The sequence below is a fragment of the Gilliamella sp. wkB72 genome, from assembly GCF_001693745.1.
In the GTDB taxonomy this organism is placed as follows: domain Bacteria; phylum Pseudomonadota; class Gammaproteobacteria; order Enterobacterales; family Orbaceae; genus Gilliamella; species Gilliamella apicola_E.
In genome coordinates, this window is the sequence record NZ_LZEI01000002.1 from 115343 (window position 1) to 213610 (window position 98268).

Genomic DNA, 98268 nt, shown 5'->3' on the forward strand with positions numbered 1-98268 from the left:
TATAATGTGAAATATAGTTGACTTACTTACATTTACTTAAAGATGTGAAATTTCATTATTTTTTAAGTAACCCAAAATAATAATATGAGGTAAAACTTATGGGAATTTTAGCTTATTTACAACGCATTGGGCGTTCATTAATGGTGCCGGTGGCAGTATTACCTGCGGCGGCAATATTGCTTGGTATAGGTTACTGGATTGATCCAAATGGTTGGGGACAAAATAGCATTATTGCTGCCTTTTTAATAAAATCTGGTGGTGCAATTATTGAAAACATGCCAATCCTATTTGCTATAGGTGTTGCTTATGGTATGTCTAAAGATAAAGATGGTGCAGCTGCATTATCTGGATTAGTCGGTTTTTTAGTTGTCACAACATTACTTTCACCAAGTTCTATTGCATTATTTAATGGTATTGATACTAGTGTTGATGGTTGGCAAACACAAATTTCCCCTGCATTTAAAAAAATTAATAATCAGTTTGTTGGTATTTTAGTTGGTATTATTGCAGCTGAATTATATAACCGATTCAGTTCTGTTGAATTACATAAAGCGTTAGCTTTTTTTAGTGGTAAACGATTAGTTCCCATTATTGTTTCTATCGTTATGCTATTAGTTTCTGCTGTTTTATATTTTATATGGCCATCTATTTATGATGCATTAGTTGCTTTTGGTAAATACATTAAAGATTTAGGCTCTATTGGGGCGGGTATTTATGGCTTCTTTAACCGTTTGTTAATTCCGGTCGGCTTACACCACGCACTTAACTCGGTATTTTGGTTTGATGTGGCTGGCATCAATGATATACCAACTTTCCTTGGTGGACAAAAATCAATTGATGATGGATTAGCAACCATTGGTATTACCGGTCGCTATCAAGCAGGATTTTTCCCAATTATGATGTTTGGTTTACCAGGTGCAGCATTAGCCATGTATCATACAGCTAAAAAAGGCAATAAAGATAAAACCGCATCGATCATGTTAGCGGCTTCATTTGCAGCATTTTTCACTGGGGTTACTGAACCTTTAGAATTTGCTTTTATGTTTGTAGCACCTGTACTTTATGTGATCCATGCTATTTTAACTGGAATTTCACTATTTATCGCCGCAATCATGCAATGGATAGCTGGTTTTGGCTTTAGTGCAGGTTTAATCGATATGCTGTTATCCAGCCGCAATCCTTTAGCTGTACATTGGTATATGCTTATTCTTCAAGGTGTCGTATTTTTCTTTGTATATTATATTGTGTTCCGTTTTGTTATTGTTAAATTCAATCTTAAAACTCCGGGACGTGAAGACGATGTAACCGATACTACAGCTGAAGAGAATGTACCAACTGTAGGTGATACTTCTAAGCTTGCTGAACAATATTTAGTTATCGTTGGTGGTAAAGAAAATCTAACTAATATTGATGCTTGTATCACACGTTTACGTTTGAATGTTCATGATTCAGATTTGGTTGATGAACAAGCAGCTAAAGCACTTGGTGCAATGGCAGTGATAAAACTAGGTAAAACTGGCGTTCAAATTGTTGTTGGTCAACAAGCTGAGAAGATTGCCGATAAAATGAAAAAATTAGTTTAATATCAATTTTATTAAATAAGTTTTATCAATATTCTCCTCGTGGTAGTAATGATAAAAGCCACGAGGATTTTTATTATCTTTGGCAAGCATAGATTTTGTTTATAGAATTATAAAAAAAGTTGAGGAGCGGGGTTTTTGAAGCTAATTAAAAGCGTAAAATAGTGTCTTGATCCGCAAGTAACTGATGAAACTGGGTAATTTCGATTTGTTGGTTAGGAATGTTGAGGGCAATCTGGCTTAAATTCCGCTCATCTAAAGCTGTTTTACAAACATAAACATCTTCAATGTCATAAAGTTCTAACATATTAAAGGTTGCTATGTAATCTCGCATTAAAATCTCTTCTGGATGTTGATTAGGTAACAGATGAAAAACACCATCGCCCATAAAAAAGACAGAAATATGATTAAATGTTGATAAGGCTAAAGCGGTATCCAATGCTTCTCGGCCTTTTGCATTGCCGTGTGGTGGAGTACTAATAATAATTGCTACGTTTTTCATCTAATCTACCTTTTTAAAATTGTAGAATTCGATCAGAATTTGCTACTGCCTCACTCAACTCACCAAGACCGGTTAGTTCAAAATGTTCAGCAAGGTTTTCTATACTAATTCCCCTTCTTTGTGCTGCTGCCACGCAAACCTTAAGCTTTAAAGCATTTTGTTTTGCTAAGTCTTGCCATGCTTTGACGAGATCAAATTCATCATTGGCGGGATCAGTAAAATGATTAGCGTTATAGACACCGTCAGCATAAAAAAAGATGCTATTGATTGAATGATTTGTATTTGAAGATAATGTTTGAGCAAATTGATAAGCACAATAAGCAGATTGGGTCCCATAAGCGGGACCCATAATAACCAGCGTATAACTTAATGGTTTCATCAAATTAGTTTGGTGCTTGTACTGGTCGAACAGTTGGAACAGCTTCTTCGTTGTTATCTTTATCAATACCAAGCAATTCAACTTCAAAAACTAAAGTTGACGCAGGGGTAATATTGGCGTTGTCACCTTGGCTTGGCAAGCTTTTATCTTCATAAGCTAATTCTGGTGGAACAACTAATTTAATTTTACCGCCAACACCAATGAGTTGAATTCCTTCAGTCCAACCTTTGATTACACCGTTAAGTGGAAAGGTTGCTGGCTCATTTCGGTCATAAGAACTATCGAATTTACGACCATCAGTTAATGTACCAACATAGTGAACGATAACAGTATCATTGGCAGTTGGGTGGGCTCCTTTACCTTCTTGAATAACTTTATATAATAAACCTGATTTAGTTTTTATTACTCCAGGTTCTTTGGCAAATGCTTCACGGAATTTTTCACCCGCTGCGGTATTTTCAGTTTTTTGCTTTTCAAAACGCGCTTGGCTTTCTTCTTGAATACGTTTACCGAAAGCTTCTAGAATTGTATTCACTTCTTCTTGATTAAGTTGTGAATTACCTTTCATGGTTTCATTAAATCCACTGATTAGATATTCTTGGTCTGCTTTTACTTCATTTTGTTCTAAGTTTGATTTTAAGTAGTTAGCAAATGAAGAACCTAAAGCATAAGACTCTTTTTGAGCTTCAGTGGCAATTTTTATTTTATTGTTTAGAGAATCAGCTTTTTCAGTTGTAGTTGAAACTGGGTTTTCGGCGTTATCATCGGTTTTAGTTGTTTCTGCTTTATTTTCTACTGGCGCAGGCGCTGTTTCGGTAGCATTTGTTGTCGTAGTAGTAGGTGTTTTGTTTTCTACTGGCGCAGGTGTTGTTTCAGTAGCATTTGTTGTTGTAGTAGCAGGTGTTTTGTTTTCTTCGGTAGTTTTTTTATCATCACAACCTGCAAGTGCTAATACGATAGCACTACTTATCAATGTCATTTTAATAAATGATTTCATTTCACTCTCCAAGTTAAAAGATCTTTTAGCTAAATATTCACGGTATTATATATGATCTATTATAGGATAATATAGTTTTTACGTATCTTTTATCTAATTAATTTATATAAAATTAGCTTTATTTGTTATTGAAAACTGTAAAAACACACAGGAAAATCACTACAGCCTGTATGTGTTAATAAGATAGTACTGCTTATTAATGTCAATTTAATAAATGAGTTCAATTCACTCTCTAAGCTAAACGACCTTTTAGTTAAATATCAATCGTATTATATGATCTACTATAAGACAAAATATTTTTTAAGCATCTTTTATATAAAATTAAGTTTATTTGTTATTGAAAACTGTAAAAATACACTGAAAAATCACTCCTTGAGTGAAAGAGGTATCCTCAGTTATAATAGATCCAATTTATAGTAAATATTGTATAAGGATAGCTATTTTGACTACCGAACTTAATACCCTTGATATTGAAGAAATCATAAGCTTACTGCCTCATCGTTACCCATTTTTAATGGTTGATCGCGTACTTAGTTATGAAAAAGGCAAAACATTAAAGGCCATTAAAAATGTTACTTTTAATGAACCATTCTTTCAAGGCCACTTTCCAAATAAACCGATTTTCCCTGGTGTATTAATTTTAGAAGCGATGGCGCAAGCGACTGGAATTTTAGCTTTTAAAAGTATTGAAGAGTTATCGCCAGGACAGCTTTATTATTTTGCTTCAATCGATAAAGCGCGTTTTAAACGTCCTGTAGTACCAGGTGACCAAATCCTACTTGATGTTGAATATATTAAAGAGCGTCGTGGTATTGCATTGTTCCATGGTGTTGCAACAGTTGATGGTAAACTGGTTTGTGAAGCCGAAATGATGTGTGCTCGTAAATAATATTGATTTTGAAATATCCCAAATGTATTAAGGAATTGCTATGGCAACGGAAATACACCCAAGTTCAGTAATAGAAAAGGGGGCAAAGATTGGTGATAACGTCAAAATCGGGCCTTTTTGTTATATTGGTGAACATGTTGAAATTGGTGATGGCACTTTTTTAAAATCACATGTTGTCGTTAATGGCCACACCAAAATTGGTCAAAATAATCAAATCTATCAATTTGCTTCAATCGGTGAAGTTAACCAAGATCTAAAATATCGTGGAGAACCAACTCGCACTGAAATTGGTGATCGTAATATGATTCGTGAAAGTGTGACGATTCATCGCGGTACTGTTCAAGGGGGGGAGTTAACGCGTATTGGTAGTGATAATTTATTCATGATTAATGCACACGTTGCTCATGATTGTATTATTGGTAATAATTGTATTTTAGCGAATAATGCAACGCTTGGCGGTCATGTGCAGTTAGACAATCATGTTATTATTGGTGGTATGACAGCTGTACATCAATTTTGTGTTATCGGATCTCACGTAATGGTTGGTGGTTGTTCTGGTGTTGCCCAAGATGTTCCTCCTTATGTTATTGCACAAGGCAATCATGCAACACCACATGGCGTTAACTATGAAGGATTGAAACGTCGAGGTTTTAGTAAAGAAGCACTACAAGCCATTCGTAATACTTACAAAATTCTTTATCGAAATGGGTTAACCCTTGACGATGCTAAAGTTGAAATTGAATCGTTAGCTAAACAGTACCCTGAAGTTCAACTGTTTACTGACTTTTTTGCTCGTTCGACTCGTGGCATTATTCGTTAATGACTGATAAAGCTTTAACTGTAGCACTTGTCGCTGGTGAAACATCTGGTGACATTTTAGGTGCAGGTTTAATTCGTTCTCTCAAAAAACACCATCCAAATATTCAATTTGTTGGAATTGCTGGACCACAAATGCAAGCTGAAGGCTGTAAAGCTTGGTATGAAATGGAAGAGTTGTCTGTGATGGGCATTGTCGAGGTATTAGGTCGATTACGTCGTATTTTAGCTATTCGTCGGGATATCACTAAACGTCTTATTGAACTAAAACCTGATATATTTATTGGTATTGATGCGCCTGATTTTAATCTTTCATTAGAAGGTAAACTCAAACAAGCTGGTATTAAAACTATTCATTATGTGAGCCCATCAGTTTGGGCTTGGAAACAAAAGCGCGTGTTTAAGATTAAACGAAACACTAATCTTATCTTAGCTTTTCTTCCTTTTGAAAAAGCCTTTTACGATAAATTTGATGTTCCTTGTCGTTTTATTGGTCATAAAATGGCTGATGATATTCCTTTAGAACCAGATCAAACAGCAATGCGTCAACAATTAGGTATCCCGCTTGATTGCCAATGCTTAGCACTTTTACCTGGCAGCCGTCATGCTGAAGTGATGTTATTATCTGAGCCTTTTTTAAAGGCGGCTCAATTACTACGTGACCAATTTCCTGATTTACATATTGTGGTTCCTTTAGCGAATGAAAAAAGGAAACAAGAGTTTGAGCGAATTAAAGCTGAGATCGCACCACAATTTAATGTGCAGTTATTAGATGGTCATGCTCGTGAAGCAATGATTGCCAGTAATGCGGCAATTTTAGCGTCTGGAACGGTTGCTCTTGAATGTATGTTAGCGAAATGCCCAATGGTTGTCGGTTACAAAATGAAAGCTTTTACGTTTTGGTTGGCTAAAAAGTTAATCAAAACGCCTTATGTGTCGTTACCAAATATCTTAGCAGGTAAAGAAATAGTGCCTGAGTTGCTACAACATGATTGTACACCAGAAAATATCGCTAATCATGTTCTTCCTTTTTTAGAAAGTGATAATACCGAATTAAAAGCGACATTTTTAGCTTTGCATAAACAAATTCGTTGTAATGCAGATGAACAAGCAGCACAAGCTGTACTTGATGTATTAGAGGATTCACATTGTTGTTAGAATTTACCTACCCTGATGCCACTTTAATTGCTGGAGTTGATGAAGTTGGACGAGGCCCTCTGTGTGGTGATGTTGTTACTGCTGCTGTGATTTTAGATCCAAATAAACCGATAGAGGGATTAACCGATTCTAAAAAGCTGACAGAAAAAAAACGTGAAGCTTTATTTGATATTATCAAGCAAAATGCATTAGCGTGGAGTGTTGCAAGAGCATCAGTCGATGAGATTGATAAGCTTAATATTCTTCATGCCACTATGCTGGCTATGCAACGGGCGGTGTCTGGCTTAAAAATCAAACCCAATTATGTTTTAGTGGATGGCAATCGTTGTCCTGAATTTGGTATTCAAACACAAGCCGTCGTTAAAGGCGATTTACTTGTTGCTGAAATTAGTGCTGCGTCGATTCTTGCGAAAGTGACTCGTGATCGTGAAATGGTTGAATTAGACAAATTGTATCCACAATACGGATTGGCAAAGCATAAAGGATATCCCACTAAAGATCACCTAATGGCTATAGAATCACACGGTATCAACCATTTGTATCGTAAGAGTTTTGCTCCAATTAAGAGATTGTTACTTATCTAATTCGACCAATGTTGATCTACCGTTATTAATAATGGTGAATTGAATATAGCGACTGGTGAAATAACGGTTTCTTGATAAGGGATCTTATCTCCATAGCGTTCAGTTAGTTTTTGTTTAACTGCTGGTGCTGACAGATTAAAATCTTTAATCCTTTGTAATTGTCCAATTTTTAAGTTAAGTGCTTTATTATAAATTTTCCAAACTAGTTCTGAGCAATAAATATACTTATCATCCCAGCCAAACCAAATATCGTAAGGCTTATTTTCAAATGAATGAGCAACTCGTTTTAAATTAGCAATTTCTTTTTGTGATAAAGCGTGATCTTTTAGACGTTTAATGACATATTTTCTGTTTTTTCCTCGATTTACCCATTTATCAAACGGTGTATAGACCACTTTAGATGCTGCTTCAAAGACATAAGGTTTTCCATTTTTAATAAAAATTATTCCCATGTGACTATAAGGTGACTTGGTTGCTTGCTCAATCGCTTTGCTTTGGTTTGATTGAGAAGATTGGAAAATAATATCGCCATCAAGTGGTTGATAATCTGCTGTGGCCGCTGTGTAAGTAGCGAAAAGTAATGTAATAATTAAAATAAAACGCATAATTTTATAATTAAAAAAACAAATCAAGGTAATATTATAAAATTATTAGCTAAAATAGCTACTTAAATAAATTTTAAGTAGCTTTTAGTCGTGTTTCAGTCATTAATCCCGATTACTGAAAATAGATGTCGATTTTGTTTTGTACATAACTTTACTGGCACGAGCAAAACGAATCGTTTTGAAAATACCTAACAAGCTAGCTTGATGCATTCGATACAACAATCGATGAATAATTAGCGCAAACCATCCCTTTACACCCATTTCACTTTTTCCGGCTATTTTAACCACACCTTGCGCGGTATCATGTAAAGAAATGATTGTGCCATTATCGGTATACTTAAACGATTTTAATGGCTTATTATCTAATATGTTGATAATGTTTTCGTAACAAATTTTTGCCATTTGATGTGCAGCTTGAGCCGTAGGTGGTGAGGCATGGCCATTGTCTTGCATTGCGTAAGCGCAATCGCCGATAACAAAAATATTGTCATCACGAGAAGTTTGCAATGTTGGTTTTACCACCAATTGATTTGAACGACTTGACTCTAATCCCGCAATTTCTTTTAAATAATCAGGAGCTTTAACACCCGCAGTCCAGATCATAATATCGGCTTTAATAGTATCGCCTTCTTTTGGATAAAATCCATCGCTTTCAGCCTTAGTAATCATGGTCTTGGTTAATACATGGATACCCTGTTTTTCAAGTGTTTTAGTAATACTTGCCGCGGTCTTTTCTGGTAGAGCTGGTAAAATACGATCTGTTGCTTCAATAACTGACACATCTAAAAGATCGGAACACATCTTATTACGACCACAGGCACCAAATGCTTCCACCATGTGTGGTAGTTCAGAAGCTAACTCAACGCCAGTTGCACCACCACCTACGATAGCAATCCGTATTTTATCTTCGTCGGTGCTTTGATCATTATCGATAATTGAACAGAAGCTGGTGAATTTATTTATTAAGGTTTCTCGCAAGCGAATCGCTGCATTTTGATCGTCTAAGAAGATACAATGTTCTTTGACACCAGGCGTACCAAAATCGTTAGAAGTACTACCAATGGCAATAACTAAAATGTCGTAATCAATAGCGACTGATTCATCTTGATGATTGATAATAGTGATTTGTTTTTGGTCCCGATTAAGGTCAGTAAAGGTACCCTGGGTAAATTCGAAATTATGTTGTTGTCCTTGAGACGCATAATAAATATTATCAACTTGCTCATCAAGTACACCTGTTGCTACTTCATGTAATAATGGTTTCCATAAATGATAACTGTTTTTATCAATTAGGGTAATTTGAGCTTTGTCCGTTTTGCCTAACTTATCACCTAGGTCAGTAGCGAGCTCTAAACCGCCGGCACCACCACCAATAATAATTATTTTTTGCATATTTCAAGCCTTATTATTTCAATTATAAAATATCATACTAAATAAGTAGGTTTTTATCTATTTCTTTTGACTGATAACATTTATAAATGAAATCTATTAAAATGGAGGTTTACAATTATTGAAATTTATTCAAGGGTGAAATAGAATATCGTTCAATATAGTTGTAAATAATCCCATTTGCCCTTATATGGGCATAGAAATATAGCTTGAATTGATTAAATAAATCGCTATATCGTATGATATATTAATCATTTTTGAAGTATGTTAATTCTTTTGCATACAATTATCCTAGTTCTTTAGGCCTTATCTTACAATTGTCACTCAAAACAAATTTATGAATAAAAAAATTTTTATTGTTATTGCATTGATTGTTATTTTAATTTCGATGACGATCTTAATACGTGCTCATAGCAGCCAGCTTATTTTGCAAGGTGAAGTTGATGCACCTAATGTCAGCATATCCTCTAAAGCCAAGGGGCGAGTTCAAGTAATTCATGTCAATCGAGGCGATGATGTTAAACAAAATGATGTCTTAATTACGCTTGACAGTCCTGAGCTTTTAGCTCAAGTTAAAGCTGCCGAAGCTGGGCGAGATCAAGCAAAAGCGCAAGTTGAACTTTCTCAAAACGGTACTCGTGAAGAAAGTATTCGCTATTATGAAGCGTTATTGGAACAAGCAAAAGTTTCTTATGATAATGCTTCGAAAGAGTACAATCGTAATAAAGCCATTTCGGCAAAAGGTTTTGTCTCACAATCAATATTGGATAATGCCCTTAAAACACGAGATGCTGCTCACCAGCAGGTTTTGTCAGCCCAAGCCAATTTAGATCAAGCGAAAAACGGTGATCGTATTGAACAGCGTGAGATCTATAATGCTAAATTGCAAGAGGCTGAAGAGCAACTTAAACAATTACAGATTCAATATGATGATCTGCAAGTCAAGGCGCCTGTAGATGGTGAGGTTGGTTCAATTCCTGCCGAAGTAGGCGAGCTGTTTAATGCAAATAGCCCACTATTAACAGTTATTCGATTACCACAAGCTTATTTTGTGTTTAATATTCGTGAGAATATTATGCCGAATATTCACAAGGGTGACCATGTTAAGTTGGAAGTTCCAGCGCTTGGCAATAAAGAAGTTGAAGCGGAAGTTCGTTTTATTTCACCAATGGGCGATTATGCAACTAAACGTGCTACTCGAGCAACGGGTGATTTCGATTTGAAAACCTTTGAAATTAGACTTTATCCAACTAAACCTGTTGAAGGCTTACGCGCAGGTATGAGTACATTATGGAAAATAGACAACTAATTTCAGATTTCTGGCATCGCTTTAAAGAAGCATTTAACGATGAAATTCCAGTTATATTTAAGCGTTTTACTTTCCATTGGTTAATGTGGATTTTACCGCTGATTATTTTTGTGATCATCAGCAGTATATTTTATCGAGGTGTATTATTTGATCTTCCAGTAGGTTATGTTGATCAAGATAAAAGTACCTTATCTCGTGAAATTATTCGGGATCTTAACGCTGGCGCGCACGCAAATCTAATTAATTATGATAATCAGTTAAAAATGGCTGAACGTGATTTAGAAAAAGCTAAAATCTACGCCATTCTCTACATACCGCCTAATTTTGAAGCCGATGTATTAGCTGGTCGTCAACCAACGCCGATGCTTTATTATAATGCTTTATATTATAGTGCTGGCTTATACTCTATTATGGACTATTCCGGCCTAATTGCTTCATTAAATACACAATATCGGACGACCATGGCAACCAGTATAGGTTTGCCCGTACCTAAGCTTTCTCAAGTTAATTTCAATTATGATGGGTTATTTAATGCTAGTGGTAACTCAATGTACTTCCAGCAATTTTCTGCGGTAGTTCATTTGTTACAATTATTTGTAGTTACCACAACAATTCATATTTTATCGCGATTACCTAAACGGACTCGGCCTAATTATCCATTTGTATTAGGTAAACTAGCTCCTTATACCATCTGGTATACCATGTTATTGATGTTTGAAATAGCTATGCTGGTTTTATTTTCTGATGCGCGCGTATCTGGTTCGCCATTTGCTATGATGCTGGTGGTATTCTTTTATGTTATTGCTGCGCAAAGTATTGGTATTTTGCTTTATACATTTACTAAAACAGTATTAGATGCATATACCTATATTGGGGTATTGGTGGGGCTTGCGTTGACCTATTCAGGAGTAGTGGTGCCTGAATTGTCGATGCCTTGGATAGCAAGATTTATTTCGTCACTTGAGCCTTTAACCTATGCACTGAATAAATTATTCGATCTCTTTTTGCGACATTCCAGTTATCTATCTGTACTAAAAACATGTGGTATTTTAATGATCTATCCAATAATTATTACAGTGTTAGTTAGAAAACGTTTAGTCAAACGTTTACATTCACAGTAAGAGGCAATATTTGGATGCTTAAGCTATTTTTATCTTCAGCTATAAAAATGTTTTTTTATATGCTAATGCGACCAATGTGGTTATTGCTATTAGTTTCTGTTTCATTAATGAGCTTAGTTTATATTAATGGCACCATCACCAATTTGCCGGTTGCAATTGTTGATCAGGATCATAGCGCTACAAGTCGAAGTTTGATTCGATCTTTAAATACCAGTTCTAAAATCGATGTGCTTACTTATGAAAATTCATTAGAAGCTTATGATGATATTAACAGTCGTAAATTATTTGCGGTATTTACCATTCCAAGAAATTTCGAAAAACGACTTTTAAACGGTGAAGAGGTGACAATTCCTGCTTATGGTGATGCTTCTAGTCGCCTAGCTAATGGTCTAATACAAGTTGATATTAGAGGAATATATCAACAAATATTAACCGAATATAATACGCGGGTAATGCGCAATGCTGGTTTTTCTGATCCGCAGATTAATATCATCTTATCGCCAATAAAAGAGCAAACGATGCCTCTTTATAATGCCGGGATTAGTTTTGCGGCGATAACTTTTCCTGGATTACTTGTCATGTTGTTGCAACACTCCTTTTTGATTGCCTCAACGCGCACCAATATCACCTTGCACTCCTTGCCCCAGGGTAAACCACCAAAGATTGTTATATTCGGAAGTTTATGCGGTCTTATACCAATATGGCTCTTTTTGTCTTTAGTCCTATTTGGATTATGGCCTTGGGTTCTTGGCTATAGGCAATTAGCCAGCATACCCGAAATTATTATTATGACATTTCCGCTATTGTTAGCGGTGTTGGGGTTGAGTAAATTACTCACTGAATGTTTACATCGAACCGAGATGATTTACCTGACTTTAGCCTTTTTGACTACCCCGGTATTTTACCTGTCCGGGACTATATGGCCTCTTGATGCTATGCCGTTATGGGTACAAACGGTATCGCGAATGTTACCATCTACATGGGCAACAAATATGATTGCTGGTGTAAATCAGATGGGGTTAGGTTTGTCAGATAATGTATTTAATATATTTATGATTCTATTTCTCGGAGTCATATATGGTTCGCTAGGCTTTTTTATTGCAGCACTACGCGAAGGAAAGATGAGAAGATATTTCAAAAAAATAAAAAACTTTGTGCGTTCAAATACTAAAAAAGTTAATAATAAACCTTCAATTAGTTAATGCTAAAACGTGAATATACAATCAATAGCTGTTATGATGAATGCTTAAATTTTTCAAATAAATAACGTATGTCCAATAAATATTATCCATGGATTATTAGTTTACGCCCTAAAACGTTAGTATTATCGCTTTCGGCTATTTTGATGGGAAATTCGCTAGCATATTGGCAACGGTCTTTTGACCCATTGATTATGCTACTATCAATCATTACCGCATCGTTATTACAAATTTTATCCAATTTGGCTAATGATTACGGTGATGCAATTAAAGGCAGTGACCAACAAAATTTAACAGGGCATAAACGGGGATTACAGTTAGGTTTAATCACGCTTAATCAACTAAAAATAGCGCTTTGGATTACCGTTTTATTGTGTATTACTTCAGGGCTTGGATTACTTATTTTAGCGTGCAATAACTACCGACAATTACTGATTTTTGTCTTGTTAGGATTATGCTCAATCATTGCAGCAATTACCTATACAATGGGGAAAAAGCCTTATGGTTATATTGGATTAGGCGATTTCTCTGTCCTTATCTTTTTTGGGCTGGTTGGGGTAATTGGCAGTGATTACTTACAGACTAAAGTGTTATCGACACGACTCATCTTACCTGCAATTGCTAGTGGATTATTAGCAGTTGGAGTACTTAATATTAATAATCTGCGCGATTATGAAAGCGATAAACAACATCATAAACGAACATTGATTGTACTAATTGGTAAAACTTACGGTTGTTGTTATCACTTGCTTTTATTAATTTTATCATTGTGTCTATTTAGTTTATTTGCTTACCAAAATCTACATACTTTTTGGAGTGGACTATTTTTATTAACATTGCCACTTTATATAAAACATATCAATTCAGTGTTTAAATTTAAGACGGTTAATGATGCTGCACCATTATTAATACAAATGGTCAAACTTGCTTTATTAACTAATTTACTTTATTGTTTGGGTATTATTTTGAGCTAGCTCACGTTTATTCTAAATTTATATCGTTTTACTTAATGTTAGCGTTATACTAGAATCGAATGAATATTACAGTTAAAGGAGACTCTACCATGGAGTTTGAAACATCAATTCTTTGTGATTACTACCCAGAAGATGTTAATGTCGTAGAACCGATATTTAGTAATTTTGGTGGTGTAGCTTCGTTTTCAGGGCAGGTCGTCACAGTGAAATGTTTTGAGGATAACGGTATATTGTACGAAGTATTACAATCCAATGGGGCAGGTAAAGTATTGGTTATTGATGGTGGTGGTTCTGTGCGCCGAGCATTGATAGATGCGGAATTAATCGATATTGCACTGCAAAACCAATGGGAAGGTATCATCGTTTATGGTGCTGTGCGCCAAGTTGATTATATTGCTGATGCTGAAATTGGTGTTCAAGCACTTGCTGCAATTCCTGTTGGCTCGGATGATCAAGGCGTTGGTGAAATTGATATTCGCGTTAACTTTGGTGGCGTGACTTTCTTCTCTGGTGACTTTATTTATGCGGATAATACCGGCATTATCTTATCTGAAATCGTTCTTGAAGTAGACGACAAATAAATCACTTATTATTTTGATAAGCCGCTGTGGTTTTACAGCGGTTTTTTATGCTCAAAAACCCCGCTCCTCAACTTTTTTTGCGATACAATTTTCTATTTTGTCCGATTACGAATGTAACCACCAGTAACGGTGATAATCAATCCTGCTATCTCCATATCTAATAATTTAATGGTGAGTTCAGGAATGGGTAAATTAACCAGGGCCGCAATTGTATCAACAGGAATGGGTTGATGATGAATAACGGCAAAAATTTCAGGATATAAAACAGTATTATTTTCTTTGTTCTCATTTTCATCATGTCTATTTATTGTTGATAAAAAACCACTATAGTGTTCTAAAATATCAGTTGGCTGAGTAACTAGATAAGCGCCCTGCTTGATTAAATAATGGGTTCCATGACTATTTTGATTATCGATATCTCCTGGTAATGCAAATACATCGCGATTTTGTTCAAGCGCATAACGAGCAGTTATCAGTGATCCACTTTTTTCAGAGGCTTCAATTACAAAGGTTCCTAAACTTAATCCACTGATAATACGATTGCGACGAGGAAAGTATTCTGATCTCGCTTTTTCAAATGGATAAAATTCTGAAATAATTGCCCCATTTTGTTCCAAAATATCATTTGCCAATCGGAGGTTTGAGCGAGGCGAGATATGAGCTAAACCACTACCTAAGACAGCAATAGTATTTCCCGACACTTCAAGTGCACCGCGATGACAAATCGCATCCAAACCCAGAGCTAGTCCGCTAGTGACTGTTAAACCATTAATTGCTAATTCGCCAGCGAAATATCTTCCCCATTGTGCACCATATTCACTAAATTCACGGCTACCAACCATGGCAATTTGTGGTGAATGTAATAATTGCCTATTACCCATAACAAATAACAATAATGGTGGTGAACTAATTTGCTTAAGTAACATTGGATAATCGGAATCACAATAAGCGATCAAATGTTTGGCTGGGTAAGGTGTTGCCAACCAATCGAGTATTGGCTCAAAATGAAGATAAGATGTTTCAAAAAAACGATCTTGGAGTGTTTTGGATAAACCTATTTTTTCCAATAACAGCGATACATCTCTTATTTTATTAGGTAGACCAGCACTAAAATAGTGAGCAATTTGCTCGAAATATCCCTTTCTTTTCTGACCAAGCATTGAAATTCGTAACAAAAACTCATATTTACTCATTACAGTCCTTTTTCCTCTACATTGTTGCTTTGTGCCATATCTAGAAGGATTGATTAGATATATTTTAGTAATAGTCAACTAAATCTATTCATAGGCATAATAAATGTTTACAATGTAGGCGAATTTGAAAAAATACAAAATTGAGGAGTAGATCGAAGAATTTATGGCTATTTTACCGGTATTACGTTTCCCAGACGAACGACTTCGCAAAATTGCAAAGCCTGTCTCTAATTTTACACCAGAGCTACAAAACATTATCGATAACATGACTGAAACCATGTATGCCGAAAATGGTATTGGACTTGCAGCTACACAAGTAGATGTACATGAGCAGATTATTGTGATTGATGTGTCGGAAGATAGAAGCCAACTTTATGTGATTATCAATCCTGAGGTGATAAGCCAAGAAGGTGAAACTGGCATTGAAGAGGGATGTTTGTCGATACCTGACTGCCGTGGATTTGTTCCAAGATCAGAAAAAATCAAAATCAAGGCATTAGATCGTAATGGTAAACCTTATGAAATCGATGCTGATGAACTATTGGCAATTTGTATCCAACATGAAATGGATCACTTAAAAGGTAAACTCTTTGTCGATTATCTCTCGCCATTAAAGCGTCAACGTATTGAGCAAAAGATGAAAAAGCTAGCTCGTGAAGAGCAGAAGAATCGATAAATTAAACCGCCATTAATTTGGCGGTTTTTTATTTAAGCTTTCATTATTTAGCTACAATCACCATAGCAGGTCGGATAAGTCGACCGTTAAGTGTATAGCCTTTTTGGATAGTATTGACGATTTGACCTGATTGGTGTTCTGGTGATTCAACCATACTAATCGCTTGATGTAGATCTGGATTTAATTGTGAATCAGAAGTATTTATCACTTCAATACCAAATTTTTTGACCGTATCTAAAAACGATTTTAATGTTAACTCTAATCCTTCAACAGTTGCTTTATGTTCTGGATTATTTTTATCTGTAGATTCTAATGCGCGCTCAAGATTATCAATTACAGGTAAAAGCTCATTTGAGAATTTCTCAAGAGCATATTTACGTGCTTTATCCACATCTTGCTCAACACGTTTGCGCACGTTATCAATTTCAGCTCGAGCACGAATCATTGCTTCACTCTCATTTTTTTTAGCAATTTCTAATGCTTGTTCAAGTTCAGCAATACGGGTATCTTTGGCCTTTAACTGGTCTTCAACACTTGGTTGAGATGGCGTTTGTTCTTCAGTAGTTTGCTCAGCTGGGACTTCAATGTTTGTTTCATTTTCTGACATATTATTCTCTTGTTCAGTCATACGGTACTCCAAATTTAGTCGAAAACTTAATGAATAACAGTTATTATGGGGGCAATTTTTATTATTACAAGTTTAACGATAAGATGATATCGTGTTTTTTAATCGGTAACTAAAAAATCTTTATATTTAAGTTAAAAAAACAAGGATATTTTATGGGTATACCATTTAAATGTGTTGGTTTGGTTGGGATTCCACGTAAATTAGAGGCGATTGAAACTCATCAGGTTCTATATGACTGGCTAGTTAACTTAGGTATTCAAGTTTTAGTTGAAGATCGGTTAGCGCAGTATATAAAATTTCCTAGTAGTGTATACGCAACTTTAGATACGATTGGTGAGCAAGCCGACTTAGCCATTGTTGTCGGTGGTGATGGTAATATGCTACGTTCGGCACGTCAATTGTCGCACTATAAAATTAAAGTGATTGGAGTAAATCGAGGTAATTTAGGCTTTTTAACCGATATTTCCCATGATCATGTTATTGAGCAATTAACTCCTGTTATCAAAGGGGACTATGATGATGATCCTCGGTTTTTATTGGAAGTGTCTATCTACAGTGATGGTCGGTTAATTAATTCTGGTTTTGCTGTAAATGAAATTGTAGTTACACCTAATACTGTTGCGCATATGATTGATTATGATGTGTATATCAATGAGCGCAATGCATTTTCACAACGAGCTGATGGTTTAATTATTGCAACGCCCACAGGATCGACTGCTTACTCGTTATCAGCTGGTGGGCCAATCCTTGCACCTCATTTAGATGCGTTAATTATCACACCAATGTTTCCACACTCTTTAGCGGTCAGACCATTAGTGATTAAGAGTGATAATCCTATCCATCTTAAATTTCCAACAACAGCTTTGGATCTTAATGTTGCTTGCGATAGCCAAATTATCTTGCCAGTTAAACCAACACAAGAGGTAATTATTCGTCGCTCAGATTATGAGTTTAATTTAATTCACTCTAAGGATTATGATTATTTTAATAATCTTTCAAGCAAACTAGGTTGGTCACAAAAGATGTTTTGAATTTAATCATTATGTTAAGAAAATTATCATTTAAAGGGAAACTATCTTTAAATGATAAATGTTAACACGTAAACAGATAAAGAAGAGAATATGGCGGCGATAACATCGTCGACCATAATACCAAAACCGCCCGGCACACGCTTATCAAACCAACGAATAGGCCAAGGTTTGGCCATATCAAACAATCTAAATGCGACAAAAGCAATCGTCACCCATAGTATTGAAAATTGAGGAATGAAATACAGCGTTATCCACATACCGACAAATTCATCCCAAACAATATGACCCGAATCATGAGTATGGGTATCATCCGACGTTTTTTGGCAAATATAACAACCAAACACAAACGTCACTAAAATAAAAACCCAATATAAAGTAGGTTGTAAACCCAAAAATAAAAGCCACAGTGGTATCGCCATTAATGATCCCATAGTACCAGGCATAATTGGCGATAGCCCACTGCCTAATCCGACCGCTAAAAAATGAATTGGATTTGTGAGTTTTAGGTATTTTTTAAAATCTTTATTGCGCGCTTGTTTCGTCATTCTGATGATAATCGGTTGATAAAATTATGCCGACTTGAGGTCGGCAAAAAATTTGCTTAGCTAGCTTTAGCCAGCACTTATAATATTTAGCTATATTATTAGTCTTTAGCTAAGGTTGCAACCATTACTGCTTTGATCGTGTGCAGGCGATTTTCGGCTTCATCAAAAACGATGCTATGTTTAGATTCAAAGACTTCATTTGTCACTTCTAAACCGTTTTTCAAACCATACTGGGCAGCCATTTGTTGACCTACTGTGGTATTCATATCATGGAAAGCCGGTAAGCAATGCATAAATTTAACATTTGGATTCTCTGTTAATTTAATTACATTTTGATTGACTTGGTATGGGGTTAATAATTTTACTCGCTCATCCCACACTTCTTTCGGTTCGCCCATGGAAACCCATACATCGGTATAAAGAAAATCAACACCTTTCACACCTTCAGCGACATCTTCAGTTAAAACGATTTTAGCGCCTGTTGTTTTAGCTATCTCTTGGCACTTTTGGACAAGCTCTGATTCAGGTTGGCACGCTTTAGGCGCCACTAGTCTGATCTCCATACCCATTAAGGCAGCACCTTCCATTAACGAATTGCCCATGTTATTACGAGCATCGCCTAAATAAGCAAATTTAACGCTATTAAGTGGGCGCTCGCCGATATGCTCTTTCATGGTCATAAAATCTGCTAAAATTTGCGTTGGATGCGCTTCAGTCGTTAAACCATTCCAAACCGGCACACCGGCATATTTTGCCAAAGTTTCAACAATATCTTGCCCATAACCTCGATACTCAATACCGTCATACATGCGTCCGAGCACTCGAGCTGTATCAGCAATCGACTCTTTATGCCCAATTTGGCTACCACTTGGCCCTAGATAGGTGACTTGAGCGCCTTGATCATATGCACCGACTTCAAAAGCACAACGAGTACGGGTTGAATCTTTTTCAAAAATTAAGGCAATATTTTTGCCAACCAAATGTTGTTTTTCGTTACCTTGTTTTTTTGCTTTTTTTAATTCAATAGCAAGCTGAATCAGCTGGTTAATTTCTGCTGGGGTAAAGTCGAGTAAACGTAAAAAATGACGTTGATAAAAACCATACATATTGAGCTCCTGATAGCGGTAAATATTGATACGATTCTATTTGAATAATTATGCAATTTCAAGTTAAACGTTTTAAATTTATAAAATGTCCTTTTTAGTTATTGAATTGTCTAAAAAATTAGATTTTATTATTCAATTATTTTTTATAATAACGCTTTTTTTGTTTAAAAAATTGTAATAAAATGACCAATTAATGAGTTACTGAAAAAGCATTTATGTGAATTATTATTCATAAATAGTGTTTATTTAATCAAAAGGTCTCTTAGCCATGCAAACTTATGCCCTCCTTATATTACAAGACGGTTCACAATTTATCGGTAAATCAATCGGTGCTGATGGAGAAACTGTTGGTGAGGTTGTTTTTAATACCTCAATGACTGGTTATCAAGAAATACTCACCGACCCTTCCTATTGCGAGCAATTGGTCACGTTAACTTATCCCCATATAGGTAATGTCGGTACTAACAATGCCGATGCTGAATCTAATCAAGTTTATGCAAAAGGGCTGATTATTCGTGATTTACCACTATTAGCCAGCAATTATCGCAATGAGCTCGATCTTTCGAGTTATTTAAAACAGCATAATGTTATTGCCATTGCCGATATCGATACTCGCCGTTTAACTCGAATCTTGCGTGAAAAAGGGGCTCAGCATGGTGTGATTATCACGGCAAACGATAGAGAAACTTTACTTGAAAAAGCCGATACCGCTAAACAAATGGCGATCGATTTTAAAGGATTATCCGGACTGGACTTAGCCCAAAAAGTCACCTGCACAAAAAGCTATTTGTGGACACAAGGTGTATGGACAAGAGAGCAAGAACAGCCAGCGGCAAAAAACGCTTTGCCTTATCATGTTGTGGCTTATGATTTTGGCGTAAAACGTAATATCTTACGGATGTTAGTTGAACGGGGTTGTAAATTGACCATTGTTCCGGCCAAAACCTCTGCGCAGGAGGTATTAGCATTAAATCCTGACGGTATATTCCTATCAAATGGTCCCGGTGATCCGGCACCTTGTACTTATGCCATTGATGCCATTAAACAGTTTTTAGCCACTGACATACCGATATTTGGTATCTGTTTAGGGCATCAACTGTTAGCGTTGGCTTGTGGTGCAAAAACCATAAAAATGAAATTTGGGCATCATGGTGGTAATCATCCGGTTAAGGATCTTGAAAATAATCGAGTCATGATTACCGCCCAAAATCATGGTTTTGCCGTTGATGAAATGAGTTTACCGACTCACTTACGTGTGACGCATAAATCACTGTTCGACGGTTCGCTACAAGGTATTCATCATAATCAAAAATCCGCTTTTAGCTTTCAAGGTCACCCCGAAGCGAGTCCCGGGCCTCACGATGCCGCCCCACTGTTTGATCACTTTATCGAATTAATTAAAATTTATAAGCAGGAGCAATAACATGCCTAAGCGAACAGATATTAATAGCATTCTCATTATTGGCGCTGGCCCAATTGTTATTGGTCAAGCCTGTGAATTTGATTATTCCGGTGCTCAAGCTTGTAAGGCTCTGCGTGAAGAAGGTTATCGGGTTATTTTAGTCAATTCTAACCCTGCCACCATTATGACCGATCCGGAAATGGCGGATGCAACCTATATTGAGCCTATTGATTGGACAACGGTGAGTAAAATTATTGAACAAGAAAGACCCGATGCCATTTTGCCCACCATGGGCGGACAAACAGCTCTCAATTGTGCCTTAGAACTGGATAAAAGAGGCATTTTAAAACAATTTAATGTCGAAATGATCGGCGCTACCGCTGATGCAATTGATAAAGCTGAAGATCGCAAACGTTTTGATCAAGCTATGAAAAAAATTGGTCTTGATACCGCCCGTTCTGGCATTGCTCACTCATTAAAAGAGGCTTATGCGGTACTTGAACAAGTTGGCTTTCCTTGCATTATCCGCCCTTCTTTTACTATGGGGGGAACCGGTGGCGGGATTGCTTATAACACTCAAGAATTTGATGAAATTTGTACCCGAGGACTTGATCTGTCACCCACCAATGAACTCCTCATTGATGAGTCATTAATTGGTTGGAAAGAGTACGAAATGGAGGTGGTACGAGATAAAAATGATAACTGCATCATCGTCTGTTCGATTGAAAATGTTGACCCTATGGGCATTCATACCGGGGATTCCATTACCGTTGCGCCAGCTCAAACACTAACGGATAAAGAGTATCAAATCATGCGTAACGCATCGATAGCGGTACTTCGTGAAATTGGCGTTGAAACAGGTGGTTCGAATGTACAATTTTCGGTTGATCCTAAAACCGGACGCTTGATTGTGATTGAAATGAATCCAAGGGTATCACGTTCATCAGCATTAGCATCTAAAGCAACCGGTTTTCCAATCGCAAAAATTGCGGCCAAACTTGCGGTTGGCTATACCCTTGATGAGCTATCTAATGATATTACCGGAGGTAAAACGCCAGCGTCATTTGAGCCTTCGATCGACTATGTGGTGACAAAAATACCCCGCTTTAATTTCGAAAAGTTTGCTGGGTGTAATGATCGTCTAACAACCCAAATGAAATCAGTGGGTGAAGTGATGGCTATTGGGCGGACTTTTCAAGAATCATTGCAAAAAGCGCTACGAGGGCTTGAAGTCGGTGCCTGTGGTTTTGATCCGAAAATTGACAATTATGATGATGAAAAAAATCTCAGCAAAATACGTTATGAACTGCAAGAAGCGGGCGCTGAACGAATTTGGTATATTGCTGATGCTTTTCGAGCCGGCTTTAGTTTAGATGAAATTTTCACATTAACGAATATCGATCGCTGGTTTTTAGTGCAAATTGAAGAACTTATCAGCCTTGAAAACCAACTAAAATCGCAATCATTAGCTAGCCTGAATTCAGAATCATTATGGCAACTTAAGCGTAAAGGTTTTTCAGATTTACGTATTGCTAAACTGCTTAATGTTGAAGAACAAGACGTTCGTGATCGACGAAACCAATACGATATTCATCCTGTATATAAACGAGTTGATACCTGCGCAGCAGAGTTCTCGACCGATACAGCTTATCTTTACTCAACCTATGAACAAGAGTGCGAAGCTAAACCACAATTCATTCGCCCTAAGATTATGATATTAGGCGGTGGACCGAATCGAATTGGACAAGGTATTGAGTTTGATTACTGTTGTGTACATGCAGCGCTGGCGCTCCGTGAAGACGGTTATGAAACAATTATGGTTAACTGTAATCCGGAAACGGTATCTACCGATTATGATACCTCAGATCGACTCTACTTTGAGCCAGTCACACTGGAAGATGTGCTTGAAATTGCTCATGTGGAAAAACCAAATGGCGTAATCGTACAATACGGCGGGCAAACACCATTAAAATTAGCCAGAGCGCTTGAAGTCGCTGGGCTACCGATTATTGGTACCTCGCCAGATGCGATAGATCAAGCTGAAGATCGCAAACGTTTTCAGTCGATTGTCGATAAGTTAAAGTTAAAACAGCCAGTTAATGCAACGGTTACCGATATTGAAGATGCGGTGATTAAAGCCGAACAAATTGGCTATCCATTAGTGGTCAGACCGTCTTATGTGCTTGGTGGTCGAGCAATGGAAATTGTGTATAACGAGCAAGATTTAAGACGTTATTTTAAAACCGCAGTCAGTGAATCGAATAATGCTCCAGTACTACTTGATCACTTTTTAGATGATGCTATTGAAGTTGATATTGATGTGATTGCCGACGGCGAGCAAATCGTAATTGGCGGCATTATGGAGCATATTGAACAAGCGGGAATTCACTCGGGTGATTCTGCTTGTTCATTACCAACATATACTTTAAGCCCGGAAATTTTAGACCAATTGCGCAAGCAAGCTAAACAGTTAGCGTTAGAACTTAATGTAAAAGGGCTTATGAATGGGCAATTTGCCATCAAAGATAACCAAATTTATTTGATTGAAATCAACCCTCGAGCCGCTCGCACCGTGCCATTTGTGTCGAAAGCTACCAGTTTGCCATTAGCGAAAATTGCTGCACGAGTTATGACAGGGCAATCACTGGCTAAACAAAATATCACCAAAGAAGTCATACCGCCTTATTACTCAGTGAAAGAGGTGGTATTACCGTTTAATAAATTTAGTGGCGTGGACCCAATTTTGGGGCCTGAAATGCGTTCAACCGGTGAAGTGATGGGAATTGGTAAAACCTTTGCCGAAGCCTTTGCCAAAGCACAACTTGGAAGCTTATCAAGTATGAAAAAATCGGGAAAAGCTTTGTTATCTGTTCGTGATCAAGACAAAACTCGCTTGTTAGCGATCGCTAAACGATTAATTGCGCATGGTTTTAGTATTGATGCTACTTTGGGCACCGCTAAGGCATTACAACAAGCAGGCATACCCTGCCAAATCGTCAAAAAAGAGAACGAAGGACGCCCCAATATTCATGACCATATTAAAAATGGCGAATATAGCTATATTCTCAATACCACATCTGGACGGCCTGCTATTGAGGCATCGAAAATCCTACGCCGTAGTGCTATTCAATATAAAGTTCATTACGATACCACGATGAATGCGGCCTATGCCACAACGTCGGCGCTTGATTATGATCCAGCTCATAGCGTGAAACCATTACAGGCACTTTATCAATAGAGACGAGTAAGGCTCGTCTCTTTTCACTAATCTGGTTTACGGTGTTGTACAAATAAGATCTCTTATTCACCTGAAAAAATATTTCTTTTTCCTTTGAACTATTTTATCTAATTAGGAGAGTTTGAGCATAATCAACGATAATTAATGTAAAAAATATTGAGGAGTGTATACCATTTCGTATAAAAATCGTCCTTATTTGTTAAGGAATGTGTAAAAATAGGACGTTTAGGCTAGAAGGGTATTGCTTTATTATTTTATTACTATAATATAGCCACCTCTTTGACGCGGGGTGGAGCAGCTTGGTAGCTCGTCGGGCTCATAACCCGAAGGTCGTTGGTTCAAATCCAGCCCCCGCAACCAATTCTTTTAAACCTATCCTAACTTATTCTTAATAATTTACTATCCTGACTTTGGTATACTGCAAGGGTTTAGCATTAAAATCGAGCTGGCATCTTTTAATCATTGATACATAACCTAATTATAATTAAAAATACTGTTATGCAAGTTACATACATTACTCTCTATCTTTGAGAAAAGTTAATTCAGAATATCAATATAATGGTTAGCAGAACATTAAGAATCGTGTGTTACTTATTAAATAAGAGAATAAACGAGAGGCATAATTCTATATTTAGCTATTAAATGAGTTTTCTGCAACCACTACTAGAATATTGGCTTCTTTAGATTATTGGTGTGATTGGCAGAATTATCACAATTTGATTGGCCATATTCGATTTACGATAGGTATAGCAAGCAATTAAATCAATATTTTGCATAACTATTTAAACGAAGCTATGTAAGGATGGATCATGATATTGAGTAAACATATTGATCCTTAAATTATTAAATATGAAATATTAGTTTTTTTATCAAAAGTAATTAGTTTATTAATATTAAGGAAGATCATTAAAATTAATGATCTTCATATATGATTAGCGTTCTATATTATTTATTATTTATTGGTTTTCTTAAAAAGATGCCATATGAAATTGCACCTAAAATAAGTAAACATGCACCTAATATAAATACATAACCGAAACTACCGGTTATATCAAGTATGATACCTGTTACAATTGGTGCCATTGCTGCACCTAAAAAGCCGCCAAAGTTCTGAATTGCACCTAATGAACCGACTTGGTGACTAGGTGCTACATCAGCAGCTAATGTCCATATAACGCCTGATGGGAGTTGAGAAGCAAAATAACCAATAGATAAAAGAACAATACTAAGTACAGTATTATCAATAAAAGCAATGGGTGCGACTGAAGCGGCTGCAAGTATAGCTCCACCAACAATAGGAATTTTTCTTGCATTTATTGGTTGAAAACCTCGTCGTATAGCGAAATCAGAAATAATTCCACCGAGTAGAACACCTATAATACCGCAGAAAAAAGGAATTGATGCAATCCATCCCATTTGTTTTAAAGTAAAGCCTTGTTCTTTTTCTAAGTAACTAGGTAACCATGTTAAGTAAACCCAAATAGTAAACATAATTCCAAAATTACCGAGAATCATAAACCAAGTCATTTTTTGTTTTAATAAATCTCCCCATGATGCTTGAGATTCTTTTCTTTTTGGTTCTTCTGCATTAGATTTACCTTTTATTAGCGTAATTTCTTCCGGTGTTGGGTTCCGATATACTTTTAACCAAACAAGCATGACAAGTAATCCAAATACACCAATGATTATAAACATACCACGCCAACTCATCGTTAACATAAGAATGGTTAATAGTGGCGGAGCAATAGCATTAGCTATTTGTGAACCAGTATTAATTATGGATACAGGGACACCTCGTTCTTCTTTTGAGAACCATGTTTCAGTTGTTTTTAATCCTGAGGTAAAGAAAGGTGATTCAACAACACCTAACACTACTCTCATGGCATAAAACATTGAATAGCTATTTAAAAAGCCGCAAAGGATGGTAACTAAAGACCATAGGCCAGACGCCCAAGCAAACATTTTTTTAGGACCAAATTTATCCACCAACCAACCTGCAGGTAAGTTAGCTAGCGCGTATGGCCAGAGGAATGCCGATAATAAAAATCCCATTTGGGTTTGAGATAACCCAAACTCCTGAGCTATTGTTGTATTTGCAATACTTAAATTTGATCTATCTAAGTAATTGACGATAGCCCCGATTACAAGAAGAATGATGAATCCCCATCTTAGTTTTGGTTTTTGTTGTATTGTCATATCCACACCTTTATTTTAGACAAAACGATCCTATAGACATATCAAAGATATGCCTTTACTTTATTAATATTAATTATTGTTTATTTTTTAGCTTTATTTACTGCTGCTACAAATTTTTTAGCTGCTTGAGTTACTTTACTATAATCATTATCCTTCATAGCTGCTTTGGTAATATAACTAGCGACCCCCACACAAACAGCTCCAGCAGCAAACCATTCATGAACGTTTTCAGGTGTTACACCACCTGTTGGAGAGATTGGAGCATGCTCTAAGGGTGCTAAAACAGATTTGACATAATTTGGATTAACAAACTCAGCTGGAAAGAGTTTCACAATATCAGCTCCAGCTTCTAAAGTATTTTGAATCTCAGTGGGAGTAAAGGCACCGCTCATCGTTATAGCTTGATAACGATTCGCAACTTTAATCATTTCTGGATTTAAGTTAGGGCTAACTAATAATTCCGCTCCTGCTAATATTGCAGCTCGGGCTGTTTCACCATCTAGAACTGTTCCAGCGCCAATTAAAATACCTTTCTTTTTATACTTATCTGATAAATATTTTACTACACCAAGAGCGTTAGGTACTGCCATTGGAATTTCAATAACGGTAATACCACCTTTAATTGCTGCTTCAGCAACTTTTATTGATTCTTCTTCCGTTGCTAATCTCACAATCAATACAATTCCTGAATTAATAATTTTATTCAGATTATCTAATTTACGATACATTCATTATCTCCAATAGTCTGTCTTAATCTTTTAATTGATATAACTTATTTCCAGTAAATCCTAATTTTCTTGAAATTTGCAAAGCTGTTTCTTTAACTGATTTGGCAATAAGTTGTTCTTTATCTTTAGTCATTCCACTATATAAACTGGCAACGCTAAATGATGCAATCGGCTCATTTTCGTGGTTATAGATAGCAGAACTGATGCAATACATTTCTAAATTATCTTCGCGATCATCGATAGCGTAACCACGCTCTCTTGTTTTATCGGCATCTTTTAGAACTTCTTGATGATTTGTATGCGATAGTGGTGTTTTGCTTGGATAAGGTTCTTTTCCTAAAATATCAATAATTTGCTGATTTGAAAATGCGTGAAGCAACCCTTTTCCTAACCCTGTTGTATGTAAATAACGCCTAGAACCCAATTTAGCTGTTGGTTTAATGGTTGAATGATTTTCAGCCTTATCAATATAAACTATTTTGCCTTTATCTTTTACACCAAGAAATACGGTACTACCTGTTTGTCGATTGAGTTCCTGAATAAATGGCCTTGCTGCATCGGCTACACCCATATTAGTAATAACTGAACTACCGATTTCAAATGCTAATAAACTCAAACCATAAGTTTTTTGTTTAATATCTTTTATCTCGATGATTTCCTTATACACTAAAGTTTGTATTAGTTCAAAAGCACTACTCTTAGGTAATTGCAACATTTCGCAAATATTATTGAGTGTTAAATATTTATCACTACTTACAAATAGTAAAAGTAAATCTATTGTTCTTGCTGCCGATTTATTTAATTTTAGTGGTCTATTATCTTGTTTCATAATTTCGCAAATGTGAACTGTGAAGTAGGTTCAATAATTAAACTATATTTCTGTATTTAATATAGCATGTCATATTATTATTGCATTTCCATTTTATATTATATTATTCAATTTATTATTTAGTTCACATTAATGGTTCGCGTTTATGAATAACGGTTCGCAAATGCGAAAAGGAAAGGGTTATGAAAGTTAATACAAGTACAAAGGCTATTTTTCTTATTGGAGCTGCTGGTTCAGGGAAGTCAACCGTAGGAAAATTTTTATCTTCAAAGCTCCACTATTGTTATTTGGATAAAGACATTGTAGCTAACCGCTTTACTGGCGAATTACTTATGTCAAAAGGATATGAACCTACAGCAAGAGATGGATGCGAATTTTATAAAAAAGAAGTTATGAATATTGAATATGATACATTACTGCATATTGCAAGTGAAAATTTGAAACTGGGTAATTCAGTAATACTTGATGCTCCTTTTTTAAGTTATTTTTCTGATGAAAACTATATCAATCAAGTTAAGCAACGATTTAATTGTAGCCAAATGGAATGCTATGTTTTAGAAGTCTTTGTACCAGCTGATGTTTTGAAGCAAAGAATATTAGAACGTAATAATGCTCGTGATACATGGAAATTAGATAATTGGGATACATTTATTGAAAGTTTAAATCAAAAACGATGTCTATGGAAAGATGTAAATTATATCCGTTATGATAATAGTGCACCGGAAATAGATGAATATACTCTTTTAAAACACTTTAATTAGATTATGAGATTAATATATAATTATTATATACTTTTGTCTTTGACGCAGGGGAGCAGCTTGGTAGTACGTTGGGATCATAAGATCACTGGTTCAAATTCTGCTCCTGCATTAATTCTTTTATATTTATTATAGCTTTTCTTACTTAAAATTTTATTGTTTATACTGATTTTGGTACTGCAAGTAACGTTGATACCGCTTCACTAATTCTTCTAGCGATATAGCTATTATTCATGGTGTACAAATGGATACCGTCAACATTTTGTGAAACTAAATCAACAATCTGATCGATAGCATAAGCAATACCGGCGTCACGGAATGCATCAGGGTGATACTCATATTTCTCCATCATCTGTTTGAATTTCTTCGGTAGATTTACGCCACACATCGATACCATACGTTCAATTTGGTTTTTGTTCGTTACCGGCATAATCCCTGCTTCAATTGGTACATTAATCCCCATATCACGGGCTTTGTCTAAGAAAGTGTAAAAATAGTCGTTATCAAAAAATAGCTGTGATATCAGTTGATCTGTTCCGGCACTCACCTTTTCTTTTAAATGTATTAAATCTTGTTTTAGCGTTGATGCTTCAAGATGTCCTTCAGGATAACAGGCCCCAATCACATTAAAATCACCATTTTCTTTAATAAATGAAACCAGCTCGCTGGCATAGCGAAAATCATCTTTAGGTGTAACTGTCGGGCTAATATCACCTCGCAATGCAAGCACATTATCGATACCGGCACATTTGAGATCATGAAGAATTTTCTGCATTTCTGCTTTATCAAAATTAATTCCTGGCAAATGAGCAACACTTTCAATGCCATAAGTATGTTTGACAGCGTGGGCGATATCAATTGTCGTTTGACCATTCAAACTACCACCAGCGCCATAAGTAACACTGATAAAATCAGGTTTGAAGTAACCAAGTTCACGCAATGTGCTATAGATTGTCTCTAAAGGTGACGTTTTTTTAGGGGGAAAAACTTCAAAAGAGAACACGGTTTTTTTATTAAAGAGTAAATTTGTTTTCATCTGTATCATCCATTGGTGTGATTACTATTATCCTTACTGACATTTCCGCCGCCAAAATCGGCGGCGGAAATTAAGGTAAAGCAAATTAATTAACGCTGTTAATTAAGTGTTTTTCGAACTTCTAATGTTGCTTGAACTAAATGTTCTAAACTTGCAACAACTTCTTTCTCACCACGAGTTTTTAAACCACAATCCGGATTAATCCAAAGTTTTTGCTTGTCAATTTTTGCCAGTAACTTCTCAATTGTTGCTTTGATTTCAGCAACCGGTGGTACACGTGGTGAATGGATATCATAAACACCCGGTCCAACTTCAGTTTTAAAATTATTGGCTTTAAGCACATCAATCAATTGTAGATTAGAACGTGATGCTTCAAATGAAATCACATCAGCATCCATGGCATCGATATCTTTGATAATGTCAGCAAATTCGCTATAACACATATGTGTATGAATTTGTGTATCAGCTTGTACTTTGCTGTGCACTAGTCTAAATGCCGGAATAGCCCAATCCAGATATTCACTATTCCAATCAGCTTTACGTAATGGTAATTTCTCTTTTAACGCCGCTTCATCAATTTGGATGACTTTGATGCCGGCCGCTTCAAGATCTAACACTTCATCACTGATTGCTAAACCAATTTGGAATACAGACTCTTTTTGTGAAATATCTTCACGAGGGAACGACCAGTTAAGGATCGTCACTGGGCCAGTTAACATGCCTTTAACTGGTTTGTCAGTTAGGCTTTGTGCATATTGTGAATATTCAACGGTAATTGGTTTAGAGCGTGAAATATCACCCCATACAATTGGCGGCTTAACACAACGAGTACCATAAGATTGCACCCATGCTTTTTCAGTAAAGACAAAACCATTTAAGCTTTCACCAAAATACTCAACCATGTCATTACGTTCAAATTCGCCGTGAACTAACACATCAATACCAATCTGTTCTTGAAGCTTGATGCATTCTGCAATTTTTTGTTTGTTAAACTCGGTATATTCATTTAAGCAAATTTCACCTTTCTTGAATTTTGCACGGTTTAAACGTACATCAGGTGTTTGCGGAAATGAACCAATCGTTGTTGTAGGTAATAATGGCAAATTAAAGGCTTTTTTCTGTGCTGCTTCACGTACTGAAAATTCCGGTAGACGAGTAAAATCAGACGCTTTTAAAGCCGAAACTTTTTGACGTACCGCTTGATTTGCTCCTTCACGCTCACGCGTAAATAGGGTTTGATTTGCTTTGTAAGCCGGACTATTTTCAAAATTCGAGTCTTTGACTAATTCACCAAGTTCAGCTAACTCTTGTAGTTTTTCTTGAGCAAAAGCAAAATAAGCACGTTGTTGAATCGTTAATTTAGTTTCGTTTTGTAATGTATAAGGTACGTGGAGTAAAGAACACGAAGTATTAATCACAATGTTTGCCGCTTTTTGCTTAATTTTTGCGACTAATTCCAATGTTTTTTTATAATTATTTTTCCAAATATTTTTACCATTTACCACACCAGCAAATAACACTTTATCAGCCGGGAAACCATGACTTTCAAGTAATGCTAAGGATTGTTTACCTTCAACAAAATCAAGTCCGATACCGTCAAATGGTAACGCCACTAATTGTTGGTAACAATCACGCACATCGCCAAAGTAAGTTTGTAAAACCACTTTGGTTGTACCTTTAACGGATAAAATTGACTGATAAAGCTCATTGAATAGAGAAATATCTTCATGAGTTAAATCCGTCACTAAAATTGGCTCATCAATTTGTATCCACTGCGCACCAAGTGCAGTAAATTTCTGAATAATTTCTTGATAGGCTTTAATAATATCGGCTTTAAAATCAACTAGCTGTTTATTACCTAAATACTGTGCTAATTTGAAAAAGGTTAATGCGCCAATCACAACCGGTTTGGTTTGAATACCTAATGCTTTGGCTTCTTGATATTCGTCAAAAGGTTTTGTGCTGGCTAGTTTTATTTGTAGTGAATCTTCAATTTCAGGCACTAAGTAGTGATAGTTGGTGTTAAACCATTTTTTCATTGCCAGCGCTCGCACATCACCTTTTTCACCTTGATAACCACGCGCCATGGCAAAATAACGATCGAGTTCAGGTAAGCCTAAATCTTGATAACGTTTTGGGATAACATTCAGTAAACAGGCCGTATCTAATACTGCATCATAAAATGAAAAGTCATTAGATGAGATTAAAGCAATTTTATGTGATGCTTGTTGTTGTAGATGTTCAGCACGTAGGGCTTTTGCTTCATTTAATAATTCAGCTTGGGTTTTGTTACCTTTAAAATAAGCTTCGGTTGCAAATTTAAGCTCACGAAGTTTACCAACACGAGGATATCCAATAACTGCAGTATTCATTTTCTTTTCCTTATTTAGCATTTAGCACTTTTCTTTAGTGGTTAAAAAGATAGCAAAAAAAAATGTTATTGAATAATTCTAGTTTTTTATCAAAAGATATAGTTTTTAACTATATCAAAAGGTATAAAAAAATCCCTCTGTTTTTCAACAGAAGGATTGAAATAGATGAAAATTAATAAATTAACTACTGGCGCCATTCGCCACGAATTGGTCTTGAAAAATGAGCAAGCACAGCGATCATACAGATTTCAATCGATACACCCCAATAGATATGCCCTAAAATTTCACTCCAAAGTTCATAACCATTTAGGTTCCATAACCAACCAACGGTGCCTTCCGGATCATAAGCGGGATGACGAAAACCTAATAGCGGAATTAAAAAACCGTGCATCATAACGGTAATGATAATGCCATAAAATGCACCATACCATAATCGAATATTATTCCAAAAGTAGGCAATAAATACATAAACGAAGGCAAAGGCAAAACTAAATAACCAGTGATAAAGTGTTACTGCGCCCGAAACGATTGCCGTTTGGTAAACATAATCAAGTGAATGAGAATTAATGCCTAACCAACCAAGCCATGCATCAATGTGTGCCGCAGGTGGTGAAATTTCCCCAGGAACACGAGGAGGCATATTAACTTCAGAACCCCATTTAACCAGTGCGCTAATGAATCCACCAATCAGAGTAGTCCAAACAATAATTTGTCGATTTATTTTATTTCCAAACATTTAATAATACCTTTATAGTTTAAAAGCTTGTAAATTATATCCGTAAGCAACCGTGGAAGAAAGGGGAATAAGCTGAATTGACCGAGTGTAAAAGTTATTGTTATAATTGGTAAAAATTATTTATTAAGCGTCTTTTAATAGCATCCTAAAAAGTAGCAAATAAATTATCCATGGATTTAGGTTATGAATGTCGAAATTGTACAATTTCCTGCTACACAATTAGCCGTCATTGAACATTATGGTTCACCTTTATTAGAGAATAACACTCTAAATAAATTCATTAAATGGCGACAAGAAAACAATTTTTTAGATAGTCAAAAGTATCAAAGTTATGGTATTCATTATACCAATCCCAACACGACGCCTCTCAATGAGCATCATGTCGATTTTGCAATATCGATAAATTGCACAATTCCCCCAAATGATTATGGAATCATCAATAAAAAAATACCACAACTTCGTTGTGCCAAGGCAAGGGATATTGGCTCTAGAGAAAATAATCAAGCCATTATTTACTTACTTGAAACATGGCTTCCGCAAAGTGGCGAGCGAATAGGGAACTTTCCTCCAATTTTCCATTATGTAAATGTCGGTTTAAACATTCAACCACAAGAGATGATCACTGATGTTTATTTGCCTTTAGCGTAAATTAATTATTATCTTTTTAAAAATTAACGCTTATAAAAATAATTAACTGTATTTATTTACAGTGTTTTTGCTGTTATACTGCCAATATGGTAACCAACCTTATGTATTAATTTATTATGATAACGCAATTGACTATTAATAATTTTGCTATCGTCGATCAGTTGTTAGTTGATTTTACAACAGGGATGACCGCAATTACGGGTGAAACAGGCGCAGGTAAATCGATTGCGATCGATGCATTAGGGCTTTGTTTAGGAAATCGTTCTGATGCTTCAGCTATTCGTAATGGAGCTGATCGGGTTGATATTTCAGCCAGTTTTGTTCTTGATGATACTCCAGCAGCATACTCCTGGTTAACCGAAAATCAACTTGATGAAGGTAATGAATGTATTTTAAGAAGAGTTATCAATCAAGATGGGCGTTCGAAAGCATTTATTAATGGGCGTGCTGTTCCTATCTCACAATTAAAAGATTTAGGACAAATGTTAATACAAATTCATGGCCAACATGAACATCAGCGTTTATTACGAAGTGATTATCAACAAATTTTACTTAATCATTATATGAATGAGCCGACACTATTGTCGAATATGCAACAAGCTTATAAACAATGGAAATCTGCAAGCCAAGCTTATCAACAATATCTTTCTTCCAAACAAGAGCGTGATGCTCATGTTCAGTTATTACAATATCAATTAAAAGAGTTAAATGAATTTTCACCAATTGAAGGTGAATATCAACAAATCGATGAAGAATATAAAAAATTATCCAATAGCGAACAGCTAATTAATCTTAGCCAACAATCTATCATGCTATTAGATGAAGCAGACGAATATAATGTCAGCAACATGCTTAATAGTGTTAAACAAAGTATTCATGAGTTGGTCGCATTAGATCCTTCACTAAATGATGTTTTAGCTATGTTAGAAGATGCCGCTATTCAAATTAAAGAAGCTAGCTATGAATTACGCCATTATAGTGAGAGCTTAGAGCTCGATCCGGCAAGAGTGATGCAACTTGAACAACGCTTGTCTAAACAAATTGCTTTAGCGCGAAAACATCATGTTTCTCCTGAAGCATTACCTGAGTTACATCAAAATTTACTTAATGAATTTAAGCAGATTAATCAACAAGATGAACAAGGTGAACAGTTAAAAGAAGAGATCAAAAAGTATCAACAAATTGCGATAGAGCTGGCTGCAAAATTGCATCAAAAACGATTAACAGTGAGTAAAACGTTGGCTAAAAAAGTAATGGCTATTATGCACGATTTATCTATGCCAAACGGTCAATTCAGTATAGATGTTATATTTGATGAAAATCGATTAAGTGAAGATGGCGCAGACCAAGTTTCTTTTTTAGTGAGTACTAATGCTGGGCAAGTAGTGCAGCCATTAGTCAAAGTTGCATCTGGTGGTGAATTGTCTCGTATCGCACTAGCCATACAGGTTTTGACCGCGCAAAAAATGGATACCCCAGCGTTGATTTTTGATGAAATTGATGTCGGTATTAGTGGACCAACAGCGGCTAAGGTTGGGCAACTGTTAAGGCAACTTGGTGAGTCAACACAAGTCATTACGGTAACGCATTTACCACAGGTAGCGGGTCAAGCTAATCAGCACTATTTTGTCAGTAAGCAAACGAATGGTAAACAAACATCGACAGATATGCAAAGATTAGATGAAAACGGACGTTTAAATGAACTTGCTCGGTTGTTAGGTGGGGATAAAATTACAGATGCAACACTTGCCAATGCGAAAGAGTTACTTATTATCTAATTTAATTATGGTAATATATCGCCTTTAATTGGGATCGGAGAATAACGAGATCATGAGTCTATCTGGTAAACATATTTTATTAGGGATAACTGGTGGCATTGCTGCTTACAAATGCCCTGATCTTGTCCGCCATCTAAAAAAAGCAGGTGCGCAGGTACATGTGGTATTAACTGAGTCAGCGAGCCATTTTGTCACGCCAATGACATTGCAAGCATTGTCTGGTAATACGGTATCAAGTGATTTATTTGACCCTTCTGCTGAACTATCGATGAGTCATATTGAATTAGCTAAATGGGCTGATTTGGTATTAATTGCTCCCGCTACGGCAAATATCATTGCGAAAATGGCAAATGGTATTGCTGATGATCTTTTATCAACAGTGTGTCTTGCAACACCAGCTAAAATTGCCATAGCGCCAGCTATGAACCAACAGATGTATAAAGCTGCTGCAACTCAACAGAACTTAGCGACATTAGCTTCGCGAAATACCTTAATTTGGGGTCCTGATGATGGTTTTCAAGCTTGTGGTGATTTTGGCCCAGGGCGAATGGTTGAACCTGCAACTATTGTTAAGCATGTTGAGAAGTATTTTTCAGCAACGTCAACACTTGCTGGAACCGAGATTACTATTACTGCGGGCCCAACCATTGAAGAGCTTGATCCAGTACGCTATATCAGTAATTACAGTTCAGGTAAAATGGGTTATGCTATTGCTCAGGCAGCGGCTGAAATTGGAGCAACAGTAAACTTAATCAGTGGCCCAGTTAATTTAGCAACTCCAAATAATGTGAATCGCATTAATGTAAAAAGTGCTAATGAGATGTATGATGTGGCATTAAAGTTTGCTAAAAAATCATCAATTTTTATTTCTTGTGCTGCTGTTGCTGATTATAGAGCTGAAACTATTGCCACGAAAAAAATTAAAAAAACCGATGATAGTAATGAACTTGTTATTAAATTAGTTAAAAATCCTGATATTGTTGCCAACATTGCTTCATTAAAGAAAGGACGTCCGTTTGTTGTAGGCTTTGCCGCTGAAACCAATAACATAAAGGCTTATGCCCTTAAAAAATTAACCACTAAGAACTTAGATTTGATTTGTGCTAATGATGTGTCTGACAAGAAAATAGGCTTTAATTCTGATCAAAACGCATTAACCCTTTATTGGCAAAATGGTGAACAAACGTTACCATTAAGCAATAAGCAAGAATTAGCAAAAGAATTACTTCAAGCAGTTATAACACGATATAAAGCGAGTCATGATGAAAAGAAAAATTGATATAAAAGTATTAGATAAACGTTTAGGTAACGAGTTTCCACTGCCAACTTACGCAACTGAAGGTTCCGCAGGTATTGATTTAAGAGCGATGTTTGATAAAACAACCGAAATCAAAGCAGGCGAAACAATCTTAACCCCAACCGGATTATCAATGCATATTGCTGACCCTAGTTTAGCTGCATTAGTATTACCTCGTTCAGGCCTTGGTTCAAAAAATGGTATTGTCCTTGGTAATTTAGTCGGTTTAATTGATTCCGATTATCAAGGACAGTTGTTTGTTCCCCTTTGGAACCGAAGTCAAAACCCATTTGTTATTGAGCCAGGTGATCGTATTGCTCAATTAATTATTGTGCCAGTCGTGCAAGCAGAATTTAATATTGTTGATGATTTTATCGAATCAGCGCGTGGCGAAGGTGGATTTGGGCATTCAGGTAAGAAATAATCGTGAGTAGCAAAAATAAAAATCGTAAAGAAGATATACTTCAAGCATTAGCAACAATGCTTGAATCCAATGAGGGAACACAACGAATAACTACTGCTAAATTAGCTGCAACTGTTGGTGTTTCTGAAGCGGCATTGTATAGGCATTTTCCAAGTAAAACTAAAATGTTTGAAAGTTTGATCGTTTATATTGAAGACATTTTGCTTTCTCGCATCAATGTGATTTTGCAAGATGAACCAAAAACATTTACGCGGCTTCAACTTATTTTGGCTTTAATCCTTGGTTTTTCTGAAAAGAATCCTGGGTTGACTCGGATTATGACTGGCCATGCGTTAATGTTTGAGCAAGACCAATTGCAAGAACGAATCAGTCAATTATTTGAACGTATCGAAACGCAGATAAAGCAAGTTATACGAGAAAGAAAAATCCGTGAAGGTGTGGCCTTTACCACTGATGAACGTATTTTATCTAGTCAGTTACTTGCTTTTTGCGAAGGAATGATGGCTCGTTATTCCCGTTCTGGTTTTAAATATCTACCAACAACAAACTTTGAAACCCGTTGGGCTTTATTAGCAAAACAGTTAGTTTAAACCAATTTAATCGCAATTATTCAATTAACTATTTCTGTTATTTTTACAGAGGATAATTTCATGAGTTTTGAAAATATAGTAAACCAGATTTGGTTGTTTATTGAGAAATATGATGGCGTAGTAATCAGTTATATTGCTCATTTTTGTTTTGCCATTCTTATTTTTTTAATTGGTCGAACAATTGCTAAATTTGTTGCTCGTCAATTAAGAAGAATTTTAACTAATCGCCATGTCGATCCGACTGTAGTTAAATTTGTTAGTTCTTTATCTTATTATGCCATTATTGTTATGACGCTAGTTGCCGTGTTAGGTCAACTTGGTGTGCAAACCGCATCAATTGTTGCGGTAATTGGTGCCGCCGGCTTAGCCGTAGGTTTAGCTCTGCAAGGTTCGTTGTCTAATTTTGCAGCTGGTGTCATTTTAATTATCTTTCGCCCATTTAGAGTTGGTGAAACAGTCATTATTAATAATCAGCAAGGTGTTATTGATTCGATTCAAATTTTTTCAACAACTATTGTCACGCCAACGAATGAAATGGTCGTCATTCCAAATGGACAAGTGGTTAGTGCAAATATTATTAACTATACTCGTTTGCCAGAAAGACGTTTAGATATAGTTGTTAATGTGGGATATGATTCTGATATTCAGAAAGTTTATAAAGTATTAAGAGAAGCTGTAAATAAAACTGATAATATTTTAACGAGTAAAGAACCGATTATACGTTTGGATTTGCTGGATGCTTCATCCATGAATTTTAATGTTTTAGTCTGGACGTTAAATGCTAATTATGGACCAGTAAAAGCTGTATTACTTGAGAATATTAAAAATGGGCTAACTGAAAATGGCATTAATATTCCTTACCCAACTATGGATGTAAATCTTAGTTCTCCGTCGTAATTTTCAACTACATTATGTATTCCGTTGTCATTGAACAACGGAATCATTTTTCAAAAATTAGATATCTTGATCCATGTTTAAAGCTGGTTTATCACAATCAGGACAACCAACAATTTTAGCAGGAACACCAGCTACTGTTGTATGTTCAGGAACAGGCTCTAAAACGACTGAACCAGCTCCAATTTTTGCTCCTTTACCTATTTCTATATTTCCTAAAATCGTTGAGTGTGCACCAATCATTACTCCTTCACGAATTTTAGGATGACGATCGCCATTTTCTTTTCCGGTTCCACCTAATGTCACTGATTGTAAAATAGAAACATCATTTTCAATAACTACGGTTTCACCAATGACTATCCCTGTTGCATGGTCAAACATAACACCACAGCCAATTTTAGCTGCTGGATGGATATCAACGCCAAATACAATAGCAATTTGACTCTGTAAAAAAGTTGCTAGTGATTTACGGTTTTGTTTCCAAAGCCAGTGTGCAATTCGATAAGCTTGTAGTGAAAGAAAACCTTTATAATAAAGTAGCGGTGTGGAATAGTAATTGGTTGCTGGATCTCGAATGTAAACAGCAAGTATATCGGTAATCGCGGCATTGATTATGTTGTTATCTGCTTGATAAGCTTGTCTAGCAATTTCTCGAATCTCAATTGCCGGTACAACTTGGGTTGCAAGCTTGTTAGCTAAAATATAACTTAATGCACTACCTAAATTTTCATGATTAAGTAAAGTTGCATGGAAATAGCTTGCTAACATTGGCTCACTTTCAACGAGCTTTGATGCTTCTTCTCGGATTGTCTGCCATAACATGTCCGGTTTAACCACTTTTTTGCTTGTATTCACACCAAGTACCTATATAGATTTAAACGTCAGTCTCAACAATTTATATTGTTTCGCAAACTAAGAATAGAAGCAAGCTTTCTCTATAGATATTATAAAATGGGAACAAATTGTTCCCATTTTATAACATTTAAGAATGATGGTTATTTTTCTGTTTTTTGTTTATTGTCACTTAAAGTAAATGTTGCAATAAATAAAATGACAAATACTATTGCTGCTAGCACATAGAAAGTAGTTGAATATCCTGTTTTATCAAATAACTTACCTACAATCCATGACAATACAATAACACCTACATTTGATGAGATGTTAAATCCAACTAAGTATAGTGTGGATGATAGTCTCGCATCAAAGTTGGCTACAGCGTATTTAAATACTGCTAGAATAAATAGTGGTGTTTCAATTGCGTGGAAAAGTTTAACTAATGAAATTAGATAAACATTATCTAACGTTGCAGATAATGAGATTCGGCATACCATTACCAACGCTGCTGCTAGTAAAGCTTTTTTTGCACCAATTTTATTAATAAAATAGGGTACTAAAATCATACAAGCTGCTTCTAAAAAAACTTGGAAAGAATTTAAATATCCATAAACTTGATAGCCACTTTCTGGTTTATCAAAGAAGCTGGTATAGAAATTTGGGAATAGTTGCTGATCATATATGGTATAAAAGCTATTAGTACCGATTATAAAAAAGACAAATAACCAAAACTTTTTCATACCAAATAGTGAAAAAATTTCACTCATGGTAGGGATAGATGGTTTTTCCATGACGGCTTGTGTTTTACCGTTTGCCAAAGACTCTTGTTTAGGTTTGAAAACTAAATTGATGGTGAAATAGATAGCTGCAACGCCAGATGCCATCCAGAAGTTAATGTGAGGGTTAATGCCAAATAAAATACCAGCAACAAAAGTTGCAGCAGCATAACCAAATGATCCCCAGAATCTTGCTGGCCCAAATTCAAAACCAAATAGACGACTAATTCGCTCGATAAAAGAGTCAATCAAAGCACATCCAGAAATAAAACCAGCACTTAATACTGGGGCACCAATACAGACACCCAAAATAAAATCATTTCGAAGTAAAGGCTCATAGACATAAATTAAAAACGGGCCAATAAGTAACATGATAATACTTTGGAAGGTAATTACCGCTTTACCTATCTGCAATTTATCTTGGATAATGCCATAAAAAATCATAAAAAACATGGCTGCAGCAGAGTTAGCAGAATAAACAACCCCTAATTGTTCACCAGATAAACCAATTTGGCTTTTGAGCCAAATGGCATAAAAAGACCACCAAAGTGACCATGCTGCATAAAAGGTAACAAGATAGCCTGACGAGAACCAATAATTTCTATTTTGTATTATATCTATATTCATTTTCATTCTCTTTTTATGTTGAAGTTTAACGTTAACATGTTAATGTTAACATTATTGTCATAATTGGAATAAAATAGAAACAACCAATTATCATAAATGTTACTTTCCTCACACTTTTTATCATTTTTATTTGTGGTATCATCATACAAAGCTAAAATTTATTATTATTTTTAATGTGAGCAAAAGGATTCAACTATGGCTTCACTCAAGGATGTTGCTAGATTGGCATCAGTTTCATTGATGACGGTTTCTCGAGCAATCAATAATCCTGACAAACTCAATAAAGAAACATATAAAAAAGTGAAGAAAGCTATTGAGGAGCTTAATTATGTGCCGGATTTATCTGCACGAAAGATTCGAGGAGATAATTCTGGCCCTTATGCTATTGGTGTGCTGGCATTAGAAACGGCGACAACGCCATTCTCAGTTGAATTACTTCAAGCAATAGAAAAAACAGCTCAACAACATGGTTGGAATACGTTTATTGTTAATTTATTTGATGATAAAGATGCTGATCATGCGATTAATACTCTTTTATCTTATCGACCTAATGGTATTATTTATACAACAATGGGGTTAAGAAAAGTTCAACTGCCAGATAAATTGCTCGGTAAAAATGTGGTATTAGCAAACTGCATTAGTGATTCTGAGCAGCTTGCTTGTTACATCCCTGATGATTATTCTGGTCAATATCAAGCGATGCAGAATGTAATAAATAAGGGATATAAAAAACCATTATGTATCTATTTATCAGAAAATACTTTAGCGGGTAAAATTAGGCGTAAAGCTGCTGAGCAAGCATGGTTAGATGCTGGCAACGATTTAAACGATATCAAGAGTTATCATACTTTAATGTCACCTGCAAACCTTTCCCTAGAATATATGATGACGATAGAAATTTTGGCAAAACATTGTGTTAAAAAACCAGATTTTGATGTATTAATTTGTGGTAACGATAGAATTGCTTTTGTTGCTTATCAATTTTTACTTGGTAAAGGATTTCATATTCCCAACGATGTTGCGGTTCTTGGTTATGACAATATGGTTGGTACTGGTGAACTTTTTTATCCTTCACTGACTACTGTACAATTACCACATTATGAAATAGGTCAAAAAGCAGCTCTGCATATAATCAATAGTGAAAGTAAAAAAACTATCACTCACATACCATCACCATATTTAGAACGAGAATCTTTATAACGAAAAAACCACCTTAGTTGGTGGTTTTTTTATAAATTATTCATAAATTGATTTTAATTGCCAGCTATCTAATTTGGTAATTTTTGCTTGTCCATTTTCGGCAAATAAGTTAATTAACCTTTTTGCTGGTAATTTAGGATAAATACGGCTTGAGAGGCTATATAAATCTTTATTTATGAAAACTTCGACTGATGATGCATCAACAAAAATATGTAATGTTAGTTTTTTGGTTTTTGGTAATGGCACACTTCGATAACCTTTTAAGTCAATTCCAGAAAGACTTCGGTCTAGAATGATGCGGTTAGCTTGCCGATCAATGTACAATAAGGTTGCTTGCTTACCATCTGGTGTCGCAGCAAGTTGTAATCCAAAACGTTCAGCATTACTATTGACTAAATCAATTTCAACATTAATTTCACAACTAATTGATTCAATTTTGGTATTTTTTAATTCACTATTTAATTCAATATTAGTTAATGATTGTGGTTTTTCGCGAAGTGCCACAAGTTCTTTAATTGGTCGATTACGAACTCTATTTTGTCGATCTAGGATTAATTCGCGTGGTAAAGTAAATGCTCCCATCCATTTATCATGTTTACTTGGCATTTTTGATTCCCACATATCCATCCAACCAAACATAATACGACGACCATCTGCTGCGAGGAATGATTGTGGCGCATAAAAATCGTGACCAAAGTCCATCTCTTGGAATGATTTGATTATTGAAAATGGCTTACCTGGCTGCCAATCTCCAACGATATAGCCAGATTGGAATCGATTTCGATATTGATAACCTTTTGCTTGCATACCTTGTGGTGAGAACATTAATACCCATTTATCTCCTAATGGGAAAAAGTCTGGACATTCAAGCATATAAACATTCGGATCGATATCACTAATAAGAACTTGTTCAAACTTCCAATCTTTTAAATCAGTTGAACGATAAAGTAACACTTGACCAACATCATTGGTTTCTCGCTGACCAACTACCATCCACCATTTACCATTTTGTTTAAACACTTTAGGATCACGAAAATGCATAATCCCTTCTTTTGGTGTAAGTACAGTTCCATGTTTTTTAAAATTAATACCATCTTTACTTGTGGCAAGACATTGAGTTTCTCGGATATGTTCATCATTACCTTGACCATTTAACCATATATGGCCTGTGTAAATTAAGCTCAATTCGCCATTATTATCTACAGCTGAACCTGAAAAACACCCACTCTTGTCATAATCATGATCTGGCGCAATTGCAATTGGTAATCTTCGCCATGTAATAAGATCATCACTTACTGCATGTCCCCAGTGCATTGGTCCCCAATTCTCATTATAAGGATGGTGTTGATAGAAAGCATGATATTGTCCTTTATAATAGACTAAGCCATTTGGATCATTCATCCAACCAGCTTGAGGTGATAAATGGAAATGAGGATAATATTGCTTATTCATTTCTTTTTCTAATTTTTTTATAGCTTGGTTAGCTTTATCAATTGCATTTGTCATAACATTCCCTTCTTTTATCATGAGTTAGGTTAATACGATTACATACTACATTAATTTTTTTGTTAACGTTAACTTATAGTGAAATAAACGTTAAAATATGTGATGATAGTCACATATTTTTAACGTTAACAATGATTTTTTTTATAAATGATTTAGTTTATAGTTAATATTGATTATCAACACATCAGCTAATCAATGCTTAATGAATTAATTTGAGTATGCTGAGATAGTAATGACACACAAATTTAACCTATTAATAATATGAGTGACAAAATGAATAATACAAAAGTATGGTCTCTTGGTGATGCTGTTATTGATTTATTACCATTTGGTGAAATGAACTACCGAGCCTGTGCTGGAGGTGCTCCTGCAAATGTAGCTATTGGTATTGCTAAGTTAGGACTGCCCTCTGGTTTTATTGGTAGAGTTGGTAATGATCCATTTGGTCACTTCATGGAAAAGACTTTTTGTGAGCATCATGTTGATTGCCAAAGTCTTGAAAAGGATGAGGAGCATAGAACAAGCACTGTTGTTGTTGACTTAGGTGAAAATGGTGAACGAAGTTTTACCTTTCTTGTTTCACCTTCGGCCGATCAATTTTTGTCAGAACAAGCACTTCCTGATTTTAATCAAGATATTCTTCATTTTTGTTCTCTAGCATTAGTTGGAACAACTTGTCGACAAACGCTCAAACAAGCTATTGAGAAACTGAGTGATAAAAATGGTTTAATTAGTTTTGATATCAATTTACGTGAACAAATGTGGCAAGATAAAAATGAAATGCGCACAATTATCACTCAATTCTGTCATGATGCTGACATTCTTAAGCTCTCTGATGAAGAGTTGTTTTGGTTAACTGAGAGCCAAGATTGGCATGTAGCACTCGATAAATTACAACAACATTATAATGCACCACTTAAGTTAGTTACCAAAGGTAGAGAGGGTAGTATTGTGTTATGGCAAGGTAAAACTTTTACTTTTGACTCATTTCATGTCAATAGCATTGATACAACTGGAGCCGGAGATGCTTTTGTTTCAGGTTTATTAAGTAGCATTGCTTCATCAGGAATGCCCGAAGATAAATTAATGTTAGAAAGCATGATGACTATTGCCAGTGCCTGTGGAGCACTAGCTACAACCAAAAAAGGTGCATTAACGGCATTACCAGACAGCGGTTTTTTACAATCATTTATTAGTGATAATCCTGCACTAATAGCGAAACAGATGGGATAGTAAAATGACTGAAAAGGAGAAAATGTTAACAGGTTTACTTTATAATCCTTGTATTAATGAGCTTGAAACAGAGCGGATTTATGCACAAGATCTCTGCTTTCAGTTAAACCAACTATCACCTTCAGCAGTGGATAAACGACAACAACTTTTTAGAAAGCTATTAGGTAAAACACCGAAGCAATTTACAATTATGCCCGGTTTTCAATGTGATTATGGCTACAATATTGAAATTGGAGAGAATTTTTTTGCTAATTTTAACTGCATCATGCTTGATGCGGCCAAAATTACATTCGGAGATAATGTCCTTGTCGCACCCAATTGCGGTTTTTATACCTCAGGTCACCCACTTGAAAGCCAAATACGCAACAGTGGGCTTGAGTTTGCCAAACCGATTACGATTGGTAATAATGTTTGGATTGGTGGTAACGTAATTGTACTACCCAATGTAACTATCGGCGACAATACAGTTATTGCAGCTGGCAGTATTGTGGATCGAGATATTCCTGCAAATGTCGTTGCCATGGGTACGCCATGCCGAGTGTATAAAACGCTTTAATGCCATTTTAAACTATCTGTTTGCTACATTGTGCTCTAGCCCATGCATCAATAATGAACACATCATCAATAGTGGCAGGTTCCGGAAAATTAAGTTGATCTAACGTGGTTGCAACTTGTTTGGCAATATCCATAAAACCAATTTTATGCTGTAAAAATGCTTCAACTGCCACTTCGTTGGCAGCGTTAAGCGCTGTTGTTGCCGCTTGCCCTTCACCACAAGCCTTAATGGCTAATTTTAAGCATGGATAACGAATAAAATCGGGTTGATTGAAGGTTAATGATGAGATTTGAGTAAAATCTAAAGCAGGTACACCGGATGAAATACGTAATGGATAAGACATTGAATAAGCAATTGGTGTACACATATCTGGCACGCCCAATTCTGCTATAATACTGCCATCTAGATAACGTACCATTGAGTGAATAATCGATTGAGGATGTACAATAATCTCCATTTGTTCAGAACTAGCATTAAACAACCAACGAGCTTCAATATATTCCAAGCCTTTATTCATCATCGTTGCCGAATCAACTGAAATCTTTTTACCCATTGACCAGTTAGGATGTAAAGTCGCTTGCGCAGGTGTGACTGAAGTTAATTGATTTAATGGTAGCTCCCGAAAAGGTCCGCCAGATCCGGTTAACACAATTTTGGCGATACCATGATCAGTCAGATTAGCAAATCCAAGATCATGCTGCACTGCGGTAGGTAAACTTTGAAAGATCGCATTATGTTCACTATCGACCGGCAGTAGCTCGGCACCATATTGCTTCACCGCTTGCATAAATAAATGCCCACAAGTGACTAATGACTCTTTATTAGCTAGTAAAATGCGTTTACCTTTTTTAATTGCAGCAAGAGTCGGCCTTAATCCTGCAGCACCAACAATTGCAGCCATAACTTGGTTAACTTCGGGGAGCTGTGCTAAATCACACATAGCTTGCTCACCACTCAGTACTTCTATATTCAATTTTAGGTTAGCTAAATTTACTTTAAGCTGCTGCGCTGCTTGTTCGCTCGCCATAGCAACATATTTTGGTTTAAACTCCTGACACTGCTCTGTCATTTTAGCAACATTAGCGCCACCCACTAGCACATAAGCTTTGTATAAAGTTGGATTTTGCCGAATGACGGCTAACGTGCTACAGCCGATCGATCCTGTTGAACCTAAAATTGCGATATTTTTCATAATTAATAAATTAAACCAATGTTATTTTCTTCAAAGTAAGCGACGTAGTCTAAATCTGGCGCTCTATCGGTCATTACCAAATTAAACTGATCAAGGTTACAAATAAAAGCCGGTTTAACTTGATTAAACTTAGTATGATCGGCAATTAAAATATTTTGATTAGATTTTTTCATTGCCTGATGCTTCATATTCAGTTCATCAAAATGGTAACAAGTTGCACCTTGAGTGAGATCAATACCCGCTGCTGAAATAAAAGCTTTATTTGGACAGATAAAATCGAGCGGATCATGGGAACCAATGCCGGTAAAAATTGCATTATTAAGCTGATATTGCCCACCACATAAAATGATTTTACATTTTGGTTTGTTTTGTAACGCTAGAAAGGCATTGAGTGAATAGCAGATTGCAGTAAAAGCAATATCATCACTAATTTCATCAATGATAAATTGCATGGTTGTACCGCAATCAAAAAAAATAGTATCGTTCTCATCAACAAATTGGCTAACTAGTTTGCTGATATAACGCTTTTCATCTACATGTTTATCTTTTTGATCTGAAACAAAATATTGCGATATGGTATGGCGTGCTTGGTTAACAATATAACCGCCTAAAACAGCTAAACATGATGATTGATTGCTAAGATCTCGACGAATTGTCATTTCAGAAACAGCAAGCATTTGCGCTGCTTGCTTTAAATGAATTTTATCGGTAGTTTTTAATTGCTCAATAAGTGCATTAACTCTTTTTTGCGGTTGTGTTTCCATTGCCATTCCATAAATAGCAATAAGCTACTATACAGTAGCTTATAAAAGGATAAATTAATAGCCGCTAGATGATGCTTTATCGCCTGATACAATTGCAATACCAGCACTAGCGCCTAACCGTGTTGCACCAGCTTGAACCATTTTTTCAGCAGTTTGGCGATCTCTAATGCCACCTGATGCTTTGACACCCATTTTATCACCGACTGTTTCGCGCATCAATTTAACATCTTCAACTGTTGCCCCCGATAAGCTAAAACCGGTTGAAGTTTTAACAAAAGCAACGCCAATTTCTTTACAAATTGTACAAACTGTAACGATTTCTTCTTTAGTTAATAAGCAAGTTTCTAAAATAACTTTTAACGGCACTGAACCACAAGCATTAAATACTGCTTGAATATCTTCTTTAACCGCCGTTAAATCATTGCTTTTTAGCCAGCCGACATTGATAACCATATCGATCTCTTCTGCTCCAGCTTTGACTGCCATTTCAGTCTCAAATGCTTTAGCAGAAGTCAGCATAGCACCTAAAGGAAAGCCAATGACTGAACAAACCTTTACATTGCTACCTTTAAGCAAGCTAGCGACTAAAGGCACATAGCCTGAATTAACACATACAGAATAGAAATGATACTGCTTTGCTTCTTCACAAAGTTTACGTATTTGATCTTCTGTGGCATTCATCGCCAGTAAAGTATGATCAATATACTTTGCATAATCCATAATGATGTCCTTTAATTTTTGTTAGTAATGTCTAGTAAATGATTTTAGTATTAAGTAAATGATGTTATAAAAATAACATATATAGCCCTATAATGTTATTTCCGTAACATTATATACTTAAATTTTGATAATTAAAAACTAAACTATTTAATAAACTTGATTATATTTAGTGGCAAATAATGCGCTAACACAAACAAAATGTTTTACCTTTTAATTGGGCACAAGCGCATTATTTGTATTGAGCAACTATAGATAAACTCAGTTAGACCTTATACCGCTTAAATAAAGGATAGCTGTTTATTGAATGATTTTTTATTTTTGATCTATTCGCTAACTGATTAAACTAATATTTTGTATTTTTCAGCGGTAATGAAATGATTGATAATTGATAGGCAAAAAATCAAAAAGCCTAGTTTTATCAACTAGGCTTTTTAGACAAGAGATTAAAATTCCATTAACTCTTTTTCTTTATCTGCAAGTACTGCATCTAATTTTTTGATAGCTGCATCTGTTGCTTTTTGAATTAAATCTTGTGATTTACGTTCATCATCTTCTGAGATTTCTTTATCTTTTAACAAAGCTTTGATTTGATCGTTAGCATCACGACGAATATTTCGAATTGACACACGACCTTGTTCTGCTTCATTACGCACTATTTTAGTTAAATCACGACGACGTTCTTCAGTTAACGGTGGTAGAGGTACTCGAATAACAGTCCCTGCTGAAGCAGGATTAAGTCCTAAATCAGAGGTTAAAACTGCCTTTTCAATCATTGGCGTTAATGATTTATCAAATACCGTAATGGCTAGAGTTCTTGCATCTTCAGCGACAACGTTAGCTAGCTGACGTAGTGGTGTAGGACTACCGTAGTATTCAACCATAATACCGTCTAATAAGCTTGGTGAAGCACGCCCAGTTCTGACTTTAGAAATATGATTTTGAAACGCTTCAATACTTTTTTCCATGCGCGTTTGCGCTTCTTTTTGAATTTCATTTAGCATAATAAAAACCTTTTTAAATAATTAAGACTAACAGCTCACTGTAGTCTGATTATTGATTAATGTTCCCTCTTGCTCGCCTAAAATGACACGACGTAATGCACCAGGTTTATTCATATTAAAAACACAAATTGGTAGATTATGATCTCGTGCTAATGTAAATGCGGCTAAATCCATGACTTTTAATTCATCATCCAACACTTTTTCATAGTTAAGTGTTTTATATAGTGTAGCATTGGGATTTTTTACTGGATCGGCAGAATAAACACCATCAACTTTGGTTGCTTTTAAAACAACATCTGCTTCTATCTCGATACCACGTAAACAAGCTGCAGAATCAGTTGTAAAAAATGGGTTACCTGTTCCGGCAGAAAGAATAACAACTTTACCATGACGAAGTAAGCTTATTGCTTCAGTCCAACGGTAGTCATCACATACACCATTTAATGGAATTGCTGACATTAAACGTGCATTAACTTCAATTCGGTGCAAAGCATCACGCATGGCAAGGCCATTCATCACTGTTGCTAGCATTCCCATATGATCACCAACAACACGATTCATACCTGCTTTAGCAAGGCCTGCACCACGAAATAGATTACCACCCCCAATAACAACAGCAACTTGAACATTCATTTCGATAAGTTCTTTGATTTCTTGTGCCATGCGGTCAAGAACGGTTGGATCAATACCAAAACCTTCATCGCCTTGTAGTGCTTCGCCACTGAGTTTAAGAAGAATACGTTTATAGAAAGGGGTTACCATATGAAGTCTCACTATTTCGTTATTTAATTACCAGACAAGCTAGAATAACTAGCGGGTAACTATTTTAAAATATTTTGTAGATAAACAAAACCGCCTTACGGCGGTTTAGATAAAACAATTAAGATTGTTTCGACATCGCAGCAACTTCAGCTGCAAAATCAACTTCGACTTTTTCGATGCCTTCACCCACTTCAAAGCGGATAAATGTAGCAATTGTCGCTTTTTTCTCTGCAAGTAAATCACCAACAGTTTTGCTTGGGTCCATAACAAATGGTTGACCAGTAAGTGATACTTCACCAGTGAATTTACGCATACGGCCTTCAACCATTTTTTCTGCGATTTCACGTGGTTTGCCTGACTGCATTGCAATATCGATTTGAATATTACGTTCATGTTCAACAACATCAGCCGGAACATCACTTGGATCAACATATTCTGGTTTGCTTGCAGCGATGTGCATTGCAATATGTTTCACTAATTCTTCATCACAGCCACTGTTTGCCGCAACTAATACACCGATACGAGCGCCGTGTTGGTAACTACCAACAACATCACCAGTGATCTCTTGAACACGACGAATGCCGATATTTTCACCAATTTTAGCAACTAAAGCAGTTCGCTCTTCTTCAAATTTTGCTTGTAATGCAGCAAGATCAGTAATGTGATCATTTAATGCTGCAGCTGCTACTTTCTCACTAAATTCGATAAAACCTGCATCTTTAGCAACAAAGTCGGTTTCACAGTTGATTTCTAGAATAACACCTGATTTTTTATCAGCAGAAATTTTAGAAATAATTACACCTTCAGCTGCAACACGTCCAGCTTTTTTAGCTGCTTTTGCTTGACCTGATTTACGCATATTATCGATAGCAAGATCGATATCGCCATTAGCTTCAACTAATGCTTTTTTACATTCCATCATGCCTGCGCCTGTTCTTTCACGCAGTTCTTTTACCATAGAAGCGGTAACTTCAGCCATTTTTAAATCCTCTATTTAACCATTTTGATGATTTTCATTAGAATGGGTCGATGATATTATCGACCCTGAAAATATTTGAGTTTATTACTCTGCTGCTGGAGCTTCTTCAACAAAGCTTTCTTCAGATACTGGAGATTGATTTTGTTCACGACCAGAACGAACTGCTTCAGCAACCGCATTTGCATATAATTGTATTGCACGGATCGCATCATCATTACCAGGAACGATGTAATCAATACCATCTGGATCTGAATTAGTATCAACAACAGCAATGACTGGAATACCTAAATTGTTAGCTTCTTTGATTGCGATATGTTCATGGTCTGCACCAATTACAAAAATCACATCGGGTAAGCCACCCATATTTTTAATTCCACCCAAGCTATTTTCTAATTTAGCCATTTCACGAGCACGCATAAGTGCTTCTTTTTTGGTTAATTTATCAAATGTACCATCATTAGCTTGTGTTTCTAAATCTTTAAGACGTTTGATTGATTGACGTACTGTTTTCCAGTTAGTCAACATACCACCTAACCAGCGGTGATTAACGTAATATTGTCCACAGCTTTCAGCTGCTTGTTTAATTGCTTCACTTGCAGCACGTTTTGTACCAACAAATAAAATTTTACCTTTACGCGCAGCAATCTTGTTTAATTCAGCTAATGCTTCATTGAACATAGGTACTGTTTTTTCAAGATTGATGATGTGTACTTTGTTGCGTGCACCAAAAATAAATGGTTTCATTTTTGGATTCCAATAACGAGTTTGGTGTCCAAAGTGTACACCTGCTTGTAACATATCGCGCATTGATACTGTAGTCATGATTTCCTCATTTTGACGTTGGGGTTATGCCTCCACATATCCGCTTTATCCGACCTTTATACACAAAGTAAAAGGCACCCCGGAAAAGAGTAATGATATGTGTGTGTTATAACGTTAATTAAGTTTTAAATTTGTGCTTTATTTCACAAATATTTTTGAAAAATGAATGTGAAAAGTAGCGCGCGTTTTATACCATATTTAACTGAGAATTGCTAGTTTTTTCTTACGTAAAAAGAATAATGCATATTTTTTAGAAAAAAATAATATTAGTGAAGAATAAAAACTTTATAAAATCAATAACCGTGCAGAGTGGTTTTAAAGATTATCAATAAGGCAATTGTTGTTCTTATTGATGAATTAGATATATCGTTTGAACCTGTAGAGGAAATAATAAATAAACTTCAAAAAATGATTTATCACCTAATGTAAAATAGGTGTGAAGTATGGACAATTCAAATGTTGCTACGCAGCATTTTAATGCTTTACATATGGTAAATGTTTATACAGCTTCCCATCGTAAAACTTTTCTATTCCCCAAAGTGATTGAAAAATATTAATTATCTATTTCGTTAAAAGCTATAAGTAATAAACAAGCTAAAATTTTCGATCAAGATAAAACTCAACATTATTGTGTAAATTATATATAAGGTATTTTGTCTACTAAAAGATACTCAAAAAGTATTAAACGAACGTAGATGTTTTTATTTGTGTGTGAATTGATTTATATTGTAAAACCATTAAATAATTTTTTGTTATTAAATGGTTTTAACAAAGGTTTAACTAAAGATGTTTTTTCATTAGTTTATATAAAAAGTTGAATATTGATTAATACAATTACGCTTTTTTAACAAAACAAGCTTTCAGCATTACTTTCATTCCATCAACCTTACAATCGATTTCGTGATCGCCGTCTACAAGACGAATGCCTTTAGCTTTAGCTCCTTTTTTGAGAACAGTTGATGAACCTTTTAATTTTAGATCTTTTATTAAAATAATATCATCACCATCAACAAGTGTATTGCCATTACTATCTTTAACTTGTAATTCATCATTGGTTGAGGTTTCTTGATTTGGATCCCATTCATGTGCACATTCAGGGCAAACATAAAATGTGCCATCATGGTAAGTATGTTCTGATTGGCAAACAGGGCAATTAGGTATCGATTCCATAGCTTTTCATTATTCCACGTTAAATAAAATAGTGATTACTATAGCAAAAAAAGGCTGTTTAGTCATTGTATTCTCTTTTTAAGAGGTGGTTATGCCAAATTTATTATTTTTTTCAATTGCACACTGCAATATAATTGAGGTCATTTTTTATAACATTTTGTTTGGCTTTTTTTAGTGTATTTTTATCCATATCTATGCCGATAATATGACAAAAATAAATAAAATGCAGTTTGGATAAAAAAGTGGTCAACGACTATAACTTATTTAATTAACATTGAGAACAATAAAAAAAGGTGCACATAGTGCACCTTCTTTTCTTGAGCTGATTAAGCTTAAATTATTTAATAACTTTAGCAACAACACCAGCACCAACAGTACGACCACCTTCACGGATAGCGAAACGTAAGCCGTCTGCCATTGCGATTGGGTGAATTAATGATACTGTCATTTTGATGTTATCACCTGGCATTACCATTTCTACGCCTTCTGGTAATTCAATAGTACCAGTTACGTCAGTTGTACGGAAGTAGAACTGTGGACGGTAGCCTTTGAAGAATGGAGTATGACGACCACCTTCATCTTTGCTTAGGATATATACTTCTGATTCAAAATCTGTATGTGGTGTGATTGAACCTGGTTTTGCTAATACTTGACCACGTTCGATTTCTTCACGTTTTGTACCACGTAGTAATACACCTACGTTCTCACCAGCACGACCTTCGTCTAGTAATTTACGGAACATTTCAACGCCAGTACAAGTTGTTTTTGTGGTTGGTTTGATACCAACGATTTCAACTTCTTCACCAACTTTGATCACACCACGTTCTACACGACCTGTTACCACTGTACCACGTCCTGAAATTGAGAACACGTCTTCAATTGGAAGTAGGAATGGTTTATCGATATCACGCTCTGGTTCCGGAATATAGCTATCTAAAGCTTCAGCTAATTCAACAATTTTTTCTTCCCATGCTGCATCACCTTCTAACGCTTTTAACGCTGAACCACGAATTACTGGAGTGTCATCACCTGGGAAATCGTATTGAGATAGAAGTTCACGTACTTCCATTTCAACTAATTCTAATAATTCTTCATCATCAACCATATCGCATTTATTTAAGAATACGATGATGTAAGGAACACCTACTTGACGACCTAAAAGGATGTGTTCACGAGTTTGTGGCATAGGACCATCAGTTGCTGCTACTACTAAAATAGCACCGTCCATTTGTGCCGCACCAGTGATCATGTTTTTAACATAGTCAGCATGGCCTGGGCAGTCTACGTGTGCGTAGTGACGAGTTGGTGTATCGTATTCAACGTGTGAAGTATTGATGGTGATACCACGTGCTTTTTCTTCTGGTGCATTATCGATTTGATCGAATGCGCGAGCTTGACCGCCGTATTTTTTAGAAAGTACAGAAGTAATAGCTGCTGTTAAAGTTGTTTTACCATGGTCAACGTGGCCGATTGTACCAACGTTAACGTGGGGTTTTGTACGTTCAAATTTTTCTTTAGACATCTTAATGTTCCTTTATTAAATCACTTCCCTAATTTTGTAGGGAAGTGTTACTTTATTTATATAAATAATTATTTCGCTTTACGAGCTTCAATAATTGCTGTTACGATGTTTGAAGGTGCTTCGTTATACTTCAAGAACTCCATAGAGTAAGAAGCACGACCTTGTGTTTGTGAACGAAGGTCTGTCGCATAACCAAACATTTCAGAAAGTGGAACTTGTGCTTTAACTGTTTTACCAGTTGCAGTATCTTCCATACCTTCGATCATACCACGACGACGGTTTAAGTCACCGATAACGTCACCCATATAATCTTCAGGGGTTTCAACTTCTACTTTCATAATTGGTTCTAAAAGCACAGGTTTAGCTTTCATGAAGCCTTCTTTAAATGCCATTGATGCGGCAAGTTTAAAGGCAATTTCGGATGAGTCGACATCATGGTAAGAACCAAAATGTAAACGCACACCAAGATCCACTACCGGATAGCCAGCTAAAGGACCTGATTTCAATTGCTCTTGGATACCTTTATCAACAGCTGGAATAAATTCACCAGGAATTACCCCACCTTTGATTTCGTTAACAAATTCGTAACCAGCACCACCCGCTTCTAATGGATACAAGTCGATAACAACATGACCGTATTGACCACGACCACCAGATTGTTTTGCATGTTTACCTTCGATATCTTTAACTGTTGTACGAATTGTTTCACGGTAAGCAACTTGTGGTTTACCGACATTCGCTTCAACGTTAAATTCACGTTTCATACGGTCTACGATGATTTCAAGATGTAATTCACCCATACCAGCAATGATAGTTTGGTTTGATTCTTCATCAGTCCATACACGGAATGATGGATCTTCTTTTGCCAAACGACCTAAAGCAATACCCATTTTTTCTTGGTCAGCTTTAGTTTTAGGTTCTACTGCAACCGAGATAACCGGCTCAGGGAATTCCATTCTTTCAAGAATAATTGGTGAATTTTCAGCACAAAGCGTATCACCAGTTGTGACATCTTTAAGACCGATTGCTGCTGCAATGTCACCCGCACGAACTTCTTTGATTTCTTCACGTTTGTTCGCATGCATCTGTACGATACGACCAAAGCGTTCTTTACGATCTTTAACTGAGTTAAGAACTGAGTCACCAGAGTTAACTACACCAGAGTAAACGCGGAAGAAGGTTAAGTTACCAACAAATGGGTCAGTTGCAATTTTAAATGCAAGTGCAGCAAATGGTTCATCATCACTTGAATGACGTTCTGCTGGTTCACCATTTTGTAATTCACCTTTAATCGCAGGGACATCAGTTGGAGCAGGTAGATACTCAATAACTGCGTCAAGCATGAACTGAACGCCTTTATTTTTAAATGCACTACCACATGTTACCAAGATGATTTCGTTAGCAAGTACGCGTTCACGTAGTGCTTTTTTAACTTCTTCTTCAGTTAACTCATCACCACCTAGGTATTTTTCCATTAACTCTTCGTTAGCTTCTGCTGCAGCTTCGATTAAGTTTGCACGCCATTCTTCAACTTGCTCAACCATGTCAGCTGGCACATCTTCATAAGTAAAGGTTGTACCTTGGTCTGCATCATTCCAGTTAATTGCTTTACGTTTAAGTAAATCAACAACACCAGTAAAGCCTTCTTCAGCACCGATTGGTAATACTAATGGAACAGGCACTGCCGCTAAACGTGTTTTGATTTGTTCAACTACACGTAAGAAGTTAGCACCCATACGGTCCATTTTGTTTACAAATGCGATACGAGGAACTTTATATTTGTTAGCTTGGCGCCATACTGTTTCTGATTGAGGTTGAACACCACCAACCGCACAGTAAACCATTACTGCACCATCAAGAACACGCATAGAACGTTCAACTTCGATTGTGAAGTCAACGTGTCCCGGGGTGTCGATGATATTGATACGGTGTGGTTCAAATTGTTGTCCCATACCTGACCAGAATGCAGTTGTCGCTGCTGAAGTGATAGTAATACCACGTTCTTGTTCTTGTTCCATCCAGTCCATGGTAGCTGCGCCATCATGAACCTCACCAATTTTGTGACTTACACCAGTATAAAACAAAATACGTTCGGTAGTTGTTGTTTTACCTGCGTCAATATGTGCACTGATACCGATATTACGGTAGCGTGCTATAGGGGTTGTACGAGCCATATTAATCCTCTATTTAGAATCGTTTGCTTAATAAAATATCATTTAGGTTGACTGACAGTAGATATGTGCTGCCAGTCTAATTTCAAGCCACTTAATATCAGTGGAAAGATTACCAACGATAGTGTGCAAACGCTCTATTAGCTTCAGCCATACGATGAACATCTTCGCGTTTTTTCACAGCAGTGCCTTTGTTTTCAAAAGCATCCATAAGTTCATTCGCTAGGCGTAACGCCATTGATTTATCGCCACGTTTACGTGCAGCATCTACAATCCAACGCATTGCAAGTGCATTACGACGAACTGGACGCACTTCAACAGGAACTTGGTATGTAGAACCACCAACGCGACGAGACTTAACTTCTACAGTTGGTCTTACGTTATCTAATGCAACTTCAAAAGCTGCTAAGTGGTCTTTTCCACTACGCTCAGCTAATTTATCAAGAGCTGAATATACGATTGATTCTGCGATAGATTTTTTACCATCTATCATTAAAATATTTACAAATTTCGCCAGCAAATCTGAACCGAATTTCGGATCAGGTAAAATTTTTCTTTGACCGACAACATGACGACGTGGCATTGGAATACTCCGTTTATATGTTATAAATTTTCAGGTTTACCCAAAACTCAAATGAGTTAAATGGAATTATTATAGTTTGGCCTTACTTAACGGAGTTCCATTAAGCTTTAGGTCGTTTTACACCGTATTTAGAACGGCTTTGTTTGCGATCCTTAACACCTGCGCAGTCTAATGCACCACGAACAGTGTGATAACGAACACCAGGTAAATCTTTAACACGACCACCGCGGATTAAAATCACGCTATGTTCTTGCAAGTTATGACCTTCACCACCGATATAAGAAGTCACTTCAAAACCGTTGGTTAAACGTACACGGCATACTTTACGTAATGCTGAGTTTGGTTTTTTAGGTGTAGTGGTGTAAACACGTGTACAAACACCACGTTTTTGCGGGCATGCTTCAAGGGCAGGAACGTTACTTTTCGCTTCCTTTAGCGCTCTTGGTTTGCGTACCAGCTGATTAATTGTTGCCATTAATAAGCTCCTGATTAATTAAAATAAATTTAAAAATTGCTTTTTAGATACGTAATTAATAACTGTAGCCCAAAGCCTATGTATATAAGTTTTGGGTCGCAAGATTCTAGACCTCAACAGGCATAATGTCAAGTATTACCACAAGTTTATTATGTTATTTAATTAAACTATTTTAGATTGTTAAGCATCAGATAGTTAAACAAAGTTTATCTTTTTCATTCGTAAGTTGTTGGTGAGATTTTATGCATTATTTCTTATCACAATAACTATTTAATGTGGCGTAAATATTTAATGGCAGTGTGAGAATAGGTATATGGCCATTAAGATAGTAAAAGACAAACTGTATAAATTTAAGCTAAATTTTTGCCTAAAAAAACGGTAATATGATACTGAGTATTGAATAAATGTCGTGTGTAACAATGATGAATATAAACAATGAACCTTACAAAGTTGTATTACTATTTAATGCTAATAATATTTACGATCGTCAAATTTTAAAAGGTATTGGTGATTTTTTGAAGTCACATAATATTCACTGGAATATTTATATCTCTGAAACGCTGCGTTATGACACGACCAACTCTTTTCGTTTTGACTGCGATGGAATTATTGCTAATTTTGATGATCCTGATATTGCCGATTTGCTTAAACATGTTCAAATACCAATTATTGGTGTGGGTAGCTCGTATCATGGTAAGTCGAGCTATCCAAATGTGCCTTATGTTGCTGCTGATAATTTTTCCATTATTGAAAGTGCATTTAATCATTTGTGTGCTAAGGGAATTAGTCAATTTGCTTTTTATGGTTTACCTTCAAACCGATATTGCCGATGGGCAGGTGTGCGAGAAGAAATTTTTAAGCAAATCTTGGCGCAGAAAGGATATGAAGGGTTTATTTATCAAGGTTTGTCTACCTCGCTTGATAATTGGCAAGAAGGCTTAGATAAACTTTCTAAATGGTTGCTATCTTTGCCAATGAATACTGGCATTATTGCGGTTAATGATGCTAGGGCACACCATATTTTACAAGCATGTGATAGAGCAGGCATAAAAATACCGGAAGAGTTATGCCTAATTGGTATTGATAATGAGGAAGTCATCAATGATTTGTCAATGGTATCGTTATCAACCGTTAAGCAAGGCACTGAAGAGATGGGATTTAATGCGGCAAACTTACTCCAAAAACACTTTATTAAAGGTAATGTGCCGGTATGTCCTTTACTTATAGCACCTAAAAAAGTTATTGCTAGACGTTCAACAGATTATCGCTCTATTCACGATCCCTATGTCATCCAAGCCATTCACTATATTCGTGATCACGCCTGTAAAGGAATTAAGGTTGAGCAAGTGATCTCTCAGATGCAGATATCACGCTCTAATTTGGAAATTCGATTTAAATCATCATTAGGTAAAACCATTCATGCGGTAATTCATGAAGAAAAATTTAATCAGGCTAAATATCTTCTGCTTGAGTCATCATTACCCATTCAAACCATTTCTCAGCAATGTGGTTATCCGTCAGTTCAGTATTTCTATTTCCTGTTTAAGAAGCGTTATGGCATGACCCCTAAAGATTTTAGGTGCCAATTTACCACACTAAATTCGGCGACGCTTTAATATCAATAGTAACCGTAATAATAAGGAAAAAGCTCAAATATTGCTGTTGCTTTTTCCTTTTTGATGGGTTTATTTGTCAACTGAACGAATTAAAAATATGGCAGTACCGCCAACAATAGCAAACACAAAAGAGACTATAAAAATAGCGGAAAAGCCAAATAACGTTATCACACAAGCGGCAATAATTGGTGCGAGCGCTTGGGTAATTGTATTACCAAGATTATAGATCCCTAAAAAAAAGGCTACTTGCTGCCGATCAGGTATGACTTGCAAATTTAGTAAATTGTCGAGTGAATTCCATATTCCCATACCGATTCCCGCAAAAAATGCATAAATTAATACGCCTGTTTGATTTGGACATAGCGATAAACCCAATGCACCAATGCCTAAAAAGAGCGTAGATAAACCAACTGGTAGTTTAAGCACTTTTAATTTATCGCAGATCGGACCGGCAATAAATCCCATTAAAATGCCGAAAATTAACATAATTAAATTAATGAGTTGGATAGCATTTTGTGTATCGGAAGAATTGCTCTGCATAAAATCGGTCAAAATAAAAAGTAGGTAACCAGTAATAGTAAAGTTACTGATGCCTTGAAAAAGCTTACCAATTAACGCCAAATAGTAGTCTCGACCGATCGACCATTTGGGAAATATAGCCAATGCGTTTTTAAATGTTTTATCGCTTTTGAGTAATTTGTTTTCCTTCGTTTGGTTAAGGTTTGACGGCTCTTTTACAATCAATACCGCTAGGAATACGCCAATGAATGTAATGATACCAAAAACGATAAAGCCAAATCGAAAGCTGCCTAAAAACATCGCAGCAAGTATCGTAAAACCGTTGTTACCTAATGCCATACCTAAACCACCATAAGCGCTAGAGGCCGAGCCTTTTCTATCTTCAGCGGCAAAGTCTATCCAAGCTACCATAGGGGCAACAATGAAGTTTAAAGCAACTTGACCGAGCAACCAGCAACACAACAAAAAAGGGATACTGTTAGCTGTTGAGGCTAATATCATGGATAACATAAAGGCGATAGCGCCCACTACAATCCAAGGTGAGCGATTACCGAATTTTGAACGTGTTCGATCTGATAAATAACCTGCAAGCATATTCGATATTGCTGCAACCACCATACCACACGCAGAAAATAGCGCTAATAAGTGGATCTTATTTACTTCATCAATTTGTTGAATTAGCGCCGGTAAAAAGAGACTTGATGCGGCAATATAGGGACCTAACCACGATGCCGGGCCTATAATTAGTCCGGGAATAAGTCGAGTTAATGGAATTGTTGTTTTCATAATACTTTACCTAAAATATTAACCATTGTTGATCACGTAGTAATAATCAAAATCGGCATAAGATTGATGTTGGTAGCTATCGACAGCTGCAATAAAATTAAATAAGCCGGTAAATCCACCTATTTCCCCCGGTTCGCCATTGACGCCTTCATCCGATAAGTAAAGGACATCAATCGTTTGCATAATTGGCATCCATGCTTCATCGAGTCGGTAAAGTAGTACAACCTTGCCGTGTTGGTAGGATAATTTTAGTTCCACAACTCCGTTTGGGATGGCAATACGGTGATTGACATATTCGATTCTGGTACCCAGTTTTGCTTGTAGTGTGGTTAAAATCGGGGTCTTCAGTTGTTCACTATAGGTTAAATGTAAATAGAGCCAATTATTTGAGTCATAATAAAGACCAACACCAGCGGTTTGTGAGTAGTGTTCCGGGTGGAATTCAACTTTAGTTTGAATGTAATAATCAAACGAAGTAGCCCGAGTTGCCATAATCGACGGCTTTACTTGAGAAAATAGCGAGTTTTGTCCATAAATTCTCAAATGACTGTGGCGTTCATGGGTGTTTACCCATTGAGGGGATTGATGTTGATAAGGCGTCATAAAGGACAATTGATAGCCATGGTCGAACTCTTCAATCACGTCATGGCTTATTTCGTCCTCAAGTGGTAAGGCAGAATCAAATTCCATTTTGGCTAAATTAGAGCCGTCTGCCATGATAAGCCAACCATCCTCAGTCCAATGCATTTTTTGGATTGAGGTTTCTCGACCAAGTGGATTGAGTAGTGTGTCTTTTATTGGTCTAGACATCAGATGGGCAATATACCAATCGCTGTTTTGGCTCTCAACAAGTGAGCCGTGTCCAGCTTTTTGCATTAGTGAATTAGGATTGTACATTTCAAAATGGCCGGCATCGGGATCGCCCAATGAAAATAGATGATTAGGTGAGGAAGTGACAATAGGCTCTCCGGACGGGTGGGGCTGATAAGGACCATAAATATCTTTAGCTCGACCGATTTCAATACCGTGCGCATAACCAGTACCACCGGCGGCTATTATCAAATAATAGTTATCAAGCCTTTTATAAATCTGCGGCGCTTCAGCGCAACCTCGAGTTGTAAAACCTTGCGTTAGACGATGCCACGGACTGGCGAGTTTTCCTTCAGCAAGATCGACTTCAGCAATGACAATATGTCCCGGAGCTTGATAACCTTGTCGGGTTTCCCACTCTAAAATAGTTAAATAATGTTTACCGTCATCATCATGAAACAGCGCCGGATCGAAACCGATAGAGGTAAGATAAATTGGCGCTGACCAAGGCCCTTTAATATTCTCAGCGCAAATTGCATAAGTGTCAGCATTAAACTCTCGCCCGGCCATGTTTATCATATGCGAGTATATTAGCCAAAATTTTTTATTTATCGAATCATAAGATAAATGTGGCGCCCATACACCGGCGGGGGTATTTGTTCCGGATAAATTGACTTCACCATTTTTAAATACATAATCAATTAGTTGCCAATTAGCTAGGTCTTTTGATTGAAAAATTTGAATGATTGGATTCCAATGAAAAGTGGATGTGGCAATATAGTAAGTATCGTTAACACGAATGATTGACGGGTCAGGAGACATGCCCGGTATCACCGGATTTTTTATTTTAGGCATTTTTATTTTCTCTTAATGTTAGATTATTGATAAAAATACTTATCAAAAAAATAAGTTTTAAGGTTGTTTTGCCCAATATAATTTATCTATGCCGATAATGTTATTATCAAATTTGGTTTCAAATTTATGAAATCTTATTAATGAGATATGTGTCACACTCTGAGTAATAAAATTTACCTATTCAATTAACATAATTAGAAAAAGATAGGGTTAAATTAGCAAGTAATATATTGGTTAATAAGCGTTATTTTTAGTTTGGTAAAGATAAATAGTGATAAATTGTTCAATATCTTTAAGAAGCTAAAAAAGGCAGGATAACAGGTGCAGAACACCCTAACAGGGTATTCTGCAAGTCATAATTATGACATCAATGGTTTAAGTTGCTGATAAATATCTCTAAAAATAGTGCGCTGTTGCTGATAATATTGGTAGAGATTGCTATCGGGCTGATGCGTTTGAACAATTGGCAATGGCGCAAGTAGTTCGCTTATCGCCGTATTGGGATGACAAGCGATTTGTGCGAGTTTTGCTGCCCCTAATGCTGGACCCACTTCGCTACCTTCACAATATTCAATGCAATAACCAGAAACATCACTCAGCAATTGTCGCCAATAACGGCTGCGGGCTCCGCCACCAATTACCAAAATTTTATCGGGTGTGACGCCAGTTTGATGAACAGCATCGATGCCGTCGGCAAGGGCATAGCTAACGCCCAGTAATACCGCTTTTGCCAGATCGACTTTGTTGTGTTGATAAGTTAAGCCAAAAAATACACCTTTAGCTTCGGGATTATTGTGAGGTGTTCTTTCGCCGGATAAATAAGGTAAAAAATAGACCGAAGGTTTGTCATCGATCGGTTGCGCCTCAATTAGAGTTAGTAAGGTTGGGACATCTTCAATGTCCAATAACTGACACGCCCAATCGAGGCAAGAAGCACAGCTCAACATTACCGACATTAGGTGCCAGCGGTTTGGTAAGGCATGGCAAAAACTGTGAATGGCTTGCTCGGGGTTGCTAATAAACTGATCGGTCACGGCAAAATAGACGCCGGAGGTACCCAGTGAGAGCATCGCTTGTCCCGATTGATGTAAACCTACCCCAACCGCACCGGCTGCATTATCACCGCCGCCAGCAATCACCGCAATCTGATTAATGCCCCAACGTTTAGCGATTTCATCGGTCACATAACCGGTGATCTGATTGCCTTCAAATAGCGTTGGCATATGGTGTCGTGTTAAGCCGCAAGCTTTTAGTAGTTCATCATTCCAATCACGCTTTCTTACATCAAGCCACATTGTCCCGGCTGAATCGGACATATCTGAAGCAAATTGATTGGTTATTTTAAAACGCAAATAATCTTTGGGGAGCAATACTTTATCAATCTGAGCAAAGATTTCCGGTTCATGCTGTTGTACCCATTTAATTTTAGGAGCGGTAAAACCAGCCATCATTAGATTGCCAGTAATTTGACGGGAAGTGGGTACCTGTTGTTCTAGTTGGTGGCATTGAACATCACAGCGCCCGTCATTCCAAAGTATTGCTGGTCTTAATACTTGTGATTGTTGATTGAGTAATACCGCACCATGCATTTGGCCGCTTAAACCTATGGCTTTTACCGATTGTAAATTATGTTGCTCACTAAGCTCACGCATTGCTGTATCGGTTGCTTGCCACCATTGCTCCGGATTTTGCTCTGACCATAATGGATGTGGGCGGGACACGGTGAGTGGTTTGGTTAATGTTGTGATAATATGTTGTTTTTCATTCATTAAAATCACTTTGACACCCGAAGTGCCTAAATCAATACCAATATACATACTCTTCTCCATTTCACAGCTTACTATCAGGGTAAACTATACCCTGATTAGTTTGCTTCGAACAATTAACTTAGCCAAAAATTAACTGATTAACCCGATTTTCTAACTTCTCTTGCTCACCACTGCAAGGTTTTGGTTGCAGATTATTGGCTAAACTATACTGGGCAATATCTTGCAGCGTCATTTTGCCGTGAAGGATTTGTTGACCTAATTCTTCGTCCCAAGCGGCATATCGTTGTGTAACTTTTTGCTCAAGAACGTTATCTTCAATTAGTTTGGCTGCGCACTTCAATGATAATGCCATGGTATCGATTGCGCCAATATGCCCGTAAAATACATCATATTTATCAACACTTTGACGGCGAATTTTGGCATCAAAGTTAAGTCCACCGGTTTTAAAACCACCACTTTTGAGAATTTCGTACATGACAAGGCTATTTTCTTCTACACTATTTGGAAATTGATCGGTATCCCAACCTAGTTGCGGATCGCCTCGGTTTGCATCAAGTGAGCCAAAGATATCAAGTGCGATAGCTGAGGCAACTTCATGTTGGAATGAGTGGCCGGCTAGTGTTGCATGGTTAGCTTCGATATTAACTTTAATTTCTTTTTCTAAGCCAAATTGTTTTAAAAAGCCATAAATATTTGCGACATCATAATCATATTGATGTTTGGTTGGCTCTTGCGGTTTTGGTTCAATAAGTAAAGCGCCTTTAAAACCGATTTTATATTTGTTTTCAACCACCAATTGCATAAACTTGCCAAGCTGCTCACGCTCTTTTTTGAGATCAGTATTTAACAGTGTTTCGTATCCTTCACGTCCGCCCCAAAGGACATAATTTTGCCCACCTAATTTATGTGTTGCATTCATTGCATGGACAACTTGTGTGGCAGCACAGGCAAATACTTGCGGATCTGGATTCGTGGCGGCACCTGCAGCATATTTAGGATTGGTAAAGCAGTTGGCTGTGCCCCAAAGTAATTTAACGCCTGTTTGTTGTTGTTTTTCCAACAAAATATCGCTCATTACTGCTAAATTATTGATGTATTCTTTGATTGAATTGCCTTCCGGTGCTACATCGACATCATGAAAAGCATAAAAAGGCACGTTCATTTTATAGAAAAACTCAAAGGCAACATCAGCTTTCGCTTTTGCATTAGCTAAAGGATCTGAGCCTGTTTGCCAAGGATATTGAAATGAGCTTGACCCAAACATATCTGTTCCTGCCCAACAAAAAGTGTGCCAATAACAGATCGATAAGCGTAGATGTTCCGCCATGGTTTTACCCAAAATGATTTGGCTAGGATTATAGTGCCTGAATGCAAAAGGGTTGTCAGTTTGAGTGCCTTCGTAGTTGATGCGTTCTATTTTGTCATAATATTGTTTCATAATATTCTCCTAAATTTGGTTATGAAATTAATGTTGTAATTATTTGTTCCAGAACTGTTCAAGTTCTTCTAAAGATTTTCCTTTCGTTTCAGGTAACCATTTCCATATGAAAATTGCAGCCACTACACTGATAACTCCATATAACCAATAGGCAAATCCATTGTTAAAATGTGAGACAAGGTAGGTGTTTTTATCCATAATAGGAAAGGTCCAGGATACTAAGTAATTTGTAATCCATTGTGCTGCAACAGCGATAGAAAGTGCTTTACTTCGAATGGAGTTAGGGAATATTTCAGATAGTAATACCCAACATACAGGCCCCCATGAGATAGCAAAAGAAGCGATGTAAAACAGCATAGAAGTAAGCGCAATAATTGCTGGTAATTGTAGAAAGAAAGTTGTTCCTAATGTGATCATGCCAATCGCCATGCCTATAGCACCGATGATCTGTAATGGTTTTCGCCCTAATTTATCAACAGTGAATATTGCAATAGTGGTAAACGAAAGGTTAATAACACCAACAATAATGGTTTGTAATAATGCTGAATCGGTGCTTGCTCCTAAGTTTTTAAATACTTCTGGTGCATAGTAAAGTACAACATTAATGCCCATTAATTGTTGGAATGCTGATAATAAAATTCCGATAACAATAACACCAATTCCATATTTTAAAAGTGGACTACTCTTTTTAGTCGAATTAGAAGATAATGAACTAATTATGCTATTAAGAGCTTCTTCAGTTCTTTGACTTCCCAATATACGGGATAGTATATTTTGAGCTTTACTTATTTTATTTTGTGCTGTTAACCAGCGAGGGCTTTCCGGGACGGTAAATAATAAGCCAAAGAAAAGTAAGGCTGGAATAGCTAGTGATAAGAACATATATCGCCAACCGACAATATTTAACCAATCTTGATCACCTGAACTTGCTATAGCATAATTGACACAATAGACTAGAAGCTGTCCAAAAATAATAGCAAATTGGTTAAAGGAGACGAGTTTACCTCTAATTTCAGCTGGGGCCACTTCGGCAATGTACATCGGAGATAACATAGAAGCTAAACCAACGCCGATACCACCAACGATGCGATAAAAAACAAATTCAGGAACATATCCTGCTAAATAGTAAGGAATTTCTTGAGATTCTACAGAACGAAATCCTAATTCAGGCCAAGCAGATCCAATTGCTGCGATAAAAAATAAAAATGCGGCAATTAATAATGAATTGCGACGACCAAAACGGTTACTTAAATATCCTCCCATTAAACCGCCGATGATACAACCAATTAAAGCACTTGCCACACAAAAGCCTAGTAAAGAGTTGGCTGCAGTTTCACTTAGATGTTGAGGTTCAACAAAGACTTTTGAAATAGACCCGACTGTTCCTGAAATAACTGCTGTATCATAACCAAATAATAAACCACCTAAAGTTGCAACTAGAGTGATTCTGAAAACGTATAATGAATTGTAATGCGTACTCATATTTCATTCCTGCTTATCAAGTTAGGTTTAGATAAAAATAATCTAAACTTCTCATTCAATATGCATGAATTATTTAGCTAACAACAATTATTAAATTTCGTAAGCATTTTATGTTTTTTTATTTTTGTGAAGTAGATCAAACTCCATTTAATAAACTACTTGTATAAATTTTATTATTTAAAATATTTTTTTAATCAATTGATTTTTAATGAAAATAAGTTTTTGGCCTTATCACTGAAAGTGAATTCTCAGGTGATCGATTTTATTGCTGATAGTTATTATAAGATAAGCAGTAAGGCTTATTTTACTTTATTAGATGATGGCAATTGAGAGATGATCAACAAAATTAGAAAGTTATTTGTTGCTTGATTAGTGGTGAATTTTAACTCAATTTCTTGGATTATTTCTATCGCTTTTCAGCGATAGAAATTTGATGATCAAAATTAATGATGATCGATAAAGATAAATTTTAATGCAAATAGAAGGGCAAAAATAATGACGCAAAGATTTAATTCTTTAAATTTACCAGTTAATGTTTTTAACACAACGTAAGAGATAAAACCAAGTGCTACACCTTCGGTAATAGCAAAAGCGAAAGGCATCATTAATGCGGTAATAAATGCTGGTGTTGCATCAGTTAAATCAGACCAATTAACTTTCATTAAACTTGAAACCATTAAGATTCCAACAAATATTAAAGCACCAGATGTCGCATAAGGTGGAACTAAATGGGCTAAAGGCGATAAAAAGGTCATTAATAAAAATAATAATCCAACTACAACTGCAGTTAAACCTGTACGCCCACCAACTGAAATACCAGCAGAACTTTCAATATAAGTTAGTACTGATGAAGTTCCAAATAAACCACCAAGTGAAGAACTAAAACTATCGATTAATAAAGCTTGACGCATTTTAGGGAAACGCCCTTTTTCGTCAGAAATTCCTGCTTTGTCGGTTAAAGCTAAAATTGTACCGGAAGAATCAAATAGGCTTACAATCATAACTGAAAAAATAACACCCATAATACCCACATTAAGTGAACCAGCTAGATCGACATGACCAACAACACTGCTAACACTTGGTGGAACTGATGCAATTCCTTGATAACTAATATTAGGATCAAGCCAAAGTGCAAGTAAGGTAACAACAAGAATTGAAACTAGTACAGCCGCATGGAAATTACGAGTTGCTAGAATTATTATAATAAAAAATCCTAGTGAACCTAATAATACTTTAAGTGATAAGATATTGCCTAAGGTTAGTAATGTTTCTGGTGATGCGACCACAATTCCCATATTTTGAAATCCCATAAAAGCAATAAATAGTCCAATACCAGCACTTATTCCTGCTCGCAAACATTGCGGAATATGTTCAATTAACCAATGGCGAACTTTAAATAATGATAATGCAAAAAAGATTAATGAGCCCCAAAATATTGCCCCCATACCCACTTGCCAAGAATAGCCCATAGCACCGCATATTCCATAGGCAAAGAAAACATTGAGTCCCATAGCTGGAGCTAAAGCAATCGGTAGATTGGCAAACAGCCCCATTAAAATAGTAGCAAAAGCTGTTACGACGCACGTTAGAACAAAAACTGCTGATTTGTCCATGCCAGTTACAGATAAGATAGAAGGGTTAACAAAGATAATATAAACCATGGTTAGAAAAGTTGTACAGCCTGCTATAACCTCTGTACTGATTGTGGTTTTCTTCTCTTTCAGTTGAAAAATTTTTTCGAATAGTGAATTCATAAGTTAAAGCCCAATTTAGTTTGATAGTAATCGATATAACCTTTATTTTTACCTAATTTATTTTGCAGTAAAAATAAAAAAGATACAAAGTTATCACTTCATATCTCAAAAAACGAAAAAACACAGCGCTATTATTGCCTGTAATTTATTTTGGTCAAGCGTTATTCATATTAAGAATATCGTTTAGTAATTGATAGATAATTTTTATAACTTACCTCTAAAATAGTTGTTTAGCTCATCTGAGATGAGCTAAACAATGGGTAGAATATCACTAACCTAGTTCTTTAATATATCTAATTTATTCTTAGTGATTTTCACTTTTAAAATACGGTGACTTTCAATTTCGGCAACTTCAAATAAATAATCGCCAATTTGTATTGTTTCACCGACATTAAGTAAATGTTGGGCTTTTTCCATCAACAATCCAGCAAGAGTATGGTATTCTCGCTTATCATCTATTGGTATAGGAACATACCTTACTAATTCTTCTACAGGGATGTAACCATTAGCAATCCAACTGTTATCATCAATACATTGAATATCGTGTTTGGCATCAATTTCCTCTTCTTCAGTTGGGAAATCACCAGCAATGGTTTCAATAATGTCAGTAACAGACACAACTCCTTGCATTGAACCAAATTCATCAACCACAAACGCAAAATGGGTTTTCGCTTTTTTGAATTGTTCCAGTGCGACAAGTAAAGATACCGTTTCAGGGAAAATTAATGGCTGCTTTATTAAAGAGTTAATATCAATATGCTGTTTATCTTGTAAAACATCTTTCAATAGATCATTAACTTGAATAATGCCTAATGGTTCATCAATTGAAGCATTATCCGTTACGACTAAACGTGAATGAGGATTATCAAATATCTCTTTTAATATCACCTCACGATCATCATTTATATTGACCATATCAACATTTAATCGAGAGGTCATGATGCTACTAACTGAACGTTGAGCCAATCCTAACACTCGCTCGACCATGTTTAATTCTTGATGATTAAATACTGATGTTTTCTTATTATTATCAGAAACAACATCAATATTGTGAGTTTCGGGATCTTCTTCTGCATCGCCTTTGAGTAAATGTAAAATCGCTTCAGCGGTGCGTTCACGTAATGGTTTTTTGTTTAATGCTTTTCGGCGATTGAATATAGCTAATTGATTAAAAAACTCAATCATAATTGAGAAACCAATAGCGGCATATAGGTAGCCTTTTGGAATAATAAACCCAAAACCTTCGGCAACCAAACTAAAACCAATCATAAGTAAAAAACTTAAACATAAAATAACAATCGTTGGATGGGAGTTAACAAAATAGGCCAATGGTTTACTTGCTACCATCATGATACAAATAGCAATACAAACAGCAATAATCATTACTGGAATATGTTCGACCATACCCACTGCAGTAATTACTGAGTCGAGTGAAAATACGGCATCAAGTACAACGATTTGAGCGACAACAGTCCAAAAATGTGAAGTCTTTTTGGGTTTACCATCTTCATGTGAAGCGCCTTCTAAGCGTTCATTGAGTTCCATTGTGGCTTTGAAAAGCAAAAATATACCACCAAGCAACATTATCAATTGCCTAGCATTGAAACTGATTCCGGATATAGAAAATAGAGGGGTAGTGAGTGTAACTAACCAACCAGTAAACATTAATAACAATATTCGTGTAATTAATGCAAAAGCAAGACCAGTAATGCGTGCTTTATCTCGTTCTTGTGGCGGAAGTTTCTCGGCAAGAATGGCAATAAAAACAATGTTATCAATGCCAAGGACGATTTCAAGTACAACTAGAGTGGATAAACCAATCCAAATTGTAGGATCCATGATCCATTCCATATGTCAGGTGATTACCTCTAATGAACACAGCACATGCTGCTTAGTAATTCTGTCTGCAATTGACTAAATAATCAATAAAATATTTATATTTTTAGCCATTTTTCTAAAAAATCCAGGTTTAACACTAAATTGTTAAGTGAAAATTAGCTTCGCCAGAAGGTTGGTGTAAATAAAACCAATAAGGTAAATATTTCAAGTCGTCCAAATAACATGTCCACAACCATTACCCATTTAACCATATCACTTACATGCGCAAAATTATCACTCACACTGCCAAGACCAACCCCCAAATTGTTCAATGATGAGGCAACAATATAAAATGAGTCAGTTGCATCAATTCCAGACGCCATAATGATAAATAGACTAATTAAAAAAACTAATGCATAGGCAGAAAAGAATCCCCATACTGCCTCAATAATTCGTTCCGGTACAACTCGATTATTCAATTTTAAGGTATATATTGCATTCGGGTGTATAAGACGTTTTAATTCACGTGAACCTTGCATAAATAATAGTAGAACGCGAACAACTTTTAACCCTCCTCCAGTAGAACCAGCACAGCCCCCAATAAATGAAGCACATAATAAAAAGATTGGTAATGAGGATGGCCAAGTATTAATATCATCGACGGTAAAACCGACTGTTGCAGAAACCGATACGACTTGTAACACAATTTTATCAATACCAAGATTTCGTTGTGGTTGATAAAAATAGATAACAAAGGCACAAATAACAATTAAAATAAGAAGGATAAAGATAAACGTTCTGAACTCTTGATCGCGCCAATAAACTTTAAGTGAAATACCATTTAATGCGGCAAAATGGAGTGCAAAATTACAACCAGATAAAATTAGGAAAATAGTAACAATATAGTTAATTGCTGGACTATTAAAATAAGCTAAATTGCTGTCATGAGTTGAGAATCCTCCCATCGATATCGTCGAAAAACTATGCGAAATAGCATCGAAGATATTCATTCCAGCAAACCACAAACTTATTGCGCATAACGTGGTAAGTAAAATATAAATAGACCACAATGTTTTTGCCGTTTCAGCAATGCGGGGACGCATTTTACTATCTTTTTGAGGACCTGGGATTTCAGCTCGATAGAGCTGCATTCCACCAACACCTAATAATGGTAAAATAGCAACTGCAAGTACGATAATTCCCATTCCCCCAAGCCATTGTAGCAATTGACGATAAAATAAAAGGGCCTTAGGTAAATGATCTAAATTAACAATAGTTGTAGCGCCTGTTGTTGTTAACCCAGAAAAAGACTCAAAAAAAGCAGTGGTTAAATTAAGATTGATATGATTATCAAAAAGAAATGGAAATGCACCAATAGTACCTAAAACTACCCAGAATAATACAACAATGAAAAAACCTTCCCGAGTACTCAACTCATGACGCTGATTTCGATTAGGGAACCACAACAATACTCCTAAAATTAATGCAGCGAAGAAAGAACGGACAAAAATTGCGCCAGCACCATCACGGTATATTAATGCGACTAGTGCCGGTATTAACATAAATATCGACAATAATGATATTAATAAACCGATAATTCTTATAATTGAGCGCCAATGCATCATAGTAATAATCTCTATTTGAATCCACGAGATGCTTTTATAAGATCGTAAGCAGCTTGAATTTCTTGTGCTCGCTTTTTGGTTGCCTCTAACATCTCTTTTGGTAAGCCTTTTGATGCTAATTTATCTGGATGATGTTCATTCATTAACCTGCGATAAGCTTTTTTGATTTCAGGAATATCAGCAGATGAATCTATCCCTAAAATTCTATAAGCATTTTGCAAATCTGATTGGTGAGAACTGTTTTGATAATTGCCATAATTATTGCTTTGTTGATATTGACTATTTTGTTGATTATTATAATATTCTTGACGGAAATGAAAGCTTCCCATCATCATCTGAATATATATAACCATTTGTTGGCGAGGAATATGGAATTCTTCAGCAACAATAAACAAAATTTGTGACTCTTTTTCATCTAAATTACCATCAACTAAAGCCGCTTGAATTAATTGTTCACAAAATATATTTAAAACATTTCTTCTAAAACGATATTGAAAGTAGAGTTCTCGTAAACGCGATCGAAGTGGGTAATCACTTGCTTTACCACGATTAAATGACTCTTGGGCTAATTGGCGACCGGCTGCATCAAGTTGTAGCCGATCCATAAATTGCCGAGCAAGATTAATATCATCTTGGGTAACAACACCTTTAGCTTTACTCAGATGCCCCAATACTTCAAAAGCAACAATTAAGTACAAAGTTGGGTTTGATTGTGTCCTTTTTTCATTTAATCTATTGCCAAATGCTTGATACAACATTGGACCTATTAATAGACCAAGTATAAATCCCCATCCGGATTTGAAAACTGAGCTCAGTATTAACCCGAAAATAATGGACCAGATAAAAGACATATTATTCGTTTACCTCAATTCGATCGATTTTTTGTAATCCACGCGGTAGTGATGTTCCTTTACGAGCACGCTCTGCTCTAAATTTTTGTAAATCAGTAGAAGAAAGCGTAAGTTTGCGTTTACCAACATACAACGTCAGTGAGGTTTCAGGCGTTATCAGCATCATATAAGCTAGGCTATCATCGCTGGCAGATAATGAGATAATTTTATTTCCTTTACCTTTAGATAACTCTGGTAAATCTTTCACCGGGAAGATAAGCATTCTACCCGCTTGACTAATTGATAAAAGCAAGCTTTCCTCTGATACTATCTCAATCGGTGCAAGCACATTTGAATTATTAGATAAATTAATTACTGCTTTACCGTTACGATTACGCGCAATTAAATCACTAAATTGACAAATAAAACCGTATCCGGCACTAGAAGCAAGTAAGAATTTTTGTTCTTCATCGTTTGACATTAAAACATGTTCAATAGTTGCACCTGCTGGTAATGCTAATTTACCGGTAATTGGCTCGCCTTGTCCTCGAGCTGATGGTAAAGTATTTGGCTCAATAGCATAACTTCGCCCAGTTGAATCGATAAAGACAACTGGCTGGTTACTTTTACCTTTTGCAGCAGCTTTAAAGCTATCGCCTGCTTTATAACTTAATCCGACGGGGTCAATGTCATGACCTTTAGCCGCTCTTACCCATCCCATTTCAGATAATATAATTGTGACGGGTTCAGAAGGTGTTAATTCTTGTTCAGTGATCGCTTTAGCTTCACTTCGCTCAACTATTGGCGAACGGCGTTCATCGCCATACTTTTCAGCGTCTTCTTGCAATTCTTTTTTGATTAAATTACTGAGTTTTCTTGGTGAAGCAAGTAGAGCTTGTAGTTGATCCCGTTCTTTAGCAAGATCAGCTTGTTCGCCTTTAATACGCATCTCTTCCAATTTAGCTAAATGACGAAGTTTTAACTCTAAAATAGCTTCTGCTTGTATTTCACTTAAGGCAAATCGCTTAATTAATTCTTCTTTTGGTTCATCTTCATGACGAATTATTTCAATAACTTCATCAATATTTAGAAACGCAATTAATAAGCCATCTAAAATATGTAATCTTTTTAGGATTTTATCTAAACGATAATTTAATCGACGTGTTACCGTCAAACGTCGATATTCTAACCATTCAGTTAATATTTCAACTAATCCTTTAACTGATGGACGATTATCAAGTCCAATCATATTCATATTGACGCGATAGCTTTTTTCAAGATCCGTGGTAGCAAATAGATGATTCATAACTTGCTCTAAATCCACTCTATTAGATCTTGGGACAATTACTAAACGGGTTGGATTTTCATGGTCTGACTCATCGCGTAAATCTTCAATTAATGGTAATTTTTTCGCCCGCATTTGCGAAGCAATTTGCTCTAAGATTTTAGCACCTGAAACTTGATGAGGAAGATCAGTAATAACAATATCACCCTCTTCTTTTTTCCAAACTGCACGCATGCGGATTGATCCTCGTCCAGTTTGATAAATTTTAGCAATATCTTCTGGCGCAGTAATAATCTCGGCTTCTGTTGGAAAGTCAGGGCCTTGTATGTGAGCCATCACTTCACTAAGTGTTGCTTTTGGGTTATCTGCTAACATAATAGCAGCATTTGCTACTTCACGAATATTATGTGGTGGAATATCAGTTGCCATACCAACAGCAATGCCGGTTGTACCATTCAATAAAATATTGGGTAATCTAGCTGGCAACATTTTAGGTTCTTGTAAGGTACCATCGAAGTTTGGCGTATAGTCAACAGTGCCTTGCCCTAATTCGCCTAATAATAATTCTGCATATTTTGATAGACGAGATTCGGTATAACGCATAGCCGCAAATGATTTAGGATCATCTGGAGCTCCCCAGTTTCCTTGACCATCTACTAATGGGTAACGGTAAGAGAATGGTTGTGCCATTAACACCATTGCTTCATAACAGGCACTATCACCATGAGGATGGTATTTACCTAATACGTCACCTACAGTACGAGCTGATTTTTTAAATTTAGCCTGAGCATTAAGCCCTAATTCTGACATGGCATAAACAATACGGCGTTGCACAGGTTTTAAACCGTCACCAATAAACGGTAGTGCACGATCCATAATGACATACATTGAGTAGTTTAAATATGCGCTCTCTGTAAAAGTACGTAGCGACTGAACTTCTACTCCGTCATGAGTTATCTCACTCATTATTGTTCCTCTAAATTATTCTGTATATTAGACATCAAGTTCAACTTGGTCACCTTTTTCTTGTAACCATTCTCGGCGATCTTCTGCTCGTTTCTTAGCCAGCAGCATATCCATTAATGCCATGGTTTCCTCTGCATTATCTAGTGATAACTGAACTAATCTACGAGTATTAGGATCCATCGTTGTTTCACGGAGTTGTAATGGATTCATTTCGCCTAAACCTTTAAAACGTTGTACATTCGGTTTACCCTTTTTACGTTTAAGCTGATCTAAAATCCCTTCTTTTTCTTCTTCATCAAGGGCATAATGCACTTCTTTACCCAAATCAATACGATAAAGCGGAGGCATAGCAACAAAGATATGCCCATGTTCAACCATCGCCCGAAAATGACGAACAAATAACGCACAAAGCAAAGTGGCAATATGTAATCCATCTGAGTCTGCATCAGCTAAAATACAGATTTTACCGTAGCGCAATTGACTTAAATCATCACTATCAGGGTCAATACCTATGGCAACCGAGATATCGTGGATTTCTTGTGAGCCTAATACCTCGTCTGATGATACTTCCCAAGTATTTAAAATTTTACCTTTTAATGGCATTATGGCTTGATATTCTCTATCTCGTGCCTGTTTGGCTGAACCACCTGCAGAATCACCTTCTACCAAAAATAGTTCAGTACGACTTAAATCCTGTGAAGAACAATCGGCCAATTTACCAGGTAAAGCAGGACCACTTGTGAGCTTTTTACGAATAACTTTTTTAGATGCTCGTAGGCGTTTTTGCGCACTTGAAATGACCATTTCAGCCAATAATTCTGCAATTTGCACATTTTGATTTAACCAAAGACTGAATGCATCTTTAACAATTGCCGAAACGAATGCAGCGCTTTGTCTTGATGAAAGGCGTTCTTTGGTTTGACCAGCAAATTGAGGTTCCTGCATTTTTACGGATAACACATATGCGCAGCGTTCCCAAATATCATCGGCGGTCAGCTTTAGGCCTCGAGGAAGTAAATTACGGAACTCGCAAAATTCGCGCATAGCATCAAGTAAACCTTGACGTAAACCATTAACATGAGTACCACCTTGTACAGTTGGAATCAAGTTAACGTAACTTTCAGTTAAAAGTTCCCCACCTTCTGGTAACCAGAGTAAAGCCCATTCGACTGCTTCTGTTTCGCCGGTATGACTACCAGTAAATGGCTCTTCAGGTAATAGTGTGTAACCACTAACAGATTCCATTAAATAATCTTTTAGACCGTCCTGATAACACCAGCGTTGTTCAGTATTGTTAATTTTATCTTTGAAAATGATTTCTAACCCTGGGCAGAGTACCGCTTTTGCTTTAAGTAAATGAGTTAAGCGGGGTACAGAAAATCGTGGTGAATCAAAATACTTTTCATCAGGCCAAAAACGTACTTTTGTACCGGTATTTCGACGACCACATGTACCTATTACATGTAAATCCTCAACTTTATCACCATTTTCAAAAGCGATTTGATAAACTTGCCCATCACGATTTACAGTAACTTCTACACGCTTTGATAATGCATTAACAACGGAGATACCAACACCATGCAAACCGCCTGAAAATTGATAATTTTTGTTGGAAAACTTACCTCCAGCATGTAAACGGCAAAGTAAAAGTTCAATAGCTGGTACACCTTCTTCAGGATGAATATCAACCGGCATACCTCGCCCGTCATCAATAACCTCAAGTGAATTATCTTCATAGAGTGTAACTTTAACTTGGCGGGCATGTCCTGCTATAGCTTCATCTACACTATTATCAATAACCTCTTGTCCCAAATGATTTGGGCGAGCAGTATCAGTATACATGCCTGGTCGATGGCGGACAGGATCGAGTCCTTTTAGGACTTCAATATCAACAGCATTATAAGTGGATTGTGACATAAGTTTTCTATTTATTCGAATAAATGGGCATATTATACCAATCTTTCTTTAAGATGCATGAAATTAAATTGATAATGAAAATCAAATTAAATTTTTAATTGATAATAATTCTTATTTTATTAATTTATTTTAAGTTAATTTCGATTTTAGCCTTTTTTCTGTTTTATAATCCTATCTATAGTATTATGATAAATACATCCCAAATAAAAAATAAGGGAATAGGATGAGCAAGTCAGAAAACAAAATAACTCGGCGTGATTTTTTGCAAAAATCACTAGCAATTGGTGGTGTGGCAGCAGTAGCAAATAATTTGCAATTACCTTTTGCTTATGCAACATCTGAAACAAATCACGATAAAGCATTGATACCTAATCCCACTAATGATGAAAAGATTTTCTACAGCGCCTGTTTAGTGAATTGCGGTAGTCGCTGCCCACTAAAAGTCCATGTTAAAAACGATATTATTACTAAAATCTCATCCGAAGACGGTATTAATGATCCTATCTTCGGTCAACATCAAATTCGCCCATGTTTGCGGGGGCGAGCAGTACGCTGGCGAACTTACGATCCGGAGCGTTTAAAATACCCTATGGTCCGAATAGGTAAGCGTGGTGAAGGTAAATTTAAACGTATTAGCTGGGATGAAGCAATAACTTTATTGGCAGATAAACTTAAATACACCATTAATCGTTATGGCAATGAAGCTATTTATTGTCAATATGGAACAGGTACCACCGGCGCAAATATCGCCGGACGCAGTGCTTGTAGACGGTTTTTAAGTACTATCGGTGGTTATCTAAATTATCATGGCGATTACTCAAGTGGACAGATAACTGCTATTAAGCCTTATATTTATGGCAATGCTAAAGAGTCACTTATCGATCAAATTAAACATTCAGATTTGGTTGTTATGTTTGGACATAATGTTGCTGAAACGCGAATGTCAGGTGGTGGGCAAGTAACGGAACTGTTTCATGCGTTAGCGCAAAGTAAAGCCAGAGTGATTATTATCGATCCTAGGCGTAGCGAAAGTGTGGTTGGCTATAATGCCGAGTGGGTCCCGATTATTCCCGGTACCGATGCGGCGTTAGTTGCTGCAATTGGCTATGCTTTACTGGAAGAAGATAAAATTGATGAGGCAATGCTTAATCAATATTGTGTGGGTTGGAATGCTGACTCATTGCCGGATAGCGCACCCCCTTTTAGTGATTATAAATCTTATATTTTAGGTTTAGGTGATGATAGAACACCGAAAACGCCGGAGTGGGCTGCAAAAAAAACCGGTATTCCCGCTAAACAAATTCGTAAACTTGCCTTAGATATTGTTAACGCTAAAGCAGCATGGATTTCGCAAGGCTGGGGAGCGCAACGTTGGCAAAATGGTGAGCATACTACAAGAGCAATTATGATATTGCCTATTATCACTGGTCAATTTGGTAAACCGGGCACCAATATTGGTACTTGGGGCGGAAGCGTGACTTATCCGGTTCCGGGTCTGAATTTATTAAATCCGATTAAAACCAGTATTCCATTTTTTTTATGGACTAAAGCAATCGAATCCCCGCAAAGCATGACCGCAAAAAATGCTTATATACTTGGTAAAAATAAATTAGATGTCGGTATCAAGTTTATCTGGAGTTACGCCAGTAATGTAATTGGTAATCAGCATGCCGATCTCAATCGAACGCACCAAATTTTACAAGATGAATCTAAATGCGAATTTATCTTAGTGTGGGATACTCATATGACCGCATCAGCACGCTATGCCGATCTGTTATTGCCGGATGTGTCATCAGTGGAAAGTAACGATTTAATTAATAATTCTTATGCATCCGGCGCTTACCATTATGTTATTCGTATGCAACGGGCTATTAAGCCACTTTGGGAAAATCGATCCTCTTATGATGTGTTAACTGATTTATCAGAAAAAATGGGCGTTAAAGATAAATTTACTGAAGGGCGAACGCAAGATGAGTGGATAGCGTATAGCTATGAAAGAATGCGCAAGCAAAATCCTGATTTACCGCCTTTTGCTGACACTGACGGTAAGGGTATTGTCGATCGTAAGTTAGCGGATAGCGATGCGCAAATTGCCTTAAAAGCATTCCGGGATGATCCGATTAATCAGCCATTAAATACCCCGTCTGGCAAAATTGAAATTTATTCAGAAGCGCTGGCAAAAATAGCGGGTGAATGGGAGATTGAGCCGGACGATAAACTCTACCCAATTCCTGCTTATTTGCCTGCTATTGAAGGGAGCGAAGATCAACAAAAACGCGATAAATATCCGCTGCAAATGATTGGATTTCATATTAAAGGGCATTGTCACTCCTCTTATAGTAATCTTCCCCAACTACGAGAAGCTGTAGCCAGTAGCGTTTGGATTAACCCGATTGATGCTGAGCAAAGACAAATTAAGCATGGGCAATTAGTTGAAGTATTTAACGATCGTGGTCGGCTTTATATTCCGGCTAAAGTCACGCCTCGTATATTACCGGGCGTGATCGCTATACCTCAAGGGCTATGGGCAAAAACCAATGCGGCTGGCGTTGATATTGGTGGTTGTATTAATCGTTTAACCTCATTGCGCCCGTCAGTGTTAGCGAAGTCAAATTCGCAGCATACTAATTTGGTTGAAATCAAACCATTATCAACTATGCCAGCGGCATCATAATTAAAAAGGGAGATGATTAAAATGCAATATGGATTCTTTATTGATTCTTCCAAATGTACTGGGTGTAAAACCTGTCAATTGAGCTGTAAAGACGAAAAAGATAATGCGCTGGGCGTGCATTTTCGCCGAGTTTATGAGTATGGTGGTGGATCGTGGCAACAAGTGGACGGGATTTGGCAAAATGATACTTTTACTTATTATTTGTCAATCTCATGTAATCATTGTGAGCAACCAACTTGCGTGCAAGGTTGTCCAACTGGTGCGATGCATAAACGCCAACAAGACGGCTTAGTGGTTGTCAATCAAGATGTGTGTATTGGTTGCCGCTATTGTGAAATGCGCTGTCCATATGGTGCGCCACAGTTTGATCAACAAAAGCGGGTTATGTCAAAATGCGATGGTTGTTATGAGCGTGTAGCAGAAGGATTAAAGCCTGTGTGCGTCGAATCTTGTCCGCAACGTGCTTTAGATTTTGACGAGATAGGGAAATTACGTGAGCGTCATGGTGATGAACGTAATATTGCCCCTTTGCCTAATGCAGAGTTGACTAAACCGAATATTGTTATCAAACCACATGCTTTGGCTAAAAGCTCAGGCGATACACAAGGAAAAGTGCTCAATCCGGAGGAGGTATAATATGCATGAATTACCATTGGTGTTTTTTACGGTATTTGGGCAATTATCTGCCGGAATGGTGCTGTTAAGCAGCTTATCTTGCTTAATGAATTGTTCACAAGCTAATCCCATTATTCGTCAAAAAATTAATCTGTTAGCGCTGATTTTTATGGCTATTGGTATGCTGCTTGCCTCATTCCATTTAGGGCATCCTTTGCGGGCGTTAAATGTGATCTATGGGATTGGACGTTCGCCGATGAGTAATGAGATTTTCACTTTTGGTGTGGTATTTGGCGTTACATTCGCCTCAGTATTAATTCACTACTTTTCTCTCAATCCGGATAGCCAAAAACTGAAATTGATTAAACCGCTTTGTTTAAAGATTAATCGCCTTCCCTATATCAACCAGCTGATAGCCTTCATCTTAATCCTACTGAGTTTAGTTTTTGTGTGGACGATTGTTTTAACTTACATGCTACCAACAGTGAAAACATGGGATACCAACTATACCGCAATTCAAATGTATACAGCGATGCTGGCGTTGGGGGGAATTGCTAGTGCAATGCTTGGGTTATATCGTTTAGGTAACGCAGCTTTTCTCATTGGTAGTGTATTGATTATATTATTAAAAATTCCCTATTATAATTTAATGACGACCATAAGCCCGGAGCTGGCTTGTGCGCAAGCAAGTTGGATGATTGCCGAGTGCATTTTAATCATAGTGGCACTACTATTGGTTGCTTTTAACATTAACCACGCCAAACATAATGCAATAATTTATCTTACTGCTTTTGCTTGTGTGTTTATTGCTGAAGTTTGTGGCCGTATTGCCTTTTATAATTTATGGATGATACCGCTATAATTAACAATATAACTGACCGATAACAAGTAATGTCAATGAATAAAGAGAAAAGATTCGATAATCTCACTTGTGCTACCCTAGCAAAAGTACTGGGTGCTTTTTTTTATTATCCGCCTAATAGTCAAACCGTTGAACCGTTGCTTGAGGCTCTATTGCATATTGACCAACTGGCGGATTGGCAAAATCCAGAGCTTATTAGCCAGCAATGCCAGATATTGGCAACGCAAATCAGCCATGCCGATCTGGATTATCAATTCTCGTTATTGTTTGAAGGGCAAGGCAAAATGCCGGCCCCGCCTTGGGGATCTGTCTATTTGGATCAAGAAAAACTATTAATGGGGGAATCGCAAGAGCGCTATCGTCAATTTTTACAGCAGCATGGTTTAACGCTTAATACCGGTATGAATGAGCCGGAAGATCAGTTTGGTTTAATGTTAATGGCTTATGCGATATTGCTGGAAAAACAAAAAACGCAAGCGGCGAATCAACTGATTGATGAACACTTAATGACTTGGTCATCAGCTTATCTAGATCAATTAAAACATAATCAAGTTAGCCAATTTTATCGGGCATTAGCCGTGATGGCAGAGCAGTATTTACTTTTGTTGTAACGCTTTATTACCACAATTAATCAATTTAGTTAGATTAACCGTTTTGGATATGACACGATATTAGGTAAATTGACTTGATTGATTACACATGTAGCAGCATCAAATAAAAACGGTATTTATCCGCATTGCAGCTTTAACAAGATCAGGTATAATCCGCCCATTATAATTGAGGATAGATATATGTTAGCTTATATAAAACTGATGCGGTTAGATAAACCAATCGGCATTTTACTGCTACTTTGGCCGACTTTGTCAGCAATATGGCTTGCTGATCCCTATCCAACTGAAAAACTGGTTTTGATATTTACGCTAGGTGTCATTGTTATGCGATCCGCCGGTTGTGTTGTGAATGATTATGCTGATCGCCATTTTGATGCGCATGTAGAGCGAACTCAAAGTCGTCCGTTAGTGCAGGGTGAATTAACAGCAAAGAATGCTAAATGGACATTATTGATATTATTATTAATGGCCGCTTGTCTATTATTATTTTTAAACGCTTTGTCGTGGTTGATTGCTGGCTTTGCATTGTTAACTGCGATGATTTATCCGTTTATGAAACGTTATACTTATTTTCCTCAAATAGTGTTGGGAATTGCATTTAGTTGGAGCATTCCAATGGTCTATGCGGCCACAATTGAACAGTTTCCGTTAACCTGTTGGTTATTGTGTTTGGCAAATATTTGTTGGACAGTTGCTTATGATACCGAATATGCCATGGTTGATCGAAATGATGATATCAAAATTGGCATTAAATCGACGGCTGTTTTGTTTGGTTACTATGATAAATTGTGGATAGGCATTCTACAGATAATAACATTGATTTGCTTGATAATTATTGGTCTCAATAATCATTTATCTTTTATTTATTATTGTGGATTATTGGTTGTGTCGTTACTGTTTATTTATCAACAATGGTTAATCAATGATCGTGATAGAACTCGATGCTTTAAAGCTTTTCAAAATAATAATTATGTTGGTTTTATGATGTTTCTAAGTATTTTTATTGTTTAAAAATTATTTGAAACAGTGATGCCAAAAATTGAAAATTCTCAAGCATAAAACAAAAAGGGATTTTTATAGTATTTGTCTAAAAATTCCCTTTTTAATAAAATAATGGCTTATTTTGTTAAAGTTAAAACGCGTTTATTCCTGTTCAGCTAAAGTGGCTTGCACAATTCGCAGTGCATCAAAGGTTTCTTTTACGTCATGAACTCGAATAATCTGCGCACCTTTCATGGCTGCAATTACTGCACAAGAAACGCTACCTAACATACGTTCTTTAGGCGAAACATTTAATACTTGTCCAATCATGGATTTGCGAGACATGCCAACTAATAGCGGTAAATGAAAGTGATGAAATTTTTCAAGTGTTGCTAGTAATCGATAATTGTGTGCCAATGTTTTACCAAACCCAAAACCCGGATCAAGAATAATTTTTTCTCGTTCAATTCCTGCGTTTATGCAACGATTGATATGTTGAGCAAAAAATTGATCAACTTCTTGATAGATGTCTTGTTGATAATGCGGAGCATTTTGCATAGTTTGGGGATCGCCTTGCATATGCATAATGCAAACCGGTAATCCTGTTTGAGCTGCAGCTTCGACTGCACCTGATTCAGTTAATGCTCGGATATCATTAATTAAATGTGCTCCTGCTTTTGCTGATTCAGTCATAACTTGAGGCTTAGAGGTATCAACGGAAATCCAAACATCAAAATAGCGAGCCACTTTTTCAACTAAAGGCACAACTCTATCTAATTCTTCTTCAACTGAGACGAAGGCTGCTCCAGGGCGAGTTGATTCGCCCCCTATATCAATAAATGTTGCGCCTGCTTGTATCATATTATCAACTCGACGCATGGCATCATCAAGATTGTTATAATTACCGCCATCAGAAAAAGAATCTGGCGTCATGTTTACGATACCCATTACCTGTGGAAAAGAGAGATCCATAATTTGATTGTTGAAACGAATTTCCATGATTATGCCTTATTTGAGTCATCTGCTTTTTGTTATCGCTAAGCTTTGTTATAAGCTAAACGATAGCAAAATCATTCAAGTTTATTACCTGTTTTGAAAATCACTTTTATTTTAGATTTATTTAAATTATCCGATAAAAAACGCGCCGTAGCGCGTTATAAAAATTAAAACAGATTAATCATCAGATTCAGGTGGTGTACCTTCATTCGGAACTTCTTGAGCTGCTATTTCATCACTGGCTGTCCAGCCTTCTGGTGGTGTGACTGGCTGGCGATTCATCAGTTCATCAATCTGTTGTTTATCAATTGTTTCATATTTCAGTAAAGCATCTTTCATTGCATGAAGAATATCAATATTTTCAGTTAGTGTTGTTTTAGCTCGTTGATAGTTTCGTTGAAGGATTGCATCAACTTCTTCATCAATAATTTTTGCTGTACCATCAGATATTTTTTTCATGATTCCATAAGAAGATTCTTCATATTCAAACAATGCAGGTGGTAAACGATCTGAGAACCCCCACTGTGTAACCATTGCTCTGGCTATGTTAGAAGCGTATCGTATATCACTAGATGCACCTGAGGTAATTTTATCTTCACCATAAATTAGGCCTTCGGCAATTCTTCCCGCATAAGCTGTAGATATTTTAGACTCTAACTGAGTACGACTTTGACTGATTTGATCTCCTTCTGGTAAGAAGAAGGCTACACCTAATGCCCCTCCTCGAGGAATAATAGTTACTTTATGAAGCGGATCATGATCTGGCATTAAATAACCTACAATTGCATGTCCCGCTTCATGATAAGCTGTATTGGTTAATTGCTCTTTTGTCATGGATAACGAACGACGTTGAGTACCCATATCGATTTTATCTTTGGCCTCTTCAAACTCATCCATCGTGACTAAACGTTTATTACGACGCGCGGCAAATAGCGCAGCTTCATTAACTAAATTAGCTAATTGAGCACCGGAATAATTTGGTGTTCCGCGAGCTAATACTGCTAGATTAACATCAGAACCTAAAGGCACTTTACGTACATGTACTGCCAGAATTTGTTCACGGCTTTTTAAGTCAGGTAAATCAATTTGAACTTGACGGTCAAAACGACCCGGACGAAGTAATGCAGGATCGAGAATGTCCGCACGGTTTGTTGCTGCAATAATGATAATACCACTGTTAGCTTCAAAGCCATCCATTTCAACTAACATTTGGTTTAGAGTTTGTTCGCGTTCATCATGTCCGCCCATTGAGCCGGCACCACGTTTTCGACCAACAGCATCAATTTCATCAATAAAGATAATACATGGTGAATGTTTACGGGCTTGTTCAAAGAGGTCACGTACACGTGATGCGCCAACACCGACAAACATTTCAACAAAATCTGAACCTGAAATACTAAAGAAAGGCACGTTTGCTTCACCCGCAATGGCTCTAGCTAATAATGTTTTACCCGTACCCGGAGGTCCTACCATTAAAATCCCCTTAGGAATACGACCGCCTAATTTTTGGTATTTACCAGGATCACGTAAAAAATCGACGACTTCTGTTACTTCTTGTTTAGCTTCTTCACTGCCTGCTACATCTGTAAATTTAGTCTTAACTTGGTCAGGCGTTAACATTTTGGCTTTACTTTTGCCTACCGACATTGGGCCACCTTTACCCCCGCCTTGCATTTGGCGCATAACAAAGAACCAAAAACCAAGTAATAAGATAATTGGAAACCAAGAAATCAAGATACTAACTAATAAGCTTGGTTTTTCATCTGGACTGCCGTAAACAGCAATATCATTAAGCACCAAGTTATCGACTAGTTTTTCATCAAGGTAAGGGATATAAGTAACATAATTACTACTACTTTTAGTTGTAGCAACAATTTCGCGACCATTAATATGTACTTCTTTGAGTTTGCCGCTCGTTACATCCGAATTAAATTTGGTATAATCGACTTGAGGACCGCTATTGGATAACGCGCTGAATTGGTTGAATACAGCAAACAATACTACCGCGATAACGCCCCAGATCAGTAAATTCTTTACCATGTCGTTCAAAAGAAAAACCTCTCATAAAATTAACAGTTACGACTAAAATTAACCAAGTATGGTACTACAAAATTGTACGGCTGGCTACTTCATCCCCATTGCTACAATATATACTTCTCGAGACCGTGCGCGCGAAGCTTCAGGCTTTCGAATTTTGACTGTTTTAAACAGCGATCTAACTGTTTTTAGATATTCTTCAAAGCCTTCGCCCTGGAATACTTTTACAATAAAACTCCCATTAGGTGCAAGAACGTCTTTACACATATCTAATGCAAGTTCAACTAAATACATAGCTCTTGGTATATCAACTGCAGGCTGTCCACTCATATTCGGAGCCATATCTGACATAACAACTTGTACTTTCTCTTCACCAACGCGCTCAAGTAAGGTATTTAATACGGCTTCATCCCTAAAGTCACCTTGCAAGAAATCAACGCCAACTATTGGATCCATCGGTAATAAATCACAAGCAATAATTCGTCCCTTATTACCGATGAGTGATGCAACATATTGTGACCATCCGCCCGGTGCTGCCCCTAAATCCACGACAGTAATTCCTGGTTTGAATAGTTTGTCACTTTTTTGTATTTCTTCTAATTTAAACCATGCTCTAGAACGTAGGCCTTTTTTTTGTGCTTGTTGTACAAAGCGATCTTTAAAATGTTCATTTAGCCAACGAGTAGAACTTGCTGAGCGTTTTTTGTTACTCACAGCGAATAAATCCTTAGTGTATAGAGGTTACTTCAATTGATTACAAATATATATAAGGGTAGAATAGCAAAATTGCAACTTAATGTGATAAAAAATTAATGAATTTATCGAATAAACAAAAACAGTACTTAAAAAGTGAAGCTCATCATTTAAAACCGATAGTGATGATTGGTGCTAATGGATTTACCGAAGGCGTTCTTGCCGAAATCGAAAATGCACTAAATTTCCATGAGTTAATTAAAATTAAAATCGCTGCCGAAGATCGTGAAACGAAAAAATTAATTTGTGAAGCTATTATCCGCGAAACAAATGCATTACCCGTTCAACAAGTCGGATCTATTTTTACGGTATTTAGACCTAGCGAAGATAAGAAAATTACTTTACCCAAATAAAAAAACAGGGCAATAGCCCTGTTTTTTTATTGCAGTTGAGTTTTATTAGATATACTCAACTTTAACAATATCAAATTCAACATTACCGCCAGGTGTTTTGATTTGGACGGTATCACCATCTTCTTTACCAATAAGACCTCGAGCGATAGGTGAGTTAACCGAAATTAAATTTTGTTTATAATCTGCTTCATCATCGCCAACAATTCGATAAGTTGTTTCTTCATCGGTATCGATATTAATTACAGTCACTGTAGCACCAAAAATTATGCGTCCAGAATTTTTTACTTTGGTAATATCAATAATTTGTGCTTGAGATAATTTGCCTTCGATTTCTTGAATACGACCTTCACAAAAACCTTGTTGTTCTCTTGCTGCATGATATTCCGCGTTTTCTTTTAAATCTCCGTGCGCTCTGGCTTCTGCAATAGCAGCAGTAATTTGAGGTCTTTTAATATTTTTAAGTTCTTCAAGTTCTGCTCGTAATAATTCGGCTCCCCTTACTGTCATTGGGATCTGTTTCATCTCGATTTTTTCCTGTTTATATGGTCAATAAAAAAGAATTTTTCACCTTAATCAAAGGATGAAGATTAATTCCGTGAATTTGTTATTCTAAAGTCATAATTGGCTATATATTAACGTTAAAACTAGTTTAACAACAAATCATTTATATTAAAATCAAGTGCTATTTTACCCAAAATCAGGTATTGTTATATAAATTTTAATCCATTTTTATTACTATACTGCTTATTTATGAGACGGTTACGATCTTGTTTAATTTTGCTCTTTTCGATTATCTGGTTGTTAATTGTAGTTAGTTATTTTGCCTTGCAAACCAATTATGGAGCAAAAGTACTGAGTCAACAATTATCAAAGCTTGGACCATACACTATATCAATTGGTAAGATAAATCACTCATTAGCTAATTTTTATGAGTTAAGTATTGATAATTTATTGGTAATAAGTGATAAGCAAGAAGTGACTAAAATTGGAAAGTTAACTATTGGTTTTGATAAGAAAAATTTATGGCAACTTCATCATTTTAATTATATTAATGTGATTGATGGTGAATTTAATGGTGTTGATATTAATAATTTTTCGGCTAATGTATTAAAGTTTTATAATTCTACAATAAATTTTTCGTTTAATGATGAGCAAGATTCTCTTTCTTTAAAAGGCGTTGATGGCCGTATTAAACCCTTTGATTTAAGTAGTAAAGAGCCATATCAATTTGATTTCACTTCACAAAAAGCATCATTTAATCAGATACCGATAAACAAAATATTGTTACAAGGATATTATCGTGATGGGGTTACAGCAATCACCAATTTAGGCGGTAATATGGATAATGGTTTTTTTGTTAGTAAGTTAAAAGTATTAGCCGATGGTAGCTTAGATATAGCCCAATTAAAATTAAATAATATCCGTTTTCAACCAGATGATTATACTGAATTAAATAAGTATTTGCCTAAATTTCCAAAGTTTAGGTTAGAAGAACTTTTAATTTTAGACAGTAATATTCAATTACCTAATTTAATTATTGCTAAGGGAAATTTTGAAATAACCAATATTAGTTATGATAATCAGTGGAATCTGAATGAAACTTCCTTTATTTTTAATGCAGATAATGTGGTTTGGTTTGATCAAATATATTCTTCTTTATTGCTTCAATTGTCTTTTAAAGATAATGAAATTGATATCAAAAAAGCGGTTGCTCGGTGGCATAACGGTGATGTTCATTTAGATGGTAGTTGGAAAAATAATTCATTACATTTGAATAAGTTATTGTTGACAGGCATCAGTTATGAGTTATCTGATGAAGCAAAACAACCGTTATTACCAGATATATTTAATCGTGTTGACGTTGATCAGTTAATCATATTGCAAAGTATGTTAACCAGCATTAAATCTGATTATCCTTTTAACATTGCAAACTTTGATGTTTCGGGGAAAAATGTGAGCTTAGTTGAAGACAACAAATTTGGGTTATATTCGGGCTCACTATTTCTTAAAGCTAATAATGCTTCAGTTAATAAAGTAAGTATTGAATATCCTAGTGTGTCGGTAGATATTGATCCTCAGCATCGCACATTATTAAGTTTTAATGCATTAGTTAATGGCGGAATAATTGACTCAACTGCAATAATTAATCCTTTGCATTCTGAATTTGAATCATTCCACCTCATTAGCAAAGGTACCACAAGTGAACTGCTTAATCGATGGAAGTTAGTACAGAATCCTCCAGAGTCGTTAAATTATCGAGCTGATTTGCGCGGTAAGATAGCTCCATTTAGTTTATCTGGAATTTTTTCGACAGGTGGCAATGATTATTCAATTCATTCACAACATTGATTTTAATAAAACGATACTTATATTAGTTGTAAATGTATTAAGTCTTAAACGAGGAAACAATGCATCTCGTCAGATTAGATAAATGGTTATGGGCCGCGCGGTTTTATAAAACGCGTTCCATTGCTCGTGAAATGATTGAAGGTGGAAAAGTTCATTATAATGGCCAACGAGCAAAGCCAAGCAAAATAGTTGAAGTTGGGGCGATGATAGTGCTTAGGCAAGGTAATGAGCAAAAGACAATTCGAGTTTTAGCCATTAATGACCAGCGTAGAACCGCAAGAGAAGCTGAATATCTTTACCAAGAAACCCCAGAGAGCATTGAAAAACGTGAAAATATTGCTCAGGCAAGAAAACTTAATGCATTAGCCATGCCGCATCCGGACCGGCGACCTGATAAAAAAGAGCGGCGTACATTAATTAAATTTAAATATGAAAGACAACAAGGCAATTAATATGGATACTTTAAATCGGTTTTTATTTGATAATCATCCTGTTCGAGGGGAAATCACGCGACTTGAAAAAACATACCAATCTATTTTAGAAAACCATAATTATCCTATTCCAGTACAGAATTTATTAGGTGAATTATTAGTAGCCACCAGTTTATTAACCGCTACATTGAAATTCGATGGTGATATTGCTGTGCAATTACAGGGGGATGGGCCATTAACATTAGCAGTGGTAAATGGCAATAATCTACAAGAATTACGTGGTGTTGCGCGAGTAAATGGTGAAATTGCCGATAATGCTACTCTTAGGGAGATGGTTGGCAACGGTTACATTGTAATTACCATCACACCTAAAAAAGGCGAACGTTATCAAGGCATCGTTGGATTAGAAAAAGAAACGCTAACTGGCTGTATTGAAAATTATTTTATGCAGTCTGAACAACTGCCAACTCGTTTATTCGTTAAAACTGGAGTGCATAATAACACACCGATGGCTGCAGGGATTTTATTGCAAGTGTTACCGGCAAATGAAAATACTCAAGAGTCTTTTGAGCTTCTAAGCACATTAACTGAAACCATCACTAGCCAAGAGTTGTTTCAACTTCCTACTGATGAAATTTTATATCGTCTTTATAATCAAGAAGAAGTTCGCTTATTTGAAACTCAACAAATTGTATTTAAATGTGGTTGTTCTCGACAACGTTGTGAAGATAGTTTAATGACATTACCAGCCAAGGAAATTGATGAGATTCTTAATGAAGACGATGGCAAAATTGACATTCATTGTGATTATTGTGGAAAACATTATCTGTTTGATGCGATAGATATTGCTGAATTGAGAAATAAGAAAAATAACAATTATCATTGATGCAAATAAAAGGTGCCACTAAAATTATTAAAACTTTAGTGGCAAAGTGAAATATAGGGAATTAAACCCTCATTTAATTTAGCAGAATTAAGCTTTCTTACCAACCTATATTATCGGTATTATGTAACTCTTTTGTAAATAATTTTTACAAAAAAAATATTTAATTACATATCGTGTTGTTTTGTAAATTTATCGTTTAAATAAATTAACATTACCGTTCAATAATATGTATATTTTCAATAAGGGCTAAGCAGCCTATCACCTTCCATTTAATATTAAAATGATATAGTGAGATTGCATAAGTTTGCTCATGGTTGTTTTTTTGTTTATAAGCTGGTCTTGGATCTTGAGATATTACTTGTTCAATTAATTCGGTTAGTTGTGGATAATCTTGTTGGGATTCAATAAATAATTTAGCGTTAGCTGAGAATGAAACTTCAAGTTTCTGTTCAGGAAGCATTTGAGCGTAACCTGCTTTCGCATCAGGATGGCTATCACAGTAAGGTAAGTAGGGTTTTATATCAATTATAGGTGTGCCATCTACGAGATCTAATCCCCCTAACTTCAAAATCACCTGATTTTTTTCAACAATAATATCTATTAATTCAACAACTGAAAGACCAATATTATTAGGTCTATATGGAGATCTTGTTGCAAATACGCCTAAACTTTTGTTTCCTCCTAAACGAGGTGGACGTACCGTTAATCTCCTCTTGGTTGGCTCAATATGGTGGAAATGAAATAAAAGCCATAGATGAGAAAACTGTTCTAATCCTTTGACACTGATAGGATTGTTATATGGTGTAAGTAAATGTAGTTCACCTTGAGCAGCTTTGACCAGATTGGGTTGACGAGGCACTGCAAATTTTTCAACATAAGGTGACTGGATTATACCAATTGGTTCAAATTGATATGTCATTGTTGATTCTTTATTTAATTATTTTAATGATTTCCGTCGACGAATGCCGACGGAATATAATAAATTATAGCTTGCTAATTTACCAACCACGAATTGCGCCACCATTAAAAATTTGGTCAGCTTTTTGCGCTACTGCATCAGTTTGGTAAGCTTTAACAAAGTTTTTTACATTTTCATTATCTTTATCCGCTTCACGCGATACGATAATGTTAACATATGGAGACTCTTTATCTTCAACAAAAATACCATCTTTGCTTGGTGTTAAATTTGCTTGTCCAGCAAATGCATTGTTAATAATAGCAAGATCGACTTGCGAATCATCTAGCGAACGAGGTAGCATCGGAGCTTCTAGTTCGATAATTTTATATTCATATGGGTTACTTGTGATATCAAGTACAGTTGGCAATAAACCTTTTGTCTTATCAACAGTAATTAAACCTTCATGTTGTAATAAAAGTAATGCACGACCTAAATTTGTAGGATCATTAGGAATGGCAATTGTTGATTTAGCTGGAATAAAGAACGTTTCGCCTCGAGGTGAGGTTACTTTTACACCTTCCCCAGTTTCACTGTTATTCTCAATCGGTTTTAATTTGTGTGAGTAACTTGCAATAGGGTAAACAAATGAGTTACCAACAACAGTTAATTTATAACCTCTTTCTTTGATTTGTTCATCTAAATATGGTTTATGTTGAAAAGCGTTAATATCAATTAATCCATCATTTAATGCTTGATTTGGAGTAACGTAATCATTAAAAATCACAAGTTCAACATCAAGATTATAAAGGCTTTTAGCTTGTTGTTTGGCTACTTCTGCTACTTCTTGTTCAGGACCTGAAATTACACCAACTTTAATAGTACTTACTTTTGCTGGTTCTGCTGGTTTGTTATCAGTTACAGACGATTGTTTATTATCACAACCTGTTAAAAAAAATGCACTTACCAAAGTAGTGGCTAGTGCTAGCTGTTTAATTGACATAATTTTCTCCAAAATTAATGATGAGTAACATACCTTACAATCCTATTGCCAATAGCTTGGATTAGGAATACTAATATAACTAATAAAATAACAACTGTATTCATTATAGCGGGTTTGTAACTATTATAGCCATATTGAATAGCCAATTGCCCTAAGCCTCCAGCTCCAACAGCTCCACTGAGTGCAATATAGCCTGTTAATGTTATCAGTGTTATTGTCATGCTATTAATAATAATAGGTAGAGATTCGGGAATAAGAACTTTATATATAATCTGTAATGGAGTGGCTCCCATTGAACGAGCAGCTTCAATTAAACCTTTAGGAATATCCAGTAAAGCATTTTCAATCATTTTTGCAATTAAAGGTGCAACACCTACACTAAGTGGAACAATAACACCTTGTCTACCTAAAAAGGTGGCTTGGCCGGTTATAATGTCCATTACTTCTACTGTGAAAGGTTTTATCCATAAAATTAATATAATAAAAGGAATTGCTCGAAATATATTTGTGAGAAAAGAGAATGTAAAATTTACAATGTCATTTTCAAGTATGTTACCTTTTCGGGTGACATACAACAATATACCTAATGGTAATCCAATTAACGTTCCATAAAAACCTGATAACAACACCATATAAATAGTATCATCGGTTGCTTGTGCCATTTTGAATAGCATTGCTTCACTAAAACCATTAAATGAAGAACAAAATGTAACAAAATCTTCCCAGAAACCATGTTGAGCTAAATAGCGAAAAATCGATTCAAATGGTTTAAATGAAGGAATAAAATCAAACATAGCCTAAAACCTCAACTTTAGTATTATTTTTTTCTAGAAACGCAATTGCTGATGCAGTACTTTTCTGTTTTCCTTTCATTTCAGTTAACATCAAACCAAATTTAACGCCACCCGCATAATCCATCTGAGCGCTGATAATATTACTATCAACTTCGAATTCTTTAGCTATTTGAGACAGTAAAGGTAAATCTACCGATACACCAGAAAATTCCAAACGAACAAGTGGATTAAGTCCTTCTTTATGTACTGGTGTTAATCTAGCCAAATAATCATCTGGAATAGTAAGGTGTAATGTTGATTGAATGAATTGCCTTGCAATATCTGTTTTAGCATGCGAAAACATTTCACCGACTGAAGATTGTTCAACTAATTCTCCGTTACTAATAACTGCTACTTGGTCGCAAATCTGTTTAACAACATCCATTTCATGAGTGATTAATAAAATGGTTAAACCTAGTTTTTGGTTGATATCTTTTAATAATGCTAAAATAGAACGTGTTGTTTCAGGGTCAAGGGCACTGGTTGCTTCATCACATAATAATACTTTAGGATCACTTGCTAACGCTCTAGCAATAGCGACGCGTTGTTTTTGTCCACCCGATAAATTAGCTGGATAGACATCAGCCTTTTCACTTAAACCTACAAGTTCAATAAGCTCATTTACTTTTTGCTTGATTACCTTTTTAGGTGTTTTATTTAGTTCAAGTGGAAAAGCAATGTTATCGAATACAGTTCTAGATGATAACAAATTAAAATGCTGAAAAATCATGCTAATCTTTCGGCGTACTTCAATTAATTTTCGATTAGATAAATGGGTGATATCTTGGTTGTCAAAAAATATTTTTCCACTGGTTGGTTTTTCTAATAGATTGACACAACGTATTAATGTGCTTTTACCTGCGCCTGACTTGCCAATAACACCATAAATTTTACCTTGAGGAACATTTAATGAAATGTCCTTTAAAGCATGGATAGTGGTTTTATTGTGCTCAAAATTTTTTGAGATGTGTTCAAGTTTTATCATGATATATACTAATAAAAAGGGATGGATAAATATTAAGACGTCTAGACATCTATGTCAATCGATAATATCCTATATAAAGCTAGATAGACACCTCTATAAAAGGAAGATGATTAAACATGAAGCCTGCTATATTTTTAGATCGAGATGGTACAATTAATATAGATTACAATTATGTACACACTATTGATAAATTCCACTTTATTGATGGTGTAATTGATGCAATGCGAGAACTCAAAGAAATGGGTTTTTTACTTGTTATTACAACTAACCAATCTGGTATTGCGAGAAACATATTTACTGACGAGCAATTCAATACCTTAACAGAATGGATGGATTGGTCATTACAAGACCGAGGTGTTGACATTGATGGTGTTTATTATTGCCCACATGATCCTCTGGTTGATGACTGTGAATGCCGAAAACCAAATCCCGGTATGATACAAACAGCAGCGAAAGAGTTAAAAATTGATATTGCCAACTCTTATATGGTCGGTGACCGAGTGTCTGATTTATTGTCGGGGAAAAAGGCCGGAGTTAAAAAAACGGTTTTGGTGAAAACCGGTGATGCCATTACTGAAGAAGCATTAGCGCAAGCTGATTGGGTAATTGATAGCTTGGCGGATTTACCCAATAAAATAAAAGCAGAGTCATAATTTTCTAAAAATACTATTGTTATACGGCATTTAAAATTAGTGCCGTATAATTTTCACGATAAGAGGTGATAATATTAACCCCAAAAATAGTGCATTAATAAAGTTCACCACACTTTGACCAAAGGTATGAATAGTATTGGCGAAAAAAAGAGAAAAACAACTTAAAAAAATCAAAAACACTGTCCCCCAATATAGAAAGCTAATTTTATTTGTCTTATCAACCAAGATCGGTAATCTGAAAATAAAGAGACATATTAAACTAAATCCTATCAAAGTACTTCCATGTTGGAGTAATTGGTAGATAGGAATATTAGTATTTTTTAATGAAATTGTCTGTTGTAAAAAAGGTAGGTGCTGTACAAAAAAGCCCGTTAAGTGGGTAAAACTATCCCAACCTAAATGAGATAGTGCGCCAATTAATGCAGAAGTTATGACAATAAACCAGTGATGGTAGCAATATTCACGCCAATTAAAATTTAGATAATGAGCAAATCGTTTATAAAGAAAATGGGGCAAATTCTTGATCAATTCATTACGAATAATAAAGTGAAAGATAAAAGCAACCATTAATGTTATTGGTAGATCAAAATAAAAGATACCTAATAAAGTATGGCTCATATCACTTTTTATTTTCATTCTAAGAAAATATTCAAAGTCAGGTGACATACTACCTATAATTAAGGTTGTCATGGAAAAAAATTTAGGCTTTTTGTAAAAAGGTAAAACAATTGCTGGATGTGCAAAAGTGAAAGGCATAAAAAATCCACTTAAAAAGTTAGACTGAAATAGAAAAAAAGCAATTATATAATCAATAGTAAATTAAGGAAAGTTTGTAAAATTTGTATAGAATTAGTTTATTTTCACAGCGCTATGTGTAAAAAAAACACAAACGGAAATAAATTTGCAATAATCGCTTGCATGATTTTTCTAAGGCTCTATAATGCGCATCCACTGACACGGCGTCAGCGAAAGCAGGCGATAATGAAGTTGGTGAACAAGATCAAAAATTTTGAAAAAAGATCTTGACGAATAAAAAGGTGTAGCGTAGTATACGCAGCCCTTGAGACAGCAAACTGAAGCAAGAAATCGCGAAGTTAACTTAAAGCTGTCAGCTCTTTAAAAAGAAGAAACAGACAATCTGTGTGGGCACTTACGAGACGAAAAATTAAAAGTCTACGGACTCAAAAAATTAAGTCTTGATAAGTGACACTGAAGATTCATTTGAATATGTCAGAGACAGTTATTGAGCATCAAACTTTAAATTGAAGAGTTTGATCATGGCTCAGATTGAACGCTGGCGGCAGGCTTAACACATGCAAGTCGAACGGTAACATGAGTGCTTGCACTTGATGACGAGTGGCGGACGGGTGAGTAAAGTATGGGGATCTGCCGAATGGAGGGGGACAACAGTTGGAAACGACTGCTAATACCGCATAATGTTGAGAGACCAAAGCATGGGACCTTCGGGCCATGCGCCATTTGATGAACCCATATGGGATTAGCTAGTTGGTGAGGTAAAGGCTTACCAAGGCGACGATCTCTAGCTGGTCTGAGAGGATGACCAGCCACACTGGAACTGAGACACGGTCCAGACTCCTACGGGAGGCAGCAGTGGGGAATATTGCACAATGGGGGAAACCCTGATGCAGCCATGCCGCGTGTATGAAGAAGGCCTTCGGGTTGTAAAGTACTTTCGGTAATGAGGAAGGTGATGTATCTAATAGGTGCATCAATTGACGTTAATTACAGAAGAAGCACCGGCTAACTCCGTGCCAGCAGCCGCGGTAATACGGAGGGTGCGAGCGTTAATCGGAATGACTGGGCGTAAAGGGCATGTAGGCGGATAATTAAGTTAGGTGTGAAAGCCCTGGGCTCAACCTAGGAATTGCACTTAAAACTGGTTAACTAGAGTATTGTAGAGGAAGGTAGAATTCCACGTGTAGCGGTGAAATGCGTAGAGATGTGGAGGAATACCGGTGGCGAAGGCGGCCTTCTGGACAGATACTGACGCTGAGATGCGAAAGCGTGGGGAGCAAACAGGATTAGATACCCTGGTAGTCCACGCTGTAAACGATGTCGATTTGGAGTTTGTTGCCCTGAGTGATGGGCTCCGAAGCTAACGCGATAAATCGACCGCCTGGGGAGTACGGCCGCAAGGTTAAAACTCAAATGAATTGACGGGGGCCCGCACAAGCGGTGGAGCATGTGGTTTAATTCGATGCAACGCGAAGAACCTTACCTGGTCTTGACATCCACAGAATCTTGCAGAGATGCGAGAGTGCCTTCGGGAACTGTGAGACAGGTGCTGCATGGCTGTCGTCAGCTCGTGTTGTGAAATGTTGGGTTAAGTCCCGCAACGAGCGCAACCCTTATCCTTTGTTGCCAGCGATTCGGTCGGGAACTCAAAGGAGACTGCCGTTGATAAAGCGGAGGAAGGTGGGGACGACGTCAAGTCATCATGGCCCTTACGACCAGGGCTACACACGTGCTACAATGGCGTATACAAAGGGAGGCGACCTCGCGAGAGCAAGCGGACCTCATAAAGTACGTCTAAGTCCGGATTGGAGTCTGCAACTCGACTCCATGAAGTCGGAATCGCTAGTAATCGTGAATCAGAATGTCACGGTGAATACGTTCCCGGGCCTTGTACACACCGCCCGTCACACCATGGGAGTGGGTTGCACCAGAAGTAGATAGCTTAACCTTTGGGAGGGCGTTTACCACGGTGTGATTCATGACTGGGGTGAAGTCGTAACAAGGTAACCGTAGGGGAACCTGCGGTTGGATCACCTCCTTACGAAGAGCTCGTAAGTGTTCACACAGATTGTTTGTTTAGAAAGAGTCACTTTATTGGGTCTGTAGCTCAGGTGGTTAGAGCGCACCCCTGATAAGGGTGAGGTCGGTGGTTCAAGTCCACTCAGACCCACCAATTCGACAATTAAGCTGATGGCTTGATTAGTTGATGAAGTGAAACAATGGGGCTATAGCTCAGCTGGGAGAGCGCCTGCCTTGCACGCAGGAGGCCAGCGGTTCGATCCCGCTTAGCTCCACCATTAAAGATACCTCTTTTAAAAATCAAAAATTATTTTTGTATTTATTTGATATTCGAATGAATAGAAAGATAAAGCTCTTTAACAATTAGGAACAAGCTGAAAGAAACGAGTTCTCGTTTTTACGGAAGGCATTTGTATGAAAATATGAATGTAATGAAGTAGAAAAGAGAAAAAAGCGTAATTGAAACCAAGACAACTGTGAGTTGTAAGGTTAAGAAATTAAGCGTACACGGTGGATGCCTAGGCAATCAGAGGCGATGAAGGACGTGTTAATCTGCGAAAAGCGACGGTGAGCCGATAAAAGGCGCTATAGCCGTTGATGTCCGAATGGGGAAACCCAGTGCAGGCGACTGCACTATCATCTGATGAATACATAGTCAGATGAGGCGAACCGGGAGAACTGAAACATCTAAGTACCCCGAGGAAAAGAAATCAACCGAGATTCCCAAAGTAGCGGCGAGCGAAATGGGAGTAGCCCAAGCGGGTAGCATAATGTATTAGTGGAAGCGTCTGGAAAGTCGCACGATAGAGGGTGAAAGTCCCGTACATGAAAGTGCATTATGTGGAAGCTTATAGAGTAGGGCGGGACACGTGATATCCTGTCTGAAGATGGGGGGACCATCCTCCAAGGCTAAATACTCCTGATTGACCGATAGTGAACCAGTACCGTGAGGGAAAGGCGAAAAGAACCCCGGGAGGGGAGTGAAATAGACCCTGAAACCGTGTACGTACAATCAGTGGGAGCAT

General features: G+C 36.5%; 84 protein-coding genes, 3 tRNA genes, 2 rRNA genes and 1 pseudogene. 40 read left to right on the forward strand and 50 right to left on the reverse strand.

Annotation, left to right across the window (positions count from 1 at the left end; all coding sequences use genetic code 11):
* Positions 1-98 precede the first annotated feature (98 nt).
* Positions 99-1583 carry an N-acetylglucosamine-specific PTS transporter subunit IIBC gene (gene nagE, locus A9G07_RS00935; RefSeq protein WP_065733667.1) on the forward strand — a complete coding sequence of 495 codons (1485 nt, stop codon included), beginning with the start codon at positions 99-101 and terminating at the stop codon, positions 1581-1583.
* A gap of 145 nt (positions 1584-1728) precedes the next feature.
* Here the strand turns inward: nagE and tusC are convergent, their stop codons facing one another.
* Genes tusC through fkpA form a run of 3 tightly spaced genes read right to left on the reverse strand, consistent with a single transcriptional unit; the run spans position 1729 to position 3458 of the window.
* The gene (gene tusC / locus A9G07_RS00940; protein WP_065562732.1) at positions 1729-2082 is read right to left on the reverse strand and encodes a sulfurtransferase complex subunit TusC; all 354 of its coding nucleotides are present in this window, start codon (positions 2080-2082) and stop codon (positions 1729-1731) included.
* Positions 2083-2095: 13 nt separating this feature from the next.
* Positions 2096-2461: a sulfurtransferase complex subunit TusD gene (gene tusD, locus A9G07_RS00945; RefSeq protein ID WP_065733668.1), complete on the reverse strand. Its 366-nt coding sequence runs from the start codon at positions 2459-2461 to the stop codon at positions 2096-2098.
* Positions 2462-2465: 4 nt separating this feature from the next.
* Positions 2466-3458 (reverse strand): FKBP-type peptidyl-prolyl cis-trans isomerase, encoded by a 993-nt coding sequence (gene fkpA, locus A9G07_RS00950; protein ID WP_065733669.1) that lies wholly within the window; start codon positions 3456-3458, stop codon positions 2466-2468.
* Positions 3459-3900: 442 nt separating this feature from the next.
* On the opposite strand from fkpA, the gene fabZ reads away from it, so the two are divergent.
* The 4 genes from fabZ to rnhB are packed head-to-tail and all read left to right on the forward strand — an operon-like array spanning position 3901 to position 6905.
* Positions 3901-4347, forward strand: a complete 447-nt coding sequence (fabZ, locus tag A9G07_RS00955) for a 3-hydroxyacyl-ACP dehydratase FabZ (protein ID WP_065733670.1) — start codon at positions 3901-3903, stop codon at positions 4345-4347.
* A gap of 40 nt (positions 4348-4387) precedes the next feature.
* Positions 4388-5167 (forward strand): acyl-ACP--UDP-N-acetylglucosamine O-acyltransferase, encoded by a 780-nt coding sequence (gene lpxA, locus A9G07_RS00960; RefSeq protein WP_065562729.1) that lies wholly within the window; start codon positions 4388-4390, stop codon positions 5165-5167.
* Positions 5167-6321 (forward strand): lipid-A-disaccharide synthase, encoded by a 1155-nt coding sequence (gene lpxB, locus A9G07_RS00965; protein WP_065733671.1) that lies wholly within the window; start codon positions 5167-5169, stop codon positions 6319-6321. Before lpxA ends, lpxB begins: the two co-directional genes overlap by 1 nt.
* Entirely contained in the window at positions 6315-6905 is a 591-nt protein-coding gene (gene rnhB, locus A9G07_RS00970) for a ribonuclease HII (protein ID WP_065733672.1), read from the forward strand. Before lpxB ends, rnhB begins: the two co-directional genes overlap by 7 nt.
* Here the strand turns inward: rnhB and A9G07_RS00975 are convergent.
* Together A9G07_RS00975 and A9G07_RS00980 are read right to left on the reverse strand one after the other, a co-directional pair.
* Positions 6902-7510 (reverse strand): YiiX family permuted papain-like enzyme, encoded by a 609-nt coding sequence (locus A9G07_RS00975; protein WP_065733673.1) that lies wholly within the window; start codon positions 7508-7510, stop codon positions 6902-6904. The genes rnhB and A9G07_RS00975 overlap by 4 nt on opposite strands.
* A gap of 102 nt (positions 7511-7612) precedes the next feature.
* Positions 7613-8902 (reverse strand): NAD(P)/FAD-dependent oxidoreductase, encoded by a 1290-nt coding sequence (locus tag A9G07_RS00980; RefSeq protein ID WP_065562725.1) that lies wholly within the window; start codon positions 8900-8902, stop codon positions 7613-7615.
* A 334-nt stretch (positions 8903-9236) separates the two neighbouring features.
* Between A9G07_RS00980 and A9G07_RS00985 the strand changes: the two genes are divergently transcribed.
* The 5 genes from A9G07_RS00985 to rraA all read left to right on the forward strand — a co-directional run bounded on the left by A9G07_RS00985 (position 9237) and on the right by rraA (position 14083).
* A complete protein-coding gene (locus tag A9G07_RS00985) occupies positions 9237-10208 on the forward strand; it encodes an HlyD family secretion protein (protein ID WP_065562724.1) in 972 nt (323 codons plus the stop codon).
* Complete coding sequence (locus tag A9G07_RS00990; protein WP_065562723.1) at positions 10190-11329, forward strand: ABC transporter permease; 1140 nt, start codon at positions 10190-10192, stop codon at positions 11327-11329. The genes A9G07_RS00985 and A9G07_RS00990 overlap by 19 nt, the downstream gene beginning before the upstream one ends.
* Before the next feature lie 14 nt (positions 11330-11343).
* Complete coding sequence (locus A9G07_RS00995) at positions 11344-12531, forward strand: ABC transporter permease (protein WP_065733674.1); 1188 nt, start codon at positions 11344-11346, stop codon at positions 12529-12531.
* Between the two features lie 68 nt (positions 12532-12599).
* Positions 12600-13502, forward strand: coding sequence for a 1,4-dihydroxy-2-naphthoate polyprenyltransferase (locus tag A9G07_RS01000; protein ID WP_065733675.1), 903 nt, complete (start codon positions 12600-12602; stop codon positions 13500-13502).
* A gap of 89 nt (positions 13503-13591) precedes the next feature.
* The gene (gene rraA, locus A9G07_RS01005) at positions 13592-14083 is read left to right on the forward strand and encodes a ribonuclease E activity regulator RraA (protein ID WP_065733676.1); all 492 of its coding nucleotides are present in this window, start codon (positions 13592-13594) and stop codon (positions 14081-14083) included.
* Positions 14084-14175: 92 nt separating this feature from the next.
* On the opposite strand, the gene dprA is transcribed toward rraA, so the two are convergent.
* Positions 14176-15276 (reverse strand): DNA-processing protein DprA, encoded by a 1101-nt coding sequence (gene dprA / locus A9G07_RS01010; RefSeq protein ID WP_081303313.1) that lies wholly within the window; start codon positions 15274-15276, stop codon positions 14176-14178.
* Positions 15277-15439: 163 nt separating this feature from the next.
* On the opposite strand from dprA, the gene def reads away from it, so the two are divergent.
* Positions 15440-15952, forward strand: a complete 513-nt coding sequence (gene def / locus A9G07_RS01015; protein ID WP_065562719.1) for a peptide deformylase — start codon at positions 15440-15442, stop codon at positions 15950-15952.
* 43 nt (positions 15953-15995) lie between these two features.
* On the opposite strand, the gene grpE is transcribed toward def, so the two are convergent.
* The gene (gene grpE, locus A9G07_RS01020) at positions 15996-16580 is read right to left on the reverse strand and encodes a nucleotide exchange factor GrpE (protein WP_065733677.1); all 585 of its coding nucleotides are present in this window, start codon (positions 16578-16580) and stop codon (positions 15996-15998) included.
* 152 nt (positions 16581-16732) lie between these two features.
* Here grpE and nadK point away from each other — a divergent pair, with 152 nt between their 5' ends.
* A complete protein-coding gene (gene nadK, locus A9G07_RS01025) occupies positions 16733-17611 on the forward strand; it encodes an NAD(+) kinase (protein WP_065733678.1) in 879 nt (292 codons plus the stop codon).
* Between the two features lie 47 nt (positions 17612-17658).
* On the opposite strand, the gene A9G07_RS01030 is transcribed toward nadK, so the two are convergent.
* Both A9G07_RS01030 and argF read right to left on the reverse strand, forming a co-directional pair.
* Positions 17659-18156: a phosphatidylglycerophosphatase A family protein gene (locus A9G07_RS01030; protein WP_065733679.1), complete on the reverse strand. Its 498-nt coding sequence runs from the start codon at positions 18154-18156 to the stop codon at positions 17659-17661.
* Between the two features lie 98 nt (positions 18157-18254).
* Complete coding sequence (argF, locus tag A9G07_RS01035; RefSeq protein ID WP_065733680.1) at positions 18255-19262, reverse strand: ornithine carbamoyltransferase; 1008 nt, start codon at positions 19260-19262, stop codon at positions 18255-18257.
* Positions 19263-19530: 268 nt separating this feature from the next.
* Between argF and carA the strand changes: the two genes are divergently transcribed.
* The 3 genes from carA (at position 19531) to A9G07_RS01050 (ending at position 24262) form a co-directional block, all read left to right on the forward strand.
* Complete coding sequence (gene carA, locus A9G07_RS01040) at positions 19531-20685, forward strand: glutamine-hydrolyzing carbamoyl-phosphate synthase small subunit (RefSeq protein WP_065733681.1); 1155 nt, start codon at positions 19531-19533, stop codon at positions 20683-20685.
* A 1-nt stretch (position 20686) separates the two neighbouring features.
* Positions 20687-23902 carry a carbamoyl-phosphate synthase large subunit gene (carB, locus tag A9G07_RS01045; RefSeq protein WP_065733682.1) on the forward strand — a complete coding sequence of 1072 codons (3216 nt, stop codon included), beginning with the start codon at positions 20687-20689 and terminating at the stop codon, positions 23900-23902.
* 283 nt (positions 23903-24185) lie between these two features.
* Positions 24186-24262, forward strand: a tRNA-Met gene (locus tag A9G07_RS01050).
* A 585-nt stretch (positions 24263-24847) separates the two neighbouring features.
* Here the strand turns inward: A9G07_RS01050 and A9G07_RS01055 are convergent.
* The 3 genes from A9G07_RS01055 to A9G07_RS01065 all read right to left on the reverse strand — a co-directional run bounded on the left by A9G07_RS01055 (position 24848) and on the right by A9G07_RS01065 (position 27655).
* Positions 24848-26098, reverse strand: a complete 1251-nt coding sequence (locus A9G07_RS01055) for an MFS transporter (protein ID WP_065733683.1) — start codon at positions 26096-26098, stop codon at positions 24848-24850.
* A gap of 80 nt (positions 26099-26178) precedes the next feature.
* Complete coding sequence (gene eda / locus A9G07_RS01060) at positions 26179-26826, reverse strand: bifunctional 4-hydroxy-2-oxoglutarate aldolase/2-dehydro-3-deoxy-phosphogluconate aldolase (RefSeq protein ID WP_065733684.1); 648 nt, start codon at positions 26824-26826, stop codon at positions 26179-26181.
* A 22-nt stretch (positions 26827-26848) separates the two neighbouring features.
* A complete protein-coding gene (locus A9G07_RS01065) occupies positions 26849-27655 on the reverse strand; it encodes an IclR family transcriptional regulator (RefSeq protein ID WP_065733685.1) in 807 nt (268 codons plus the stop codon).
* A 182-nt stretch (positions 27656-27837) separates the two neighbouring features.
* On the opposite strand from A9G07_RS01065, the gene A9G07_RS01070 reads away from it, so the two are divergent.
* Entirely contained in the window at positions 27838-28416 is a 579-nt protein-coding gene (locus A9G07_RS01070) for an AAA family ATPase (RefSeq protein WP_065733686.1), read from the forward strand.
* 157 nt (positions 28417-28573) lie between these two features.
* On the opposite strand, the gene metF is transcribed toward A9G07_RS01070, so the two are convergent.
* The 3 genes from metF to A9G07_RS01085 all read right to left on the reverse strand — a co-directional run bounded on the left by metF (position 28574) and on the right by A9G07_RS01085 (position 32557).
* Complete coding sequence (metF, locus tag A9G07_RS01075; protein WP_065733687.1) at positions 28574-29449, reverse strand: methylenetetrahydrofolate reductase [NAD(P)H]; 876 nt, start codon at positions 29447-29449, stop codon at positions 28574-28576.
* A gap of 98 nt (positions 29450-29547) precedes the next feature.
* The gene (gene metE / locus A9G07_RS01080) at positions 29548-31821 is read right to left on the reverse strand and encodes a 5-methyltetrahydropteroyltriglutamate--homocysteine S-methyltransferase (RefSeq protein ID WP_065733688.1); all 2274 of its coding nucleotides are present in this window, start codon (positions 31819-31821) and stop codon (positions 29548-29550) included.
* Positions 31822-32005: 184 nt separating this feature from the next.
* Positions 32006-32557 (reverse strand): YagU family protein, encoded by a 552-nt coding sequence (locus A9G07_RS01085; RefSeq protein WP_065733689.1) that lies wholly within the window; start codon positions 32555-32557, stop codon positions 32006-32008.
* A gap of 183 nt (positions 32558-32740) precedes the next feature.
* Between A9G07_RS01085 and A9G07_RS01090 the strand changes: the two genes are divergently transcribed.
* The 6 genes from A9G07_RS01090 (at position 32741) to A9G07_RS01115 (ending at position 38191) form a co-directional block, all read left to right on the forward strand.
* Positions 32741-33205, forward strand: a complete 465-nt coding sequence (locus tag A9G07_RS01090) for an AraC family transcriptional regulator (protein ID WP_065733690.1) — start codon at positions 32741-32743, stop codon at positions 33203-33205.
* Between the two features lie 116 nt (positions 33206-33321).
* Complete coding sequence (gene recN, locus A9G07_RS01095) at positions 33322-34983, forward strand: DNA repair protein RecN (RefSeq protein ID WP_065733691.1); 1662 nt, start codon at positions 33322-33324, stop codon at positions 34981-34983.
* A gap of 52 nt (positions 34984-35035) precedes the next feature.
* Positions 35036-36262, forward strand: coding sequence for a bifunctional phosphopantothenoylcysteine decarboxylase/phosphopantothenate--cysteine ligase CoaBC (coaBC, locus tag A9G07_RS01100; protein ID WP_081303314.1), 1227 nt, complete (start codon positions 35036-35038; stop codon positions 36260-36262).
* Positions 36246-36704, forward strand: a complete 459-nt coding sequence (gene dut / locus A9G07_RS01105; RefSeq protein WP_065733692.1) for a dUTP diphosphatase — start codon at positions 36246-36248, stop codon at positions 36702-36704. Before coaBC ends, dut begins: the two co-directional genes overlap by 17 nt.
* 2 nt (positions 36705-36706) lie before the next feature.
* Positions 36707-37294, forward strand: a complete 588-nt coding sequence (gene slmA / locus A9G07_RS01110; RefSeq protein WP_255305725.1) for a nucleoid occlusion factor SlmA — start codon at positions 36707-36709, stop codon at positions 37292-37294.
* Positions 37295-37354: 60 nt separating this feature from the next.
* Positions 37355-38191, forward strand: coding sequence for a mechanosensitive ion channel domain-containing protein (locus tag A9G07_RS01115; protein ID WP_065562705.1), 837 nt, complete (start codon positions 37355-37357; stop codon positions 38189-38191).
* Between the two features lie 57 nt (positions 38192-38248).
* Here A9G07_RS01115 and cysE read toward each other — a convergent pair whose 3' ends face one another.
* Positions 38249-39010: a serine O-acetyltransferase gene (gene cysE, locus A9G07_RS01120; protein ID WP_065562771.1), complete on the reverse strand. Its 762-nt coding sequence runs from the start codon at positions 39008-39010 to the stop codon at positions 38249-38251.
* A gap of 173 nt (positions 39011-39183) precedes the next feature.
* Positions 39184-40425 (reverse strand): oligosaccharide MFS transporter, encoded by a 1242-nt coding sequence (locus tag A9G07_RS01125; protein WP_218059968.1) that lies wholly within the window; start codon positions 40423-40425, stop codon positions 39184-39186.
* A 195-nt stretch (positions 40426-40620) separates the two neighbouring features.
* On the opposite strand from A9G07_RS01125, the gene A9G07_RS01130 reads away from it, so the two are divergent.
* Entirely contained in the window at positions 40621-41625 is a 1005-nt protein-coding gene (locus tag A9G07_RS01130; protein ID WP_065733694.1) for a LacI family DNA-binding transcriptional regulator, read from the forward strand.
* A gap of 36 nt (positions 41626-41661) precedes the next feature.
* On the opposite strand, the gene A9G07_RS01135 is transcribed toward A9G07_RS01130, so the two are convergent.
* Positions 41662-43131 carry a glycoside hydrolase family 32 protein gene (locus A9G07_RS01135; protein WP_065733695.1) on the reverse strand — a complete coding sequence of 490 codons (1470 nt, stop codon included), beginning with the start codon at positions 43129-43131 and terminating at the stop codon, positions 41662-41664.
* Positions 43132-43404: 273 nt separating this feature from the next.
* Between A9G07_RS01135 and A9G07_RS01140 the strand changes: the two genes are divergently transcribed.
* Positions 43405-44364 (forward strand): aminoimidazole riboside kinase, encoded by a 960-nt coding sequence (locus A9G07_RS01140; RefSeq protein WP_065733696.1) that lies wholly within the window; start codon positions 43405-43407, stop codon positions 44362-44364.
* 4 nt (positions 44365-44368) lie between these two features.
* Positions 44369-44920, forward strand: coding sequence for a sugar O-acetyltransferase (locus A9G07_RS01145; protein ID WP_065733697.1), 552 nt, complete (start codon positions 44369-44371; stop codon positions 44918-44920).
* Positions 44921-44927: 7 nt separating this feature from the next.
* Here A9G07_RS01145 and ispC read toward each other — a convergent pair whose 3' ends face one another.
* From ispC to rpsL, 12 genes are all read right to left on the reverse strand, one after another.
* Positions 44928-46112 carry a 1-deoxy-D-xylulose-5-phosphate reductoisomerase gene (gene ispC, locus A9G07_RS01150; RefSeq protein WP_065733698.1) on the reverse strand — a complete coding sequence of 395 codons (1185 nt, stop codon included), beginning with the start codon at positions 46110-46112 and terminating at the stop codon, positions 44928-44930.
* 2 nt (positions 46113-46114) lie between these two features.
* Positions 46115-46876, reverse strand: a complete 762-nt coding sequence (deoR, locus tag A9G07_RS01155) for a DNA-binding transcriptional repressor DeoR (protein WP_065733699.1) — start codon at positions 46874-46876, stop codon at positions 46115-46117.
* A 54-nt stretch (positions 46877-46930) separates the two neighbouring features.
* The gene (deoC, locus tag A9G07_RS01160) at positions 46931-47596 is read right to left on the reverse strand and encodes a deoxyribose-phosphate aldolase (protein WP_065733700.1); all 666 of its coding nucleotides are present in this window, start codon (positions 47594-47596) and stop codon (positions 46931-46933) included.
* Positions 47597-48039: 443 nt separating this feature from the next.
* Complete coding sequence (gene frr / locus A9G07_RS01165) at positions 48040-48597, reverse strand: ribosome recycling factor (RefSeq protein ID WP_065562696.1); 558 nt, start codon at positions 48595-48597, stop codon at positions 48040-48042.
* A gap of 27 nt (positions 48598-48624) precedes the next feature.
* Entirely contained in the window at positions 48625-49359 is a 735-nt protein-coding gene (gene pyrH, locus A9G07_RS01170; RefSeq protein WP_065733701.1) for a UMP kinase, read from the reverse strand.
* Positions 49360-49477: 118 nt separating this feature from the next.
* Positions 49478-50338, reverse strand: coding sequence for a translation elongation factor Ts (gene tsf / locus A9G07_RS01175; RefSeq protein WP_065733702.1), 861 nt, complete (start codon positions 50336-50338; stop codon positions 49478-49480).
* Positions 50339-50422: 84 nt separating this feature from the next.
* Positions 50423-51160 (reverse strand): 30S ribosomal protein S2, encoded by a 738-nt coding sequence (gene rpsB, locus A9G07_RS01180; RefSeq protein ID WP_034882419.1) that lies wholly within the window; start codon positions 51158-51160, stop codon positions 50423-50425.
* An 834-nt stretch (positions 51161-51994) separates the two neighbouring features.
* Complete coding sequence (locus tag A9G07_RS01185) at positions 51995-52330, reverse strand: zinc ribbon domain-containing protein YjdM (RefSeq protein ID WP_065733703.1); 336 nt, start codon at positions 52328-52330, stop codon at positions 51995-51997.
* Positions 52331-52667: 337 nt separating this feature from the next.
* Entirely contained in the window at positions 52668-53852 is a 1185-nt protein-coding gene (tuf, locus tag A9G07_RS01190; protein WP_065733704.1) for an elongation factor Tu, read from the reverse strand.
* A gap of 68 nt (positions 53853-53920) precedes the next feature.
* Positions 53921-56026 carry an elongation factor G gene (gene fusA / locus A9G07_RS01195; RefSeq protein ID WP_065562791.1) on the reverse strand — a complete coding sequence of 702 codons (2106 nt, stop codon included), beginning with the start codon at positions 56024-56026 and terminating at the stop codon, positions 53921-53923.
* Between the two features lie 109 nt (positions 56027-56135).
* Entirely contained in the window at positions 56136-56606 is a 471-nt protein-coding gene (rpsG, locus tag A9G07_RS01200) for a 30S ribosomal protein S7 (RefSeq protein ID WP_034883788.1), read from the reverse strand.
* A 100-nt stretch (positions 56607-56706) separates the two neighbouring features.
* Positions 56707-57081, reverse strand: coding sequence for a 30S ribosomal protein S12 (rpsL, locus tag A9G07_RS01205; RefSeq protein WP_034883792.1), 375 nt, complete (start codon positions 57079-57081; stop codon positions 56707-56709).
* A 428-nt stretch (positions 57082-57509) separates the two neighbouring features.
* Between rpsL and A9G07_RS01210 the strand changes: the two genes are divergently transcribed.
* Positions 57510-58697, forward strand: a complete 1188-nt coding sequence (locus A9G07_RS01210; RefSeq protein WP_141677440.1) for a XylR family transcriptional regulator — start codon at positions 57510-57512, stop codon at positions 58695-58697.
* A gap of 69 nt (positions 58698-58766) precedes the next feature.
* On the opposite strand, the gene A9G07_RS01215 is transcribed toward A9G07_RS01210, so the two are convergent.
* The 11 genes from A9G07_RS01215 to parE all read right to left on the reverse strand — a co-directional run bounded on the left by A9G07_RS01215 (position 58767) and on the right by parE (position 76551).
* A complete protein-coding gene (locus A9G07_RS01215; RefSeq protein ID WP_218059969.1) occupies positions 58767-60002 on the reverse strand; it encodes an MFS transporter in 1236 nt (411 codons plus the stop codon).
* An 18-nt stretch (positions 60003-60020) separates the two neighbouring features.
* Positions 60021-61667 (reverse strand): family 43 glycosylhydrolase, encoded by a 1647-nt coding sequence (locus tag A9G07_RS01220; protein WP_065733707.1) that lies wholly within the window; start codon positions 61665-61667, stop codon positions 60021-60023.
* Positions 61668-62026: 359 nt separating this feature from the next.
* Positions 62027-63484, reverse strand: coding sequence for a xylulokinase (gene xylB, locus A9G07_RS01225; RefSeq protein ID WP_065733708.1), 1458 nt, complete (start codon positions 63482-63484; stop codon positions 62027-62029).
* 70 nt (positions 63485-63554) lie between these two features.
* The gene (gene xylA, locus A9G07_RS01230) at positions 63555-64874 is read right to left on the reverse strand and encodes a xylose isomerase (RefSeq protein ID WP_065733709.1); all 1320 of its coding nucleotides are present in this window, start codon (positions 64872-64874) and stop codon (positions 63555-63557) included.
* 39 nt (positions 64875-64913) lie between these two features.
* Positions 64914-66356, reverse strand: a complete 1443-nt coding sequence (gene xylE, locus A9G07_RS01235; RefSeq protein WP_065562797.1) for a D-xylose transporter XylE — start codon at positions 66354-66356, stop codon at positions 64914-64916.
* A gap of 443 nt (positions 66357-66799) precedes the next feature.
* A complete protein-coding gene (locus A9G07_RS01240; RefSeq protein ID WP_065562798.1) occupies positions 66800-68110 on the reverse strand; it encodes an NCS2 family permease in 1311 nt (436 codons plus the stop codon).
* A gap of 276 nt (positions 68111-68386) precedes the next feature.
* Entirely contained in the window at positions 68387-69961 is a 1575-nt protein-coding gene (locus A9G07_RS01245) for a TerC family protein (RefSeq protein WP_065562799.1), read from the reverse strand.
* A gap of 143 nt (positions 69962-70104) precedes the next feature.
* Complete coding sequence (locus tag A9G07_RS01250; protein WP_065733732.1) at positions 70105-71550, reverse strand: TrkH family potassium uptake protein; 1446 nt, start codon at positions 71548-71550, stop codon at positions 70105-70107.
* Between the two features lie 14 nt (positions 71551-71564).
* Complete coding sequence (gene djlA / locus A9G07_RS01255; protein WP_065562800.1) at positions 71565-72404, reverse strand: co-chaperone DjlA; 840 nt, start codon at positions 72402-72404, stop codon at positions 71565-71567.
* A gap of 1 nt (position 72405) precedes the next feature.
* A complete protein-coding gene (gene parC / locus A9G07_RS01260; protein ID WP_065733710.1) occupies positions 72406-74634 on the reverse strand; it encodes a DNA topoisomerase IV subunit A in 2229 nt (742 codons plus the stop codon).
* A 27-nt stretch (positions 74635-74661) separates the two neighbouring features.
* The gene (parE, locus tag A9G07_RS01265) at positions 74662-76551 is read right to left on the reverse strand and encodes a DNA topoisomerase IV subunit B (RefSeq protein ID WP_065733711.1); all 1890 of its coding nucleotides are present in this window, start codon (positions 76549-76551) and stop codon (positions 74662-74664) included.
* A gap of 223 nt (positions 76552-76774) precedes the next feature.
* Between parE and A9G07_RS01270 the strand changes: the two genes are divergently transcribed.
* From A9G07_RS01270 to ubiA, 5 genes are all read left to right on the forward strand, one after another.
* Complete coding sequence (locus A9G07_RS01270) at positions 76775-79225, forward strand: DMSO/selenate family reductase complex A subunit (protein ID WP_065733712.1); 2451 nt, start codon at positions 76775-76777, stop codon at positions 79223-79225.
* Positions 79226-79246: 21 nt separating this feature from the next.
* Positions 79247-79861, forward strand: coding sequence for a DMSO/selenate family reductase complex B subunit (locus tag A9G07_RS01275; protein WP_065733713.1), 615 nt, complete (start codon positions 79247-79249; stop codon positions 79859-79861).
* Position 79862: 1 nt separating this feature from the next.
* Positions 79863-80702 carry a dimethyl sulfoxide reductase anchor subunit family protein gene (locus A9G07_RS01280; protein WP_065733714.1) on the forward strand — a complete coding sequence of 280 codons (840 nt, stop codon included), beginning with the start codon at positions 79863-79865 and terminating at the stop codon, positions 80700-80702.
* 35 nt (positions 80703-80737) lie between these two features.
* The gene (locus tag A9G07_RS01285; RefSeq protein ID WP_065733715.1) at positions 80738-81313 is read left to right on the forward strand and encodes a TorD/DmsD family molecular chaperone; all 576 of its coding nucleotides are present in this window, start codon (positions 80738-80740) and stop codon (positions 81311-81313) included.
* A 180-nt stretch (positions 81314-81493) separates the two neighbouring features.
* A complete protein-coding gene (ubiA, locus tag A9G07_RS01290) occupies positions 81494-82324 on the forward strand; it encodes a 4-hydroxybenzoate octaprenyltransferase (protein WP_065733716.1) in 831 nt (276 codons plus the stop codon).
* Positions 82325-82456: 132 nt separating this feature from the next.
* On the opposite strand, the gene folP is transcribed toward ubiA, so the two are convergent.
* The 3 genes and pseudogenes from folP to rlmE all read right to left on the reverse strand — a co-directional run bounded on the left by folP (position 82457) and on the right by rlmE (position 86041).
* Positions 82457-83293 carry a dihydropteroate synthase gene (gene folP, locus A9G07_RS01295; RefSeq protein ID WP_065733717.1) on the reverse strand — a complete coding sequence of 279 codons (837 nt, stop codon included), beginning with the start codon at positions 83291-83293 and terminating at the stop codon, positions 82457-82459.
* Between the two features lie 192 nt (positions 83294-83485).
* A pseudogene (ftsH, locus tag A9G07_RS01300) lies at positions 83486-85339 on the reverse strand (ATP-dependent zinc metalloprotease FtsH); the annotation flags it as partial.
* Positions 85340-85414: 75 nt separating this feature from the next.
* On the reverse strand, positions 85415-86041 hold the full coding sequence (rlmE, locus tag A9G07_RS01305; RefSeq protein ID WP_065562809.1) for a 23S rRNA (uridine(2552)-2'-O)-methyltransferase RlmE: 627 nt from the start codon (positions 86039-86041) through the stop codon (positions 85415-85417).
* A 98-nt stretch (positions 86042-86139) separates the two neighbouring features.
* On the opposite strand from rlmE, the gene yhbY reads away from it, so the two are divergent.
* On the forward strand, positions 86140-86433 hold the full coding sequence (gene yhbY, locus A9G07_RS01310) for a ribosome assembly RNA-binding protein YhbY (RefSeq protein ID WP_065562810.1): 294 nt from the start codon (positions 86140-86142) through the stop codon (positions 86431-86433).
* Between the two features lie 45 nt (positions 86434-86478).
* On the opposite strand, the gene greA is transcribed toward yhbY, so the two are convergent.
* Positions 86479-86955, reverse strand: coding sequence for a transcription elongation factor GreA (greA, locus tag A9G07_RS01315; protein ID WP_065733718.1), 477 nt, complete (start codon positions 86953-86955; stop codon positions 86479-86481).
* Between the two features lie 228 nt (positions 86956-87183).
* Here greA and A9G07_RS01320 point away from each other — a divergent pair, with 228 nt between their 5' ends.
* The 3 genes from A9G07_RS01320 to hslO are packed head-to-tail and all read left to right on the forward strand — an operon-like array spanning position 87184 to position 90099.
* A complete protein-coding gene (locus tag A9G07_RS01320; protein WP_065733719.1) occupies positions 87184-88782 on the forward strand; it encodes a hypothetical protein in 1599 nt (532 codons plus the stop codon).
* A gap of 59 nt (positions 88783-88841) precedes the next feature.
* Positions 88842-89234 (forward strand): ribosome-associated heat shock protein Hsp15, encoded by a 393-nt coding sequence (hslR, locus tag A9G07_RS01325; RefSeq protein ID WP_065733720.1) that lies wholly within the window; start codon positions 88842-88844, stop codon positions 89232-89234.
* Positions 89212-90099 carry an Hsp33 family molecular chaperone HslO gene (hslO, locus tag A9G07_RS01330; protein WP_065733721.1) on the forward strand — a complete coding sequence of 296 codons (888 nt, stop codon included), beginning with the start codon at positions 89212-89214 and terminating at the stop codon, positions 90097-90099. The genes hslR and hslO overlap by 23 nt, the downstream gene beginning before the upstream one ends.
* 211 nt (positions 90100-90310) lie before the next feature.
* On the opposite strand, the gene tsaA is transcribed toward hslO, so the two are convergent.
* From tsaA to metN, 4 genes are all read right to left on the reverse strand, one after another.
* Positions 90311-91018: a tRNA (N6-threonylcarbamoyladenosine(37)-N6)-methyltransferase TrmO gene (gene tsaA, locus A9G07_RS01335; RefSeq protein ID WP_065733722.1), complete on the reverse strand. Its 708-nt coding sequence runs from the start codon at positions 91016-91018 to the stop codon at positions 90311-90313.
* A gap of 79 nt (positions 91019-91097) precedes the next feature.
* Positions 91098-91997, reverse strand: a complete 900-nt coding sequence (gene metQ / locus A9G07_RS01340) for a methionine ABC transporter substrate-binding lipoprotein MetQ (protein WP_065733723.1) — start codon at positions 91995-91997, stop codon at positions 91098-91100.
* 14 nt (positions 91998-92011) lie between these two features.
* A complete protein-coding gene (locus A9G07_RS01345; RefSeq protein WP_065562822.1) occupies positions 92012-92671 on the reverse strand; it encodes a methionine ABC transporter permease in 660 nt (219 codons plus the stop codon).
* 112 nt (positions 92672-92783) lie between these two features.
* Positions 92784-93815, reverse strand: coding sequence for a methionine ABC transporter ATP-binding protein MetN (gene metN, locus A9G07_RS01350; RefSeq protein WP_065562817.1), 1032 nt, complete (start codon positions 93813-93815; stop codon positions 92784-92786).
* 116 nt (positions 93816-93931) lie between these two features.
* On the opposite strand from metN, the gene gmhB reads away from it, so the two are divergent.
* Positions 93932-94468, forward strand: a complete 537-nt coding sequence (gene gmhB, locus A9G07_RS01355; RefSeq protein WP_065562818.1) for a D-glycero-beta-D-manno-heptose 1,7-bisphosphate 7-phosphatase — start codon at positions 93932-93934, stop codon at positions 94466-94468.
* Positions 94469-94504: 36 nt separating this feature from the next.
* Here gmhB and A9G07_RS01360 read toward each other — a convergent pair whose 3' ends face one another.
* A complete protein-coding gene (locus tag A9G07_RS01360; RefSeq protein WP_065733724.1) occupies positions 94505-95224 on the reverse strand; it encodes a DUF4184 family protein in 720 nt (239 codons plus the stop codon).
* 503 nt (positions 95225-95727) lie between these two features.
* Here A9G07_RS01360 and A9G07_RS01365 point away from each other — a divergent pair.
* The 4 genes from A9G07_RS01365 to A9G07_RS01380 all read left to right on the forward strand — a co-directional run.
* Positions 95728-97265 (forward strand): 16S ribosomal RNA (locus A9G07_RS01365).
* A 55-nt stretch (positions 97266-97320) separates the two neighbouring features.
* Positions 97321-97397 (forward strand) — tRNA-Ile (locus A9G07_RS01370).
* A 48-nt stretch (positions 97398-97445) separates the two neighbouring features.
* Positions 97446-97521 (forward strand) — tRNA-Ala (locus A9G07_RS01375).
* A 209-nt stretch (positions 97522-97730) separates the two neighbouring features.
* Positions 97731-98268, forward strand: a 23S ribosomal RNA gene (locus A9G07_RS01380); the annotation flags it as partial.

What these genes read in the sequence shown, in the direction of transcription:
- argF (WP_065733680.1), bottom strand. Translation starts at nt 19,262, where the DNA reads ATGTATGGTTTTTATCAACGTCATTTTTTACGTTTACTCGACTTTACC.
- xylE (WP_065562797.1), bottom strand. Translation starts at nt 66,356, where the DNA reads ATGAGTACGCATTACAATTCATTATACGTTTTCAGAATCACTCTAGTT.
- rpsG (WP_034883788.1), bottom strand. Translation starts at nt 56,606, where the DNA reads ATGCCACGTCGTCATGTTGTCGGTCAAAGAAAAATTTTACCTGATCCG.
- greA (WP_065733718.1), bottom strand. Translation starts at nt 86,955, where the DNA reads ATGAAACAGATCCCAATGACAGTAAGGGGAGCCGAATTATTACGAGCA.
- A9G07_RS01215 (WP_218059969.1), bottom strand. Translation starts at nt 60,002, where the DNA reads ATGAAAACAACAATTCCATTAACTCGACTTATTCCCGGACTAATTATA.
- parE (WP_065733711.1), bottom strand. Translation starts at nt 76,551, where the DNA reads ATGTCACAATCCACTTATAATGCTGTTGATATTGAAGTCCTAAAAGGA.
- A9G07_RS01220 (WP_065733707.1), bottom strand. Translation starts at nt 61,667, where the DNA reads ATGCCTAAAATAAAAAATCCGGTGATACCGGGCATGTCTCCTGACCCG.
- xylB (WP_065733708.1), bottom strand. Translation starts at nt 63,484, where the DNA reads ATGTATATTGGTATTGATTTAGGCACTTCGGGTGTCAAAGTGATTTTA.
- A9G07_RS01065 (WP_065733685.1), bottom strand. Translation starts at nt 27,655, where the DNA reads ATGAAACAAGATAATAGACCACTAAAATTAAATAAATCGGCAGCAAGA.
- frr (WP_065562696.1), bottom strand. Translation starts at nt 48,597, where the DNA reads ATGCTAAATGAAATTCAAAAAGAAGCGCAAACGCGCATGGAAAAAAGT.
- nadK (WP_065733678.1), top strand. Translation starts at nt 16,733, where the DNA reads ATGGGTATACCATTTAAATGTGTTGGTTTGGTTGGGATTCCACGTAAA.
- def (WP_065562719.1), top strand. Translation starts at nt 15,440, where the DNA reads ATGGCTATTTTACCGGTATTACGTTTCCCAGACGAACGACTTCGCAAA.
- fkpA (WP_065733669.1), bottom strand. Translation starts at nt 3,458, where the DNA reads ATGAAATCATTTATTAAAATGACATTGATAAGTAGTGCTATCGTATTA.
- A9G07_RS01345 (WP_065562822.1), bottom strand. Translation starts at nt 92,671, where the DNA reads ATGCTATTCAAAATGGCACAAGCAACCGATGATACTATTTATATGGTG.
- dprA (WP_081303313.1), bottom strand. Translation starts at nt 15,276, where the DNA reads ATGAGTAAATATGAGTTTTTGTTACGAATTTCAATGCTTGGTCAGAAA.
- deoR (WP_065733699.1), bottom strand. Translation starts at nt 46,876, where the DNA reads ATGGAAACACAACCGCAAAAAAGAGTTAATGCACTTATTGAGCAATTA.
- A9G07_RS01360 (WP_065733724.1), bottom strand. Translation starts at nt 95,224, where the DNA reads ATGCCTTTCACTTTTGCACATCCAGCAATTGTTTTACCTTTTTACAAA.
- rpsB (WP_034882419.1), bottom strand. Translation starts at nt 51,160, where the DNA reads ATGACTACAGTATCAATGCGCGATATGTTACAAGCAGGTGTACACTTT.
- metF (WP_065733687.1), bottom strand. Translation starts at nt 29,449, where the DNA reads ATGAAAACAAATTTACTCTTTAATAAAAAAACCGTGTTCTCTTTTGAA.
- hslO (WP_065733721.1), top strand. Translation starts at nt 89,212, where the DNA reads ATGAAAGACAACAAGGCAATTAATATGGATACTTTAAATCGGTTTTTA.
- A9G07_RS01275 (WP_065733713.1), top strand. Translation starts at nt 79,247, where the DNA reads ATGCAATATGGATTCTTTATTGATTCTTCCAAATGTACTGGGTGTAAA.
- grpE (WP_065733677.1), bottom strand. Translation starts at nt 16,580, where the DNA reads ATGACTGAACAAGAGAATAATATGTCAGAAAATGAAACAAACATTGAA.
- carB (WP_065733682.1), top strand. Translation starts at nt 20,687, where the DNA reads ATGCCTAAGCGAACAGATATTAATAGCATTCTCATTATTGGCGCTGGC.
- tsf (WP_065733702.1), bottom strand. Translation starts at nt 50,338, where the DNA reads ATGGCTGAAGTTACCGCTTCTATGGTAAAAGAACTGCGTGAAAGAACA.
- A9G07_RS01245 (WP_065562799.1), bottom strand. Translation starts at nt 69,961, where the DNA reads ATGGAATGGATCATGGATCCTACAATTTGGATTGGTTTATCCACTCTA.
- gmhB (WP_065562818.1), top strand. Translation starts at nt 93,932, where the DNA reads ATGAAGCCTGCTATATTTTTAGATCGAGATGGTACAATTAATATAGAT.
- A9G07_RS01090 (WP_065733690.1), top strand. Translation starts at nt 32,741, where the DNA reads ATGAATGTCGAAATTGTACAATTTCCTGCTACACAATTAGCCGTCATT.
- A9G07_RS01055 (WP_065733683.1), bottom strand. Translation starts at nt 26,098, where the DNA reads ATGACAATACAACAAAAACCAAAACTAAGATGGGGATTCATCATTCTT.
- rraA (WP_065733676.1), top strand. Translation starts at nt 13,592, where the DNA reads ATGGAGTTTGAAACATCAATTCTTTGTGATTACTACCCAGAAGATGTT.
- A9G07_RS01145 (WP_065733697.1), top strand. Translation starts at nt 44,369, where the DNA reads ATGACTGAAAAGGAGAAAATGTTAACAGGTTTACTTTATAATCCTTGT.
- A9G07_RS01285 (WP_065733715.1), top strand. Translation starts at nt 80,738, where the DNA reads ATGAATAAAGAGAAAAGATTCGATAATCTCACTTGTGCTACCCTAGCA.
- cysE (WP_065562771.1), bottom strand. Translation starts at nt 39,010, where the DNA reads ATGTTATGGCAGACAATCCGAGAAGAAGCATCAAAGCTCGTTGAAAGT.
- A9G07_RS01030 (WP_065733679.1), bottom strand. Translation starts at nt 18,156, where the DNA reads ATGACGAAACAAGCGCGCAATAAAGATTTTAAAAAATACCTAAAACTC.
- ubiA (WP_065733716.1), top strand. Translation starts at nt 81,494, where the DNA reads ATGTTAGCTTATATAAAACTGATGCGGTTAGATAAACCAATCGGCATT.
- A9G07_RS01280 (WP_065733714.1), top strand. Translation starts at nt 79,863, where the DNA reads ATGCATGAATTACCATTGGTGTTTTTTACGGTATTTGGGCAATTATCT.
- A9G07_RS01250 (WP_065733732.1), bottom strand. Translation starts at nt 71,550, where the DNA reads ATGCATTGGCGCTCAATTATAAGAATTATCGGTTTATTAATATCATTA.
- pyrH (WP_065733701.1), bottom strand. Translation starts at nt 49,359, where the DNA reads ATGGTAACCCCTTTCTATAAACGTATTCTTCTTAAACTCAGTGGCGAA.
- A9G07_RS01000 (WP_065733675.1), top strand. Translation starts at nt 12,600, where the DNA reads ATGTCCAATAAATATTATCCATGGATTATTAGTTTACGCCCTAAAACG.
- tusC (WP_065562732.1), bottom strand. Translation starts at nt 2,082, where the DNA reads ATGAAAAACGTAGCAATTATTATTAGTACTCCACCACACGGCAATGCA.
- djlA (WP_065562800.1), bottom strand. Translation starts at nt 72,404, where the DNA reads ATGTCTTTTATCTGGTCCATTATTTTCGGGTTAATACTGAGCTCAGTT.
- A9G07_RS01240 (WP_065562798.1), bottom strand. Translation starts at nt 68,110, where the DNA reads ATGAATTCACTATTCGAAAAAATTTTTCAACTGAAAGAGAAGAAAACC.
- tuf (WP_065733704.1), bottom strand. Translation starts at nt 53,852, where the DNA reads ATGTCTAAAGAAAAATTTGAACGTACAAAACCCCACGTTAACGTTGGT.
- recN (WP_065733691.1), top strand. Translation starts at nt 33,322, where the DNA reads ATGATAACGCAATTGACTATTAATAATTTTGCTATCGTCGATCAGTTG.
- fusA (WP_065562791.1), bottom strand. Translation starts at nt 56,026, where the DNA reads ATGGCTCGTACAACCCCTATAGCACGCTACCGTAATATCGGTATCAGT.
- deoC (WP_065733700.1), bottom strand. Translation starts at nt 47,596, where the DNA reads ATGGATTATGCAAAGTATATTGATCATACTTTACTGGCGATGAATGCC.
- yhbY (WP_065562810.1), top strand. Translation starts at nt 86,140, where the DNA reads ATGAATTTATCGAATAAACAAAAACAGTACTTAAAAAGTGAAGCTCAT.
- coaBC (WP_081303314.1), top strand. Translation starts at nt 35,036, where the DNA reads ATGAGTCTATCTGGTAAACATATTTTATTAGGGATAACTGGTGGCATT.
- A9G07_RS00995 (WP_065733674.1), top strand. Translation starts at nt 11,344, where the DNA reads ATGCTTAAGCTATTTTTATCTTCAGCTATAAAAATGTTTTTTTATATG.
- A9G07_RS00985 (WP_065562724.1), top strand. Translation starts at nt 9,237, where the DNA reads ATGAATAAAAAAATTTTTATTGTTATTGCATTGATTGTTATTTTAATT.
- tsaA (WP_065733722.1), bottom strand. Translation starts at nt 91,018, where the DNA reads ATGACATATCAATTTGAACCAATTGGTATAATCCAGTCACCTTATGTT.
- metE (WP_065733688.1), bottom strand. Translation starts at nt 31,821, where the DNA reads ATGAATACTGCAGTTATTGGATATCCTCGTGTTGGTAAACTTCGTGAG.
- lpxB (WP_065733671.1), top strand. Translation starts at nt 5,167, where the DNA reads ATGACTGATAAAGCTTTAACTGTAGCACTTGTCGCTGGTGAAACATCT.
- carA (WP_065733681.1), top strand. Translation starts at nt 19,531, where the DNA reads ATGCAAACTTATGCCCTCCTTATATTACAAGACGGTTCACAATTTATC.
- A9G07_RS01185 (WP_065733703.1), bottom strand. Translation starts at nt 52,330, where the DNA reads ATGGAATCGATACCTAATTGCCCTGTTTGCCAATCAGAACATACTTAC.
- A9G07_RS01140 (WP_065733696.1), top strand. Translation starts at nt 43,405, where the DNA reads ATGAATAATACAAAAGTATGGTCTCTTGGTGATGCTGTTATTGATTTA.
- rpsL (WP_034883792.1), bottom strand. Translation starts at nt 57,081, where the DNA reads ATGGCAACAATTAATCAGCTGGTACGCAAACCAAGAGCGCTAAAGGAA.
- metQ (WP_065733723.1), bottom strand. Translation starts at nt 91,997, where the DNA reads ATGTCAATTAAACAGCTAGCACTAGCCACTACTTTGGTAAGTGCATTT.
- ispC (WP_065733698.1), bottom strand. Translation starts at nt 46,112, where the DNA reads ATGAAAAATATCGCAATTTTAGGTTCAACAGGATCGATCGGCTGTAGC.
- dut (WP_065733692.1), top strand. Translation starts at nt 36,246, where the DNA reads ATGAAAAGAAAAATTGATATAAAAGTATTAGATAAACGTTTAGGTAAC.
- parC (WP_065733710.1), bottom strand. Translation starts at nt 74,634, where the DNA reads ATGAGTGAGATAACTCATGACGGAGTAGAAGTTCAGTCGCTACGTACT.
- metN (WP_065562817.1), bottom strand. Translation starts at nt 93,815, where the DNA reads ATGATAAAACTTGAACACATCTCAAAAAATTTTGAGCACAATAAAACC.
- A9G07_RS00990 (WP_065562723.1), top strand. Translation starts at nt 10,190, where the DNA reads ATGGAAAATAGACAACTAATTTCAGATTTCTGGCATCGCTTTAAAGAA.
- xylA (WP_065733709.1), bottom strand. Translation starts at nt 64,874, where the DNA reads ATGAAACAATATTATGACAAAATAGAACGCATCAACTACGAAGGCACT.
- A9G07_RS00980 (WP_065562725.1), bottom strand. Translation starts at nt 8,902, where the DNA reads ATGCAAAAAATAATTATTATTGGTGGTGGTGCCGGCGGTTTAGAGCTC.
- A9G07_RS01085 (WP_065733689.1), bottom strand. Translation starts at nt 32,557, where the DNA reads ATGTTTGGAAATAAAATAAATCGACAAATTATTGTTTGGACTACTCTG.
- A9G07_RS01125 (WP_218059968.1), bottom strand. Translation starts at nt 40,425, where the DNA reads ATGAATATAGATATAATACAAAATAGAAATTATTGGTTCTCGTCAGGC.
- A9G07_RS01115 (WP_065562705.1), top strand. Translation starts at nt 37,355, where the DNA reads ATGAGTTTTGAAAATATAGTAAACCAGATTTGGTTGTTTATTGAGAAA.
- folP (WP_065733717.1), bottom strand. Translation starts at nt 83,293, where the DNA reads ATGGAAATTCGTTTCAACAATCAAATTATGGATCTCTCTTTTCCACAG.
- eda (WP_065733684.1), bottom strand. Translation starts at nt 26,826, where the DNA reads ATGTATCGTAAATTAGATAATCTGAATAAAATTATTAATTCAGGAATT.
- A9G07_RS01135 (WP_065733695.1), bottom strand. Translation starts at nt 43,131, where the DNA reads ATGACAAATGCAATTGATAAAGCTAACCAAGCTATAAAAAAATTAGAA.
- A9G07_RS01270 (WP_065733712.1), top strand. Translation starts at nt 76,775, where the DNA reads ATGAGCAAGTCAGAAAACAAAATAACTCGGCGTGATTTTTTGCAAAAA.
- A9G07_RS01320 (WP_065733719.1), top strand. Translation starts at nt 87,184, where the DNA reads ATGAGACGGTTACGATCTTGTTTAATTTTGCTCTTTTCGATTATCTGG.
- nagE (WP_065733667.1), top strand. Translation starts at nt 99, where the DNA reads ATGGGAATTTTAGCTTATTTACAACGCATTGGGCGTTCATTAATGGTG.
- hslR (WP_065733720.1), top strand. Translation starts at nt 88,842, where the DNA reads ATGCATCTCGTCAGATTAGATAAATGGTTATGGGCCGCGCGGTTTTAT.
- A9G07_RS01130 (WP_065733694.1), top strand. Translation starts at nt 40,621, where the DNA reads ATGGCTTCACTCAAGGATGTTGCTAGATTGGCATCAGTTTCATTGATG.
- lpxA (WP_065562729.1), top strand. Translation starts at nt 4,388, where the DNA reads ATGGCAACGGAAATACACCCAAGTTCAGTAATAGAAAAGGGGGCAAAG.
- A9G07_RS01070 (WP_065733686.1), top strand. Translation starts at nt 27,838, where the DNA reads ATGAAAGTTAATACAAGTACAAAGGCTATTTTTCTTATTGGAGCTGCT.
- tusD (WP_065733668.1), bottom strand. Translation starts at nt 2,461, where the DNA reads ATGAAACCATTAAGTTATACGCTGGTTATTATGGGTCCCGCTTATGGG.
- A9G07_RS00975 (WP_065733673.1), bottom strand. Translation starts at nt 7,510, where the DNA reads ATGCGTTTTATTTTAATTATTACATTACTTTTCGCTACTTACACAGCG.